Origin of the sequence: Streptosporangium sp. H16 (assembly GCF_051918855.1) — a bacterium.
Taxonomy (GTDB): Bacteria; Actinomycetota; Actinomycetes; order Streptosporangiales; family Streptosporangiaceae; genus Streptosporangium.
The window spans coordinates 1-111,006 of the sequence record NZ_JBPXMD010000010.1 but is presented as its reverse complement, the minus strand read 5'-3'; the positions used below and the strand labels follow the sequence as shown (position 1 = coordinate 111,006).

Here is a 111,006-nt window from a genome sequence, read left to right as displayed (position 1 = left end):
CGGCCGGGGAGTACTTCCTGGTCGCGCTCGGCGAGTCGCAGATTCACCTGACCGCGACCGGCCTGCTGCTGGTGCTCGTGGTCCTGTTCATGCCCGAGGGGATCATCCCGGCCGCCGCGAGGTTGCTGCGCCTGAGACGGCCCCCCGAGGCGTCGATCCGAGAGGAGACCGCCGCGCAGCGGGCGGAGATGCAGGAGGCGGCCCGATGAGCACGTCGCTGCGCACCGAGGGCCTGACCAAGGCGTTCGGCGGCGTGACAGCGGTGAACGGCGCGACGGTCGAGCTGGTGCACGGCAAGATCAACGGGTTGATCGGGCCGAACGGCTCCGGCAAGACGACCTTCTTCAACCTGGTCACCGGGATGATCCGGCCCGACTCCGGGCGGACCCTCTACGGGGACAGGGAGATCACCCGCTACTCGCCGCACCGCATCGCGCACGCAGGGCTGGGGCGCACCTTCCAGCTCTGCCGGGTCTTCCCCCGGATGACCGTGCTGGAGAACATGCTGGTGGCGGTGCGCCGCACCCGGCTGCGCGAACTGCTGGCCGGCAGCCACGACAGGGGGGAGGTCGAGCGGGCCCGCCACTGGCTGCGCAGGGTCGGCATCGACCACCTGGAGCACGCCGAGGCGCGCAACCTCTCCTACGGGCAGCAGAAGCTGCTGGAGCTCGCGGCCGTCTTCATGGGCGACCCCGAGCTGGTGCTGCTCGACGAGCCCGCCGGAGGGGTCAACCCGGCGCTGATCGAGCGGATCGTCACCCTCGTCCGCGAGCTCAACCAGGAGGGACGGACGTTCCTCGTCGTCGAGCACAACATGGACATGGTCATGGGGATGTGCGACCACGTGATCGTCTTCGACCGCGGTGCCCCCATCGCCGCGGGCCCGCCGGCGGTCGTGCAGAACGACCCCCGAGTGCTGGAGGCCTACCTCGGTGTCTGACGTGTCTGGCGTGTCTGAAATGCCCGCTCCGCGGGAGACCGTTCTCGAGCTGCGCGACGTCGAGGCCGGATACGGCAGGGCGGCGCTGGTGCTGCGCGGGCTCTCGGTCACGGTCCGCACGGGTGAGGTGGTCTGCCTGGTCGGGCCGAACGGCGCGGGCAAGTCGACGGTGCTCAAGGTGGCCAGCGGGCTGCTCGTCCCGCGCTCGGGCTCGGTGCTGCTCGGTGGCCGGGACGTCACCGGCGCCTCGCCGCAGGACCTCCTGGGCCAGGGGATGGCCCACGTGCTCCAGGGGCACAGCGTGTTCCGCGAGATGACGGTCGAGGAGAACGTGCGCCTGGGCGGCTACACCGTCCGGGACAAGGCCTGGATCAAACGGCGCGTCGAGGAGGTCAAGGAGATCTTCCCGGTGGTCGGCGAGCGCTGGACGAGCATCGCGGGCCTGCTCTCCGGCGGTCAGCAGAAGCAGGTGGAGTTCGCCCGCGCGCTCATGCTGGAGCCCAAGGTGATCCTGCTGGACGAGCCGTCGATGGGCCTGGACCCTAAGACGACCTCGACCGTCTTCGAGCAGATCGACCTGATGCGCCGGACCGGCGTCGCCGTCCTGCTGGTCGAGCAGAACGCCCGCCGCGCCCTGGAGATGGCCGACATCGGCTGCGTGCTGGACCTGGGCCGGGTGCACATCTCGGGACCTGCCGCGGAACTGGTCGAGGACCCCCGGCTGGGAGCCCTCTACCTCGGCGGCAGCGCCGCCAGGAAACCGGCCGGCCCGCCGGGAACTGCGGAGGGCGCGGCAGGGACGACGCCGCGGGGCACGCCCGGAACGCCGGAGGGCACGGCAGGGGAGACGCAGGTCAAGGCCGACACCACCCCGGCGTGACGTCGTCCTCCCCGCCTGCCGCGTCCTCCCCGGGACGGGCGGGCCGCCGCTGGACCGGGGCGGCCGGGGCGTGGCTCGGGCTGGGCGCCGCACCGGCGACCCTCACCATGGGGGCGGCGATGGCCGACCGCCACGGCGGGGCGGTGCCGATCGTCGCCGTCCTGCTCGGCGCCGCGCTCATGGCCGGGCTCCTGTACGGCCAGGGCATGCTGGGCCTGAGCTCGTCCCGCGCCGAGGGCGGCACGCTGACGGATGTCGCGCCCACCTACCTGTCCCCGGCCGCCCGCACCGCGGTGGGCGTCCTGCTCGCCCTGGCCATGATCGGCTGGAACGGCTTCAACGTGGGGCTGGGCGGCGCCTCGCTCGGCACCGTGACCTCCCTGCCGGGACCGGTGGGCGCGGTGCTGCTGGCCGCCGCCGTCCTGGCCGCCTCCCGCGCCTCCGGCCGGCTGGGCAACCGGATCGCGGTCGTCACCACGCTGGCGGCGCTCGCGCTGGTCGCCGTGTGCGTGACCAGGCTGAGCCCGCCCGTGCTGCCGGTCACCGCCGAGGTCCGCGGCATCCTGCCGGACGTGGCGGTCCTGGTCGGGTACGTCGCCGTCTTCGCGGTGCGGGCACCGGACTTCAGCCACGGCCTGGCCGGGCGGCGGGACCTGCTGGTGTGCGTGGCACTGCTGGTGGTCCCCGCGTCGCTGGCGACCCTGGCCGGCGCCGGGGTGTGGCTGCGCACCGGCTCGCCCGACGTGGTCGCGACGCTGGCGGGCACCGGTGACATCGCGGCGTTCGGCAACCTCTTCGTCGCCGCGGCGGTCTTCGCCCCCAGCCTGACCACCACCTACTCCGGCGCCCTGGCGATCAGGTCGGTCATGCCCGGCCTCTCCAGGGCCGCGGCCATGCTGGCGTCGCCGTCCCCGGCACGCTGCTGGCCGTCCTGCGGTTCGACCTCTATCTCCTGCCCTGGCTCTCGGCGCTGGCCGCGGCCCTGCCCCCGCTCGTCGTCCCGATGGCCGCCGAGGCCTGGCGCCGCCGCCGGGGCGGCACACCCCGCATGATCCCCATCTGGACGTGGGTCCCGGCCGGCGTCACGGCGACCGCCCTCGCCCTCCTCGGCGTCCCCGCCGCCCCCGTCGCCGGCCTCGCCCTGGCCCTCGTCGCCACCGCGCTCAACGCCTTCCGGCGCAGGCCCCCGGCGTTCTCCTGACGCGAGGAGCGTCCCGGGAGGTCACGCGTGGAGGCCGTGGAGGCTGTGGCCCTCCGGCAGGGTCAGTCCCAGCCGGATGTGGCTGTCGGCGGTCTCCACGATCGTCCCGGTGACGTCGCGGGGCTCCCAGCCCAGCACCGAACGGGCCTTGTCGTTGCTGATGACGGGGATCTGTCCCCCCAGGCCGGCGGCTTCTCGAAGGGACGGATCGGTCTTCGCGGCCTCGCGCACCTGCTCGATCGTCAGCTCGGCGGACGGCAGCAGGTCCGCGGCGGCGGGGAAGTGCTCACGCAGGATCCGGGCGATGTCGAAGAAGCTGATCGACGGCCCGCTGACCCCGATGAAGCGCTCGCCCGCCGCCTTCGGGTGCAGCATGGCCCGCAGATGCAGGTCCGCGACGTCACGCACGTCGACGACGCCGAAGTACATGATCGGCACCACGGGCATCTGCCCGGTCAGCATGGCCTTGACCAGGCCGGCCGACGCGGACGGACGGTCGCTCAGCACCGGGCCGAAGATGCCCGTGGGGTTGACGACCGCCAGCTCGATGCCGCCGTGGGTGCGGACGAAGTCCCAGGCCGCGCGCTCGGCGAGGACCTTCGACCGGTGGTAGGCGGGCAGGCCGTGAGTGTCCGGGTCGGTCCAGTCCTCCTCCGAGTAGTGGCCGCCGGGCTTCACCGTGTAACCGACCGCCGCGTAGGAGGAGGTCATCACCACGCGTGGCACGCCCGCGGCACGGGCGGCGGCGATGACCCGCAGCGCGCCGTCGCGCGCCGGGAGGATGAGTTCGGCCTCCGTCTCCGGAGGGGTGAACGGGAAGGGTGACGCCAGGTGCAGCACGTGGCCGACCCCGTCCACGGCGTCGGCCCAGCCCTTGTCGCCGGAGAGGTTCGCCACGGCGAACTCCAGGCGGCCGGCCGGATCGACCCCGGCCCGGCGGAGCTGGTCCAGCACCTCGGCCCGCTGTCCGGGCTCCCGGACCGTCACGCGGGTCCGGTATCCCTCGCGTAGCAGGCGGGCGACCGTGTGGCCGCCGACGTAGCCGGTGCCACCGGTGACCAGCACCGTCTCGTTCGCGGGGGTGGTGAGATCTTCTGCGCTCATCGTGATCGGTCCCTCAGTGGATGAATTCTGCCAGCACGCGCGTGATCTCGTTGATCGCGCGCTTCTCGGCGGCGGCGTCCCCGCGAGCGCGGGCGTCCCACATATCCGCTTTCTGTCGCAGATATGTCAGGCGCAGTCGCAGCTGCTCGATGTCGGCGGCCAGCTTCTCCGCCTGCGCGGCGAACAGGTCCCGCTGCTCGGCCGCCGCGGCGTTCCCCCGGGCGAGCAGGTCCAGGTAGCGGCGCATCCCGCTGACCGTCATCCCCGACGAACGCAGGCAGGACAGTGCCTCGACGCGGTCCGCGGTCGCCGCCTCGTACCGGCGATGACCGCTGGACTCGTCCCTGGCGACCGCTCCCAGCAGGCCGATCTTCTCGTAGTAGCGCAGCGTGGGCTCGCTGAAACCCGATCGTCGCGCCATCTCCTGGATGGTCAGACCCGCTGCTCGCTCTCCGGACGCCGTTGCCATGAAGGGAGCCTCCAACACTTGAAGCGCTTGAAGTCAAACCTCCCGTCGACGATATGACGCGGATCACTGTGATCATGAGGGGGCCGGGGTCCGGGGCGTCGGGCGCGTACGGCGGAGGCCGGTGGGGTCCGTGAGCCGCAGGGATCCCTCGGGGGCCGGTGAGCGGCTGTTTACGGAGGGTCGCCGGACCGTCACCATCCGGGATATGACACCGTGGATGTGTATCCCGTGAACCGCACGCGCCGCCTTCACCACAGGGGACGCCGGGGCGAAGAGGAGTGATCATGTCAAAGCCGCCGCTTCCCGAGGAAGCAGTCGCCATGCTGAGGAAGCCGAATCACGCCGTCATCACCACGCTTCGGCCCGATGGCCAGCCCGTGTCCACGGCCACCTGGTATCTCTGGGACGACGGCCGGATCCTGGTCAACATGGACGGGGGCCGCAAGCGGCTGGAGCACCTGCGCGAGGATCCCCGGGTCTCCCTCACCGTGCTCGACGAGAAGGACTGGTACACCCACGTCAGCATCGTCGGGCACATCGCCGAGCTGCGCGACGACGGGGATCTGACCGACATCGACCGGCTGGCCCGCCAGTATCTCGGGAAGGAGTATCCGGACCGGGAGCGCAGCCGGGTGAGTGCCTGGATCGAGATCGAGTGCTGGCACGGCTGGGGCGCGCACAAGGACAGCAACCAGCCCGGCTGACGTTCACGCCCGTCCGGGTGCCGGGCGGCTCGCCGGTCGAGACCGGATCTCGCCCGGCCTGATGGGCCGTCCCCGGACCGAACGCGGCCGGATGCCGAGGAGGCGGGCGGCGCCGGGGCGTCAGGTGACGTTCGTCGCGACATAGACGGTGTTGGCCGACTCGCCGCCCCGCAGCGGGTTGGGGAAGGTGACGACGTGCGCCCGCGAGGTCGTGAAGACCTCCGCGAGCACGGCGGCGAAGTCCGGGTCCGGCGGGTCGTCCGACCACAGGGCGAAGACGCCGCCCGGATGGAGGTGCTCGGCGAGCCGGTGCAGGCCCTCGGGGGTGTAGAGGGCGGCGTGGCTCGGGTGCAGCACGTGGCGCGGCGTGTGGTCGATGTCCACCAGGACGGCGTGGAAGCGCCGGTCCGGGGTCTCGGGGTCGAGGCCAGGACCGGCGGCGACCATCGCGAAGAAGTCGCCGTGGACCAGGCGGCAGCGGGGGTCCGACATCAGCCGGGCGCCGACCGGCAGCAGCTCCCGCTCGTGCCACTCGATCACCTCGCCGAGCGCGTCGATCACGACGAGCGAGCGCACGCGGGGGTCCTCGAGTACGGCCTGGGCGGTGTGTCCGAGCCCGAGCCCGCCCACGGCGACGTCGAGGTCCGTGCCCGGCAGCGCCGCCAGCCCGAGCCGGGCGAGCTCGATCTCGGCCACCGTGAACAGGCTCGACATGAGGAAGTCGTCGTCGAGTTTGATCTCGTAGACGTCGACGCCGAGCGAGGGCTCGCGCCGGCGCCGCAGGCTGATGGCGCCGATCGGCGTCGGACGCCAGTCGATCTCCTCGAAACGCGCGCTCATCGCAGCCGTCCGTCCATGGCGAAGGAGGCGGCCGGGCCGATGCCCGGGTCGGCCCCGGTGGTACCGGGCCTGAATCTATCCTGGCGGAGGCGCTCCGGTGGTCAGGTCAGGAGGGTGCGGACCTCGGCGAGCAGGTCGCACTGCTCGCGCCAGTCGCCTCCGGCGAACCCCAGGACCACGTGACGCGCCCCGGCCTCGCGGTAGGCGGCCAGCCGCTCGGCCGCCCGTGCGGGTTCCCCGGTGACGGGGAGTCTCGTCGCCTCCTCCAGCGGGATGCCGTACCCGGTGATGCCCGAGGCGATGGAGGCGCGGGTGGGCAGGCCGGGTGCCGAGCCGAGGACGCCGGTGGCACCGATGGCGACGACCGGCTCCGGACGTCCGCGGGCGGCGGCGAGTTCGGCCAGCACGGTCCTTCCCGAGGCCACCGCCGCCGGGGGGACCATCGAGGGGAACCAGCCGTCCCCGTGGCGTGCCGCCCGCCGCACGGCCACCGCCGACGCGTTGCCGACCCAGATCGGCGGGGGTGTCACGGCCGGTTCGAGCCGCACCTTCGCCTGCTCGTCCGCCAGCGTGACGGTCTCCCCGGCCAGCAGGCGCGGGAGCAGTTCCAGCGCGGTGTCGGTGCGCCTGCCGCGCTCGCCGTACGGCACCCCGGCCGCCGCCCACTGCCCGGCGCCGCCGCCGGACCCGACGCCCAGCACCAGCCGCCCGCCCGAGACGTGCTGGAGGCTCGCGATCTGCTTGGCCGACCACGCCAGGGGACGGATCGCCGGGATGAACACGCTCGCCCCGATCCGGATCCGCGTCGTCGCCTCCGCCGCGACGGCCAGTGCCACGGCGCAGTCCAGCGAGGCCGCCCCGGTGGCCAGGTGGTCGCCGTGCCAGACGCCGTCCAGCCCCGCCTCCTCCGCGTGCCGCGCGGCGGTGCCCAGGTCGAGCCGCTGTTCCCGCTGCACGGCGACGGAAGGCAGGATCACTCCGATCTCCATGGAGGCCATCCTTCAACCTCAAGCCTTCTCGAGGTCAATCCGCGGCGGGCGGCCGGGCGTGAGGGCGGGGGTGACGTCGCGGGGGGTTGCGGGGGAACGCCTCAGGCGGCGCTCCGCGGGAAGAGCTCGGCGGGGTCCAGGGCGGCCGCCGCCTTGACCTGCACGCTGACCGGGTCCGCGAGGATCTCCGCCGCTCCGGCCTCGATGCCGTCGAGCGCCTTCCGCGCGATCTCGGGGGCCGGGGTCTTCTGCACGGTCGGGTCCCGCAGGATGTCGGTGTCGGTGAAGCCCATGTGAAGGCTGGACAGCTCCACGCCCCGCGCGGGGAGCGTGTCGCGCAGGCCGTTGGTCGCCATCAGGAGCGCGGCCTTGGTCGACGCGTACGCGGTGTACGACCCGTAACCGGGTGCCACGAGGAGGCCCAGGGCCGAGTTGACGTTCTGGATGTGGCCGCCGCCGTTGCCGGCGATGACCGGGGCGAAGGCGCGCATGAGCCGCAGCGGGCCGAAGAAGTTCACCTCGAACTCGCGGCGGACGTCGTCGAGATCGTGGGTCAGGATGTCGTCGATGGCGAGGTCCACGCCCGCGTTGTTGATCAGGATGGTCACGTCGGAGGCCTGCTCGGCGGCCGCGGCGACCGCCTCGGGGTCGGTGACGTCCAGCTTCAGGGGCACGGCGTCCGGGGTGGAGACGGTCCTCGGGTCCCGGGCGGCGGCGTACACCTTGCGCGCGCCCCGCGCCAGAGCCTCCTCGACCAGGGCCCTGCCGATTCCGCGGTTGCCGCCGGTGACGAGCACGACGGCGTCTTGAATCTTCATGTGAGCCTCCAGGAGTCGGAAACCGATCGGTTTCCGCCATGGTAAACCGATCGGTTTCCGACGCCAAATCGGGAGGTACCCTTCAGGGGTGAGCACGATCCTGAAGGCCACCCCCCGCGAGCGGCTGCTGCGCGCCGCGGCGGACCTCTTCTACCGGGAGGGCATCACCGCGACCGGTGTCGAGCGGCTCTGCCGGGCCGCCGGGGTCTCGAAGCGGTCGATGTACCAGCTCTTCGAGACCAAGGACGAGCTGGTCGCGGAGAGCCTGGCGCTGCTCGGGGCGGACGTCCTCGCGGACTACCTTCCGGGTGAGGCGGCCGGGCTGACCCCGCGCGAGCGGATCGTGCACGTCTTCGAACGGCTGGAGGCGCTGGCCGGAGACCCGGCCTTCCGCGGCTGCCCGTTCGTCGGCACCGCCACCGAGCTCAAGGACCCGGCCCACCCGGCGGCCCTGGTGGCCCGCGCGCGCAAGCAGGAGCTGACCGACTTCTTCGCGCGGCAGGCCGCGCTCGGCGGTGCGGACGACCCGGAGACGCTGGCGGATCAGCTGACGATCGTGTTCGACGGGCTGGCCGCCCGCGCGGTGGTGCGGGGGAGCGGGGTCGGGGGGCTGGCCGTCACCACCGCGTCGGTGCTGCTGGACGCCGGCGGGCTGCGCGCCGGCTAGGTGTACTCGGTCGTGGCGTTGGCGACAGCCGGCTGATGGGTGGTGGGCCGCCCTCGACTCCGCAACTCTGAGGCCGCCGACCGGGGGACCTGGATCGTCGTGGCCCACACCCGGCTCCGCCTTGCACGCCCGCTCGTCCAAGACCTGCGGTACCCCTGGGAGAAGCCGACCCCGCCCGTTCTCAAAGGCCGCCGAATCGCCGAACAAAGCCCTGCCATCCCCGCATGTGATTGATGAAGCGTTCGCTCAGCCCGGCGGTGCGCAGGTACTGCGCCGTCACCGGAAGCTTCGGGCTTTCGTACAGAGGGTTTTCGTGTACTCGCCGGGGGAAGTCCCGCTGGAGAATGGCCGCCCGGCCGATCAGTACGAAGTCGCATCCCTCGTCCAGTAGTCGGCCGGCGCGCTGGGCGCTCGTGATCTTGCCCGCGGCTCCCACGCGTACGCCCTTGCGGGGGAGGTCTGTGAAGACGCTGAGCATGGTCTGCCCTTGAAACGCTCCTTCTCGAACGATCTGGGCAGAGTCCCACAGGGCCAGGTCGAGGTAGTCGATCAGTTCTCGATCGAGAATCTCGGCCGTGATGTCACGAAGTTCCTCCAGGCGTAGTCCGTAGCGTTCGACCGACAAGCGCCAGCCGATCTGGAACCGGGGGCCGCACGCTCGGCGGATTCCTTCGATCACCTCGATGGTGAGGCGAGCCCGGTTCTCCGTGCTGCCGCCGTACTTGTCTGTGCGGTCGTTCAGCAAGGGGGACATGAACTCCGACAGGATCCATCCGAAAGCGCCGTGGAGCGCGACGCCGTCGAACCCTGCCTGTTCTGCCCTCTTCGCGGCCGCGATGAAGCCGTCCCGGATTCGCTCCACCTGTTCCGTGGTCAGCGCTTTGACTCCCGGAACCGTGGCGCTGGAGGCAGGGGCTGGAACTCCCCCCAGTTCCGGTCGAGCGCGGTGGCCGGCGTGGTGCAACTGCACCGCGGACAGGCCGCCTCCCTCCCGAATCGCGGCTGCCATCTCGGTCAGGCCGGGCAGGTGTTCGTCGCTGTGAACACCCAGCTGCCGCTCGTACGCTATGCCGCCGGCCTCGACGGTGGCGGCGCCGGTTTGGATCAGGGCGTAACCGCCCCGCGCCACCTGCCTGATCCAATCCCGATCGAAATCGGACGCGGAGCCGTCATGCTCGCTTTGCTGATTGGTGAGCGGCGCCAGCATGAAACGATTCCTCATCGCAGGGCCATGCGAAAGAGTAAGCGGTTCGAACAAATCTGAGACGGACATGGGAGTCTCCGGGACCGGGTGGGTGGGGCGCCGTGTGATGACGGTTTGTTTCGCTGGTTCTGACCGACTTTCCGGCAGCGGGACCTACGGCGACATGGCGTGATCCGCTACGGAGATCGTGCGCACCGCTGTGGCGTCAGCCGGTTACGGGGCTGCGCCTGGGGAATGCGTGACCGCGCGCGAGGATGACGACGAGCACGATCGGTGCCAGGAGTACGACGGCCGCGATCATGAGAGATCCGGAGCCGAAACCGGCGAGGAGTACGCCGCCGACGAGCCCGCCGAGGCCGATGCCAAGATTCCAGGTGGTCACCATCGACGACTGTGCCGCGTCGGCGTGTTCACCTGCCGCTCGCATCAGTGCCGACTGAAGCAGGGTGGCCGCTCCGCCGAACGCGAGTCCCCAGGCCGCGACGGCGGCGTAGTCGGCCGCGGGGCTCGAGGCGAACGCGGCCAGTACCGCCGCGGCCGCGGCGAAGAGTGCGGTGCTGAGGACCACCAGGGTGCGGTGGTGGCGGTCGATGAGTACGCCGGTGAGCCAGATGCTGATGATCGAGGCGATGCCGAAGTCGAGGAGGATCCACTGGACCTGGTCCTCCAGCCCGACGTCGCCGAGGATCGGCGCGATGTAGGTGTAGAGGACGGTGTGCGCGAGCACGAAAGCGCCGGTGACCACGAGGACGGTGCGCAGGCCCCGCAGTCGCAGGATGCGACGGAAGGGGATCCTGTCCTCGACCTTCTGGCCGGGGAAGTTCGGCAGGGTCCGCACGGTCCAGATGATGAGCAGCCCGGTCAGGGCGGTGACGATGCCGAAGGTGAGCTGCCACCCGACGGCCTTGCCGAGGTACGCCCCGACGGGGACTCCGAGGGAGAGGGCCACGGGAGTGCCCGCCATGGCGAAAGCCATCGCCCGGCCCTTCAGCCTGGGGCCGACCAGACGTGCCGCGTAGCCACCGAGGAGGCTCCAGACGACGCCGGAGGAGGCGCCCGCGATGAACCGGGCTCCCATGGTCAGGGGGAAGCTGACGGAGACGGCGGTCACGAGGTTGGCTATCACGAAGCCCACGAGCGCGGCCAGGAACAGGTGGCGCCGTGGCCATGAGGCGGTGGCCAGCATGACGGGTATCGCCGTCAGGAGCGTGCCCGCCGCGTAGATGGTGACCGTCTGGCCGGCGACGGATTCCGAGACTCCGAGCGCGTGGCTCATCTGCGGCAGCACACCCGCCGGCAGCGCCTCGGTCTGGGTGGTGATCAGCCCGGCTGTGAAGAGGGCGATCAGGGGCGGGAGCGGCAGACGTTCCGCGGACGAGGTCCGTGCAACGTCCGTCTGGGTGGTGGTCACGACTGTTCCTTCACTGGTCAGAGCCTCGGAGAGAACTCCGGGTTCAGGTCGGGCCTCCGCGGTCGCGGCGACTCGACTAGGCTCCGACCTTGACATCAGTGAGAAGGCAAATTACGTCTCAGGAGATGTGGTGAGGATCAAGGAACTCTCCGAGCGGACCGGTGTTTCCGCTCGATTGCTGCGCTACTACGAGGAGCAGGGTCTCCTGAGTCCAGAGCGTGCGGAGAACGGTTACCGTGAGTACGACGAGTCCCACGAGGCGAGGGTCCGCCAGATTCGCAGCCTGCTGGATGCGGGCCTGACCACTGAGATCATCGGGACCGTGCTGCCCTGCCTGGCCGAGGCGGCGAACTCTCGGTATCCCGCCCCCGACTTCGTGAGCCGGGTCTGCCGGGAGCGCGAGCGCATGGCCGAGCGCCTGGCATGCCTGGCGAAGAACCTGAAGGCCATGGACGACTATCTGGACGCTCTCAACAAACGGTGACGCGCAGCCGCGTGGCGACGGCCGATGGCGAGCGCCTCGTAGGCGATGCGGGACGAGCGGGAGCCGGGGCGCCGTGTCCGACCGGTACAGGCGGCAGCGAACTCGTATCCGCGGGGCGAGCCGCGCCCGGGAGCCGGGCTCCCAAGGCGCTTCCGCGAGATCATCCACGCTATGGCCCTGCTCGACCGGCCGATCCGAACGCATCAACCCCTGGATCGGCAGGAGGACTGCGCCCATCGATCGCGACCGCAGCAGGGCGGCCATTCCTCCGAATGTGAGCCCCCGCGACCGCGGCGAAGCCGTCGCCGACGGTCCTCAATATTACCGAAAGTTCGGTAATATTGAGGGATGGCGCGTCTTCCCTCCATCGATCAGGCTCGGCTGCTCGACCTCCTCCTGCCCGTTTTCCGGGAGAAGGGCTTCGACGGGACCGTGATCGGCGACCTGTCGGCGGCCTCGGGCCTGCAGCGCGCGAGCCTCTACCACCGGTTCCCCGCCGGCAAGGAAGAGATCGCGGACGCGGTCCTCACCATGGTCGGCGAGCGCTTCCTGTGGATCCTCGAACCGATGCGAACGGACTCCGAGGTCGCGCGAGGGATCGCCGAGACCGCACGCCGCCTGAGTGACTTCTACGGGGCGGGGGCGCTGTCGTGCGTTCTCGACACGATGACGCTGGCGGGGACTCCGGCGAAGGTCCGCGATCACGCTCGCTCGCTCGCCGTGACGTGGATCGACGCGATGGCCGAGGCCGCGCAGCGCGCCGGACGGCAGCCCGAAGACGCCCGAAGCGCCTCGAACGACGCGTTCCTGCGGATCGAGGGAGCGCTGGTGCTGGCACGGGTGCTGGGCGAGACGCGTGCTTTCACCGAAACCGTGGCCCTCCTGCCGAGCCTGCTGATGCCCGCGCAGAGCTAGAGCCAGGGCTCGACCGGCTCCTCGGCTCGCCGACGGCCGGCGGGGCTCGCTCCGCTCCGTGGCGTGGTCGTGGTCCCACGGGGAACCGCCGCCTCGCGAAGGGCGCGCCATCGGCCCCGCGACGAGTCCCGTCCCACTTCGGCCGATCCGCCAGGTCGCCGCACCGCGGTCACCGACCTGTCGGTTTGTTGAGGAGTGCGCCGCCGATCTGGGGACCTCGGTGCCACGTCGGCGGATCCGGTCCGCCGGAGGGCTGTGGGCGAAGGGTGTGGCGCGCATCACTCTTCATAATTACCGAACGTACGGTAAATTGAAGTTGTTCGTCTCGCTCGACCTGGAGGAGGGTCTTTCGTGAGCGGCAAGACCGCAGTCGTGGTGCTGTCCGACCCCTCGACCGGCACCGACGAAGCGCTGGGCCAGGTGTTCGACGCCCTCGCGGCGGCGTGTGTCTGCTGAACCGGCGTGTGAACGAACTCCTCCGCCGGCCCGTTCACGGTCCCTGACCAAGGAGTCGCCGTCACCGGGTCGGCGACGAGCGCGGCGGGATACCGATGAATCCACACCGTTCCAGCAGTCATCGCATCGAAGACCAGCCGACCTAGGATCGTCGACATGATCATGAATTCAGCAAAGAAAGCTGATATCAACTTCTATTTCGACCCCATCTGCCCGTTCGCGTGGATGACGAGCAAGTGGATCCGGATCATTCAGGCGCAGCGCGACTACACCGTCGACTGGCGATTCATCTCACTGCGGCTCATCAACTCGCACATCGACTACGACACCCACTTCCCCGAGGAGTACCACGACCAGCACACCTCGGGCTTGCGACTGCTGCGGGTGGCTTCGGCTGCCAGGGAGAAGCATGGCCGCGAAGCGATCGGCCCGCTCTACGCGGCCTTCGGCGCGCGCATCATGGAGGCCGGACCCGACGAGGGCCGAGCCCCCGGCTGGCGAAGCACCCCCGGCCTCGTCGTCGGCGCCCTCGCCGAAGCCGGCCTGCCGGCCTCGCTCGTCGAGGCACTCGACGACACGACCCGCGACGTCGAGATCCAGGCCGAGTCCGACGAGGCGCTCTCGCTGACGGGCAGGGACGTCGGCACGCCGATCGTGCACTTCGAACCGCCCGAGGGCGTCGCCTTCTTCGGACCGGTGATCAGCCGGCTGCCCGACGACGAGCAGGCGGGGGTGCTGTGGGATCACGTCATCGGCCTTGCCCGGTTCCCGGGCTTCGCCGAACTCAAGCGCAGCCTGCGCGAGCGTCCGCAGCTACCGTCATTCGGCGTCACGGTACAGGAGACCGGTAGGACCGAGGACTGGCACGCAGGAAGCCGCAGGCTCAAGAAGTAGCTCAGCCGGAGTGCTCCTTCGCCGGCCGGTCTGATGCAGCCGGCCCCAGACCCTGTGGGGACCGGATGGCGAAGCCGCGATGCACGGTCGACTTCGATGCTCCGAAACACGGTGGCGATGCCCGCCACGCACAGCCGCTGAGCAGGACGTAGAGGATCGCGGCGATCACCACGGTGCCGGGCGGCGGTGAGGTCTCCTGCGAGGGCCTACGCACCGACCCGGTATCCGCGTTCGGCTGGGCGCGGCTCGTTCCGGTGTTCAGCCGCGGGCGGAGCGCCGGGGTTTGGGAGGAGCGCCGTCGGGGTCCAGCTCCTCGACGATCCGGCAGGCGCTGTGCACCGGGTCCAGGCTGTTGGCCCGGACGGCCAGCTTCCGCAGCAGTTCCCGGAACACCGAGCGGTCGGCCGGGTCCAGCGGTGCCAGCACGTGCTCCTCGGCGTGTTCCAGCCGGGACTGGGTGTCGGTCCAGGTCGCCCTGCCCTGCTCGGTGGCGACGACGCGCTTGTTGCGCCGGTCGGCGGGGTCGGGGCGGCGCTCGACCAGGCCGGCCTTCTCCAGGTCGTCGAGCAGGTAGGTCATCACCGTCTTGTCGACGCCGAGGCGCTGTGCCAGCGCGCCCTGGCCGCCCGGCAGCCCCTGGACCGCGGCGACGAGCACCTGGTAGCCGCGCGGGCCACCGGGGAGGTGGCTGACCAGCGCGTTCGCGGTCCTGACGTAGGAGCGGAAGACCACTCCGAGTGTCCAGCCCAGGTCGGTGTCCAGGGCATCCGGGGTCTCGGCGCCGGAACGTGGGGTGGCGGGCATGTCACGAGATTACCAGGATCAACGGTCAGTAAGACCTTCTGTTTGACAATTCATCTACTTTACATACGATCTGTCGTGCCGCACTATCGCGGTGCCACGCGTCCATGTGTCCGGGAATCCGGGCAAATGGGCAAATGGGCATCCGGGGGGACGCGTGCCGCGCAGCCGAGATGACGCACCGAGGAGAGACATGGCCGACTACGGGCACGAGCTGCTGTTCGGGACCTTCCTGACCCCGATGGCCGACCAGGCCGAGAGGGTCGTCGCGCTCGCCCGGCTCACCGACCAGGCCGGTCTGGACCTGGTGACCGTGCAGGATCATCCGTACCAGGCGCGGTTCCTGGACACGTGGACGCTGCTGTCGGTCATCGCGGCGAGCACCTCGACGGTGCGGGTGTCGCCGAACGTGGCGAACCTGCCCCTGCGCCCGCCCGCGGTGCTCGCCCGCAGCGTCGCGACCCTGGACATCCTCAGCGGAGGCCGCGTCGAGCTCGGGCTCGGAGCGGGCGGCTTCCGGGACGGCATCGCCGCCGTCGGCGGTCCCAAGCTGACCGCCGCCCAGGGAGTCGACGCGCTGGAGGAGGGCATCCAGGTCATCCGGGCCATCTGGGCGGAGGAGGGTGGAGCCGTACGGGTCGACGGACGTCACCACCGCGTCTGGGGAGCGCATCCCGGTCCGGCGCCCGCCCACGACGTCGGCATCTGGCTGGGGGCCTACAAGAAGCGCATGCTCGACATGACCGGCAGGCTCGCGGACGGCTGGCTGCCCACCCACGCCTACGCCGCCCTGGACGCCCTCCCGGCCATGAACGCGATCATCGATGAGGCCGCTCTCGGCGCGGGGCGCTCACCGGCCGACGTACGGCGCCTGTACAACATCGCCGGCACCTTCACCGGTTCCGGCCGGGACTTCCTCCAGGGGCCGGCGAGCGTCTGGGTCGAGCAGCTCGCCGAGCTCACCCTGGAGCAGGGGATGAGCGCCTACATCCTCGCGAGTGACGACCCCGACGACATCCGGCGCTTCGCCGCCGAGGTCGTCCCCGGCGTGCGCGAGCTCGTGGCCGCCGAGCGCGCCGCCTCGAGCGCGCCGGCCGCCGGGGACCGGTCCCGGCCGGCCGAGACGGGCACGCGGGCCGGTGACCGGAGCGCGTCACCGGCCACCACGTCGGCCACCTCGCCGGACACCGTCGCGCCCGACCGCACCGGAGGCGGGGTCCCCGCACTGGGGTTCATGCCGACCCCGGACGACGGCACCCGGCTCACCGACGTCCGGGTCTGGGACGAGTCCACCCGTCCCACCGGCCCGGCCCCCGACCCGGCCCGCACCTACACCGCCAGGGAGCAGGCGGCCGGACACCACCTCGTCGAGGTCCACGACCAGCTCCGCCAGGAGCTCGCCGAGGTCCGGCGGCTCGTCGAGGAGGTCACCGCCGGGGCGATGGATCCCGGCGTCGCGCGCTCGCACATCAACACGATGACGATGCGCCAGAACAACTGGACGGCCGGGGTGTACTGCGAGTCCTACTGCCGGATCGTCACGACCCACCACACCATCGAGGACCAGAGTCTCTTTCCCCACCTGCGCCGCGCGGACCCCAGGCTGGTGCCCGTCGTCGACCGTCTGGAGCAGGAGCACCACGCCATCCACGAGGTCCTCGAAGGCGTCGACCGGGCGCTGGTCGCCTTCGTCTCGGAACCCGACGGCCACAAGGTCCTGTGGGCCGCCCTGGACCTGCTGACCGACGCGCTCCTGTCGCACCTGTCCTACGAGGAGAGGGAGCTCGTCGAGCCGATCGCCCGGCTCGGCGCGCACTGAGGCGGCCGGTCGAGACGGCCGGTGCTGAGAGGTGTCCGGTCGAGGCGACCGGTCCAGGCGGCCGGCGTTCTCAGGACACCTCGGCGACCAGGCGCCTGCGGAAGACCCAGTACGACCAGGCCTGGTAGCCGAGCACGAACGGCAGCGCGATCAGGCCGATCCAGGTCAGCACCCCCAGCGTGTACGGGCCCGAGGCGGCCTCGGCGACGGTGAGGCCGGGGAACGGGGCGGGCCACAGGGCGCCGAACAGGGCGGCGCCGCCCAGCGCGATGGACGAGGCCGTGGCGGCGAACGCCCAGCCGTCCCGGCCGCGCCAGGTCAGCGCGACCCCGGCGGCCAGGGCCGCCATCGAGGCGAGCGCGCCCGCCCACAGCCACGGGCTGGTCGGCGCCGCCGACCAGGCGCCGACCGCCGTACCCGCGACGGGGATGTGCGACAGGGCCGCCACCGCGGCGGGCAGCGCCACCGCGGAGGCGAGCATCGCGGCGCGCCGGGCGCGGGAGCGCACCGGCCCGGTGGTCTTGAGCGCGACGAACACCGCCCCGTGCAGCACGCACACCGAGAGCGAGAACAGCCCGCCGACCAGGGCGGCCGTCGCGCTGCCCCGCAGCAGGTCGGCGAAGACGGCGCCCCACAGGAACGCGGGCAGGGCGCTGCCGACCAGCACGCCCAGGTCGCACCAGGCGCGGTCGGCGGCGTGCCGGACCTTGCCGCGCCACTCCAGGCCGACGCCGCGCACGATCAGCCCGACGAGGACCAGCACGATCGGCAGGTAGAACTCGCTGAGCACCCCGGCGTACCAGGCGGGGAAGGCGGCGAACATGGCGCCGACCGCGGTGATCAGCCAGACCTCGTTGCCGTCCCAGACCGGGCCGATCGTGCCCAGGACCTGCTTGCGTTCGGCCTCGTTCCTGGCCAGCGCCGGTGCCAGCATGCCCACGCCGAAGTCGAAGCCCTCCAGCACGAAGTAGCCGGTCCACAGGAACGCGATGACCGCGAACCAGAAGGTGGTGAGTTCCATCGTCGTCGCCTTCAGTACATGAGGGTCGGCTGGAGCCGGGCGTCCGCGCTCTCGTCGTCGTCGCGGGAGGGCGGCGTACGGGGAGCGGCGGGGGCGGCGGGCTCGGGGCCCGTCTTGACGTGGCGCGTGAGCAGTATCGCCTCGGCCAGCGCGAGCGCGCCGTACAGCACCGTGAAGACCGCCAGCGAGACGGCCACCTCGGCCAGGCTGACGCCCGGCGAGACGCTCGCGGCCGTGAGCAGCTCGCCCTGGACTGTCCACGGCTGGCGGCCGATCTCGCTGAGCAGCCAGCCGGAGATCATCGCGATCGTCGGCAGCGGCAGCGCGAGCAGGCAGATCCGGGCGAACCAGGCGGGGATCTCACGCGGGGTACGGGCGGCCACGGGGGTGCCGCGGCGCCTGCGGCGGGTCAGCCAGAGGCCGAGCACCGACAGGCCCACCGTGGACAGACCGAAGACGATCATCACGCGGAAGGACCAGAAGACCACCGGGAGGTTGGGCCGGTAGTCGCCGGGGCCGAACTGCTCCTCGTACCGCGCCTGCACGTCCTCGACGCCCTGGACCACCGCGTTCGGGTCGTCGGTGGCCAGGAAGCTGAGCAGCATGGGCACCTCCAGCCCGGGGACGGGGGAGAACGGCGCGCCGGCGGTGTCGTGCCGGAGTCCCTCGGCCGAGGCGAGCTTCATGGGCTGCTGCTCGTACAGCAGCTTGGCCGACATGTCGCCGCTGCCCGCGACCAGGGCCCCGGCGATCGCCGTCATCACCAGCGCGGCCCGCATCGGGGTCCGCCAGATGCTCACGCCTCTGCTCACACCTCGCGGCGCCGGTGCGGTCCCGCCGGTGGCCGCGGCCGCGGCCGTGGCGGTGGTGGCCGTGGCGGCGGCGGAGGCGGCGTGGCGCTCGCGCAGGAGGTGGTAGCCGCAGACCGCCAGCACGAAGCCGCCCGCCACGACGAAGGCTCCCGCGATCACGTGGGGCACCTGGGCGAGCGCGGTGGAGTTGGTGAGCACCGCCCACAGGTCCGTCATCCTGGCCTTGCCGTCGACCACCTCGTACCCGACCGGGTGCTTCATCCAGGCGTTGGCGGCGAGGATGAAGTACGCCGACAGGTTGGACCCGATGACCGCGGCCCAGATGGTGGCCAGGTGGACGCGCCTGGGAAGCCTGTCCCAGCCGAAGATCCACAGGCCGATGAAGGTCGACTCCAGGAAGAAGGCGAGCAGGGCCTCCAGTGCCAGCGGGGCGCCGAAGACGTCGCCCACGAAGATCGAGTACTCGCTCCAGTTCATGCCGAACTGGAACTCCTGCACGATGCCGGTCACCACGCCCATCGCGAAGTTGATCAGGAAGAGTTTCCCGAAGAACTTCGTGAGCCGCAGGTAGTGCTCCTTTCCCGTGCGGTACCACGCGGTCTGCAGCCCGGCCACGAAGACGCCGAGCCCGATCGTCAGGGGTACGAACAGGAAGTGGTACACGGTGGTCACCCCGAACTGCCACCGGGCCAGGTCTAGCGCTTCCATCGTTCCCTTTTGTTCCCTTCGCGGGCCTGGAGCTCTACAGCTTGTAGTTCTACTTCTAGTAGTACTACGGCTTGTAGAGCTATGGATGGGAGAGGCGCCGCGAGCTACTGCGATCTTTGTCACATGGTCCGCCGGGAGACCGCACTTCTCCGTTGGACCGAGATCGTCTCCGTCGGCTCGCGACGCCGGCTCTCCCGTGCGCCACCGGGGACCCCTCCCCGGATGTCCCCGCCCGAAGGGACGTCCGTCCCGTCGCGCCGGGCGATCCCCGTGCCGCCATCCCCCGGGGCGTGACTCCATGGTGGGCCGGGCGCCCCCTGCGAGGCGTCCGCCTCCGGAGTGATTTCCCGGTACGCCGGGCGGCGGACCCGCCACCCCCCCGATGACCGGGTTGTTCTCCACGCGACCGGGTCAAGCCACTGCAAACGGCTCGCAAGCACTCCGTAAGGAGCGGTACGGGGACCTGCAAGCCCCTCCCCATACAAAGGAGTCACTCCAGGGGGAAATCGGCAAAGGCCGGTTCGGGGAGGTAAAGGAGAAATCATGATCAAGCGACTTGCCACCGGCCTGCTGGCCACGGCCGCCCTCGGCGCGATCGCGCTCGCCGCGCCCGCCACCGCGTACGCCGCGACCACGGCGGCCCCGGCGGCGGCGACCACCGCCGCGACCGGCTCGTCCGGCTACGACTACAGCGAGAACTGGGGCCACTACTTCTCGTCCAACCACCGGGCCAAGAGCCGCGGCTGGATCGGCGTCGAGTGGGACCACCACCAGAAGTGGAACCGGGTCGACGTCAGGGGCAAGCTGTACGACCTCGACCACCGCACGTACAAGCAGGGCGGCAAGTGCGCCTACGTGAAGTTCGCGGTCCACCACTTCGGCGACGGCGGCAACAAGTGGTACGACGGCAAGTCCTACAAGTACTGCAACGCCGGGGGTGCCAAGCACTTCGCCTTCAGCAAGCACAAGGTCGACAGCGTCCGCGTCAAGGTCTGCCAGATCGGCCTGCACAGCTCTTACCCCACCCGGTGCGGCGACTGGGAGTACCTCTACACCGCCGAGAGTGAGTGATCACATATATCCCCGGACGGCCCGTCCCCGCACAGGGGGCGGGCCGTCCGGCTGTCCGGCCGGGGACTCCCGTACCGGGGTGAGTCGCCGTCCGGCCGGTGACTTCAGCACAGGGGCGGACCGCCGTCCGGCCGCAGGACTCCCGCCCGTCGTGGCCGCGTCAGCGGGCCGCCGCCTTCAGGTACGCGTCGAGGTTGCCGATCTCGAAACCCCGGCGCTTGATCTTCGCGACGAGGATCCTGAAGTCGCGGGCGAGGTTCGGGCGGAAGTGCAGCAGCAGGATGTCGCCGGGGCGGAGCTTCTTGTCGGGCACCTGGTAGGCGATCTTCCCGCCCGGCTGCACGGTCGCGGTCCAGAGCAGGAGCGCGTCGATGCCGCAGGCCTTGGCGGCCCTGCGGGTCAGGGTGTTGTGGTTGCCGAACGGCGGGCGGAACAGCGTGGGCGCGGTGCCGGTGTGCCTGCGGATCAGCTTGGAGATGCCGCAGATCTCGGTTTTCTGCCCCTCGTAGCCGAGCGCCGGGAGGTTCGGGTGGGTCAGCGTGTGGTTCTCGATCGTCGCCCCCGCGTCGCGCAGGTCGCGCACGTACTCCCACTTGCCCGCGCCCAGGAACCTGCCGCCCTGGGCGGTCGGATCGGCCGCGCCCCTGGCCTCCACGGCGTCGCGGGTGACGAAGGCCGCCACCGGGATCCGCTGGTCGCGGACCTGTGCCACGAAGCCGGGATCCTGCTCCCAGCCGTCGTCGATGGTGAGGAAGACGACCTTCCGCCTGGTGGGAATGGAGCTGATCACCGGAGGCAGGCCGTCGCCGGGGCGGGGGAACCGGCCCACCTCACCCGGCCTGGGCGTCACCCCGGGAGGCCCGGCCGGTCTCGCCGCCCGGTCGCCCGCGCCGGAGGGGGCCTTCGACGCGTGGGAGGCGCCCGGACCGGGGGTGGCGCCGGTCCCGCCCCTCCCGCCGTCGGGGCTCGTGGCGCACCCGGCGCTCACCGCCAGAGCCGTCGCCGCCGCCGTTCTGATCGTCCAGTATGTCCCCGATGCCATGGGCGACCATCCTGCCAGCAGCCGGGAGTCCGACATAGCGGTCCTGAAAGGAGTGGCTCCTGCGGCTATCGCGTGATCATCCCGGAATCATGGCATCTGCCAGGGTAGGGCCAGCACTACTACAAGCTGGGGTGTGAGCGGGGGTTTGGGATTACGGCAGGCACGGAATCCTGGGATGGTCGTCCTGCTTGGTCGACGTCGATCTGTGACGCCACCGGCTGGCGTGATCATGTCGAGTGATCCGGCCCATCTGAGGAGAACCGTGACCGACTCAACCGCGATCGATGACGCGGATCCTCCCGTCGTCCCCGAGAACGCCGTCCCCGGAGAAGGAGAGCGGGGCAGCGATTTCGCGCGCCTGTCGCGCCGGATCGCCCAGGCGGGACTGCTCGACCGGCGCCCCGGTTACTACGCCGCGCGGCTCGGCCTGGTCGCGGCGGCCCTCGTCGGCGGCTGGGCCGCCTTCTTCGCCCTCGGTGACTCGTGGTACCAGCTGCTGGTGGCGGTCTTCCTCGCGCTGGTGTTCGCCCAGATCGGGCTGGTCGCCCACGACCTGGCCCATCGCCAGGTCTTCCGCTCCCGCCGCTCCAGCGAGATCGCCGGGCTGGTGGCCGGAAACCTCGCCATCGGCATGAGTTACGGCTGGTGGATGGACAAGCACACCCGCCATCACGCCAACCCCAACCACGAGGACCACGACCCCGACGTCAACCCCGACTTCCTGCTCTGGTCGCGTGAGCAGGCCGCCGCGAGCAAGGGGCTGCCCAGGTTCGTGGGCCGCTGGCAGGCGTTCCTGTTCTTCCCGCTGCTCACCTTCGAGGGGTTCAACCTCCACGTGTCCAGCGTCCGGGCGTTGACGCGCCCGACGATGAAGCACCGGGCCGTGGAGGCGTCGCTGCTCGTCGTGCACGCCGTCCTGTACCTGGGCGCGCTGTTCGCGGTGCTGTCACCCGTCAAGGCCGTGGTCTTCCTCCTCGTGCACCAGGCGATCTTCGGCGTCTACCTGGGCTGCACCTTCGCCCCCAACCACAAGGGCATGCCGATGCTCAGGGGCGAGGACAAGCTCGACTTCCTCCGGCGCCAGGTGCTGACCTCGCGTAACGTGCGCGGCAGCGTGGTCCTGGACGTCGTGCTCGGCGGGCTCAACTACCAGATCGAGCACCACCTCTTCCCGAGCATGCCGATGCCCAACCTGCGCCGCGCCCAGCCGATCGTCCGGGCGTACTGCGAGGAGCTGGGGGTCGACTACCTGGAGTCCGGGATCGTCAGCTCGTACGCGCAGGCGTTGCGTCACCTGCACGACGTGGGCGTGCCCCTGCGATCCGGGAGCCCCGTGCCCGGCTGACCCGTGGTGTCCCGCCTGCGCCGCGCCGGGCCGGCGCCCGCGTTCCCGCGGGCGCCGGAGTCCGCTTCGGGGCACCGGGACGGCGCTGAAACAGCACTGAGGCAGCACTGACAAGGGTGGGTCCCGTCGGCGGGCAGATGTTGCTGTTATCCGCCCGCCCAGCGATTGCCTAGGGTGCTTGGTGTGAAGCTCGCAGGCAGTGCCGTGCTCGGCATCGACAGAGATCGTGTGTGGTCAGCGCTCCAGAACCCGGCCGTGCTCGTACGCACGATCCCCGGCTGCGAGCGCCTGGAGGAGACGGGGCCGGACACCTACCGGATGACCGTCACCGCGGGGGTGGCCTCGATCAAGGGCGTCTACCAGGGCGAGGTCGCCCTGTCGGAGCCCGAGGCGCCGGAACGGTTCGTGCTCAGGGCCCGGGGCCAGGGTGCCCCCGGCACCGTGGACGCCACCGTGGAGATCCGCCTCAGCGAGGTCGAGGGCGGCACCCGGGTCGACTACGACGCCGAGGCCGTGATCGGCGGCATGATCGGCGGGGTCGGTCAGCGCATGCTGGGCTCCGTCGCGAGGAAGACCGCGGGGGAGTTCTTCTCCGCGGTGGAGAGCCACCTCGTCTCGGTGGAGAGCCACCTCGTCTCTGGGGAGATTCCCGCCGCTCCCGTTCCCGCTCTCGGTTCCGTTTCCGGCGTGCTCACCGGGATCGCGCCGGGCGTCGATCCGTCACCCGCCGTGCCCGCCGAGGTCGCCGCGCCGGGATCGCCGGTCGCGGCCGGCCGGTCCGGACCCGCGCACGTTTTCGAACGCCCGGCCAGGCAGCCCAGGCCCGGGGTCCCCGCCTGGTCGCTTCTCGCGGCGTTCGGGATGGGCGCGGGCGTCGCGCTCGGCAGCGCGGTGATCGGCTGGCTGCTCGGCCGTACCGGCGGGAGGCGGTGACGACGCTCCCCGGCGGAAATCGGCGGGAAGGAGCGACCGTGTCCGCCGGTTCGAGGAGCTGATCACGCCTCGGTGAAGAACCGGCGGTGTTCGGGTCAAGCGGCCCGCGCGCTTGACCGGTGAAACGTGTACCTCCCGGCATTTTGGGATACGTCGACCACGACGGGTGCCCGGGGGGACATGGAGCCGCTGCTGATCCTGCACGCCGTGGCGGCGGTACTCGCCCCGGCACTGGTGCGCCGCTTCGGCCGGGACGCGTTCTTCCCGCTCGCCGTACCGCCCGCCTGCGGGTTCGCCTACACGGTCCGGATCGCCCTGACCGGCGTCCCGGTCGAGTCGCACCATGACTGGGCACCCGTCCTCGGCCTGGGACTGTCCTTCCGCGCCGACGCGCCGGCCGTGCTGATGATGGCGCTGGTCACCGGCGTGGGCGCGCTGGTCGTGCTGTACTGCTCGCGCTACTTCGCCGCCACCGCCGAGGGGCTCGGCCGGTTCGCCGGGGCGCTCGTGGCCTTCGCCGGGGCGATGCTCGGCCTGGTGGTCGCCGACGACCTCCTGCTGCTGTACGTGTTCTGGGAGCTGACCACCGTCTTCTCCTACCTGCTGATCGGCCACGACCCCGCGAGCAGGGCCGGCCGCAGGGCCGCGATGCAGGCGCTGACCGTCACCGCGTTCGGCGGGCTGGCGATGCTGGGCGGCATGGTCGTGCTCGGCGAGGCCGCGGGGACGTACCGCATCTCGCGGATCGTCGCGGACCCGCCGTCCGGCGGCCCGGTCCCGGTGGCGGTGGCGGTGGTGCTGATCCTGATCGGCGCGCTGTCGAAGTCGGCGATCTTCCCGTTCAGCATGTGGCTGCCGGCCGCGATGGCCGCGCCGACGCCGGTCTCTGCCTACCTGCACGCCGCGGCGATGGTGAAGGCGGGGGTCTACCTGATCGCCCGCCTGGGCCCGGCCTTCGGGGACCTCGCCGGGTGGCGCTGGACGGCCGTGCCCCTGGGCCTGCTCACCATGCTGCTCGGCGCCTGGCGGGCCCTGCGCGAGTACGACCTCAAGAAGCTGCTCGCCTACGGCACGGTGAGCCAGCTGGGATTTCTGACCGTGCTGTTCGGCGCGGCCACCCGCGACACCGCGATCGCCGGGGCCGGGATGCTGCTCGCGCACGCGCTGTTCAAGGCGTCCCTTTTCCTGGTCGTCGGTGTCGTCGACCGCTCGACGGGAACCCGTGACCTGCGCGAGCTGAGCGGCCTGCGGCGCTCGGCGCCGTGGCTGTTCGCGACCGCCGCCGGGGCCGCCGCCTCGATGGCGGGCATCCCGCCGCTCCTGGGGTTCGTCGGCAAGGAGGCCGCCTTCGAGTCGCTGCTGACCGGGCGGCCCGCCGACACGGCGGTCCTCGCGGGAGTCGTCCTCGGCTCCGCGCTCACCGCCGCCTACAGCGCGCGTTTCCTGTGGGGTGCCTTCGGCGACAAGCCCGGCGGGGAACCGGTGCCGGTGCGCCCTACCGGCGCCGCGACGTTCCTGCCGCCCGCGCTGCTGTCGGTGCTCGGGCTCGCCGCCGCTCCGCTCGCCGGGCGGTACGGAGCGGCGATGGAGGGCTACACCGGCACCTTTCCCGGTCCCGGCCACGGCACCCACCTCGCGCTGTGGAGCGGCGCCCCGGTACCGCTGCTGCTGTCGGCCGCCGCGCTGGCGGGGGGAGCGCTCCTCTTCCGGATCAGGGAACCGCTGGCCCGGGCGGGGACGGCACTGCACATGGTCGACTCCGGCCGGGTCTACTGGGCGCTGGTCCGCGGGCTGGGCCGCTTCTCCCTGCAGCTGACCGGTTTCGTCCAGCGCGGTTCGCTGCCCGACTACCTCATGATCGCGTTCGTGTCCCTGGCGGGGATCGCGGCCTTCTCGCTGCTGTACGGGCCCTCGCCCGACCTGCATCCGGACGTGGTGCTCTGGGAACGCGTCGAGCAGCCCCTCATCGGCGTGCTCCTCATGGTCACGGCCGCCGTCGCGCTCAGGGTGCGCTCGCACATCGTGCTGGTGCTGCTGGCGGGCCTGACCGGGTACGGCACGGCGCTGCTGTTCCTCGTCCACGGCTCGCCCGACCTGGCCCTGACCCAGTTTCTCGTCGAGACGCTGAGCCTGGTCGTGTTCGTGCTGGTGCTCCGCAGGCTTCCCCTCGGTCCCCGGGAGGACCGGCCCCGGGTGCCGTTCGCCGCGCGGCTCACCCTCGGCGTCGTGAGCGGCGCGGTGGCGGCCGGGGCGGGGATGCTCGCGATGAACGCGCGGCAGGCGACGCCGGTCGGCACGCTGATGGTCCCGGCCGCGAGGGAGACCGGGGCCGCCAACCTCGTCAGCGCGATCCTGGTCGACATCAGGGCCTGGGACACCATGGGGGAGACCTCCGTGCTCGTCGTCCTCACCCTCGGCATGACCGGCCTGGTCTTCCTGCGCAGCCGGTCGTACGCGCTGCGGGTCCCGCAGGGCAGGACCGGCGACGACTCCGGGACGTACTGGCTGGCGGCCACCCTGCCTCCCGGGCAGCGGGCGGTCATCTTCGAGCTCGTGGCCAGGCTGACCTTCCACACGGTGATGGTGGTCTCGGTCTTCCTGCTGTTCACCGGGCACGGCGCGGTGGGCGGCGGGTTCGCCGGGGGCATGGTGGCCGGGCTCGCGCTGGTCGTGCGCTATCTCGCCGGAGGCCGGTACGAGCTGGCCGCCGCCGCGCCGGTCACCGCCGGGGTGCTGATCGGCCTGGGGCTCCTGCTGTGCACGGTCACCGCGTTCTGGGGGATGCTGGCCGGCGCGGGGCCGCTGGACATGCTCCCCGCCGACCTGCGCGTCCCGCTCGTCGGCGACCTTCACCTGTCGACCGTGCTGCTGTTCGACGCCGGGGTCTACATCACGGTGATCGGCATGGTGCAGGACGTCCTGCGCAGCCTGGGCGCCGAGCTGGACCGGCGGATCGACGAGGGGGAGGATCGGTGACCGCCCCGCTGCTGCCCCTCCTGGTGGCCGGCACGCTCGTGGCCACCGGGGTCACGCTGCTGCTGGAGAGGAGCCTGGTCCGGCTGCTGGCCGGTGTCATCCTGCTCGGCAACGGGGTGAACCTGCTGATCCTCACCGCGAGCGGGCCGCCGGGAAGGCCGCCGCTCCTGGGCACGGCCGCCCCGGAGCGAATGGCCGACCCGCTGCCGCAGGCCATGGTGCTCACCGCCATCGTCATCACGCTGGGCGTCACCGCCTTCCTGCTCGCCATGGTCCACCGGTCCTGGCAGCTCACCGGTGCCGACGAGGTGCAGGACGACACCGAGGACCGCCGGGTGCGGCTGCGGGCCAGGCGCGGCGAGCTCGGCCAGGAGGTGCTCTACCGCAGGGAGGCGTACCGGCGGCTGGTCAGGGAGCAGCGCGCCGAGCTCGCCCGCCTGCAGGAGGCCCGCCACGAGCGGGAGCGCAGGGAGGCCGCCGAACTGGAGCAGCGGATCCTCGACGTCAACGTCGACCTGGGCCGCTGGCTGCAGGAGCACAAGGACGAGGGACTGTCCGCCGAACGGCTCGCCGAGCGGTTCGCCGAGGCGCGGCGCGCGGAGGACCTCTCCAAGGAGGAGCGGCAGGAACGCGTCCGGGAGATACGCGCCGAGTTCGCCCGCAGGGAGCGGGAGCAGATCGCGCGGGAGCGGCAGATCCGCAGGCGGCTCCACGCCCGCCGGCGCGACGCCCTCCGGCAGATGCGCGCCGCGATCCGCGCCGACCGGGCGCGGCAGGCCAGGGCACAGGACGACACCGACCTGGAGGGGGAGGACTGATGCGGGATCGCGTCCCGCGCGGTGCGGGAGGGAAGTCCGTGACGGACGGGAGGCGGGGGTGCCGGTGGAGGCGCTGATCCCGGTGCCCGTGGTGCTGCCGCTGCTGGCCGCCGGGCTCAAGCTGGCCATCGGCCGGAAGCTGGTACGGCTCCAGGCGCTCATCAGCGTGGGCACCCTCGCGGTGGTACTGCTCGTGTCGCTGCTCCTGCTGCCGGCCGCCGACCGGGAGGGGCCGCTGGTGGCCCATGCCGGAGGCTGGGGCGCGCCGATCGGCATCGCGCTCGTCGCCGACAGGCTCTCCACGCTGATGCTGGCGGTCTCCTCCGCGGTGACGCTCTGCGTGATGGTCTACTCGCTGGCCCAGTCCCGCGCCGACCAGGAGCACAGGGCCCCGCTGTCGATCTTCCATCCGGCATATCTGATCATGGTCGCCGGGGTGTCGGACGCCTTCCTCTCGGGTGACCTGTTCAACCTCTTCGTCGGGTTCGAGATGCTGCTCGGCGGCTCGTACGTGCTGCTGACCTTCGGCGGGACCGAGGCCCGCATCCGGGCGGGCGCCACCTACACGGTGATAGGGATCACGTCGTCGCTGCTGTTCCTCGTCGCGATCGCGGTCGCGTACGCCGCGACCGGAACCGTGTCGATGGCGCAGCTGGCCGAGCGGTTCTCGGTGCTGCCCCAGCACATCAGGCTGCTGGTCGAGCTGACGCTCCTGCTGGTCTTCGTGGTCAAGGCCGCCATCTTCCCGATGTCGGCGTGGCTGCCCGACTCGTACCCGACCGCGCCCGCCCCCGCGACGGCGCTCTTCGCGGGGCTGCTCACCAAGGTCGGCATCTACTCGATCATCCGGCTGGAGGCGCTGCTGTTCCCCGGCGGGCCGGTGGGCGGCGTGCTGATGTGGGCGGCGCTTCTGACCATGCTGGTCGGGGTGTTCGGGGCGGTGGCGCAGACCGACATCAAGCGCATGCTCTCCTTCACCCTGGTCAGCCACATCGGCTACATGGTGTTCGGGGTCGCGCTGTTCACCGTCGGCGGCATGGCGGGCGCCATCTTCTACGTCGCCCACCACATCACCGTGCAGACGAGCCTGTTCCTGGTGACCGGCCTGATCGAGCGCCGTACCGGCACCACCTCCCTGAACCGGCTCGGCGGCCTGGCGGGGGCGGCCCCCGCGATCGCGGTGCTCTTCTTCGTGCCCGCGATGAACCTGGCGGGGATACCGCCGATGTCCGGCTTCCTGGGCAAGCTCGGGTTGATCCAGGCGGGGGTCGCGGACGGCCGTCCGATGGCCCTGGCCCTGGTCGCGGGAGGGCTGCTGACCAGCCTGCTCACCCTGTACGCGATGGCCACGGCCTGGAACAGGGCCTTCTGGGGGGCGCCGGCCTCGCCGGCCCCGGAAACGACCGCGAAGGGGGGAGCCGTGCGGGAGAGCGGGGAGGGCGAGCCCGGCGCGGCCGGCATGGAAGGCGCAGGAGAGGCGGGAAGCCGGGGGAGCGGGGCGGAGAGCACCGAGGGGATCACCGGTGAGGCCGTTGTCACCGCCGTCACCATGCCGGCGCCGATGCTCGCCGCCACGGCGGCGCTGGTGGTGCTGGCCCTGTCGTACACCGTGCTGGCCGGGCCGCTGTCCGCCCTGGCCGAGCGGGCCGCGGGCGAGCTGCTGGCCCGCGAGCCGTACGTCTCCGCGGTGCTCGGCGGTGAGCGGTGAGGGGGCCGGGCCCGATGATCCCGGTGCCCCGGGTGCTGGGCAGGTCCGTACCGCTGCCGCTGGTGGCCTGGCTCACCGCGGTCTGGCTGTTGCTCTGGGGAGACCTCAGCGTGGGCAACGTGCTCGGCGGCCTGCTGGCCGGGCTGATCGTCGTGTGGCTGCTGCCGCTGCCGGTCCAGGATTCCGGGATCCGGCTCCACCCCGTCGGGATCCTCCTGTTCGTCGTCCGCTTCGCGGGGGACCTGGTGGCCTCCAGCCTCCGGGTCGCCTTCTGGGCGCTGCGCCCGGGAGCGCCGCCCCCGGTCCAGATCGTCGAGGTCTGGCTGCGCTCCTCGTCGGAGACGGTGGCCGTGCTGATGACGGTGGCGTTGTCGGCGCTGCCGGGCAGCCTGGTGCTGGAGGCGAACGTCCGGCGGAGGCTGCTGGTGCTCCACGTGCTCGGCATCCCGGGTGACGCGCAGACCGTCGCCCGGGTCACCCGCGAGGAGGTGACGCGGCTGGAGAGCCGCGTCGTGGCCGCCTTCGGCACCCGCGCCGACCGGGAGGAGCTGCGATGACGGTGACCCGCGACGGGGCCACGATGACCGGGGCGTGTGAGGGGGAGCCGCGATGACGGTGACCTGTGAGGGGGCCACGATGACGGGGGCGTGTGAGGGGGAGCCGCGATGACGGTGACATATCTGACCGTTCTGGTGCTGCTCGCCGCCGCCGCGGTGATGACGCTCTACCGCCTGGTTCGCGGCCCCACGATGCTGGACCGGGCCATCGCGCTGGACGTGCTCACCGCCGTCGTCATGTGCGCGATCGGCGCGGAGGCGGCGATGTACCGGGAGTACTCGGCGCTGCCCGTGCTGCTGGTGCTGTCCCTGCTGGGGTTCGTCGGCTCGGTCTCGCTGGCGAGGTTCTTCGCGGGACGTGCCCGGTGACCGTGCTGGACGTGGCCGCCAGCGCGTGCCTGCTGCTGGGGGCGGGCCTGGCGTTCGCGGCCGGGGTGGGGATGGTCCGGTTTCCCGGCACGCTGTCTCGCATGCACGCGGCGACCAAACCCCAGGTGCTCGGCCTCCACCTCGTCCTGCTCGCCATGTGGCTGCGCCACCCCCGCTGGGCGATCGCCGGCACGCTGCTGCTGACCGCCGTCCACCAGGTGGTGACGGTGGCGGTGGCCGCCTACATGGTGGGAAGGGCGGCGCATCTCGCCGAGTCGCCACGGGACGACGGCACGGCCGTACCGCCCGGTGACGCTCGCGCCTAAGGATCTCCCGGCGTACCGTGTCGGTATGCGTGATGCACGTGCGGAGGACGCGAGGACCGAGGCCAGACGACTGATCCGTGATCTGCTGGGCGAGGAACGGCCGGACGCGGCCCTGCTGCTGAGCGAGGCGAAGGCGGCGCTGGGCGCCGACCGCGTCGCGCGTTCCGTCGAGCTCGCACGCGGCGCCCCCCTCACCCGCAGATCCACCGAACTCGCCGCGCTGGCCGGTCTGCTGGTCGGCACCCGCGAACTCGGGAAGGAGTGGTGGCGGCAGGAGCGCGGTGGCAAGCTGCCCGCGCCCGACGAGGTGCTCCAGACCTCCACGGCGATCGAGCCGTGGACCGATCTGACCGTCCTGGAGATGCTCGCCGCCTGGATCGCCGACGACGCGGCCGACGAGACCTGGGGTCGTCCGGCCGCGGTCACCGACCTCAACTCCTGGCAGGCCGAGGACCGGGTCGAGCTGCCCAAGGACGCGCATCCCGGCCAGCGGGTCGTGGTCTCCTTCGACGCGGGCGGACGTCTCGACGCAGTGGTCCTGCGCCGCTCCGACGACGAGCTGGGCTCCAACCTCGACTTCGACTCCCTCCGCTACTCCCGTCCCGCCGAGGCCCAGTGGAGCTGGGGCGTCGCCGCCGGGCTCGGCCCCCACCGGCTGGACGAGCACCCCGATCCGTACGAGCAACCGGTCGACGCCAAGGCCGCCGCGACCCTGCACGCCTGGGCGTTGCGCCACGGTGCCTCCACCGAGCAGGCCGGTGAGGTGTGGCGCGCCAAGGGCGACGTCGTCGCCTCCATCGAACGGATCGACTGGATGTGGCGCAGCGGCGAGTGGTTCGCCTGGTGGCGCGGGGTGTCCGCCCTGGTCGACGGCGAGCCCGAGCAGCTGGCCGCCCGCCTCGAGGAGATCGCCTCCGTTCCCTAGGCGCCCCCCCATGAGCACGGGGCGTGAGCGCGCCCCGTGAGCGTAGGCCGTTGGCAAGAACCGGGAGGGCGGGCTGTTGGCAAGAACCGGGAGGGCGGGCGTCAGCCGAAGGTGCGCGGTGTCAGATAGTCCGGGATCACGACCTTTGTCCCAGGGCTGACCTCGCGCACCGCCGCGACGAACCCGGCGAGGTTCTTCCTCGACTTCTCGTCGGCCTGCGGCGGGTTCCGCAGTGCCACCTCGAAGTTGTCCCAGTGCACCGGGACGACCACGCGGGGCATGTCCAGGGCCCGCAGCAGGCGCGGCACGTAGTCGTACGTGGACGACGAGGAGGTGGTGGGGATCATCGCGACGTCCGGGGCGAGACCGGTGAGGTTGCGCTCGACGAAGTCACTGCCGCCCATGAAGAAGACCGACGGGCCGCCCTTGATCTTCACCTGGAACGCCAGGGTGTCGCCCTCGGGCAGCTCGGAGATGTTCTCCGGCTTACGCTCCGGCCGGTCCAGGCGGACCCCGGGGAAGACCATGGAGTAGTCGGCGTTGCGGCTGTGCAGCGACGCCACCACCTCCACGACGTAGTCGCCGAAGTCCAGGACCTCCCCGCCCTTCACCGGGCTGAGCAGGTTGCTCTTCACGTCGAACGCCAGCGCCAGGTTGCACGCGGTGGCGGTGCCGACCACCCGTGCCCCGGTCGACGTCGCGATGTGCGGGACGTCGTTGAAGTGGTCCCAGTGCGCGTGCGTCACCAGCACCACCTTCGGCGTGCCCGCGTGCTTGGCGACCGCCTCGGCGTCGACCTCGAGCCGCGTGGTGGGCTTGAACGCGCCCGCCGCCAGGCCGGTGTCGAACCGCGTCACGTACGGGTCGACGAGGAACGTCGACGACCCCACGTCCACGCGCCAGCCCGACGTACCGAGCCAGCGGAACGTCGCGGCGGTCTTCTTCCCGCCTGGACGCGCCGCCGCGGCCCTGGTGGGGGACGGGGACAGGAGGTCTCCGGCCGCCGGTGCCAGCGCGGCCCCCGCCAGCGCCGCCCCCGCCGTCGCGGTGCGCAGGAAACCTCTTCGATCGAATCGGGACATGTCTCTCCTCGGTGCGGATGAACGCACGGTCGTCACCGGTCATCCGGGTGACGACCGCCGGCCGCGTGCGGCCCGCTGAGGACCCAACCATCACGGCGCCGTCCACGTCCAAGATCCTCGACCGTCGTCTCCGATAGGCGAACGCGTATCAGAGCAGCTGGGGCGGGGACTCTGGCGGCGTGCGAGAAGGCGGAACCCGCCCGGCGAGTGGGAGAGATCACCCGGCCCGCAGCGCGTCGACGGCGGTCCGCGCGGCCTGGCCGATCGCCAGGTCGACGTCGATGCGCCGGGTGGGCAGCTGTCCGGTCCGGGTGAACACCGCCACCGCGTAGCTCTCGCCGGAGGGATACTCGACGACCCCGGCCTCCATGTGCAGGCCGGGCAGCGTCCCCGTCTTGGCGGCCACCCGCGTCCCCGGGGGGAAGCCCGAGGCGATCCGCGTCCAGAAGACCTGCCGTGTCATGTAGTCGCGGACGGCCGCGCACGCCTCCGGCGGCCCGGCCTCGTCCCGCCAGATCAGCCCGAGCAGCCGGGTCATGTCGCGCGCCGTGCTGGAGGTCGTGTGATCGGGATCGAGGACCCGCAGTGCCCGTACCCGCTCGGGGGGCAGCGTCGGGAAGATCCGCGCGAACTCGGCGTCGTCCCGCGCCCCCACGTCCGCGAGCATCGACTCCAGCAGCTGCCTGGGCCCGCCGATCACGCGCGTGCGCGCCAGCCCCAGCTCCGCCGCCAGCATCCGCACGGTGTCCAGGCCGATCCTCCGCATCAGCAGGTCGGCGGCGGTGTTGTCGCTGACCTGCATGGCGAAGTGGGCGAGATCGCGCAGCGACATCTCCACGTCGTCCGCGCATCCGGCGGTCCCCCATCCGCCGAGCCTGTCCTCCGCCGTCACGAGAACGCGCTCGGCCGGGTCGAGCTGGCCGGCCGCCGCCTGGCGGGCGAACTCCAGGACCAGGAGCACCTTGAAGATCGAGGCGATCACGACCTGTTCGTCGGCGCGCACGGCGATCTCGCGGCCCCCGGTGACGTCCAGCGCGTGCAGGTGCCCCTCCACCCCGGCGGTCGCGAAGATTCCCGCTATCCGTTCCTCTGCCGACATGCCCGCAACGCTATCCAGCCCCGCAGGGTCGTGACGCGCCGCCGGGTCGCGGCGTGCCACCGGATCATGCCGTGCCACCGGATCGCCTCGGGTCTGTGACGTGCCGCGGGTCCGCGGACGATCGCCTATCGTGACGCCGTGGACCTTTCCCGGCATCTACGACATTTCATCGTCGTCGCCGAAGAACTGCACTTCGGCCGCGCCGCGGAGGTGCTGGGCATCGCGCAGCCGCCGCTCAGCCAGTCGATCCAGAGGCTGGAGCGCGAACTCGGTGCCGAGCTGTTCGACCGCTCGCGCCGGCAGATCGAGCTCACGATGGCGGGCCGGCTGCTCGTCGAGGAGGCCAGGCGGTTCCTGGCCGGTGAGGAGCGCCTGCGGGCGATGATGCGCCAGGCCGGCGACGGCGAGCTGGGAACCCTCCGGATCGGGGTACCCCCGGAGATCCCGGCCGTGACGCTGCACGCCCTGCTGCGGCACGTCGCCGAGGAGACTCCGGGGCTACGGTTGGAGCTCCACGAGCTCACCATTCCGGAACAGCTGCGCCGTCTGACCTCCGCCCAGCTCGACGCGGGCCTCGTACACCACCCCGTCGACGTTCCCGGCCTGCGGTCCGGGCCCGTCGTGGAGATCCCGCTGGGCGTGGTGCTGCCCCGCACGTCCCCCCTGGTGCTGGCCCGGCCGCGGGCGCGGCCGGGGTCACGGCCGTGGGAGATCGCGCTGGCCGACCTCGCCGGGCACGACCTCGTCGTCTTTCCGCGCGAGACCTCTCCCGCGTGGTACGACCGCATGCTCGATGTCTGTCGCGCGGGGGGTTTCTCGCCCGTACGCCTTCAGCACGCCCGCAACCCGGAGTTCCTGCTGGGGCTCGTGCTGGCGGGGCACGGGGTGGCGTTCGAGCAGGAGGCGATGGCCCGCAGGGAGCCTCGGCTGGCCTGGCGCCCCCTGGCCGGTGCCCCTCTGCTGAGGGGGATCTGTGTCGCCTGGCCGGAGCGGTCGGCCCACCCCGCGGCCGCCAGGTTCGCCGCCCTGGCGGCCGGGATCCTCGCCCAGGACGTCACCGCGGGGACACCGCAGGCGGCACCCGGGACGTCCCCGCCGTCCGCCGCCCGTCCCTGGTCCGTCGTCTACGCCCCGTAGCGCCCCCGCCTCTCGTCCACACCCGGGGTGCCCAGGTCCGTCGTCCGCGCCCTGTGATCCCCGCCGCCGGTCGCGTTCGGCCTTTCCCTAGACCGCCCGCGGGGGACCTGGAACGGTGACCTCGTCGATCTCGGCCAGTCCGGCGGCGAGGAGCGCCGCCGCGAGGCCGCTGTCGTAGCGGGCGATACCGGCGATCTTCGAGTCCCGTACGGTGAACAGGGTCGCCACGGTCGTCGCGTCGCCGAGAGCCCCGGTGCCGGGGTCGTGCCAGCGGGCCGTCTGCTCGGCCACCAGGTGGGGGAGCCGGACGAAGAGGCGCCGCGAGGTGAGCCGGATACCCGAGTCCGCGACCCACCCGCGCAGGACGTCCACCCCGTGAGCGGTGCCGCGCGGTCCGGTGATCGCGACATCCTCGGCGGCCATCCCCGCCGCCTCGGCCACGGCCCGCCGGTTGACCGCCTCCTCGAATCGCGTGACCAGGGAGATCGCTTCTTTCACTCGTTCGGGATCGGCGGCGTTGCCATCAAGTGCGTGCATTTTGCACACATTACATGTGTGATTTGCACACATCAAGGGCGAGTGCGATGCTGCGCCCATGCGCACCACCGGTGACCAGGCGAACGACCCGGAGTCCGGTCCCAAGGCCGATCCCGGGTCCGGCTCCGTGGTCGACCCCGCGATGCCTCTCGCGCCCGGTGCGTCCTCTGACTCGGCGGCGGCCCCCGCCCTTTCCGGAAGTCGCCTCCCCGCCGCCGGACAGGCGGGGCCCGCGCTGTTCGCGCTGGTCCGTTACTGGTCGCGGCGCTGGCCCCAGCGGATCGCCGGTGACGACGCCGAGGGCGGGCACGTCTCGCGGGTCGTGGTCGTCGACATCATCGGCGCAAGGGGCGGAGGTGACGAGAGCGGCGGCGTCGCAGGGGCCGGGGTGGCCGGTGTGACGGGCGGTGGCGATGGGCGTACCGGCGTGCGGGCCGTCGCCGACGCCCTCGGGGTGGACCGCTCCGTGGCCAGCCGCATGGTCGCCGACGCGGTCGCCGCGGGGCTGGTACGGCGCGGCACGATGGAGCGCGACGCCCGCCACGCCGACCTGGAACTGACCGCGTCCGGCCGTGAACTCCTCGCAGCCGCCCGCCGCTGGCAGAACGACACGTTCGACGCCTTCACCGCGCACTGGCCCGCCGAGGACCGCGAGACCTTCGCCTCGCTCCTCGTCCGGTTCGCCGCCGACGCCACCGCGCCACGCCGGGAGTGATCCGGACTCCCGGGAGCCTCCCCGTCATCGCCCGCTTTGCCTGATGCGGCAAGAATCCATACCGCAAAAAATGCTCTACCAGGACAAGACCCTGGCTCTATCGACGCTCAACACATGCGGGTGTAAACACAGATGAAACCACATATAAGTGGCTATAAATCAACACCGCGTTCGCTCGGGGGAGCCTGGTAGAAGATCCCGCGTCACGTACAGGTCATCGAACGGGTGGACGTGGTCGCCGACGACGGATTTCCGGCCATCGCCGAAGCCGTTCGCCACCGGTCGCGCTGGGACATACGCGGGCGCGCGTGAAGGGCCGTCGCCGGCAGCGGAAGCGAGTCGAATCCATCGCGTTCGGCAAGGGAAACCGATCCCGTCGCCGACGGGCCGGAGACGAGCCGGTGAGGACGATCGCCCGCTCGGGGTTCCGCGAGGTTCCCCTCCGCAGCCAATCAAGATCGGAGTAGGACCGTGTGTCAGCACCTGCCCGCCTGTCCGTCCGCGGACGCCCTCGATCATGAGGCGGCTCGTCTCGTGGTCTCTCACCCTGAGCAGGGATGGGGGCTGCTCTGCAACGGTGTGGTGGTCTTCGAGGACACCGGGGAAATCCTGCCGGACGGGCGTGTCGTTCCCGCCCATCGCGCTCCCTGCGGGAGGGCGGCATGAGACCGTCCGCCGCCCTCGCCCTCGCCCTTTGCGCGGTCGCCGTTCCGTTCCCGCGCCCCTCTGCCAGAAGGGCGTCCTGGCCACTCCCGCCCATCCCGGCCTCGGTGCCCAGAGCCCGGCGGCTGATCTACGGGCAGATGACCGGGTGGGGGATCGGCGAGCAGGGCGAGATCGCCCTGCTGCTCGTCAGCGAGCTCGTCACCAACGCGTTGCGCCACGCGTGGGGACCGATCCGGCTCGCCGTCTCCTACCAGGAGGGAATGCTACGTTGCGAGGTGGACGACGCCAATCCCGCCCTTCCCTACGTGCGCGACGCCCACGGGGACGACGAGGGAGGGCGCGGATTGTATCTGCTCGATCTGCTCTCCGACCGGTGGGGCAGCGAACGCACGTCCCTGGGGAAGGTCAGCTGGTTCGAGCTGTCCGTCCACCCGCATCTCAACGGCACCGCGGCCTGAGAAGGTCGAAGGGAACCTCCCCGAGACCCGGCTCGCCGACCACGACAGGAAAGCCTCTCCTCACCGAGGGCAGAGAGGATACGGGGGACGTAGACGACATGGACCGATCGCGCCGCCCGGACGGCGGCACACCACAGGAACCGGCACGTCAGGCCCGTACGCGCATCAGAAAGGAGTCCCGGGCGATGCGCCAGACACGAATCCGCAAGCGCTCACGACGTCGCGACCGGGACGTACTGGATCTGCGGAGCCCGTCGGGAAGGCCGCTGCCGTACTGACCCCGGACGCCGGGCGTGAGCATCCCGCCCGGCGGCGAGCGCGGTCCCCGCGGCCCTTGACGTTCCCGTCCGTTCCCGTCGTCAGTGCCGTTAGGTGCCGTTAGGTGCCGGTCGGCGCCGGTCAGGTGTCTCTCGCCGGGGTGTCACGGGTCCGTGTCCGTCCCGCGTCCACGGACGGCGGGCCGGCCCGTGGAATCAGCGGATCCCGGTGCCGGTTGCAGCGTGGTGTGAAGGTTGAAATCTACTCAGACGTCGTCTGCCCATGGTGCTACATCGGCCACACCCGCTTCGCCCGTGCCGTGGAGCGCTACCGGGCCAAGGGCGGTGAGGTGGAGGTCGAGTTCAGGCCGTTCCAGCTCGCGCCGGACGCGAAGTCCAACGGTGAGCCCACGCTCACGTGGGCCGCGGCGAGGTTCGGCGGGGCCGAGCAGGCCGCGCGGATGTTCGGCAGGGTCACCGAAGTCGCCGCCGAGGACGGGCTGGTGCTGGACTTCGATCACTCGATCCAGGCCAACACCTTCGACGCGCACCGTCTCATCCGGCTCGCCGCAGAGCAGGGCAGGGGTGAGGAGGCGCTCCAGGCTCTCTTCCGCGCCCACTTCACCGACGGCCTGGACGTCGGCTCCCGCGAGGTCCTCGCCGGACTGGCCCGCGAGCTCGGCGTACAGGCCGACCTGGACGGGGAGGACGGCGCGGCGGCGGTGAAGGAGGAGCTGGCCCAGGCCCGCGCCATCGGTGTCAGCTCGGTGCCGCTGTTCCTCTTCGAGGGCCAGTTCGCCGTCTCCGGCGCCCAGCCCGAGGACACCCTGCTCGCCGCCCTCGAAGAGGTCGCCGAGCGCACCGGCCGGTCGCCGGCCGCCAGGGCCGTCAAGGCCGCCACGAACGGCGGCGACGCCTGTGACGACGAGGGCCACTGCGCCGTCTGACACCGCCGGGCGGGGTGTCCCCCCGCCCGGCGCGGGGCTCAGCCGGTCAGGCCGAGCTCTCCGGAGCGGTAGTGGCGGCGGCAGAGCACCTGGTAGCGGATCGGGTCGGCGCCCGTGTCGCCGATGACGACCTGCTCGCCGGTACGGACCATCCTGCCGCCGACCACCCGGGCGTTCAGGCGCCCGGGGCGCCCGCACCAGCACAGGACCTCGACCTGCAGGCGGCTGATCTCGTCGGCCAGCTCGAACAGCCGCTGGGTGGCGGGGAACATCTGCGAGCGGAAGTCCGAGGCCAGGCCGAAGGCGTAGACGTCGATGCCGTAGCCGTCGGTGAGGTCGGCGAGCTGCTCGATCTGGGCGACCGTGTAGAAGCACGCCTCGTCGCAGATGACGTAGTCGATGGGCTCGTGCGCGCGGACCAGGGCCACCAGGTCGAGGTCGTCGACGACCTCGACGGCCTCACTGCCCAGGCCGATCCGGCTGGTGACCTGCGGGGTGCCCGAGCGGTCGTGCTTGGTGAGCACCAGGCCACGCCTGCCCTGGCGGCCGTGGTTGTAGTTCATCTGCAGGGCCAGCGTGGACTTGCCGCAGTCCATCGGGCCGAAGTAGAAGCGCAGCACTCCGTCCCTGGAACCGGCGGGAACGGCGGAGAGGGCAGACAATTCGGTCACGGGGGGCCAGCCTAGTACTCCGGCCGTATTCCGCGATCTCCACCCCTGGCGATCGGTTCGTCGCCCTCACCTGCCGTCGGGGCGTACGGGATCGGCTCAGAGCTCGCCGCTCTCGATCGCCGCTTTGAGACCCGCCTGCGTCGCCTGGTGGGAGGAGACGCCGTTCGTCACGGTGAAGTCGATGAGCAGGATGCTCGCCTCGAAGGTGAGATGCTCGGTGACGCGCGTCCGCCCGTCGCCCAGGTCCTTGAAGACGATCTTCTGGTGCGTGACGACGTTCGGCAGCGTCCAGGTGTCGGTCTCGTAGTAGAGCTCGTCGCGGTGGATGCGCTGCTGCGCGTGCGTGTTGGAGGTGACGGGCAGCCCGGCGACCGGGATGTCCTCCACGGCCGTGAAGTTGACGTAGCGCGTTCCGGCGTCGGTCCAGTCCGCGTGGGTGACGACCCGCTTCAGGAACGAGTGCATGCCGAGGTGGTTGTTGATGTTCGAGTAGGCGTCGAACACGTGCTGCACCGGCGCGTCGATCTCAATGGAGATGTCGCGCTTGGCCTGGCTCCGTCCCGTTATCGGGAGGGGGGCGGTCAGGCACTCGTAGAACCGGTAGGTGTCCCACGCGATCTGCCACCGGGCGGCGAGCACGGGGTCGGTGTCGGCCCGGGCGGGGGTCGAGAACACGCTGAGAAGGAGGACGACGGCGGACAGCGGGGCCACGAGGAGCCGCAGGAGCTTCGTCACAGATACCTCTGAAAACCGGATGGGAGTGGTGAATGTCTTCTATCTCATCCGAGTCCTCTTTTACCGTGCCGAGCACGGATCGTGATCTTCATGTTTCGTGGACGGCCCGCCCTTGGGCACCCGTCTGAAAGATAACGATCTACAACTGGTAGTGAACTGTGAGGTATATGAGGGCGTTTGGGTGGAAGATGCGCTGGTAGAAGGGGGTGGTCCCCCATCGCCAAGTTCGGGCGTGGCCTGACTTGGCTTGACGGTGAAAACCGTGGGAGATTCCTTTTGGTCTATCGAAAAGTGGGAGAATCTGTGACGACCACCAACAACTCCGCTCCACCTCTCGGCAAGACCCCCGCCGTCGTGACCCCCGGTCCCTCCGGCGCGGAGACCACGGAGATGCCCGCGGCGCTCGCGGCGATGATGACCGAGGACGAGGCCGTCGCCGCCCGAGCCGAGGCGGCTCGCTGGCGGTACGGGTTCTACGTCGTCGTCATGGGACTCGTGGTCATCCTGATCGGCTTCGTGGTGATCGCGCTGCGCGAGGGTGACACGGCCGCGCCGTTCGCCGGGCTCGTCGGGGTCTCGGGCGCGATCATCGGCGCCTACTTCGGCGTGCAGGTCGGCCAGTCCGGCAAGGACCGGGTCGAGGCCGAACTGCGCCGTACGAACGAGATGGCCATCCGCCTCGCCGCCAAGATCCACGCGCACGACGCCGACGCGGTGATCAACACCACCATGGGTCCCCGCCGCCGCTAGGGACCACTCCCGCCGCCTCCCGGTCCGTGACCGGGGCGGCGGGACCGTCTCCGGCGAGGTCGTTCGAGGTCGTTTCCCGCCAACACTGCCCAAGGACCGGGCACAGCTTCGGCAGGGTCCGCCGATTTGCGGACTCGCCGGGACTGGGTAGACACGGGGGCATGCGCAGCGTCCGTATCGGGGTCGACACCGGAGGCACGTTCACCGACGTGGTCGCGGTGGACGAGCAGACCGGTGAGATCACCACGACCAAGACTCCCTCCACCCCCGCCAACCCGGCCGACGGGTTCATGGAGGGGGTACGGAAAGTCCTGCGGAAGGCGGCCGGTGCGGAGGACTCGGGCGACGCGGGCGACGTGGGCATGGAGGCGGTGTCGGCGGTCGTGCACGGCACCACGGTCGCCACGAACCAGCTCCTCGAAGACCGCATCGCCGACCTGGGCTTCGTCACCACCGAGGGCTTCGAGTTCATCCTGGAGATAGCCCGCCAGAGCGTGCCGGACGGCTACGGCAACTCCTACTTCTGGGTGAAGCCGCCCCGCATCGTCCCGGTGCACCGGGTCAGGACCGTCGGCGGGCGCCTGGACCACACCGGTGCCGAGGTGCGGCCGTTCGACGAGGAGCAGGCCGTCGCGGCGGCCCGCTGGTTCCGCGACCGCGGCGTCACCGCGATCGGCGTGTGCTTCCTGCACTCGTACGCCAACCCCGCCCACGAGTTGCGCATGCGGGAGGTCCTCGAACGGGAGCACCCGGACGCCGTCGTCTCGATCTCGTGCGACGTGCTGCGCGAGTACCGCGAGTACGAGCGGTCGGTCACCACCCTGGTCGACGCCGCCGTCAAACCGACCATGCGCCGCTACATCGCCAATCTGGCCGAACGCCTGGAGGAGGCGAGCCGCGCACGGGGCGCGGGCGGCCGGGCGTACGCGGAGGACGCGGAGGACGCGGGGGATTCCGGGGACTCGGGCCACCGGACGTACCGGAAGGGTGTCGTGGGCGCGGCGGCGGTGGCGTCGTCCGCGGCGGGGATCGCGCGTGCGGGGAGTGCCGGGAGGGGGAGCGGCATGCCGTTCTCCGTGATGAAGAGCAACGGCGGCGTGCTGTCCGCGGCCGAGGTCGTACACCAGCCGATCACCACCGTGCTCTCGGGACCGGCCGCGGGCGCGCTCGGCGCCGCGCTGATCGCCGCCACCGCCGGGCACCCCTCGGTGATCACCCTGGACGGCGGCGGCACCTCGACCGACGTCGCGGTGGTCGTCGACGGGGAGCCGTCCCTGACCACCGAGGGCAGCATCGGCCGTTACCCCTGCAAGATCCCGATGATCGACATCGTGACCGTCGGCGCGGGCGGCGGCTCCGTCGCGTGGATCTCCCCCGAGGGCACGCCGAAGGTCGGGCCCAGATCGGCCGGGGCCGACCCCGGCCCCCTCTGCTACGGCCGGGGCGGTACCGAGGTCACCGTCACCGACGCGCACGTCTTTCTCGGCCGGGTCCCCCCGCACCTGCTCGGCGGGGAGATCCCGCTCGACGCCGACGCCGCCCGCGAGGGGATCGAGGCGCTCGCGGGCAAGATCGGGCTGTCCCCGGAACGGACCGCGGCGGGCATCCTGGAGATCAGCGCGTTCAACCAGTCGAACGCCATCCGCCAGATCACCGTCAAACGCGGCCTGGACGTGCGCGACTTCCCCATGGTCGCCTTCGGCGGCTCGGGCCCGCTGCTGGTCTGCGGCCTGATCGACATCCTCGGCCTGCCGTCGGTGATCGTCCCGCCCGACCCGGGCAACGTCTCGGCCTTCGGGCTGCTCACCGTGGACGTCAAGAACGACTACGTGCGCACCTTCGTCACCCGCGACCTCTCCCTGGAGACCGCCGGGGAGGTCTTCGGCGACCTGGAGGGGCAGGCCGCCGCGGCCCTGGACCGCGAGGGCTTCGCCGCCGGCGCGCACGTCTACGCGCGCAGCGCCGACCTGCGCTACTACGGCCAGGCCTACGAGGTCAGGGTGCCCGCGCCGTCCGGCCCGCTGGACGAGGACTGGCGGGCCGAGGTGCTGGACCGCTTCCACACCGAGCACCGCAAGCTCTACGGGTACGGATACCGCGACGACCCCCGGCACGGCGTCGAGTGGGTCAACCTCCGTGTCTCCGGCATCGGCCCGATCACCCGGCCCGTCATCGGGCACAGGCCGCACGGCGACCCGCGGCCCGAGCCGGTCGCCTTCCGCGAGGTCTTCTACGACGAGTGGGGCGCCACCCCCATCCACCGCCGTTCCGACCTGACCGCCGGAGCGCGGGTCACCGGCCCGGCGGTCATCGAGGAGTACGGCTCCACGCTGCCGCTCCATCCCGGCTTCACCGCGACCATGGACGAGTTCGGAAACCTGGAGGTACGCCATGGGGCGGACGACAACGGCTGAATCGACGAGCGCGGCCGACCCGGTGCTGGTGGAGATCGTCGAGGGGACGCTCGCGTCGGTGGAGATGGAGGTCGAGACGGCCATCGCCCGTACCGCACGCTCACCCATGATCCGCGACGCGCACGACTTCCGCGCCGGCATCCACGACGTACGGCTGCGCAAGCTGACCGGCAGGTCCTACTCGGCGCTGGTCCAGCCGATCGTCAGGGACTTCCCGATCGGCGAGATGAGGCCCGGCGACGTGTTCTTCCACAACGACGTCTACCTGTCCGAGGGCGGCATCGGGCACCTGCCCGACCTGTGCGTGACGGTCCCGGTCTTCCACGACGGGCAGGTCGTCGCCTTCGTGCAGGCGTTCGGCCACCACGACGACATCGGCGGGGCCGTACCGGGCTCCATGCCGAGCAACGCGCGCAGCGTGTTCGAGGAGGGGCTGATGGTCCCGCCGATCAAGCTGTGGGACGAGGGCGTGCCCAACCGGGCGGCACTCACGATCATGACGCGCAACTCCCGGATGCCCGACTCCCTCGCCGGAGACCTGGACGCCGAGTGCTCGGCCTGCCTGATGGGCGCCCGGCGGCTGGGAGAGCTGTTCGACCGGTACGGGCGCGAGGCGGTCGAGGCGTGCTTCGACGCGATCATCTCCAACACCACAGAGACGTTCCGCAGGGAACTGCTGGCCAAGATCCCCGAGGGCACGCACGTGTGGGAGGACTACGCCGAGCACGACGGCGTCGACGAGCCCCGCCTGCACACGCAGCGGATGACCCTCACCGTCGACCACTCCGCCGAGGTGCCGCTCGTCATCGACTTCACCGGCACCTCCCCGCAGGCCAAGGGCCCGATCAACCACGCGGGCGACTACGCCGACGGGGTGTTCCTGAAGAAGTGGCTGGCGCCGATCCTGCGCAACCTGGCCGACACCCCCGAGCGGATGGCCGAACTCGACGTCAACGAGGGGGTCGTCCCCCTCATCGAGATGCGGTTCCCCGAGAAGGGCACCCTGCTCACCCCGATCTTCCCCGCCCCCACCAACGCCCGCACGTTCGTGATCCTGCGCCTGCTGGGCGTGCTGGCCGGGGTGCTGGCCAAGGCGACCGGCGGCCGGATGCCCGCCGACCAGGAGACCATCCGCTACACCGGCGTCTACGGCGACGGCGCCGACGGCACTCCGTACCTGATGAGGGAGGTCCTCGGCGGCGGCTCCGGCGGCCGGTGGTACGCCGACGGCGAGGACACCATCCACGTGGTGCCCGACTCGCGCAACATCCCGGTCGAGTTCGCCGAGTCCCGCTGGCCGTTCCGGGTCGAGCGGCTCGGCCTGGCCCGCGACTCCGGCGGTCCCGGCCTCTACCGGGGCGGCCTCGGCTACGACAAGCACCTGCGGATGCTCCGCGACGCCTCGTTCATGTCCATCGCTGACCGCTCGATCCTGTCGTGCTGGGGCGTGAACGGCGGCCGCGCCGGACGGCCCTTCGTCGTGGAGATCGAGGGCAGGGAGATGGAGGGCCTGGTGGACGACTCGCCGGTCCGGGCCGGTGAGATCATCCGGGTGCGCACCACGGGCGGGGGCGGCTGGGGCTCCCCGCTGGACCGCGACCCCGCCCTGGTGGCCGCCGACGTCCGCGACGGCAAGGTCTCCGCCGAGGGCGCCCGCGACGACTACGGCGTTGTCCTGTACGGCGACCCCGACGACCTCCGGGTGGACGCCGAGGCCACCGCGACCCGTCGCGCCGGGCTCCGCGCCCTCCTCCCGGGCGATCCGGCCGACCGGCCCTTCTTCGACCGGGGTCCGGGCTTCCCCACCCTGTCGGGCGGCCTGCCGTACGCGGAGGTGGACCTCATCTGACGCTCGCGGGGCGCTCGTGAAGCGCTCGCGGGGCGCTCGTGAGGCAGCTCACCTCCGGTGGCGGAGGGTGCGGGTGACGGTGAGCCCGCCGAGGGCGAGGACGCCGGCCAGCAGGATGCCGGTCTCGGTCCAGCAGACCGCAGGTCACCAGGATCTGCGCGCGATGCTGTCGCCAGGCCAGCCAGAACAAGGAGGAATCCCTTCAGGTGGTACGCCCGGTTCACCCGGGTGGTCCCGCACGAGGGACCGCGCGAACCCGCCGGTCTCGTGCCGGTTCCGTACGGCCGAGGCGGGGGGGATCAGCGGGTGGAGGTCAGGGTGGGGCGGGGGAGGGCCGCGAGGTCCGGGCGCTTGGCCAGTGCGACGGTGAGCGCCACCTGCGTGCGCTGCCCGCCCGGCGCCCGTCGCGCACCCAGCGCACCAGGTCCGCGCGCAACCGCGCGCGGTCGCCCATGGAGGTCTGACCCAGCGACCGCTCCACGAACGTGCCCTGCCCCGGCCGCCCGCTGACCAGGCCCTCACGCTCCAGCTCGCGGTACGCCTTCAGCACCGTGTTCGGATTGATCGCCAGCTGGGCCACGACCTCCCCGGCCGTCGGCAGCCGGTCACCCGGCCGCAGCACGCCGAGCCGCAGCGCGTGCCGTACCTGGTGCACCAGCTGGAGGTACATCGCCACCCCGGAACCCCGGTCGAGGCGGAATTCGATCAACGTCTCCACCCTTTCACCAATTAAGTAGTGGAAGGGTGGAGCTCGAGCCGGGGAATGTCGAGCTCCGCATCAGGACGGCCCGGCCGCGCGTGGGCCGCCTCCCGGGTCCGTGGCGTCTCCCGGGTCCGCGGCGCCTTTCGGGTCCATGGCGCTTTTCGGGTCCGTGGTGAAGACGCGGTCGAGGTGGTAGTCGATGACGCGCCGGACCTCGGCCATCGTGCGCCGGCCGTGCAGGACGTCCATGCCCAGCCCGGTGACCCCGGCCACCAGGAGGTCGGCCTCGTGGTGCGGGTCGAGCCCCGGCGCGGCCGTCCCGTCGCGCCGCGCCTGCCCGATGACACCGGCGACCAGTTGCTCGAGGGGCTGGGCGTCGTGCAGGAAGGCCGAGGCCAGCGCGGGATCGGTGAGGCTGCGGGCGTAGTAGGCGGCGAGCACCCGGAGGGCAGCTCGGCGCTGGTCGTCCAGCGGCAGGAACTCGCCCAGGATCGCCCGCAGCAGGGCACGGGGGTCGGAGGGGTCGACCGAGGCCATCCGTGCCCGGGCGTGCCGCTCGTTGTCCTCGTTCAGCAGCCGGAGCGCGGAGACGAGGAGCCGGTGCTTGCTGTCGAAGTGGTACTGGACCACCCGCAGCGACACCCCGGCCTCGGCGGCGACCTCCCGCATGCTCGCCGCGTCCAGCCCGCGCTCTGCGGCGACGCGCCAGAGCGCCTCGCTGATCTCCCGGCGCCTGGACGACCGCGTGCCCGGCGCGGGAGCCGGGGGCGCGACGGGCGGGTTCTTCCTCCGCCGGTACGCCTTGGCCTGGCAGCCGCGCGAGCAGTACGCCGGAGGCCGCCCTCGCGTCACCGTCGGCAGCGGGGTGCGGCAGACCTGGCAGGCCGCCCTGTTTTCATCACGCACCCTCAAAGCATATTCCCAATAATCTGTGATGTAAGTCGTGGATTATCCAGATCAGAAGCCTTTTAATTCATGATCGTTTGATACGTTTGTATCGTTCTTGGGTCACACATGAGGAGGTTCGCGATGAACGAGGCCTGGTACCGGCTGGGAATGCTCTTGGTGCTCGCCGCGGGTGTCTGGGAGGGGCCGATAGCGATCATCTTCCGGGCGTTCACCGACAAGGCCCCCAACGCCCTGACCGCGGCCAACTACCTGCCCGCCCCTTGGTGCCACCTCGCGGCGGCGGGCGCGACGGTCGCAGCCCTGGCCGTGGTCGCGGTTCTGGACGCCGCGCACAAGCGGGTCCTGGCTCGCGAGGAGCGGCCGGGCGGCAGGTGATCGTCACCGGTTCCGTGTTCCGGCCGGGCGGACTCGTGTGTTGGTCCGGACAGGTGCTAGCCTGAACGTAGTTGCGGTTGTGGTACCCATGAAACTTTGTGTGCACCTGACGGATAACCCTTCAGGTGCATTTTGTTTTCCCGGTCATCTCCGGATGGGCTCATCGCGGCGACGCGAGATTCACGCGGTGTGGATCTCGGCTCTGCCCCCTATCGAAGGAGAATGATCATGGCGACTGGCACCGTTAAGTGGTTCAACGCGGAAAAGGGCTTCGGCTTCATCGAGCAGGACGGCGGCGGCGCCGACGTCTTCGCCCACTACTCCAACATCGCCGCCCAGGGCTACCGTGAGCTGCAGGAGGGCCAGAAGGTCTCCTTCGACGTCACGCAGGGCCAGAAGGGCCCGCAGGCGGAGAACATCGTTCCCGCCTAGTAGCACAGGCACATCACGGGCCGGGGCCCGCACCTTTCTCAAGGTGCGGGCCCCGGCTCGTGTCGTATCCCCGTCCGTACGCCGGGATCCACGGGGTGCCGGGGACGGGAACCCCGCCGGAACGCCCCATCGAGACCACCGGGCAGAGGTGATATCCGGTCCCGGCGATCACGATTTACCCGTATCCGATGACCGGCGGCCAGACAGACGCGACGATTGCGGCGTGAGGCCACGCACGCCGCCATGGCGGCTGATAGTCGCCGCGTTCGCGATCGCGGCGCTGGCGACCCTGGTCGCCCTGGTCGTCCGGGCTCTCGACTTCGACGCCAAGGTCAACATCGCCGAGGTGGCGGCGGTGCTCCTGCCCGCGGCAGTGACGGTCGCGGGGGTGTTGGCGTGGTACCGGGGTCATGCGGCCCGGGCCGCGGCGCTCAGGGCCCCGCCGGGCGAGGACATGCTGGCCGAGGCCAGGGACGTGCTGGCCCACCTCGTACGGCGGCAGTGGCGCGAGGAGTCACGGCTGCGATCTCTGGACGACCCCGTACCGATCCCGGTCGCCTGGCAGCTCAGCGTCAACGCGGCCCTGATGAGCGCGCCGCGCCTGATCAGCCAGGGTGAGCCGGGCTTCGCCGTGAACAGCGCCGACATCGTCGGCCTGGCCGAGAAGTTCCGCGCGCTGTCCCGGCGTCGGCTGGTCATCACGGGCGGGAGGGGCATGGGCAAGACCACGCTGGCGGTGCAGCTGCTGCTGCGCCTGGTCGCCACCCGCGCGGCCGACCAGTCGGCCGCTGGTGACGGGGAGATCGTGCCGGTCCCCGTGCTGTTCCCGATCAGCGGCTGGGACGTCCGCGCCCACCCGCGCCTGCACGACTGGCTCAAGGTTCGCCTGGCCCAGGACTATCCCGCGCTCGCCTCTCCCGCGCTGGGACCGGACGTCGCCGCCGCGCTGGCCGAGCGCGGCCACATCCTCCCCGTGCTGGACGGGCTGGACGAGCTTCCCGAACAGGCCCGTGCCGAGGTCATCGAGGCGCTGAACGCGTCACTGGCCACCGGCGACCAGCTCGTTCTCACCAGCCGTACCGCCGAGTTCGCCGCCGCCGTCGGTCGCGCCGGCCGGGTGATCACCGGCGCCGCCGTCATCACTCCCAGGCTTCTCAGCCCCGCGACCGCTGTCGACTACCTGAGAGCCTGCCTGCCGGCCGATCCGCCGGAATCATGGCGGGAAGTCCTGGCCGCGCTCGCTGCCCGGACCACCCCCGGCCTGACCGAGCTCGCCTCCACCCCGCTCGGCCTGTGGCTGATCCGCGCCGTCTACATCGCGCCCGGCGCCGACCCCACGCCCCTGACCGGAGCATTGGGCGGCGACGCCTCCGCGCTGCGCTCTTCCATGCTGGACCAGCTCATCCCGGCGCTCATCAAGGCCCGCCCGCCCAGCGACGACCCCGCCGACCACTTCCGGCCCCGCACCCGGCTCGACGCCCTCGCCACCCGCCGGTACCTGGCCTACCTGGCGTTCCACTTCCAGCCCACCACCCGTGACATCGCCTGGTGGCGCATCGCCGGCACCGCCTCCCACGGCTTCCGGCTGGGTGTGCGGCTCGCGTTCGGGCTGCTGGCCGGCCTCGTGCCGGGGATCGTGATCGGGCTCATGAGCGAGGGCTTCGCGAACGTATGGGTGGTCGGGTCGGCGAGCACGGTCGCGGTCGGGCTCGGGGTGGGGTTCGCGGCGCGCTCCTGGTTCGACGAGCCACCCGGCTACGCCGAGCTCCGCCTGCGAGGGAGGACCCTCCTTCTGCTCCGCTCGCTGGGCAGGCATCTCGCACGCTGGCTGGGTGCGGTGCTGGCATTCGCGCTGGGGGCGACGATCGCCGCCGAGATCGTGGCCGCGGTCTTCGAGGTCGAGGCGGGCTTCGAGGTCGGGGCCTCGCTCGCCTTCTCGTTCGGGCCCCTGCTGGCGTTCGGCGGCGGGCTCGCGGTGGGGCTGGTGAGGTGGGCGGAGCAACCCACCCTCACGCTGGTCAGGACGCCGGTCTCCAGCTGGCGCGCCGACAGGGCCCTGACCCTGCTTCGGGTGGCCGCGGGGGCGGTGTTCGGCTCGGCGGCGACGTACCTGGGCGGGATCGCGCTCTTCGGCGTCGAGAACGACGGTCTCCTTGACCTCCTCGCCGGGCTCGCGGCGGCCGTGATCGTCGGCTTGGTGTTCGGGCTGGTGGCCGGGCCGATCGTCGGGAGGCATCACGCGTGGCTGGTCTGCGTCCTGTCGGTGACCGGGCTGGCCGCGGCGGGACGGCTGCCCTGGGGGATCATGCGCTTCCTCGACGACTGCCACCGGCTGACGCTGCTGCGCGCCGCCGGGCCCGTCTACCAGTTCCGCCACGCCGAGCTGCACGACCATCTGGCCGCCGTCCACACGCGGACGAGAACGAGCCGCGCGCCGGACGAGGCGGCCCCGGGAGGCTGATCGCGAGGCCGGGATCGCCCGGCTCATGTCTCGTAGGCGAGCGCTTTTTGCAGATGGAAGTCCGCGATGTCAAGCATCCACTCCCGGTCGGGGAAGTCGCCCTCGGCGATGCGAAGCGGGCCGCCGACCAGGTCCAGGTGCATGACGTACTGGTAGTACGTGACCCGTCGCGGGTCGAGGTCCGGGTTGCGGAGCGCCTCGTAGTGCGGGCCGAAGCGCATCCGCATCCAGCAGTGCTCCACTTCGATGTCGGCGTACATCAGGCCTTTGATGTCGATGATGACGGGCTCCCCGTCCGGCCCGACGAGCGTGTGCTCCGCGCAGCGCTCGCCGTGGACCACGCCGAGCTCCGCGCGCGGTTCGAGTGCGGTCTGCAGGGTGCCGAGCTTCTCCCGCAGCATCGCCTCGCCCTCGGCCGCGCGGGCGTCGCGGGACACGGCGGTGGCGAGGTTCACCAGCGCGCGCTCCAGGAAGGGACACCAGCAAGAAGGACATTCGTGCCTCGTGCCGGGAGTCGATGGGGACGCGTCCTCGCGGGCACGGCGTCCCGGCCTTCGTGCGGACGGCCGGTCGCGTCTTACCCGCCGCAGATGGAGTAGCGCCTGCTGCTGCGGTAGTCGTGGATCAGCCAGCCCTTCTCGGTCTTGCTCAGGGTCAGGGTTCCCAGCCTGTTGGGGGTCTCCGACGGCTTCTCGCCCTCGGGGAGGGGCCATCCCTTGCCGCAGTATCCACTGACCTCCGCCTGGGTGCCTTCCGTCTTGAGGCCGGAGGGAACCATCTTCCGATAGGCGTCCGCGTCGGTGATCTTGCCGTGGAACAGGTTGACGGCCTGTTCGCAGGTGCTCATCTCGTTCTCGCGCGCGAACAACTCCTACGCGGCCGGCGACATCAGAGCGCAGGCGTCCTCGCCCTTGTCGTCGGCGATGAACGCGGTGAGTCTCGTCAACGTCTCCTGCGGCGTGTCCGCCCCTTCGGGCTCACCGCTGCCACAGCTTGCGACGGCCAGGGAGGACAGTAGAAGGACGAGCGGCAGGCGGTACGGACGCATGTTCTCCCCATCGAATGGCCAAGTAGTGCAGTCGCCGCCGACCTTATCTATTTTTATAGGGATTTATCTGTCTTTTTACTGGCATCTATAAATATGGGAAAGTCTTATTGATGTAGATAAGCAGGTCTTTAGTGGCGAAAGTTACATCAATGACACTTCGTCCGTATCAGGTTTCGCGCGAGCCGATCAGGGGCTGTGGCCGAGCCGGGCCGACGTCCGTGGTCGGCCGCGATCAGGGGGCACAGGTCAGGTGCTTGACCGCCGAGGACGAGCGGCTCACCCAGGCGCGGCATGGAAGGGCTCTCGGATCTCCGGCCTACTGGTCCGCGGTGGTCGGTCCGCCTGGTCCGCCGGAGTGTCCGATGTCGCGCCTGGGTGAGCCGGTACGTGGGTGACCCCAGGTCTTCCCGGCCGAGGCCATGAGGGAGATCGTGACGAACACGTCTCATGATCTCGCCCCCTCCCGTCCCGCTCGGTGACGGTATGGGAGATCATGGGTGTGCCCCCGTCCGGATGTCGTGCCAAGTGGTCTCATGGCAAACGGGCCGGGAACGGGGAGCCCTTGCCGGCCGGGCCGGCCGCCACGCACCGGAGGTTGATCTTGCAGGGAGCACTCGGCGACATCGTCGTCCTCGATCTCTCTCGCGCGCTCGCGGGCCCGCACGCCGCGCAGATGCTCGGTGACCTGGGCGCCCGGGTGATCAAGGTGGAGCATCCCGCGGGAGGTGACGAATCGCGGGGCTGGGGCCCGCCGTTCGTCGGTCCTGACCAGGACATCTCCACCTATTTCCTGGCGGCCAATCGCAACAAACAGTCGATCGCCGTCGACCTCAAGTCCGCCGAGGGCAGATCGCTCGTCGAGCGCCTGGTGCGGCAGAGCGACGTGCTGGTGGAGAACTTCCGCACCGGCGTCATGGACCGGCTGGGCTTCTCCGTCGAACGGCTGCACGAGCTCAACCCCCGCCTGGTCATCCTGTCGATCACCGGTTTCGGCCATGACGGCCCGGAGGGCGGCAGGCCCGGTTACGACCAGATCGCGCAGGGCGAGGCGGGGCTGATGAGCCTGACCGGCCCGTCGCCCGAGGAGCCGTACCGGGTGGGCGCCTCGGTCGCGGACCTGCTCGGCGGTATCCACGGCGCGTACGGGGTGGTCGCCGCGCTCTACGAGCGGGAGCGGACCGGGCGGGGCAAGGTGGTGCGGACCTCGTTGCTGGCCGCGGTGACCGGGGTGCACTCCTACCACGGGACGGCCTGGACGGTCGGCGGCCAGGTGCCCCGGGCGGGCGGTAACCACCACGCCTCCATCGCCCCGTACGGCGCCTTCCGCTGCGCCGACGGCATGATCCAGATCGCGGTGGCGAACGACACGCAGTGGCACAAGGTCGCTGCCCTGCTCGGGTTGGACGTCGAACCATATGTCGCCAAATACGCGTCCAACCGGGAAAGATTTACGCATCGGGATGAGCTGATCTCCGACATGGAGCGGGCGCTCACCAAGCACGACCGGGCCCACTGGCTGGCCGCGCTCGGCGAGGCCGGGGTGCCCGCCGGGGCCGTCAGGTCCCTCGACGAGGTCTACGCCTGGGACCAGACCCGTTCCCAGGGCCTGGTCGTCGAGGTGGACCATCCCGTGCTCGGCACCATCGAGCTGCCCGGACCGCCGCTCCGCTTCGACGGCGACCCTCCCCTGCGCCACGCCGCCCCGCCCGCTCTCGGCGAGCACGACGACGAGGTCCTCGCCTGGCTGGAGGCGCGCGAGCGATGACAGGCACACCCCCCGTCCACACCCGGACGCCGTCCCGCGGAGCGCGGGTATGACCCCGGCACGGCCCGGCGCGCGCACGCTGATCGACACCTTCCTCGACCCGGGTACGTGGCGGTCGTGGGACGAGCCGCCCGCCGACCCCGCCGCGCCCGGCTCGGGGTACGCCGAGGAGCTGGCCGCGGTCCGGGTCAAGACGGGATACGACGAGTCGGTGATCACCGGGGAGGGCCTGCTGGACGGGCGCCGGGTGGCGATCGTCGTGTGCGAGTTCTCCTTCCTGGCCGGTTCGATCGGGGTGGCCGCCGCCGAGCGGCTCACCGCCGCGGTCGAGCGGGCCACCGCCGAGGGGCTCCCGCTGCTGGCCGCCCCCGCCTCGGGCGGAACCCGGATGCAGGAGGGCGCGGTGGCCTTCGTTCAGATGGTGAAGATCACCGCCGCGGTGGCCGCGCACCGCGCCGCCGGGCTGCCGTACGTCGTCTACCTGCGCCATCCCACCACCGGAGGCGTCTTCGCCTCCTGGGGGTCGCTCGGGCACGTCACCGCCGCCGAGCCGGGCGCGCTGATCGGGTTCCTGGGACCGAGGGTGTTCGAGTCGCTGCACGGCTACCCGTTCCCCGAGGGCGTCCAGGTCTCCGAGAACCTCTTCGCCCACGGCCTGGTCGACGCGGTCGTGTCGGCGGAGGACGCCCGCCGGGTCGCGATACGGGCGCTCGCCGTGCTGTGCGCCCCCCGCCGGGACCTGGATCCGGGGCCCGAGCCGGACGAGCGGGTCCCGACGGTCCAGGCGTGGGACGCGATCAGCCGCTCCCGCCGCGACGACCGTCCCGGGGTGCGGGCGCTGCTCAAGCTCGGCGCCTCCGACGTCACCCCGCTCAACGGCACCGGCGTGGGCGAGAACGACCCCGGGCTGATCCTCGCCCTGGCCAGGTTCGGCGAGGCTCCCGCGATCGTGCTCGGCCAGGACCGGCGGCACCAGCGGATCGACGCCCCGCTCGGCCCGGCCGGGCTCAGGGTCGCCAGGCGGGGCATGCGCCTCGCCTCCGAGTTGGGGCTGCCGCTGGTCACCGTGATCGACACCGCCGGGGCCGCGCTGTCCAAGGCGGCCGAGGAGGGCGGCCTGGCGGCGGAGATCGCCCGTTCGGTGGCCGATCTGGTGATGCTCGACGCCCCGACGGTGTGCCTGCTGCTGGGGGAGGGGGCGGGCGGTGCCGCGCTCGCGCTGCTCCCCGCCGACCGGGTGCTGTGCGCCCAGCACGGCTGGCTGTCGCCGCTGTCTCCCGAGGGGGCCTCGGCACTGCTGTACCGGAGCGTCGACTTCGCCCCGGAGATCGCCGCGGCGCAGGGGGTGAGGTCCACCGACCTGCGCAGGGACGGCCTCGTCGACCGGATCATCCCGGAGTTCCCCGACGCCGCCTACGAGCCGGAGGCGTTCTGCGTCCGGGTCGCGCGCACCCTGGAACACGAGATCGCGGGACTGCTGGGCCAGGCCCCCGCCGACCGCCTCGCCGCCAGGCTGGCCCGTTACCGGCGGCTCGGCGTGAGCTGAGAATCCCCGGCCCGGGGGACGGCGGCATCACCCGTACGGATGCCGGACGCCCCCGGGGCCCGGAGGTGGCCGTCGGCGGTTGACCTCAACTCTGGTTGAGGTCTCATCCTGATGACCATGACCGATCCGACCACGCCCGCGAAGCCGATCACGCCGACCACGCCGACCGCGCCGGTTACGGCCGGGCGGCGGGAGTGGGCGGGCCTCGCCGTGCTGGCGCTGCCCGCCCTCCTCGCCTCCCTCGAACTGACCGTCACCAACCTCGCGTTACCCGCCATCGGCAGGGATCTGGCGGCGAGCGGCACCCAGTCGCTGTGGATCGTGGACGTCTACGCCTTCCTGCTGGCCGGGTCGCTCATCACCATGGGCGCGCTGGGCGACCGGATCGGCCGCCGCCGGTTGCTGCTGATCGGGGCGGTGGCGTACGGCCTGGCCTCGGTCCTGGCCGCCTACGCGCCCGACGCCGGGAGCCTGATCGTCGCCCGGGGGCTGATGGGTGTCGCCGGATCGACGCTGATGCCCTCCACACTCTCCCTGGCCACGTCCATGTTCTCCGATCCGCGGCAGCGGGCGACGGCCATCGGGATCATCGTCGCCAGCGTCTCGGGAGGCACCGCGATCGGCCCGCTGGTGGGGGGGTGGTTGCTGGAACGCTTCTGGTGGGGGTCGGCGTTCCTGCTGGCCGTACCCTTCATGGCGGTGCTGCTGGTCGCGGGCCCGCTCCTGCTGCCGGAGCGCAGGGACGCCGCCGCGGGGCGGCTGGACGTCGCCGGCGCGCTGCTGTCACTGGGCGCGGTGCTGCCGCTGGTCTACGGGCTCAAGCGGATCGCGGCCGACGGCCCGGAGGTGACGTCCGCGGTCGCGGTCGTGACCGGGCTCGCGCTGGCGGCGGTGTTCGTCCGCAGGCAGCGCACGCTGGCCGATCCCCTCGTCGATCTGCGGCTGTTCGCCGGACGGACGTTCAGCGCCGCGGCCGCCACGCTGGCGCTCGGCATCTTCGTGCTGTGGGGTTCCAACTACGCCGTCGCGCAGTACCTGCAGCTGGTGCACGGCCTGTCGCCCCTGGAGGCGGGCCTGTGGACGGCGCCCTCGGCGGCGGGGGTCATCGCCGGCTCCCTCCTGGCCCCCCGGATCGCGCGGAGGATCCCGCCTTCCATCGTGATCGCCACGGGCCTGGCCGTGTCCGCGGCCGGCTATCTCGTGCTCACCCGGACGCAGGGGACGGGCGGGCTCGCCGTCCTCGTGTCCGGTGCCGTCGTCGTCTCCGCGGGGCTGGGGCCGATGATGGCGCTCGCCACCGACCTGGTCGTCGGCTCCGCGCCGCCTCGCCGGGCCGGTGCCGCGGCGGCGATCGCCTCGGTGGCGCCCCAGTTCGGCGGCGCGCTCGGCATCGCGGTCCTCGGCAGCGTCATCACCGCGGTCTACCGGAGCCGGATCTCACCGGCGGAGGTTCCCGAGGCCGCCCGCGACAACCTCAACGCCGCGGTGGCGGTCGCGGGGAGCCTTCCCGGACGGCTCGCGTCCGGACTCCTCGACACGGCGCGCACCGCGTTCGTCCAGGGCTTCCACCTGACCGCTGCGATCAGCGCCGTCCTGATGGCGGGCGTCGCCCTGCTGGTGGTGATCCTGCTCCGCGAGGACGCCGGGCGATGAGACGCTCCCGGCCGATCGACGGGCCGACCGGCAGACCGACGGCCGACCGGCGGTCGGGCCCGGCTCGCGGCTCCCGGCCGGCCGGTGAGCCCGCCCCGCGGGTGCGCCGGGAGCGTTACGGCTCGGCGCCCTCCGGGGCGAGCGGGACGGGCAGGCGCTCGATCCTGATGGAGAAGACCTCGTCGCGGGGGACGACGACCTCGTACGCCCCGTGGTCGACCATCCAGTAGCCCAGTGCCTCGGCCTTCATCCCGCTGTGCCCGGTGTAGGCGATGTGCAGGCTCTCCTCGCCGTTCTCCTCGGAGACGTCGAGGACCAGGCACGGCTCCCCGCCGAACGCGCCGACCGTGCGGACCAGCACCAGCCAGTCGAGGTCCTCGCGGGCGACGACCAGCCGCCAGTAGCCGGAGGCCGCCTCGAAGCCCTTCTGCGCCTCCTCGTTGAACAGCACCACCTCGGCGCTGCCGGGCCCGAGGGCCGCGGCGTACGTACGGCCCAGGTAGCGGGCGGCGAACCCCGAGGCCACCGGCTCGATCTCGGCGCTCATGAGGCGGGCCGCCAGCTCAGGCCGTCGTAGAGGCCGAAGAGGCGCTCCTCGCCGGGGACCACGTGGATGATCTCGGCCCCCGCGGGGATCGGCATGGGCGTGGTGTGGAACTGCGGCACGACGTGCTCCCGCGAGGTGGTGAAGCCGTTTCCGGTGAAGGGCGGTGAATCGTTCCAGTCACCGCCCATGTGCGGGCCGTACGGCACGACGTAGGCGTCCATGTCGCGGGCGAACCAGCGCATCAGATAGATCTCCGGGACCGTCGCGGTCAGCTCCGAGCCCTCGAACCCCAGGTCGAGGCCGGCGAAGAGCTGCGCGGGGGTGGTCAGCTGCGCGCAGTCCTGAACCCGGTAGACGTACCCGGAGATCACGGTGCGTCTGCCGGCCAGATAGGGCACGAGCAGCCGAGGCGGTATGACCTTCTGCATCTGCGTTCTACGCCCAGGTGGCTCACTCACGGTCGGCATTTTACGATCTGCCGACCTGGAGCCGCCGGTGTTCCAGGCACGGCAGGGCATTCCGGGTGGCAATCGTGATCTGCGCGTCGATTTCGCACGTCTGTACGGCGGCTGTGGGTCCCATATCGGTGCGTACCACTCCCATCGGATCGACCAGCATGCTCCGCCCGATCCCGAAGCCGTCGCGGGCCTCCGGGTTCGGCGCCTGGCCCACGGCCGCGACCCAGGTGGTGTTCTCGATCGCGCGGGCCCTGACGAGGGTGGTCCAGTGTTCTTCCTTCATCGGCCCCGAACCCCATGCGGCGATCACCGCGAACATCTCGGCCCCCAGGTCGACCAGGGCCCGGGTGAGCTCGGGGAAGCGGATGTCATAGCAGGTGACCAGGCCCACCCGGATCCCGGCCAGCTCCACCACGACCGGCGTGTCGCCCGGCGCGACCAGCTCGGACTCGCGGGCGCCGAAGGAGTCGAACAGGTGGATCTTCCGGTAGGCCGCCTCGATCGAGCCCGAGGGGCCGATGGCGACCGCGGTGTTGTGGACCCGGCCCTCGCCGGGTTCGAACACCCCCGCGATCACCGACAGGCGGTGCTCCCGCGCCGCCTCGGCCAGTCCGGTCACGAACGGCCCGTCCAGCGGCTGGGCGAGGTCGGTGACGCGTTTGCCGTACCGGGTGAGGGCGGCCTCCGGGAGGATCGCCAGCCCGGCGCCGCCCGCCGCGGCCTCGGCGAGGGCGTCGCGGGCACGGCTGAGGTTGGCGGCGGGGTCTTCGGCCACCGGGATCTGGCAGAGGGCGATGCGCGTCACGGATGTGACCCTATCCGTCTGTTCGGCACTCGTTCCAACCACGTGAGGCTCCGCCACGCCCATTCCAGCGGCCCGTACCTGAACCTGGCCAGCCACGCGCGGCTGAACAGCACCTGAAGCGCCAGGACGGCGACGGAGAGCGCCACGCCGGCGAGCCGGGTCGTGTCCGCGACGAGCAGGGGTACGAAGACCAGGATGATCGGGGTGCTCACCAGATAGTTCGTCAGCGCCATCCGGCCGAGCGGGGCCAGCACCGCCAGCAGCGGGTCGCGCAGCCGGGTCCGCAGCAGGAGCAGCATCCCGGTGCCGTAGGCCGTGGCGACGGCGAGCCCGGCGGCCGGGTGGACGTACGCGCGGAAGAGGAGGGGGTCCTTGGCGATGCGCACCCAGAGCCAGGTGAGCGTCACGCCCAGCACCGCGCTCGCCACGAACGCCGGCGGCAGCAGCCACCCGGGCGGCGGGCGCTCCATCAGGACCATGCCCAGCAGGAACAGGCCGGGAACGAGGATGATCCCGCCGCCCTGGTACACCGCCCACGCGGTGAGGGCGACGCCCAGCACCGCCACCGCGGGCCGGGGGAGGAACGAGGCGGGCAGCAGGACCAGCGCCCCGAAGATCGCGTAGGGAAGGAGCACCTCGCCCGAGTTGAAGATCTGGTGGACCGCGCCGAGGGCGGCGAGCACCGCCAGCCTGCGCAGCAGCACGGCCCAGGGGTGTTCGGTCCGGTCGGCCGCCGACCTCAGGAAGAGGACGAAGCTCAGCCCGAACAGGAACGAGAAGATCGGGTAGAACCTGCTCTGCAGCAGGTTGTCGATCGCCCAGTCGACCGCGTTGCGATCGGACTCGCCCAGGTGGTCACGCGTGTGCTGCCAGGTGTTGACCACCATGATCCCGCACACCGCGAAGCCGCGGAGCGCGTCGAGCGCGTGGAGCCGGGCCGCTCCGGTCGGTTGCGCCGCTCCGGCCGGTCCGGCCGGTGAGGCTGCTCCGGCCGGATCGATCGGATCGGTCGGCTGGGTCGGTCGGGTCACAGCAAATAGACGTACCATCCCATAATCACCTACGCATAGACGACCCACCCGGTTGCCGGCGCCCGGACCGGATCGCGCGGCCGGTCCGACGGCGCGGCCGGCCATCGCGAGAGAAATTCGTTCCGGGGGCGCGGGCACGGCGCTCGGCGGTGACCGGCTCTCACGCCGGCGGGCCGGTGAGCGCCTCCAGCCTTTCCGTGATCCGGGCGACCACCATCCGCTGCGCGGGGTTCAGGGCGTCGCGCAGGTACTGCTCGAAGAGGCCGTACAGCTTCCCGTCGATGAGGTCGATGCCCCCGTCCCACCCGGTGAACTCGGCGAGGATCGTCCCCAACCGGTCGGTGAAGTCCTCGACGAGGCGGTCGGCGACCGCCGGATCCGCGTCCGCGTCCAGTCGCTCGAAGCGCCGGGCGTGACCCGCGTGTCCCCAGAGCGGCGTAGAGGCCGCCGCCCACGAGGGTTCCAGCGGCGATCGCAGTGAGCACGAAACCGAGTGTCTCCGGGCGGCCGATCAGCGTGAAGTGCGCGGGCAGGACGATTCCCCGCAGGGAGACGATCACGGTGATCAGCACCAGGTTGAGCATCGTGACCGCGAGCAGGAACCGGTCGCGCCGGAACAGCACCCGCCAGCCCTCCTTCAACAGCCCCCACCCCGAAGCGGGCGGAGACACGGGGGTGGCCCCGGCGGGGATCACGCCGACGTTCCTCGGGATCAGGAGCGTGAGCATCGCCGCTGCGGACGAGGTGCCGGCCGTGATCCACAGCACCATGGACCCGTCGAACAGGGCCAGCAGACTCCCGGCCGCGGCCGGCCCGATCACCATGATCAATGCGCCGAGGCCCTCCCTGATGCCCATGAGCCGGTGCGCGGGGATGCCGCCGTTCCGCACGATCGCGGGCAGGAGCGCCTCGCGGGCCGTCATCCCCGGCACGTCACCGACCACGCCGACGATGCCGAAGAGGATGAGCCACCCCAGGTTCAATCCGGTCACGAGGTCGACGACGGGCAGGGCGGCCAGCGACGTGGCGGAGACCAGATCGGTGATCACCGACGACGTGCGCCTGTTGATCCGGTCGATCACGACGCCCATGACCAGACCCGAGACGAAGGCCGGCACCGCGGTGGCGGCGGAGAGGACTCCCGCGGAGAGGACGCTTCCCGTCGTCTGCAAAACGATCAGGGGAAGAGCCACCGCGGTAATCGAGTTTCCCAGCAACGACAGGGCGTACGAGGCCAGGTAGATCAGGGGAACGGGCTTCATGCCCCCAGTGGAAACCATGACCTTACGTCGGGGGCAAGTGCCGGAGCCGGGGCGGGTTCGAGCGACCGGGGCCGTCGATGAGCTGCGCCGCGCGGGCCGTGCCGGTGACGCGGGGCCCGGATCGGGTTACCGGCGAGCGGTGCGTCCCGTCATCGCCGTCGCGCCGGCCGGGCCCGCGAAGGCGGGGGCGGGCGCCGGAGCGCCACCGGCCGTGGAGTGCGGGGGGAGGGTCAGCCGCCGGCCAGCGCTTTTCTCAGCTTGGGGGCGAGGCCGGCCGTGAACGTCCTCGCGTCCTCGCAGCCCTTCCGCCCGAGCGACCAGCAGCCGAGCAGCTCGTGGACCTCCGTGCGGAAGACCCGGCTGAACTGACTGTAGTACGGGGAGGGGGGCCGCGCCCTGGCCTGCGTCAGCGCGCGCAGCAGCGTGTCGGGCCGCACGCCCTCGGACTCGGGCTCGGCGGCGGGGGAGGGGGTGGAGCCGGGCCAGGCGGCGGGTTCGGTGGCGGGTTCGGGCGGAGTCGCCGCGGGCGACGAGCCGCCGCAGCCGCTCTCCGGCTGCGCGTAGAGCGCGGAGACCCTGGCCGGGGCGAACCCGCCGCAGTGGTAGAGCAGCCTGGCCGCCTCCCCGCCGGTCAGCGCCGCCACCAGTTGCTGCGCGGCGTCGCGCCGGACGGTGTGCCTGGAGACGGCGAGGTACTGGCCGCCGAGGACTCCCTGCCAGGGCAGCGGCGCCGCGCGGAAGGCGACCCCTCCCGACTTCGACTCCCCGGAGAGCACCTCGTGGGCGTAGGGCCAGTGCCGCAGGAACAGCGCGTGCCTCTTGCGGAAGGCGGTCAGCGACTCCGTCTCCGTGCTGCCGAGGGTCTCCCCGGAGATCACGCCGGCCCGCACCGTCTCGATGAGCCGCCCGACGGCCTCCACGCCCTCCTTCTGGGCGATCACCACGCGGCCGTTCGCGTCGACCACGTCCCCGCCGTTGGCCCAGATCGCCTCCAGGGCGTTGACCGTGAGCCCCTCGTAGGAGGCGAACTGCCCGGTGAGTCCGAGGACGGTGGAGCCGGGACCGGCGCGGCGCGCCTTCGCGAGGCCGGTCATGTCCCGCCAGTCCTCCGGCTCCCGCAGGTCGCCGAGGTGGTAGAGGAGCCCCACGTCGGTGTTGAACGGCACCGCGTACTGGACGCCGTCCCAGGCGCCCGCGGACCAGATCTGGGAGAGGAAGTCGTTGGTCCCGCCGTGCTCGGAGGTGTCGATCGGGCGCAGATAGCCCCCCTCGGCGAACTCGGGGATCCACTGGATATCGAGGTTGTACACGTCGTAGTGCCCGGCCTTCGACTGGGCGGCCGAGATCATCGCGCTGCGCTGCTCGTCCGCGACCGAGGAGATCGCCACGAAGCACGCCCGGGGCCTGCCGCCGACGCCGTTCCACACGGCCTGCAGCGCCCGCTCACGGGCCCCTCCCGAGACGTCGGCGCCGCTGGCGATGCGCAGGACGCAGTCGTCCCTGGGCGGGCCGGGAGGCGGGGTGGGCGCGGCACTCGCCCCCAGGGAGGGCAGAAGGACGAGCAGCAGGAGGAGAAGGATCACCCCGTGGCCGACCGGCTCCGCCCCGGAGGGCGTGCCCCGCCCGCCCGTCCCCCCTGAGGCGGACGTCGTGGACGGCGAGGGGCGGCTCATCGGATACCTCCAGTGTGGAGACCTCGGGCCTCGGCCCTGGGGAGGACGTCAATCGGTGACCGTCCGGAGTTCGGTGAACGCGTCGTCCAGCTTCTGGTCGGGGTCGGTGCTCGCGTCGTAGCAGGACATCAGGCCCTCGTCCCTGAGCTTCGGCAGCGGGGGCTTGGCGCAGCCGTGCAGGTCGAAGGAGAGCATCAGCAGGCGGACATCGTCGTGTTCCCTGAGGTCCCCGCCGGTCAGCCCGTGGGGGCTCCCTCCGTCGGTGAGGACGAGCACGGCCTTCCGCTCCCCGGGGTCACCGATCCTCGCCATCTGGCCGAGCGCGTTCCTGATGATGGGGCGCATCGGGGGATCGCGGTGCGAGCTGTCCCGGTAGGCCTTCTGGACGGCGGTGAGCCTGCCGGCGAGAGCCCTTCCCCCGTCGGCGACGGGCGCGAGGGGGACACCGCGGCCGTCGTCGTCAGGGAAGAACGTCATGATTCCCGTGGTCAGCTCACCGCGCCTGGACGTGACGGCGAGCTGGGCCACCTGGATCGCCGCCTCCAGCCGTGACCTGCCGTCGTTCACCCTGTTGCCCGCCATCGATCCGGAGACGTCGACCACGACGAGCACGTGGTCGGCGAGCGGGGTCGCCAGCTTGTACAGCAGCTTGGAGATGTCCGGCTTCCAGTTCGCCGCCACCGGCGCGCCCGGCCTCAGCCAGGGCGCCTTCGCCGGCAGCCTCCCGACGTTCAGACGGCCCTCGGCGTCACGGAATCCGTAGCGGGGGAGGGCCTCCCGCAGGAAGTCGCAGAACTCCCTGACCGTCCGCTCGACGGCGGGGGGCCGCCTCAGGTCCGGCCACCGCTTGGAGACGCAGGCGTACCGCATGGCGTGGCCGCCCCTCGGGTAGACGGCGGTCAGCCGCGGCGGCCTCTCCCCGGCGCTCTCCGGCGCGGAGGCGGCACCCGGCGAGCCCGCACCGGGGACGGCGCAGCCGCCCGACGCGGGGAGCGCGGGGTCGGCGCCCGACAGGGAGACGTTGAGCTCGTGGAACTGCTGTTCGGTCAGGACCATCGCGGACGTGTCGAGGGAACCCGCGTACCGGCACATCACGTCGCGGACGTCGTCGCCCGGCCGTACCTTCGTGGACAGCCCCTCCGCGCGGCCGGGGGCGGCGGCCGTGGCCATCAGGCCGACGTTGGAGGCCAGCGGGTGGGTGCGCACGACCTGCCGGGCGCCCGGCCTGCTTCGCAGCAGGTCGGCCCACTCGCGGTCTCCCGGTTTCCTGTTGGCCTCGGTGAGCTCCTCGGCGAGCTCCTCCGGCGCGGCGATGACCAGGGGCGAGGTCGCGACGACCGTCCGGGCGCCGAACGCCGGCATGCCGTCCGCGTTCCTGTCCAGGTAGTCGATCTCCTGCGGGGAGTCGGCGATCCACCCGTCGGGCCGGGCGCCCGGGGGCCGCAGGGCCGTCCGCTCCGCCGTCCGCCCGGTCGCCGGCTGGACGGGGAACGTCCAGTCGCCCAGCCGGTCCCGCACCTCGTCGGCGCGCAGCCCGCTGACGTTGATGTTCATCTGGCGGCAGCCCCACCAGTCGGCCTTTCCCGCCATGAACTCCCCGGCCGCCCGCTGGATGGCCGGGGAGGTCTCGGCGGACGCCAGGAGCGTGACCTCGTCGGGGATCTGGCAGGTGACCCACGGCTCGTCCTTGGGAACGACGGCCAGGGTGACGACGACGGTGACCAGGACGCCGGCGGAGAGCAGCCACCAGGCGTCCTGGCGCACCCACTGGGAGAACGTCCCGAGAAGGCCGTACAGCCGTTCCGGAATCGCGCGGCGCAGCCAGGCGGTGCTCTTCAGCAGGTGGCCGGGGAAAATGGTCAGTGCCGTCAGCGCGAGAATCCCGCAGACCAGGAGCACTTTCGAGACCGTGGAAATGGAGAGGGCGAGAAGCACCAGCAGTGTCTGGACGAGGGCGTTGGAGAAACCGGTCACCATCTGCCACGCGCGTTCCGTCGAGCCGGGGGTGTCCGTCGAAGGCGAGGTCTCCGCGGTCTTCTCGCTGTTCACCATCTGTCAGTCGTCTCCGCCGGTGGTTTCCCGAGACTTCGCGTTCACCCTACGTCGGGCCATCACCACCGAGAGAGGGTTTCGGTGATCCACGGAACGGGGATTCGCCGAACGAATGCCGTCCCGGCATTTCTCCGATGGCGCGGCGGCGCGAGCGGTGATCGGACGGCTTGTCACCGGGAGCCGCCGGTCGGGGCGGGACTACGCTGGAGCGCGTGAGCGATCCTCTGGTGGCGCGGATGCGCGAGTTCGGCACGACCATCTTCGCCGAGATGTCGGCACTGGCCCTGCGGACCGGCTCGATCAACCTCGGGCAGGGCTTCCCCGACACCGACGGGCCCGCCGCGATGCTGGAGCGCGCGGTGTCGGCGATCCGCGAGGGCGCCAACCAGTACCCGCCGGGGCCGGGGGTGCCCGAGCTGCGCCGGGCCGTCTCCGAGCACCGCAAGGACCACTACGGGCTCGACTACGACCCCGACGGCGAGATTCTCGTCACCGTCGGCGCGACCGAGGCCATCGCCGCGACGATCCTCGCGCTGTGCGAGCCGGGCGACGAGGTGATCGTCTTCGAGCCGTACTACGACTCCTACGCCGCCGCCGTCGCCCTCGCCGGGGCCGTGCTCCGCCCGGTCACCCTGCGCCCGGTCGGGGGCCGCTTCACCTTCGACCCCGCCGAGTTGCGCGCCGCCGCCGGGCCGCGTACCCGGGCCGTCCTGGTCAACTCCCCGCACAATCCCACCGGTACGGTCTTCACCCGCGCCGAGCTGGACGAGATCGCCCGCCTGTGCCTGGAGCGCGACCTGGTGGCCGTCACCGACGAGGTCTACGAACACCTCACCTTCGACGGCGTCGAGCACGTGCCGGTGGCCACCCTGCCGGACATGCGCGAGCGCACCGTGATGATCTCCTCCGCGGGCAAGACCTTCTCGGTCACCGGCTGGAAGACGGGCTGGATCTGCGCGCCGCCCGAGCTCGTCAGGGCCGCGCAGACCGTCAAGCAGTTCCTCACCTTCACCGCCGCCGCGCCCTGGCAGCTCGCCGTCGCCCACGGCCTGCGCCACGAGCTCGACTGGGTCTCCTCCCTGCGGGCGGCCCTGGAGGCCAAGCGCGACCGCCTGACGGCGGGGTTGTCCGCGGCGGGCTTCGAGGTCTACCGCCCCGCGGGCACCTACTTCGTGCAGACCGACATCCGGCCCCTGGGCTTCACCGACGGCCTCGCGCTGACCCGCGAGCTGCCGTCCCTGGCGGGCGTGGTCGCCATCCCGACCCAGGTCTTCTACGCCCGCCCCGAGCGCGGCAGGCACTTCGTCCGCTTCGCCTTCTGCAAGCGGGACGAGGTCATCGACGAGGCCGTGAGCCGCCTGGCCGGTCTCGGCGCGGCGGCGGGGGCGGTTCGACCCGGCGGGGGGTGATCGGGCATCCTGGGGATGACGCGACTGGCGGCTAGGGGATGGCATCAACCATCGGGGAGCTCGTCGTGGGAGTCGACCGCCTGGGCGCCCACGCCGAGAGGACGCGCATGTCCCAGTTCACAGCGAACGGCCCGGAGTCCGAGAGCGCGCCGTCCGCCCGGCTTCTCCCGGGCGGCCCGGTGGCCGAGAGGATCCTCGCCGACGTGGCCGCGCGGGTGGCCGCCCTGACCCGCGCGGGTGTCACCCCGAGCCTGGCGACGGTCCTGGTCGGTGACGACGACGCCAGTGCCGGATACATCCGCATCAAGCAGCGGCAGGCCGCCGAGCTCGGCTTCGCCTCGCCGCACGAGCACCTGCCCGCGAGTGCCACCCAGGCGGACCTGCACGCGGTCATCACCGCCTTCAACGACGACCCGGCGGTGCACGGGCTGCTCGTGCAGCACCCCGTCCCCAAGCACCTCGACTACGACCGGGCCCTGCAGGTCATGGATCCGGACAAGGACGTCGACGGCATGCACCCGCTCAACATCGGGCGGCTGGCGCTGGAGCTTCCCGGCCCGCTGCCGTGCACGCCCGCCGGGATCGAGGCGCTGCTCGCGTTCTACGACATCCCGGTGGCGGGCCGGGAGGTGGTCATCCTCGGCCGCGGGGCCACCCTCGGCCGTCCCCTGTCGATCCTCCTCGCGCAGAAGCGCCCGACGGCGAACGCCGCGGTCACCGTCGTCCACACCGGGGTGGGCGACTGGCCCCGCTACACGCGGCGCGCCGACGTCCTGGTCGCCGCCGCGGGGGTGCCGGGGATCGTCCAGCCCGAGCACGTCAAGCCCGGCGCCGTCGTCATCGGGGGCGGGGTGCGCTACGAGGGCAGGCGCCTGCTGCCCGACGTCGACGAGTCCTGCGCCCGGGTGGCCGGGGCCATCACCCCCAGGGTCGGCGGGGTCGGGCCCACCACGGTCGCGATGCTGTTCCGCAACGCGATCACGGCGGCCGAGCGCGCCACGGGATCCCTCGCGGGGGAGGGGCCCAGGTAGCCCGCCCGGAGGACGCCCGCGCCCCGCGAAACGCCGGTCGCCGTGTCGCCGACCCGGAATCGATCTCTCTGCGTGTACCTTCTGCTGCGGAGAGTGATGGCCGGGCGTGCTCGCGGGAGCGGTACGCGCGGTGCGGAGTGGATCGGGCTGGGCGGTTTCCTCCCGGTGGCGTGCGCCGCTCTCCACACTGCCGTGATTCGCAGGAAGGAGAGCATCGACGATGCGACGGAGATTCAGGGTGCTGGCGTCGGCGGCGGCGGTCGCGCTCGGTTGCGCGGGGTTCGTCCCCGGTGCGGCGACCGCCTCGGGTTCGGAGTCCGCGGCCTGGGGTCCCATTCGCAGCCACCAGAACTGGCGCTGTCTGGACGCCGACCTCGGCACCATCGGCCCGAACGGGACGAAGGTGCAACTGTGGGGCTGCAACGGCTGGGACAACCAGTCGTGGAGCTACGACGTGTCCAGTCACACGATCCACAGCAAGGAGAACGGCCGCTGTCTGGACGCCGATCTCGGCACCATCAACGCGAACGGGACCAAGGTGCAGCTCTGGGACTGCAACGGCTGGGCCAACCAGAAATGGATCTACGACGCGACGAGTCGCACGATCTACAGCATGTACAACGGGCGCTGCCTGGACGCGGACCTGGGGACCATCAACGCGAACGGGACCAAAGTGCAGCTGTGGAACTGCAACGGCTGGGCCAACCAGAAGTGGACGCTCTGACGGCCGCCGCCCGCGGGTGGCGGTACGGGCCGCATCCGCTGTTTCCTCGCGCCGGGGCCTGACCCCCGGGCGGGGAAGGGGGGCGATCCTCGCGGCGCCGCCGGGAGGATCGCCCCCGTCCAGGGGCGGGCGGCTCGGGTGAGGCGGGCGTGAGAGGGCCCGGGGCCGGCCGGAGAGCGGGCCGGTCCCGGGCGGCGCGGGGGTGTGTCACCGCCTTCCGGCGACGGTCGGCGGGGAGGCCGGATCGGTCGTGGCGGTCGGCGGGGAGGTCGGGCCGGTCGTGGCGACCGGCGGGGTGAGCGGGCCGGCCGGGTCGGCAGGCGGGACGGTCGGACCGGCGGTAACCGCCGGGGTGGCCACCGGGGTGGGGGTCCGCGCCGAGCGCAGGGGGATCTCCTTGAGCATCAGGGCGGCCACCGCGGACAGGAGGGCGATCGGGACGCCGACCACGAAGACCGCGCTCATCGCCCGGGTGAAGGCCTCCAGGATGATCTCCAGGATCGGCGCGGGAAGATTGTGGATGGCCTCGGGGGAGCCGAGGCTGGGGACCGCGCCGCCGCTCAGCGGCAGGTGTGCCGCCTTCGCCAGGGAGATCAGTTCCGCGGTGAGCCGGTTGGACAGGATCGCGCCGAAGGCCGCGACGCCCACCGCGCCGCCGAGGGAGCGGAAGAACGACACCCCGGAGGTCGCCGAGGCGAGGTTCGCGCGGGTCACCGCGTTCTGGGCGGCCAGGATCAGGATCTGCATGGAGGCGCCGAGCCCGATGCCGAGCACCGCGTTGTCGAGGCCGACGATCACCAGCGAGCTGTCGACGTGCAGGCGGGAGAGCAGGAACAGGCCGACCGCGACCAGCAGCATGCCCACGACGGGGAAGATCTTCCACCGGCCCGTCCGGCTGACGAACCGGCCGGTCAGGATCGAGGAGGTGAGCAGGCCGAGCACCAGGGGCAGGGTCATCAGGCCCGAACCGGTGGGGCTCATGCCCTTGACGATCTGCAGATACTGCGGCAGGAACATCAGCGCGCCGAACATCGCCGCGCCGACCAGCAGGGAGGCGACGGACGTGAGCACGAAGGTGCGGTTGCGGAACAGGTGCGGGGGCAGGATCGGGTCGGCGGCCCCGCGCTCGGCGACGACGGTGAGACCGAACAGCGCCAGGCTGAGCGCGCCCAGGCCGTAGGTCCACGCGGAGTTCCACTCGAACTCCTTGCCCCCCAGGGAGAGCAGCAGCATCAGCGCGGTGGTGCCGCCGGTGATGAAGGTCGCCCCCCACCAGTCGACCTTCGTGTCGCGGCGGACGAGCGGCAGCTTCAGCACCTTCTGGATGACGAAGAACGCGACCACGGCCAGAGGCACGCAGAACCAGAAGGTCCAGCGCCAGGACATGTTGTCCACGATGAACCCGCCGAGCAGCGGGCCGGCCACCGTCGAGACGCCGAAGACCGCGCCGATGTAACCGGAGTAGCGTCCTCGCTCGCGGGGCTCGACCACGTCGCCGAGGATGATCTGCGGCAGCGCGGCGAGGCCGCCGGCGCCGATGCCCTGCGCCGCCCTGGCCGCGATGAGCTGGCCCATGTCCTGGGAGAACCCGGCGGCGATGGAGGACAGCACGAAGACGACCAGCGCGACCTGGAACATGAGCTTGCGGCCGTAGAGGTCGGAGAGCTTGCCCCAGATCGGGGTGGAGGCGGTCATGGTCAGCAGGGTCGCGCTGGCCACCCAGGCGAGCTGCTCCTGACCGCCGAGCGTGCCGACGATGGTCGGCAGCGCGGTCCCCACCACGGACGTCGAGATCATCGACGTCAGCATGGCGAGCATCAGTCCGGCCAGGATCTCCAGCACCTGTCTGTGGGTGAAACCCGGTGCGGCCTCGGCCTGGATCCGTTGTTCGGTCGGCATGAACCTTCCCCCAATGCATGTACAGTACACATGAAGTTAGTAGACGCTTGTTTACTCGTCAAATCTGGAAGGATCCCGTAGGTGGATGAGACACGGCAGCGCGACAGGGAGGGCACCAGGCGGCGCATCCTCGACGCCGCCCGCCGGCTGTTCGCCGACCTCGGGTACGACCAGGTGACGATGCGGGCGATCGCCGCGGAGGCGGACGCCAACATCGCGCTGATCAACCGCTACTTCGGCAGCAAGCGGGAGCTGTTCGCCGAGGTGCTCGCGATGCAGGGGCGCTTCCCCGGCGTCCTGGAGGGGCCCGAGGAGGAGTTGCCCCGCCGCCTGGCCGAGTACGTCGCCGACCGGCTCCGCTCCGACCAGGGGAGCGTGGTGCTCGCCGCGCTCATCCGGTCGTCCAGCTCCCCGGAGATCCACGAGATCATCCGCGACCGGGTCAGCTCGGCGATCCTGGAACCCCTGTCGGCGCGGCTCTCCGGTCCCGACGCGGCCTTCCGTGCGACGATCGCCACCGCGCTCGTCACCGGCACCGGCACGATGCGCCAGCTCTACGGTCCCGACGCCGCCGCGGTCCCCGACCACGAGGCCGTGGTCGCCCGCCTCACCGCCGTCTTCGAGGCCTGTCTCGGGATATGAGGCGCAGGGCCCGTCCCGGCGCCATCCGCGATCATCCGGTCGCCCGCGGCATGCGACCATGGTGGATCCCGGGCCCGTCGCGGAGATCGCGGCGCCTTCCAGAGAGGACACGCGGTGAGCGGGAACGTCGAATGAGCTGGTTGCGCTGCGCCTTCCCCCGTCCGGGGGCGACCACGAGGCTGTTCTGCTTCACGCACGCGGGAGGGTCGGCCACCGCCTACCGCGCGTGGTCCGAGCTGCTGCCCGCGTCTGTCGAGCTGCACGCGACGCAGCTGCCCGGCAGGGCCGACCGGTTCGACGAGCCACTGCCGGACGACATGGACACGCTGGCCGACGAGATCACCGGGTCGATGCTGCCGCTGCTGGACAGGCGTTTCGCGCTGTTCGGGCACAGCATGGGGGCGACGCTCGCCTACGAGGTCACGCGTCGCCTCGAAACCAGGGGAATCACCCCGGCACGGCTGTTCGTGTCCGGCGCGAGAGCGCCGCACGATCCCCGCGACAGGCCTCCGGTCTCGGAGTACGACGACGACCGCTTCGTGGCCGAGCTGACGAAGCTCGGCGGCACCGAGGTGGAGATCCTGTCCCACCGGGCGATGCGCGAGATCGTCCTGCCCTACGTCCGCGCGGACTTCCGGCTGGTCGAGGCCTACCGCCACCGTCCCGGACCTCCGCTGCACACCCCGATCTCCGCCTTCGTCAGCGACGCCGACCCGGTGGTCACCCCCGTCCAGGCCAAGTCGTGGGAGGCCCGTACGAGCTCCGACTTCTCCCTGACGGTCTTCCCCGGCGACCACTTCTACCTGCAGCCGCAGCGTGCGCCGGTGGTCGAGAGGATGACCAGGACGCTCCTGGGGTGAGCGGGCGTCCCGCGACGGGGGCAGGGAAACGTCCTGATACGGGCTCCGGATGGTAGGAGCCGTACCGGCTCCGGGTCATGCCCGCCGCCGCGAGGCCCCGGAAACCATCCGGTTGGCTGGTTGTGCCGAAGGAAGGGTGCCCCTTGGGCAATGAGTGCCCATGAGGTGGGGCGGGGAGGCCGTTAGCGTCGGCCAGGTGGGTGAACGAGTACTGATCGCGCTCGGCGGCAACGCGATGACCGGGCCCGACGGCGGCGCCTCGCCGGGCGACCAGCACCGCGCGGTCGAGCAGGCCGTGCGCCACGTCGTCGCGCTCATCGAGGACGGCCACCAGGTGACCCTCACCCACGGCAACGGCCCCCAGGTCGGCAACCTGATCCTGAAGAACCAGCTCGCCGCCCACGTCGTGCCCCCGGTGCCGCTCGACTGGTGCGGGGCGCAGACGCAGGCCACCATCGGCACCCTCATCCTCAACGCGCTCGACGGCCGCGCCGCGGTCGTGGTCACCCGTACGCTCGTCGACCCCGCCGACCCGGCCTTTCGGGACCCCGTGAAGCCGATCGGCCGCTACTTCAGCGAGGCGGAGGCGCGCCGCTTCGAGGACCTCGGCCAGACCTGGCGCCGGTTCGAGCGCGGCTGGCGCCGCGTGGTGGCCTCCCCCGAGCCGCTGGAGATCCTCGACGCGCCCGCGGTGGCCGCGCTGGTGGCCGCGGGATTCACCGTCGTGGCCGCGGGCGGCGGCGGCGTGCCCGTGACCCGCGACGACGAGGGGCGGCTGGCCGGGGTCGAGGCCGTGATCGACAAGGACCTGGCCGCCGCCGTGCTCGCCCGGGCCGTGCGGGCCACGGTCCTGGTCATCGCGACCGACGTGCCCCGGGCCGTCGTCGGGTTCGGCACGCCCCGGGCCCGGCCCCTGGGCCACGTCACCGCGGCCGAGCTGCGCGTACTGCACTCCGCAGGGCACTTCGCCGGGGGCAGCATGGGCCCGAAGGTCGAGGCCGCGCTGCGCTTCGTCGAGCAGGGCGGCGACCGGTCGGTGATCACCTCCCTCGAGGACATGGGAGCGGCGCTCACCGGGGAGACCGGCACCGTGGTGCGAAAGTGAACATGACGCGATCGAAAGGTGGCAGGGATGCCCGAACCCATTGAAGTGCGCAAGGTCCCCATCGAGAGCGTGACCGACGCCTCCGGGCTCGCCCGGCTCATCGACGACGGGGTGATCGAGGCGCACCGGGTGCTCGCGGTGATCGGCAAGACCGAGGGCAACGGCGGCGTGAACGACTACACCCGCATCCTGGCCGACACGGCCTTCCGCGGGGTGCTCGCGGCCAAGGGGCACCCGTCCCCCGAGAGCGTGCCGCTGGTGTGGTCGGGCGGGACCGACGGCGTGCTCAGCCCGCACGCCACGATCTTCGCCACCACCGCGAACGCCGAGCCGAACGACGAGCCGAGGGTCAGCGTCGGCATCGCGATGAGCGACGTGATCCTGCCCGAGGACATCGGCCGCCCCGCGATGGTGGAGAAGGTCGCCGCCGGGGTCCGCGAGGCCATGAAGCTCGCCGGGATCGACGACCCCGCCGACGTCCACTACGTCCAGACCAAGACCCCGCTGCTCACGCTGTCCACGATCAACGACGCCAAGTCGCGCGGCAAGGACGTGGTGATCGAGGACACCGGCCCGTCGATGGACATCTCCAACTCCACCACCGCGCTCGGCATCGCCGTCGCCCTCGGCGAGATCGAGATGCCCGCCGCCGACCGGATCCACCGCGACCTGTCGCTCTACTCCTCCGTCGCGTCGTGCTCCTCGGGCGTCGAGCTGGACCGGGCCCAGATCGTGGTCGTCGGCAACGTACGGGGAATCGGCGGCCGGTACCGGATCGGCCACTCGGTGATGAAGGACGCGCTGGACGCCGACGGCATCTGGGAGGCCATCCGCTCCAGCGGCATCGAGCTGCCCGAGCGCCCCCACCCGTCCGACCTGGGCGACCGGCTCGTCAACGTCTTCATGAAGTGCGAGGCCGACCCGTCGGGCAGCGTGCGGGGCCGCCGCAACATCATGCTCGACGACTCCGACGTGCACTGGCACCGCCAGATCAAGGCCACCGTGGGCGGCGTCGCGGCCAGCGTCACCGGAGACCCGGCCGTGTTCGTCTCGGTCGCGGCGGTCCACCAGGGACCGAGCGGCGGGGGGCCGGTGGCCGCCATCGCCGACCTCGGCTGACGGGCGGCCCGCGCCCCTGACGGACCGGCACGCTCTTCGGCCCGTGCCGCACCCCGGCACGGGCCGGGCGCGTGCGGGCGGGGCGTTCGTCCTCCCGTCCCGGCCGCGGGTAGGCTCCCGGTTCGTGCCGAGCATTCCGCAGCCCCTGGTCCCCGGCGACGACGGCGCCGCCGACGCCGCCGTGACATCCGCGCTCGCGGCCTTCGCCGCGGGAAAGGCGCAGGCCGGCGAGGTCGTCGCCGCGCTGAGCGGGGCCCGGCTGCTCGTGCCGGTGGTCGCCCTGCTGAAGGAGTCGGAGATCGGCGAGCACGGGCTGCGGCAGGAGAAGGAGAGCGAGATGGCTCTCCCCAAGCTCGTCGGCGCGGACGGCCGCGAGGCGGTGCTCGCCTTCACCGGGATGGAGCCGCTGCGGCGCTGGCGCCCCGACGCCAGGCCCATCCAGGCCACGATCCTCCAGGTCTGCCAGGCGGCGGTGCACGAGGGTGCCGCGGCCGTGGTGATGGACGTCGCGGGCCCGGTGTCCTTCGTGATCGAGGGCGGTCTCCTGCGGGCGCTCGCCGCGGTCGAGTCGGGCACCCTCGACCAGCTGGGGACCGAGGCTCCCGACGTCACCGTGGCGCGGATCGAAGAGATCGACGAGCCTCCCAGGCGTCGGCGGTTCGGTTGGCCGCCGCGTGGACGAGGTTGACCGTCAGGATCGCCGGGGCGATCACGGCGACGAACCCGCCGAAGTCGCGCTCGAAGACCAGGGCGAGGATCACCGCCGTCACCCCGTTCTGCTGGGCCAGCCCCAGGTGCACCCGGTCGATCATCGGCAGGCCGTGGGTGAGCACCAGCGCGGCGACCATCTGGGCGGCGTACGCGGCCAGCCCGAGCAGCACGCCCATGCCCATGTTCGTCCCGCCGACGAGCAGCAGGCCCATCAGGAACGCCGACAGCGCGAACGCCACGCTCACCGCCCGGCCCAGCCAGCGCGCGTCGGGCAGGCGCAGGTAGAGCCCGGCGGTCGCTATGCCGAGCATGAGGGAGGTCCACGCGGCCGACACGACCGCCCCGGCCGCCGTCACGTACGTCAGCATCGGCGGGGCGTTCCTGACCAGCCGCCACAGCAGGTAGACCGCGCCCGCGAACAGCACGTTCAGCCCCAGGTCGGCGAAGTACGAGGCCGACAGCCCGCCGCCCCCCGAGCCGCTCACCAGCGCCGCCGCGTAGACGGCCAGGATGATCGTCACCGGGTCGTCGAAGGAGGACCACGCGCCGAGGATCGTCTTCGCCTGGTTCGACAGCCGGTCGTCCCGCATCACCCCGGCGACCGACAGCGGGTCGATCTGGGCGACCACCACCGCCATGATCAGCGCCCGGGGGTCGCCGGAGACGAGGTAGACGACCCCGGCGATGAACGCCGCCTTCAGCAGCACCCCGACGGTGACCGCGAGCACGATCAGCCGGGAGTGCTCCCTGGCCTCGGTGCGGTCGATCCCGTGCGTGCTGCCGTACAGGCCGATCGCGAGCAGTAGGCTGCTGATCAGCACGTACGCGCCCGAGTGTTCCAGATTGCGCAGGCCGCCCAGGTCGGCGGCGAGCCAGCCGAGGCCGACGACGACGATCAAGAGCCCGATTCGGGCCACCGCTCACTCCTTGGGATGGATCGCAGGTGCCCCTGGGGCTTCGGGACGCGTTCTCGCTGGTTGATCGGGGGCAGGGTGAAGTGTCCGCGGATGGTGTCCACGAGCCTGGCCATCTTGTCGTCGGCGACCTCGACCTTGCGCTGGTCCAGGGTCACCCCGATCAGATAGCGGGTCTCGTCGATCCAGTAGAAGAACATGGCCCCGCGCTCCACGTCGAGGACCGTGCGGATGAGGACGCCCCCCTCCAGCCTGCGCAGCTGCCGGTTGAGCCGCTGGGTGAGCCAGTTGAGCTGGTTGCCCGCCCTGAGATAGATCTTCCTGCGTTCCTCCTGGTCGGTCTCGTGGAAGAAGTGGGCCAGGTCGCCGTCCTCCAGCACGTCGGTGTAGAAGCAGCACCTCTGGTCGCCGAAGTAGGCCACGAAGTGCAGGTCGTCCTGGTCGACCATGGCCACGCAGCTGGCCAGCGCCTTCTCCGCCGAGGGGCCGATGTCCGGCATGGTGCGGATCAGGATCTCCGACTCGCCGATCACCCTGCGCTTGGTGGCGGTGGGCAGCGGGCCCATCCCGGCCTCCAGGTAGGGCAGGTAGAGGCCCCGGCGGTACTGGACGAGCAGGTAGACGCCGGTGGCGACGGCGAACGCGCTCACCCCCGCGGTGACCAGCCCGTGCAGCTCGCCGGGCACCCCGCCCCGCCAGAGCACCGGGCCGAACGCCGCCACGAACCCCAGCACCGCCTCTCCTGCCGCGGTGGCCGTCAGCGCGACCACCAGCAGCACCGGCAGCCGCGCCCTGATCCGGCCGAGCACGGTGGCGATGAGGGCGAGCGTCACGATCACCGCGATCACGGTGACCGCGCGGGCCACGTCGTACTCCTCGCCCTCGATGTACCACGCGAGGAGTTCGAGCAGCACCGGCAGGAGGACGAGTGACGCGATGACCGCGGGAATCTTGCTGAAGCGATCCGTGTCCACGCGGTCCGGCCCTCCGGGGGTAGGAATGCCTTAAGCCTCCGTGATCATCGCGGTCCCCGTCAATGACCTCCGAGGTCACTTCGGCGCCTGGGCCCAAGTGGCCGGATCCCCGGCGCGGGAGGGAATCGCGGATTATGGTCGGCTCCATGAGCCCCCCGGTGACCCTTCTGGTCCTCCCCGCGCTGGCGGCCCTGGCGGGGCTGGCGATCGGGTCCGGGACGCGGCGCGTGGTGGCCCGCCACTCGGCGGCCGAGAGAGCCGAGGGGGCTGCGGAGAGGGCCGAGAGGGCCGAGGTGGCCGAGGGGGGACGGCACGGCCCCTGGCCCGCGGCCGGGGCGGTGGAGGGGGTCACCGCGGCGGTGCTGGCCGCCCTCGCGCTGCGGGCGCTGTGGCCGGACGCGGCGGCGGGAGCGCCGGGGGCGGGGGGCACGCCGGTCGGCAGGGCGGGGGAGCTGCTCGCCTTCGGCTGGCTGGCGGTGGTCGCCGTCGCCCTGTCCTTCGTCGACGCCGCCGTCCACCGGCTGCCCGACCGGCTCACCCTCGCCGCCTACCTGGGGACCGCCGCCCCGCTGGCCGTGACGGCCCTCGCCGACGGCCGCCTCGGGGACCTGCTCGGCGCCGGGCTGGGCGGTCTCGCCCTGGCGGGCTTCTACCTGGTGCTGTTCCTGGTCAACCCGGCGGGGATGGGGCTGGGCGACGTCAAGTTCGCGGCGAGCCTGGGCACCGCCCTCGGCTGGCTGGGCTGGGACACCCTGGTCGCCGGGGCCTTCCTCGGGCTCCTGGCCGGCGGGCTCTACGGGGCCGTCCTGATGGCCGCGCGCCGCGCCGGCCGCAAGAGCGAGATCCCCTTCGGCCCCTTCATGGCCGTCGGCGCCCTCGCCGCCGTCCTCACCGCCCTGTGACCGGACCGCCCCCCGGACCGCCCCGGACCGCCCGCCCCGGTTCCGGCCTCCGGTGTGACGATCACCGGCGGATGTCTCAACCGGTGAACGGAGGCCATTCCAGTGGGCGACACGTGGAAGACTTGTCACCATGTTGCGCTGGTTGACCGCCGGAGAGTCCCACGGCCCCGAGCTCGTCGCGATCCTGGAAGGCCTGCCCGCCGGGGTGGAGGTGACCACGGCACAGCTGGACGAGGCGCTGCGCCGTCGCCGCCTCGGCTACGGCCGCGGCGCGCGGATGAAGTTCGAGCAGGACGTCGTGACCATCGCGGGCGGGGTCCGCCACGGCCGGACGCTCGGCAGCCCCGTGGCCATCCGGGTGGGCAACACCGAGTGGCCCAAGTGGGAGACGGTCATGGCCGCCGACCCCGTCGACCCGGCCGTGCTGGAGGGCCAGGCGCGCAACGCGCCGCGCTCCCGCCCCCGTCCCGGCCACGCCGACCTCGCCGGGATGCAGAAGTACGGCTTCGACGACGCCCGCCCGGTGCTCGACCGAGCCAGCGCCCGCGAGACCGCCGCCCGCGTCGCGCTCGGCCAGGTGGCGCGGAGCTTCCTCAAGCAGGCCCTCGGCGTCGACATCGTCAGCCACGTCGTCTCGATCGGCGGAGCGGCCGGCACCCGGGGCGTCGTCCCCGGCCCCGGCGACCTGGAGGCGGTCGACGCCGACCCGGTGCGCTGCGCCGACCCCGAAGGCAGCGCGGCCATGGTCGCCGAGATCGACAAGGCGCACAAGGACGGCGACACCCTGGGCGGCGTCGTCGAGGTGATCGCCTACGGCCTGCCGCCGGGCCTGGGCAGCTACACCCACTGGGACCGCCGCCTCGACGCCCGCCTCGCGGCCGGCCTGATGGGCATCCAGGCGATCAAGGGCGTCGGCGTCGGCGACGGGTTCGAGACGGCCCGCCGCCCCGGTTCCCTCGCCCACGACGAGATCGAGAACACCGCCGACGGCGTACGCCGGATGACCAACCGGGCCGGCGGCGTCGAGGGTGGCATGACCAACGGCGAGCCGCTGCGCGTCAGCGCGGCGATGAAGCCGATCTCCACCGTCCCCAGGGCGCTGGCCACCGTCGACGTGCTGACCGGCGAGGCCGCCAAGGCCCACCACGAGCGCTCCGACGTGTGCGCGGTCCCGGCGGCCGCGATCGTCGCCGAGGCGATGGTCGCGCTGATCCTGGCCGACGCGGCGATCGAGAAGTTCGGCGGCGACTCCGTCGAGGAGGTCGCCCGCAACCTGTCCGGCTACCTCTCCTCGTTGGTGATCAAGTGAGCGGGCGTCCGGGCGAGGGCGTTCCCGGTGCCCCGGTGAGCGGGCCGGCGTCGAAGGAGAGCGGATGAGTCCCCGAGCAGTGCTGATCGGTCCTCCGGGATCGGGCAAGTCGACCGTCGGGAAGCTCCTGGCCGAGCGGCTCGGGGTCGCCTTCCGCGACACCGACGCCGACGTGGAGCGCACGGCGGGCAAGCCGGTGAGCGACGTCTTCATCGAGGACGGCGAGGAGCGCTTCCGCGAGCTGGAGGCCGACGCCGTACGGCTGGCGCTGGCCGAGCACGACGGCGTGCTCTCCCTGGGCGGCGGCGCGATCCTCGCCGAGGCCACCCGCGAGCTGCTGGCCGGGCAGCCGGTGGTCTACCTGGAGGTCGGCCTCTCCAACGCCGTCCAGCGGGTGGGCCTGGCCTCGGCGCGGCCGCTGCTCGTGCTGAACCCGCGCAGCCAGCTGAAGAAGCTGATGGACGCCCGGCGGCCCCTCTACGAGGGGCTGGCCACGATCGTCGTGGCGACCGACGAGCGCGAGCCCGGCCAGCTCGTCGACGAGATCGTGGAGGGCCTGAAGCCGTGACGATCTCCAGGATCGAGGTCCCCGGCGAGAGCCCGTACGACGTGGTGGTCGGCACCGGGGTGCTCGGCGAGCTGCCCGGCCTGCTCGGCGCGGGGGTGAGCACCGTCGCGGTGGTCCACCCGGAGAGCCTGCCGGAGATCGCCCGCCCGGTCTGCGGCGCCATCGAGGCGGCCGGGTACGAGGTCGTCGCGCTGCCGGTGCCCGACGCCGAGCGCGCCAAGACGGTCGAGGTGGCCGCGGGGCTGTGGTCCGCCTTCGGCCGCGCGGGCGTCACCCGCTCCGACGCCGTGGTCGGCGTCGGCGGGGGAGCCACCACCGACCTGGCGGGGTTCGCCGCCGCCACCTGGCTGCGCGGCGTCAAGGTCGTGCAGGTGCCGACCACCCTGCTCGGCATGGTCGACGCGGCGGTGGGCGGCAAGACCGGCATCAACACCCCCGAGGGCAAGAACCTGGTCGGGTCCTTCCACCCGCCCGCCGGGGTGCTGTGCGACCTGGCGACGCTGGTCTCGGTGCCCCGCGACGACTACGTGGGCGGCCTCGCGGAGATCGTCAAGGGCGGTTTCATCGCCGACCCGCGGATCCTCGCACTCATCGAGGACGACCCGGAGGGCGCCAGGCTCCCCGAGGGGCGGCACACCCGGGAGCTGATCGAGCGGAAGATCCAGATCAAGGCCGACGTCGTCGGAGCCGACCTGCGCGAGGGCGGCCTGCGGGAGATCCTCAACTACGGCCACACGCTGGCGCACGCCATCGAGCGCGTCGAAGGATACCGGATGCGCCACGGCGAGGCCGTCGCGATCGGCATGGTCTACGCCGCCGAGCTGTCCCGCCTGGACGGCAGGATCGGCGCCGGCCTCGTGGAGCGGACCAGGTCCATCCTGACCTCGGTCGGGCTGCCCACCGCCTACCGCCGCGAGGCCTGGCCGGAACTGCGCGACCACATGCGTCTCGACAAGAAGAGCCGCGGTGCCAAGCTGCGCTTCGTCCTCCTGGACGACCTGGCGAAGGTGTCCCCGCTGGTCGACCCGCCGGAGGAGCTCCTCGAGGCCGCCTACCGCGAGGTCGCCCGGTGAGTCTCGCGTCCCCGGGCCCGTACGCCTCCGGGAGGGCGGGCGTGCCCGGTGGCCCGGCTCCGGAGCCCACGCGAGGCACGGCGAAACGGTGCCGGGTGGCGCGCCGGGTGAGTGACGTCGGCCGCGCGGCAGGTGCGCGGCCATCAAGGAGCGGTGAGTGACCCGATGAGACCCGTCTACGTGCTCAACGGCCCCAACCTGGGGCGGCTCGGCACCCGCGAGCCGGATGTCTACGGCGCGGAGACCTTCGCGGACCTGGCCGCGCTCTGCCGGGACACCGGCAGGGAGCTCGGACTGTCGGTCGACGTCCGGCAGACCGACGACGAGGCCGAGATGCTGGGCTGGCTGCACGAGGCGGCCGACGGCCGGATCCCCGTGGTGCTGAACCCGGCGGCGTTCACCCACTACTCCTACGCGCTGCGCGACGCCATCGCCCAGCGCACCGCGCCCCTGGTCGAGGTGCACATCAGCAACCCGGCCGCCCGCGAGGAGTTCCGGCACAACTCGGTGGTCGCCGCCGTGGCGACCGGCACCATCGCGGGCTTCGGCCTGAGGTCGTACGTGCTGGCCCTGCACGCCATCGCCGAGGCCACCTCCTGAGCCCACGCCCCCGAGACGCCCAGGGACCCGCGCCGGGCCACGGACCCGGTTCGTACGAGCCCCGCGCGGGGCACCTCGGTGCGGCGTCCCGCGCGCGGCCACCGGCCGTCGGCCTCAGGAGTCGCTGAGGCGCTTGAGGGCGCTGCGGACCTTCGCCGGGTCGTAGGTGGGCCAGAAGGGCGGCAGGGAGTCGCGCAGGAACCCGGCGTAGCGGGCCGTCGCCAGCCGGGGGTCGAGCACCGCGACCACACCCTTGTCGTGCTGGCTGCGCAGCAGGCGGCCCGCGCCCTGGGCGAGGAGCAGCGCGGCGTGGGTGGCGGCGACCGACATGAACCCGTTGCCGCCCTTGGCGGCGACGTGGCGCTGGCGGGCGGAGCTGAGCGGGTCGTCCGGGCGGGGGAAGGGGATACGGTCGATGATGACCAGGCGCAGCGAGGGGCCGGGGACGTCGACGCCCTGCCAGAGCGACAGCGTGCCGAACAGGCAGGTCGGCTCGTCCTCGGCGAACTGCTTGACCAGCAGCATCGTGGAGTCGTCACCCTGGCAGAGCAGCGGCACGCTCAGCCGGTCGCGCAACGCCTCGGTGGCCGCCTTGGCGGCGCGCATCGAGGAGAACAGGCCGAGGGTGCGGCCCCCCGCGGCCTCGATCAGCTCGGTGATCTCCTCGAGGTAGGCCTCGGGCAGGCCGTCGCGGCCCGGCTGGGGCAGGTGCTTGGCGACGTAGAGGATGCCGCTGCGCGGATGGTCGAAGGGGGAACCGACGTCGATGCCGGCCCACCCGGCCCTGCCTTTACCGCCCTTGCCGCCCTTGCCGCCCTTCTCCTCTTTTCCTTCCGCCCCGTCTACCGGGGGTTCCGCGGCGCCCTTGCCGCCGCCCAGGCCCCACTGGCGGGCCAGGCCGTCGAAGGCGCCGCCCAGGGCGAGCGTGGCCGAGGTCAGGATGACCGTGCGGTCGCCGAAGAGCTTGTCGCGGAGCATGCCCGCCACCGTCAGCGGCGCCACCCGCAGCAGGGGCGGGCGCCGGTCGGTGCCCGCCTCCAGCCAGACCACCTCGGCGCGGTCGACCTCCTCGGCGTGGCCGAAGGCGTCGAGCATGCGCTGCGCGGTGTCGTGGACCTCGTCCAGCGAGGTGAAGGCCGCCCTGCGCAGCCCCGCGCCCTCCGGGTCGTCCTTGTCGCCGTTGCGCGGGCCGAGGGCCGTTATGCACGCCCACGCCGCGTCGCGGACCAGGGCGAGCGTCATCCCCAGCACCTGGGGAAGCTCGTCGAGGCGCCCGGCGGGAGCGGCGGCCAGCAGGGCCTTGAGGTCCTCGCCGCTCTCCATGAGCCGGTCGGCGAGGTGCTGCTCGATGAGCTTGCCGACCCGCCGCGCGGCCACGGTGACCATCGTCTCCGACAGCTCGCCGCTGACCACGGAGGTGACGCGGTCGACCAGCTCGTGGGCCTCGTCGACCACGACGACCTCGTGCTCGGGCAGGAGCGGGAAGTCCTCCATCGCGTCGATCGCGAGCAGCGCGTGGTTGGTCACGACCACGTCGGACTCGCCGGCGCGGGCGCGGGCCAGCTCGGCGAAGCACTCGGTGCCGCTCGGGCAGCGGGTGGCCCCCAGGCACTCCCTGGCGCTGACCGAGAACTGCCGCCAGGCCTGCTCGTTGACGCCGGGGACGAGCTCGTCGCGGTCGCCGGTCTCGGTCTCGTTCGCCCACTCCTGGATGCGCTGGACCATCCGGCCCGTCGCGTTGACCTCCCGGGGGTCGAAGAGCTGGTCCTGCTCCTCGTCGGGCCACCCCGCGCTCGCCTTGTAGCGGCACAGGTAGTTGCGGCGGCCCTTGAGGATCGCGAACGCCGGCTCGTGCGGCAGCTGCGGGGCGAGCGCCTTGGCGAGGCGCGGCAGGTCGCGGTCGACGAGCTGGCGCTGGAGGGCGATGGTGGCGGTGGAGACGACCACGGCGCCCTTGGAGGTCATCGCGTGCCTGATCGAGGGGATCAGGTAGGCGAGCGACTTACCGGTGCCCGTGCCCGCCTGCACGGCCAGGTGGTCGCCCGACTCGATCGCGTGCTGCACCGCCCTCACCATGGTGATCTGGCCGGGGCGCTCGACCCCGCCCACCGCCTCGACGGCGGTGCTCAGCAAATCCTCAACCGGGGGAATATCCACCTTTGAGGAGACGTCTTCGGATGGGGCGATGGAGTCGGTCGGCACGACAGCCAACCGTACCCGTTCGGCCCGACAGTCGCGGCTGCTCCGGCGAGTCGCGGCGTGGACGCATACCCGTATTCCGGAACCCGGGGTTCACCTCACATGGCAAACTGGCGGGATCACCCGGCTCATCAATCCTCGTAAGGTCAAGGGAAGGTCTACCGTTCTGGTGCCGCTGGGGCGGAAGATAGGGATGCAAAGACCGGTTCGGTAGGGTTTCCCGAGGTCGAGTGGACGAATAAAGGCTGGTTAAAGCACTATGTCCTCCATGTCGGAAGTTGTCCCGTTGCCGTCGTTCGGCGAGGTGTTCTTTGACGAGCGTGGCCAGGAGCGGGTGCTCCGGGTCACCTGGCACGAAGGCACGCTGGTGCTGAGCCTGTGGCGCGGCGAGATGTGCACCGCGAGTTTCCGCATGCCCATGAGCGACGTGGGGCGCCTGGTCGACACCCTCGACGAGGGCTTCGTCGAGGCCGGTGGGCAGTACCCCGACGAGGTGGGCGAGCCCGTGCACGCCGAGCAGCCCCCGCAGGACGAGCCGCAGGTCTACGGCGAGTATCCCGGCACCGGCCAGTACGCCCGGCCCCGGCCCGAGGACTACGCCCAGCCGCAGCAGTATCCCGACCCGGCGGGCCACCTCCCCCCGGTCCCCTCGCCGCTGGACGAACCCCGCCAGGTCGCCGCCCTCGGCCCGAACGACGTGCTCGTCGCGCGGGGCGTGGTGCCGCCGCCCCTGGAGCGGCCCGACCGGCCCCAGGACCGGATGCCCCCCGGGTACGGCTCCTCCGACGCCGTGCCGCGCGAGAACATGATCGTGAACGACTCCCTGCCCTACGGGCAGCCGCAGCCCGTCGAGCCGCTCGGCGCGGGCCCCGTCCCTGGCGTCCCCGGCGTCCCCGGTGAGCCCGCCTACCAGCTGTCCGGCGACCGCTACCCGCCCGCGCAGCCCCCGTACGGCGCCCAGCAGCCGGACCCGTACGCCGCGCCCGCCCAGCAGCCCGACCCCTACGCCGCCCCGCCCGCCCAGCAGCGGCCCGACCCCTACGCCGGGCCCGCCGACCGGTTCGGCGCCCAGCAGCCTGACCCGTACGGCGTGCCACCCCAGCCCCGGCCCGTCGACCCGTTCGCGCCCCCGGAGGGTCGGCAGAAGCCGGCCGCCCCGTTCACGCCGCGCCCCGACCAGTTCTTCGGCCAGTTCGCCGACTCCGCCCAGCGGCCGGAGCCCGACCCCTACGGGCAGGGCCAGCAGAACTCGACCGACCCCTTCGGGTTCGCCGCCCAGCAGCAGGCCGCCTACGGGAACGCGCAGGCCGACCAGTACGGCGGCGGCTACCCGCCCCCCTCGCAGCCCGATCCGTACGCGTTCGGCGCCCAGCAGCCCCACCAGTCCCACCAGGCCGGTCACCCGGCCGACCTGCGCGACCTGTACGGCTCGCCGCCCGCCTACCCGCAGCAGGACGTCGACCCGTCCGACCCGCTGGGCCTGCTCGGCCAGGCAGCGCCCGCGGCGCCCGACCAGAGGCTGCCCCGCCCCTACGTCCAGGAACCGCCGCACTCCACCGGCGAGAGGCTCCGTCCCGAGCAGCGCTACGACGAGCAGCGCTACGACGACCGCCGCCGCGACGAGCGCCATTACGACGACGGGCGCCAGTACGAGGGCGGGCGCCGCGAGGGCCGTCGCCGCGACGACCGGGACGAGCACCGCGACTGGTGATCTCCCTCCGGGACCCGGCGCCGCCGCGCCCAGGTCGCGAGCTCGCCGCCGGAGGAGATACCGTGTGGCGTCCGCCGGATCCGTGGTCCGGCGCCGTGTGGCGGTTTCGGCCGCCCCGGGCGGTTCGCGAGGCGCGCCGGGACGCATAGGCTGATTGATCCCTATCGGGCGGGGTGGCGTGGACGAGTCGACGGTGCTGCAGATGCTGGCCGTGTCGGTCGTCGCGATCGCGGTGGCCGCGGTGGCCAGGCGCAAAGGATGGCCGGCGCCGCTGTTGCTGGTGCTCGCCGGGGTGGTGCTGTCGCCGTTCGTCCCCACCTACGAGCTCGACCCCCAGCTGGTCCTGCTGGTCTTCCTGCCCCCGCTGCTCTACTCGGCGGCGATCGACAGCTCCTACCTGAGGCTCAACGACTTCCGCAGGCCGGTCGCGCTGCTCTCGGTCGGCCTGGTGCTGTTCACCACGCTGGTCATCGGGTGGATCACCCACCTGCTCCTGCCCCAGCTGCCGCTCGCCGCCGCGTTCGCGCTGGGCGCGATCGTGGCCCCGCCCGACGCGGTCGCCGCCGTCGCCGTGGCCCGCAGGCTCGGGCTGCCCCGCAAGGTGGTCACCATCCTGGTGGGGGAGAGCCTGTTCAACGACGCCACCGCGCTCACCGCCTACCGGGTGGCCATCGCCGCCGCCGTCGGGCAGGGCATCACCTGGCAGCACGCCGCCCTCGACTTCGCCCGCTCCGCGGCGGGCGGCGTGGTGATGGGCCTGGCGCTCGCCTGGGTGCTGGCCTGGGTGCTGGTCCGGCTGCGCGACGCGCTCGTCGAGAACACCGTCATGCTGCTCATCCCCTTCGCCGTCTACCTGGCGGCCGAGAGCGTGCACGTCTCCGGCGTGATCGTCGTGGTGATCGTCGGCCTCTACATCGGCCACCGCATGCCCAGGGCGGGCTTCGGCACCCGGCTGCTGTCCGACGCGGTCTGGAAGGTCCTCGACTTCTTCCTGGAGACGATCGTCTTCGCGCTGATCGGCCTGCAGATGTGGCCGATCATGAGGGGGCTGGAGTGGGGCGACGGGTGGAAGCTCGCCGGGATGGCGCTCACCGTCTTCGCCGCCGCGGTGGTCGCCAGGGTGGTCTGGGTCGTCCCCAGCATCTACCTGCCCCGGATGCTGTCGAAGAAGATCCGCAGGACCGAGACCCACGTGCCGACCTGGCAGAACGTGACCATCGTGAGCTGGGCGGGCATGCGCGGCGTGGTCTCCCTGGCCGCGGCCTTCGCCATCCCGGAGAACTTCCCCGGCCGTGACCTGCTCCTCTTCCTCACCTTCTCGGTGGTGATCGGCACCCTCCTCGTCCAGGGCCTGACGTTCCCGGCGCTGATCCGCAGGCTGAAGGTCTCCAACGAGCAGGAGACCTACACCGACAACCTGGCGGAGGCGGCCGCGCAGCAGGCGGCCGCCACTGCCGCGCTGGCCCGGCTGGACGAGCTGGTGGCGGAAGGTGTCGACGAGCTCCACCGGGAGGTCGTCGACCAGCTCAGGTCCCGCGCCGAGCGCCGTACCCTCACCGCCTGGGAGCGCCTGGGCGGCGGCACGGGGCCGGAGGGGGAGGAGACGCCGAGCAGCGTCTACCGGCGGCTTCGCCGGGAGATGCTGACGGCCGAGCGCGACGTGTTCGTCCGCCTCCGCGACGAGCGGCGCATCGACGACGAGGTGCTCCGCCGGGTCCTCCACGAGATCGACTTCGAAGAGGCCACCCTGGAGCGGGGCTAGCCGATGACGTTGTCCACGTAGCACCAGCGCCAGTCCTCGCCCGGTTCGAAGGAGGCGACGACCGGGTGGCCGTCCTGCGCGAAGTGGGCGGTGGCGTGCTTGTTGGGCGACGAGTCGCAGCAGCCGATGTGCCCGCAGGCCAGGCACCTGCGCAGGTGGACCCAGCGGCCGCCCGTCGCCAGGCACTCCTCGCACCCCTGCGGAGTCCGCGCGGGCGTGTCCTGGGCCTCCACGATGTGCTCACAGGTTGTCATGGTCTCCCCCTCATGTGACTACAGATGATCGTACGACCATCGCGGCGTCCCGAATCCGCCACCTCCCGCGTTCCGGCTTCGCGATCTTCCCGCGTCCCGGTTCCGCCGTCTCCCCGGCGTTCCGGCCCGCCGGCGGATCGGCGGGTAACGAGCCGGTACGGCGGCGCCTGCCGTGGCGGCCCGTTGGGTAGGGTCTGGGCATGCGACCCCTTCCGCGACGAATTCCCGTCCTCGCCGCCTCTGCGCTGGCCGCCGCCCTCATCACCACCGGCTGCTCCGAGCTCCAGGGGGTGAGCGAGGGCATCGACAAGGCGCAGCAGTGCGTGCAGGCCGCGGGCATCGTCACCGAGACCGCCGCCAAGGTCTCCGGGTTGCTCGACGACCCCGCCGCCATGGAGCAGGCGCTGAACGAGGGCGGCGCCAAGCTGGGCGACCTGGCCGACAAGGCGGCCAACACCTCGCTGAAGGAGGCCGCCGAGGGCGTCTCAGGCACCCTGGAGGGCTTCAACGTCACCGACGCCAACAGCGCCGTCGACGCCGCCCAGAAGGTGGCCACCGACTCGGTGCAGTGGGTCCAGCAGCTGACCAACGCCTGCGGGTAGTCTCCGCCGCCCCGGTGCGGCACAGCTCATCCCGCCGGGGGTGAGGGCGCCGCCCGGCGGGGCCGGCCGGAGGTGCCCGCGGGCACCTCCGGAAATCCCGGGTTCTCTAGGGGAAATGTGGTTGAAATACCGTCATTCCTATGAAGCCCCAGGACAGTTCATGAACTCTCCGGACCATGAGCCGGATCCCCGGTTCACCCTTGCCAACGAACGCACGTACCTGACCTGGTTGAGCACGTCGCTCGCGCTGAGCGCGGGCGGCGTGGCCATGGCCGCCGTCTCCGCCGACGTCTTCGTCCCGTGGATGCGCACCGTGCTCGCGGTGGTCCTGGTGTCGCTGTCCGCACTGGCGGCCGCGATGGCCTACCCCCGCTGGCGCCGCGTCCAGCAGGCCCTGCGCAGCTCCGCCCCGCTCCCGCCCCCCGCCCTCGCACCCCTGTTCGGGTATGGCGTGGCGGCGGTCGCCGTGCTCGCCCTGATCCTCATCCTGCTGTCCCGGTGAGCCCCCGGTGAACAGGCCGTGGGACGCGGGTCTGCAGAACGAGCGGACCCGCCTCGCCTGGGTCCGCACCACCGCCCTGCTGGCCGTCACCAGCCTGGCCGGCGCGGGGGTCGCCCTGCGGGCCGGCACGCCCGCGGTGGCCGTCGTCCCCTTCGTCCCGGCCCTGTTCTGCGCCGTCCTGCTGCTGACCCACACGGGCATCCGCTACCGGCGCGGCCAGGAGGCCCTGCACGGGAGCCGTCCCCTCGACAACCGGGCCGACGCCCTCATCGCCTGGCTCGGTACCCTCGCCGCCGTGGCCGGAGCCTTCGCCTTCGTACTGGGAAGGTTCGGAAGGTAAAAAAATGCGGCAAGATATCGCAGCATGTCACGCTTCGATGATCTGCCCGGCTACGCGGCGTCGATCGCTTCGCTGATCGACGCGGTCAATCTCGGCGTTCACATCGCGAGCAGGCCCCTCAGCCGGGAGCTCACCGAGCGGTCCGGCCTCCAGACGGACCTGCTGGTCGATCTCCGATTCGTGCTCCCCGCCAGGCCGCTCACCGCCGAGGGGCTGGCCGCCCTCTACCGCTACAACCCCGTCGACCGGCCGGAGATCGACGTACAGATCGCCCAGGGCACCCTCGTGGACGACGGCGGCGCGCTGCGCGCCACCACGGCCGCGCTCTCCTTCATCGCCTCCCTGTACGAGGTGCACGCGGCGGTGACCGGCGAGCTGTGGGCCGCCCAGGCCGACCGGCTGCCCGAGCTGGCGGATCTCGCCGGCAGGCTCCTGGCGGCCGGTGCCGCCGGTGGCGGCGGCGCGGCCTTCGCCCAGGCCTCGCCGCCCCACGAGCCGGTGGGGACCCCGCCGGGCGTGCTGCTGTTCAACCGGCTGGCCGTGTTGCGCTACCACCGCGCCGACGCGCACGCCGGCGCCTGGATGCGGGAGGGCCTCACCGCGGCCCAGATCATCGCCCTGCCCCCGGGGCCCGCCCGCGACCGGATCGAGGCGGAGACGAACCGCCGCGCCGCGCGGCCGTACGAGAGCCTGACCACCCGTGACCGGCAGGCCCTCCTGCTGGGTCTGAGCGCCCTCGACCTGCCCTGAGGCCCCTCGGGCGCCGAGGAGCACTGTGGAGCCCGTGGGGCCTGTGGAGCCCGGTCCTCGGGACGGTCCGCCGGGGGCGCGGGCCCCGCCGGGGGGATCAGGGCATCAGGTCAGGATCGCGGCTCCTCGCCGAGGGAGACGGTCTCGGCGACCTCCGCGTGGCGCTCGGCCTCCTCGGCGGCGAACCGCTCGGCGTCGAGCCGCTCGGCGATGTCCTCGTCCTGCCGCATCAGCTTGTCCAGGCTCTGGCCTGCCATGTCCAGCACGCCCATGTCGGCGTAGGCCTGCTGCAGGCGGGGGCTCCACAGCCCGATGTCCTTGACGCAGGGGACGATGCGGCTGAAAAGCAGAGAGCGAAAAATCCTGAGATATTCGGACTTGTCGACGCACTCCATGGCCTCGTTGACCTCGGCCTTGGTCAGCCCCAGGTTCTCCCACGTCTCCCGGCCGCGCAGCCGGTCGCGCATCAGGTAGCAGCCCTCGATGACGAAGTCCTCGCGCTCGCGCAGCTCGGACTCGCCGAGCTGCGCGTAGTAGTCGCGCAGCGCCATCCGGCCGAAGGCGACGTGCCGGGCCTCGTCCTGCATCACGTAGGCGAGGATCTGCTTGGGCAGCGGCTTGGTGGTGATGTCGCGCATCACGCCGAAGGCGGCCAGGGCGAGGCCCTCGATGAGCACCTGCATGCCGAGATAGGGCATGTCCCAGCGGGAGTCGCTCAGGGTGTTGTCGAGCAGCGACTTCAGGTGCGGGTTGATGGGGTAGGCCAGGCCCACTTTCTCCTGGAGGAACCGCGCGTAGGTCTCGGCGTGCCGCGCCTCGTCCATGGTCTGGGTGGCGGCGTAGAACTTGGAGTCGAGGTCGGGGACGGACTCCACGATCCGCGCCGAGCAGATCATCGCGCCCTGCTCGCCGTGCAGGAACTGGGAGAACTGCCAGGAGGCGTTGTGCAGGCGCACCTCCTTGCGCTGCCTGTCGTCCATCCGCTCCCAGAGCGGGGTGCCGAAGATCGCGATGGTCTCGTCGGGGACGCCGAGCACGTTGTACGGATCGACCTCCAGGTCCCAGTCGATGCGCTTGACCGAGTCCCACTGCTTGTCCTTGCCCTTCTGGTAGAGGGCGAGCATGCGGTCCCTGCCGTCGTCGTACTCCCAGGTGAAGCGGGCGGCCCCGGCCGCCTCGACGTCCCAGGTGGAGAGCTCGGCGGGAATGGTGTAGAGATCGTGTGTCGACATGCGGCCTCCAGAGACGTACACCGTACGTATCCATCGAGGTTGTCACGTACGCTGTACGTACGTCAATGGAACCGATGAGGGGACGACGGCCATATGCCTGTCCAGCCACTGTCCCGGCCGCGCATCGTCGCCTCGGCCATCGCGCTGATCGAGCGGGAGGGCGCCGACGCGGTGTCGATGCGCGCGATCGCCGCCGATCTGGGCGTGGGTGTGATGTCCCTCTACAACCACGTGCCGAACAAGGAGGCGCTGCTGGACGCGGTGGCCGAGACCGTCCTGTCGCAGATCGAGTTCACCGACGACCCGGACGCCGAGTGGACCGACCGGGTGCGCATGCAGGCGCTCGCCTTCCGGCAGATCGCGAGCCACTACCCGCGCTGCACGATGGTGGTGGTCAGCCGCCAGCTCCGCTCCACCGCCGGGCTGCTCCCCGTGGAGCGGGCGCTGGACACGCTGCGCCAGGCGGGGTTCGGCGGTGACGAGGCGGTGCGCGCCCTGCGCGTGTTCATCGCCTACATCGTGGGCTCGCTGCTGCGGGAGGTCGGGGTGACCCCGACGTTCGCCCCGGTGCACCGCTCGGACGTCAGGGTCGACGAGGTCGATCCCGTGCTGTTCCCCCAGGTCGGCGAGCTGGCTCCGATACTCAACGAGTGCGACCACGAGGCCGAGTTCGCCTTCGGGCTGGAGATGCTCATCCAGGCGATGGCGGTGCGCCTCAACCGCTGACGGCCGCCGGCGCGGCCGGGCGGCCCGGAGGGTGACGCCCGGGGCCGCAGGGCCCCGGGCGTCAGGAGAGTGTTCCCTTCCCCTGGACACTCTCCGTGCGGGTCAGTACCAGTTGCTCGACCGGAAGTGACCCCACGCGCCGCACGGTGACCCGTAGCGGCTCTTGATGTATCTCAGACCCCAGTGGATCTGCGTGCTCGGGTTGTATCGCCAGTCCCTGCCGCTGCCGCCCATCTTCGAGCCGGGCAGCGCCTGCGGGATGCCGTACGCACCCGACGAACGGTTGTACGCGCGGTGGTTCCAGTTGCTCTCCCTGGTCCAGAGACTGTCCAGGCAGCGGAACTGGCGGTGCGGCCACGCTCGGCGGGACACGAGACGATAGGCGATCGTCTTGTTCCTGCCCTTGGCGGTCCTCGCGACCGCTTTCACCCTTGGCTTCACCTGGGTGGCCCAGGTGAGGCGGTACACCGTCCTCGCCGTCCCTTTCCTGGACGTCTCGGAGGTGCTGTCAGCCTGCCCCGTCGTCGGTGGACCGACCATCGCCGAGGCGGTGAGCACGGTCATGACGGTGTTGCGCAGAACGCGGTAGCTGTTCACGTGGATCCTTGTCCTCGGGCCGCGTGCGGAAGGCGCGGGAGGGCACGTGGTGCCCTCCGGCGTCCGACGATCCGGCGTCCGTGGCTCGGACGGGGAACGTCCGCGCGGTCTCTCCGGCCTGTTTCCGGCATGAGACGCCGCGGCGATCTCTCTAGGCCGCTTTCTATTACGCGAGAGCGCGCCGAGCGGCGGATGGGACACGCGAAGGAAAGGTGTTTGCCCGATCTTCGGGATTTACGGGTGATTCGGAGAAGGGGCGGTTACGACCGGCGAATCACCCATGCTGGGAGACGGTGTGAAAATCACCCTGCCATGGGGTTTCAATTCACCGTTCCCTGATCAGTACCAGCCCCGCGTCGTGAAGTGCGCCCACGCCCGGCACGGCGAGCCGTAGCGCTGCTTGATGTAGCCGAGCCCCCACCTGATCTGCGTCCTGGGGTTGGTGCGCCAGTCGCGTCCGGCGCTGGCCATCTTGCCGCCGGGCAGCGCCTGCGGGATGCCGTACGCGCCCGACGAGCGGTTGTAGGCGCGGTGGTTCCAGTTGCTCTCTCTGGTCCAGAGCCTGCTGAGGCAGGCGAACTGGCTGCTGTTCCAGCCGTGCGCGGACACCATGGGCCTGGCGACGGCCTGGTTGCCCGGTCTTGCCGAGGACGCCTGGGCGACCGTGGTGGTGCCGAGGGCGAGCACCGAGGTGATCACCAGCACACCGGTACGGCGGAGCGTCGACATGGGACTCCCTGTGCTTCGGGGACGGGGGACGGCCGACACGATGCCCGGCCATCCGGCGGCGGGCCAGTCGACAGCGCCTGTCAGGGGTCCTGTCAAAGATCGGTAAGAGGATGATCAGAGCCTTGGTGAGGCGGGCGTCGTCTCACCTGTGGTGTCGGTCACATTTCACTTGGTGGACGTCATAACTCTCAAATGTGACAGGGGGATTAGGGTGCCGATCATGGGAATCCGTGATATTGCCATTCACACTCTTTCCGGCGCGCCCACCACCCTGGCCGAGCTGGCCGGGGACCGGGCCGTCCTCGTCGTGAACGTCGCCTCCAGATGCGGCCTCACCCCCCAGTACGCGGGCCTCGTCGACCTCCAGCGGACCTACGGCGAACGGGGCTTCACCGTCGTCGGCGTGCCGTGCAACCAGTTCTACGGTCAGGAGCCGGGCACCGCCGAGGAGATCCGGGAGTTCTGCTCCACCACCTACGGCGTCGACTTCCCGCTGCTGGCCAAGACCGAGGTCAACGGCGACGACAGGCATCCCCTCTACGAGGCGCTGACCAGTGCCCCCGACGCCAACGGCGAGGCCGGTGACGTCAAGTGGAACTTCGAGAAGTTCCTCGTCGCGCGGGACGGGGAGGTGCTGGCCAGGTTCCGGCCGACCGTCCAGCCCGACGACCCCGCCCTCATCGCGGCGATCGAGAAGTCCCTTTAGGCGCGCAGCTGCCCCTGACGATCAGTTCCGTGGGCAGTAGCACGCCTCGCGGCCTCCTGGCGCCGCCGCGCAGCACCAGCTCGGCGGCGCGGTAGCCGATGTCCCTGGCCGGCTGGGCGATCACCGTCAGCGGCGGTGAGCACAGCTCGGCCCAGGGCACGTCGTCGAACATGATCAGGGACAGGTCCCTGGGAATGCGCAGGTCCAGCTCCCGCGCCGCCAGCACGGCCGCCTCGCCCAGCAGGTTGCCCCCGGCCAGCACGGCGGTCAGGTCCGGCCGGTGCTGGAAGAGCCCGGCGGCGGCGGCGTACGCGGAGTCGCGGCTGCCCCGGGCGACGACGATCAGCTCCTCGTCGACGAGGGGCCCCAGCGCCTGCCTGAAGACCGACAGGCGCTGCTCCTGCCCCGGGCCGCCCAGATAGGCGACGCGCCGGTGTCCCAGCCCCGTGAGGTAGTCGACCGCGGTCCTGACCCCCGCGCGGTCGTCGGCCACCACCGCGGGGATGTCGTCGCGCCCGGCGGCGAGCCGGTGCGCGAACACCGTGATCACCCCGGCCCGCAGGGTCGGCGCCCAGCTGTCGCCGTCGCCCGAGGGGACCGCGATCACCCGGTCCACGCCCTGCTCCAGCAGCGTGCCGATCAGCTCGGCCTCGGACTCGGGATCGTCGCCGGTCGCGCCCACGATCACCGGCTCGCCCGCCGAGCGCGCGCAGGCCAGCACACCGTCGGCCACCCGGCCGTAGAAGGTGTCGGTGATGTCGGGCAGCAGCAGCCCGATCCCGCCCGAGCGCCGCTGGCGCAGGTTGCGCCCGAGCGCGCTGGGCCGGTAGTCGAGCTGGGCGGCGACGGTCAGCACCCGCTCCCTGGTCTCCGGGCTGGCCGATCCGCCCGACAGAACCCGGGACACCGTGGCGACCCCCACCCCGGCCGCCCCGGCGACGTCCTTGATCGTCGTACGACGCATGTTCATGGAAACGATTCCATCATGATTTCCAGGTTCGATCCAGTGCGAAGCGGCAACAGCGGTCCTGCTGACAGGCCAGAACCGGGCAGACTCTTGACATGGATGTCCGTTTCCGATGAGATGCATGAAAACGTATCCAATATCGGGTGAACGCGGGGTTGGCCCGAGGCGACAAGGACTTCCATGGCATCCATTGTTCTCAGCAAAGTCGACAAGATCTACGCGGGCGGCGTCAAAGCCGTGAACGGCCTCGACCTTGAGATCAAGGACGGGGAGTTCATGGTGCTGGTCGGGCCGTCCGGATGTGGCAAGTCCACCGCCCTGCGCATGATCGCCGGGCTTGAGGACATCAGCGGCGGCGAGATCTCCATCGGCGACCGGGTGGTCAACCACCTGCCTCCGAAGGACCGCGACATCGCCATGGTCTTCCAGAACTACGCGCTCTACCCGCACATGACCGTCGAGGAGAACCTCGCCTTCGGTCTGAAGCTCCGCAAGATGCCCAAGGCGGAGATCGCCAAGCGCGTCGGCGAGGCCGCCAAGATGCTCGGCCTGGACCAGTACCTCAAGCGCAAGCCCGCCGCCCTCTCCGGTGGCCAGCGCCAGCGTGTCGCCATGGGCCGCGCGATCGTGCGCGAGCCGCAGGCCTTCCTCATGGACGAGCCGCTGTCCAACCTGGACGCCAAGCTCCGCGTCTCCATGCGGGCCTCCCTCAACACCCTGCACGAGCGCCTGGGCGTGACGACCGTCTACGTCACCCACGACCAGGTCGAGGCCATGACCCTCGGCGACCGTGTCTGCGTGCTGCGCGACGGCCTGCTCCAGCAGGTCGACACCCCGCAGAACCTCTTCGACAAGCCGGTCAACCTGTTCGTCGCGGGCTTCATGGGCTCCCCGTCGATGAACTTCGTCAACGCCGAGCTGGTGCGCGGTGACGGCGGCGCCGCCGTCGCCTTCGCGGGCTTCAAGCTGCCGGTGCCGGCCGAGACCCTCGCCGAGAAGCGCGGCCTCGACCAGTACTTCGGCAAGAAGATCATCCTGGGCATCCGCCCCTCCGACTTCGACGACTCGATCGCCGCCAACGGCTCCTCCTCCGGCTGGGTCCGCCTGCCGGTCCGCGCCGAGGTCACCGAGGAGCTGGGCTCGGAGATCAACGTGCTGTTCCTGATCGACGCCCCGCCGGTCCAGCACCAGGACACCGTGGCCGCCGCCGCCGACGACGGCGAGGAGGACGCGACGCTGCCGCTGGTGGGTGACAAGTCGCTGTGGACCGCCCGGGTCAACTCCCGCAGCCACGTCCGTCCCGGCCAGAACATCGAGCTGATCGTCGACACCCACAACCTGCACTTCTTCGACCCGGTCTCGGGCCTGGCGATCGGTCACGAGGCCAACGCCCGCGTCTGATCCACCGCGCGGGCCGCGAGACGCGTCCCGACCACCACCGCAGGCCGGAAGGGCCCGCGCCACGACCCCCTCCCGTGGCGCGGGCCCTTTTCGTCTTCTTCGTCTTCGCCGGCGGCCTCCCTCAGCGGCGGGCGAGGCGGCGCGAGAAGCGGCCGATCGGGCCGAGGGGGAGCAGCCTGCCGACCCTGACGATCACCTTGTAGCGCAGGTCGGGAATGCTCACCCGCACGCCCCGGGCCAGATCGCGCATCGCCTCGCGGACGACGTTGTCCGCCGACAGCCAGAAGAACTCGGGGATGCCCGACTTGTCCATCGAGGCGCGCTCGTGGAACTCGGTGTGCACGAACCCCGGGCACAGGGCCATGACCCGCACGCGGCTGTCGGCCATCTCGACGGCCGTGGACTCGCTGAAGCTGACCACCCACGCCTTGGACGCGCTGTAGGAGCCCCGGGGGAAGAACGCCGCCACCGACGCGACATTGATCACCGCGCCCCGGTCGCGGGCCCTCATCCCCGGCAGCGCGGCCAGCGTCAGCCGCAGCACCGCCTCGCAGTGCAGCTTGAGCATCCGCAGCTCCTCCTCCGCGGGCACGTCGAGGAAGTGACCCCGGTGGCCGAAGCCCGCGTTGTTCACCAGCAGGTCGACTCCCTCCCCGAGCCGCCGCTCCACCGCCTCCAGGCCCTCGTCGGTCACCAGGTCGGCGACGAGCACCTCGCTGCTCACCCCGTATCGCAGGCGCAGTTCCTCGGAGACGGAGACGAGGCGCTTCTCGTCGCGGGCGACCAGGACGAGGGAGAATCCGTCGGCGGCCAGGCGGCGGGCGAAGGCGGCACCGATGCCGGCCGTCGCCCCCGTGATCAGTGCGGTTGGCATGCCAGCAGTCTAGGGAGGGGGCGGCCGGGGGAGTTCCAGGGGTTGCGCCACGGATCTCAGCCTTTTGTCGTACCGGTGTGTCAGCATGCCCCCATGGCGACATCGAAACAGCCGGTGACGGTTCCGACCGACGTCAGCGTCGACGGTTTTCTGGCCGCGGTCTCCGACGAACGCCGGCGAGCCGACGCGGAGCGCCTCCGCGCGATCCTGCGCGAGGTGACCGGTGAGCCCGCGGTGATGTGGGGCCCGAGCATCGTCGGCTTCGGCAGCTATCGCTACACCTACGAGAGCGGACGCACGGGCGACTGGCCTCTGGTGGGCTTCTCGCCGCGAAAGCAGCATCTCGTCGTCTACCTGGTGGGTGGGTTCGAGGAACGATACGCGTCGGTGCTCACCCGGCTGGGTCCCCACAAAGCCGGAAAGGGCTGCCTCTACCTGAAACGGCTCGACGACGTCGACGAGGTCGCGCTGCGCGAGCTCGTCGACCGTACGGCTCGGGTGCACAGGGGCGTCGGCCGGGCCGGCTGAACGCCGTCGACCCTCGGAGACACACCGAGAATCGGCGAACGGAGAATGGACGTACGCGGCCTGGGGAGGGCAGGGACGTGCGGGAGTCGCCCGGCGCGGCCGGAACCTTCGCGGCGCCCGGCGCGTACAAGTGATCGCCTGAGCAGGTGACGAACACAGGAGGCTGAGAACCGTGCCGATCTCCCGCCGGACAGGATGCCGGACAGGATGGGGCCTGGCCCTGCTGAGCGCGGCGCTGGTCGCCTGCTCCTCCACCGGGGCCACCGAGACCATCGGGTCCGCCGACTCCGGATCCGCCCCTCCCGCCGCCTCGCCCGCTGTCACGGCCTCGCCGGGGGAGTCCGGTGGGGAGAGGGGTACGGAGGCCGCCCCGAAGGTCCGCTTCGCCGAGTTCGCCCGGCTCGACATGCCGGTGGCGATGGCCCTGCGCAAGGACGACCCGACACTCTACATCGCCGAGCAGACGGGACGGCTGCGCGCGGTGAAGGACGGGAAGGTCGCCGAGGCGCCCGTCGTCGACCTCTCCGGGGAGATCAGCACCGGCAACGAGCAGGGACTGCTCGGGGTGGCCTTCCACTCGGAAGGGAACTTCCTCTACCTGAACTGGACCGACCGCGAAGGACACACCCACCTCACCGAATGGGCCTTCTCCGGAGGCAAGGCGACCGGCCGCAGGGACGTGCTGACCCAGCGGCAGCCGTACGCCAACCACAACGGCGGGCAGCTCGCCTTCGGGCCCGACGGGCACCTCTACATCGCCCTCGGCGACGGCGGCAGCGGGGGAGACCCGCAGGGCAACGGCCAGAACCTGGACACCTGGCTCGGCAAGATCCTCAGGATCGACCCGCGCGGCACCCCGTACGAGGTCCCCCGCGACAACCCGTTCGTCGGCAGGCAGGGCGCCAGGCCGGAGATCTGGTCGTACGGCCTGCGCAACCCCTGGCGGTTCACCTTCGACGCGAGGACCGGCGACATGTGGATCGGCGACGTCGGCCAGAACGCCTGGGAGGAGGTCGATTTCGAGCCGAAGGGCGAGGGTGGCCGCAACTACGGCTGGAACCTGAAGGAGGGCACCCACCCCTTCGAGGGCGGCGGCGACGGTGACGGCGGCGACGGCGGCGACACGGTGGATCCCGTCATCGAGTACCCGCTGGGCGAGGGCGGCAACTGCTCGGTCATCGCCGGATACGTCTACCGGGGCAAGAAGATCCCCGGCCTGGAGGGGCGGTTCGTCTACGGCGACTTCTGCGCGGGCTGGGTCAAGGCCGCGCCCCCCGGCGGGAAGGGGCGGGGCGACGACCTCGGCACGGTGGAACAGCTGTCGTCCTTCGGCCAGGACCACGACGGCGAACTGTACGCGCTCAGCCTGTCGGGACCCGTCTACCGGGTCGAGGCCGCGCCGTGACTCCTTTCCTCCACGTTGGCGCGGCCGGGCGAGTCCCAATATCTGGAGAATGGTTGACGATCGTTCGGTAAGGGGGGGAACAGTCTGCGGGTTATCGCGGGGCGGGCGAATATAACAGGCTCTGGGGACATGTCGCTTCTGCTTCAGCGTCTTGTTCTGTGGCCTGAACCATCGCTATGGGAGCCCTAAATGGCTAGAAAATACATGATGTGTTTCCTGCTCGCGGTAATGACCGGGGGCGGCCTGATAATCGGTCCCGCAGGGGCGGCGACCGCGGAGAGCGGGCTTTTGCCGCTTGAGACCCTCGAGGGCGCGCCCTACCCGCCGTACATCATTCTCCTCACCGCGGCGGAGGACATCGCCGACGAGGCCGACGCGATCGGCAGGCGGGCGGACGACCTCGCCGCGCAGGCGGCGGATGTCGCCGAGTCCTGCGCGGAGGCTCGGGGGGAGACCTGCATTGAGATCAACAACAGGAACGACAACCGCAACCAGCTGAGGAACACCGACAGGGACAGGATAGGCGGGGTCATCGTCCAGCCCACCTCCACCGCTCTGCGGGTCAACCCGGCCGCCGCGAGGCTTGCCCTCGGTGCCTCGGCGGGGGGAGCCGTCTCCGGGAGCACCGGCACGGCCGGACCCATCACCGCCGAGGCCAGGCGCATCGTCGCCGAGGCCAGGCGCATCGGCCCGGAGGCCGGGCGCATCGCCGGTGAGGCGGAGGGCATCGTCGGCCTCGCCGCGGGAGTCAATCCCAAGGCCGAGCAGGTGGCCTCCGGAGCCGTGGGGAGGGCGGAGGCCGCGAAGAAGAAGGCCTCCGACGCGAGGAGGATCGCCCTCCAGGTCGCCCGGACGCCCCTCGGGGAGAATGCCCGGACGCCCCGCGGGGAGAATGTCGTCGAGGACGACGACTGCAGGGGCGATGACTGCGGGAACGAGTCCGTCGGCGACGACTGCGGTGACGGGGGACGTTCGTGCGAGGCCGGCGGGGAGAGTCTTCCGTTCACTGGAGTGCCCGCGACGGCGTCCGCCGGGCTGGGAGCCGGCCTGCTGGTCGCGGGAGCCGGTGTGCTGTGGCTCGTGCGGCGCCGCCGATCCACCGGTGCGAAGTAGGCGATGGGGAGGGAGAGCCCGCCGTGACGTCGGGCCGTCCCTTCCACCGGTGCGAAACGGGCCGTCCGGATGGAGGGCCCGCCGGATCGTCCTGTGGGCCTCGGCCGCCCTGGTGATCGCCGGAGTCTGGGAGGCTCACCTGGGCCTGCGGGTGCGTGACCATCTGGTGGCGGCCGGAGGCGCGCTGACGCGGCTGGGCTCGCTGGTGAGCGCGGGTGCCCCCGCCCAGGTGGCGGGGGCGCTCGCGGACGCCCGGTCGCACGCGGTCGAGGCGCGGCGGCTCACCGGGGGCTCAGGCTGGTGGTTGATCTCCCACCTCCCGTTCGCGGGAGACGCCGCGACGACCGTGCGCGGCCTCGCCTGGGCCGCCGACGAGCTGACCGGTGTGCTCACCGACGTGCAGGGGGCGGCCGCGCCGTTCATGACGGCCGCCGCCCCCTCCCGAGGCACCGTGCGGGGGCGACTGGCCGCCCTTGACGCGGCGGCACCGGTCCTGGCGAGCGCGGTCACCCGCCTCGCGCGGGCGGACTCACTTCTGCGTGCCACCCCGGCCGACAGCGGGCTGGACACGCTCGACGAGGCGAGGGACACCGCGCTGGGCGAGATGACCCGGCTGCGCGACCTGCTGCGCACCGCCGCCGACGCCGCCGCGCTCCTGCCCCCGATGTTCGGCGGCGACGGTCCCCGCCGCTACTTCCTGGCCTTCCAGAACAACGCCGAGGCGAGGGGCACCGGGGGCCTCGTGGGCGCCTTCGGCATCCTGAAGGCCGGCCGGGGCCGAATCTCCGTCGAGCGGCTGTCCGCCGACACCGGTCTGTTCACGAGCCCCGTCCCCGTCGCCGACCACGGCCGGGACTTCCTCAGGCGCTACGGGCCGGCGGCGACCAGAATGCTGTCCGTCTCCAACCTCTCCCCGCACTTTCCGTACGCCGCCGCCACCTGGACCCGGTTGTGGGAGAGGCGGACCGGCACGCGGCTCGACGGCGCCGTGGCCACCGACCCCGCCGGGCTGGCCCACCTGTTGCGGCTGATCGGCCCGGTCACCCTTTCCGGCGGGGAGAAGGTGACCTCAGCGAACATCGTCGATCTCACCGAGCGGGCGGCCTACGCCCGTTACCACGATCCGGTGGCGCGCAAGCGGTTCCTCATCGAGGTCGCCGGCGCCGTCGGGGAGGCGCTGCCCGAGTCCCTCGCCGACCCCGCCGGGCTGCTGCCCGTACTGGGCCGCATGGTCGGCGAGCGGCGGATCCAGGTCTGGAGCCGTCACGAGGCCGAGCAGCGGCTCCTGGCCCGCGCCCCGATCGGCGGCGTGCTGCCCTCGCGGCCGGGACCGTTCGCGGGGCTGGTGGTCAACAACTCGGCCGGAGGCAAGCTCGACTACTACCTGGAGCGTTCCCTGGCCTACGAGCTGGGCGCCTGCCGGGACGGCCTGCGTCCCTCGACCGTGCGGATCCGGCTCGTCAACGACGTCCCGGCGGAGGTCCTGCCCTCCTACGTCACCGGCCGGCTCGACCTCCCCCGGCGGTGGCACGCTCCCGGGTCCAACCTGCTGTGGGTGTCGCTGTACGGCGGGCTCGGCGGGCGGATGACCGCGGCCAGGCTGGACGGGGAGCGGGCGGCCGTCGTCAGGGGGACGGAGCGCTCCCACCCCGTCTACTCGGTCATGCTGGAACTCGCTCCCGGGCAGTCGAGGTCCCTGGAGTTCGACTTCGTCGAGCCCGCCTCGGACGCGGCCCCGCTGGTCCCCGTGCAGCCGCTCGTCCGGCCCCAGCGGACCCACGTCACCGAGGACCCGCGCGGTTGCGGCCCCTGACGGGAACAGGCGTCTTCCGCCGCACGCCCTGTCGCGTGCGCCTGCATGAAAAGGGCAAAGAGCGGTGTGCCGCGGGCGACGGCGTACAGGAGCCGATCTACCCTCTCGGAATGAGAGCCTCACCGGAGAACACCGGGATCACGCGGAACCCCACGACCCGGGGAGACTCCGGTGTCACCGGGAACGGGAAGGCCGAGATCGTCCCGGCCGGGCACGAGTACTGCGGCCCGCGCTGCTGGAGGGACGTGTGGAAGGCGCCGGCGCCCCCGGAGGGCGTTCGCTTCCGCATCCTGTTCGTCTGTACGGGCAACATCTGCCGCTCCCCGCTCGCCGAGCGGCTGACCCGCTCGGCGCTCGGGCCGTGCCCGGCGGTCCAGGTGATCAGCGCGGGCACACACGCCCAGCCCGGATTGGAGATGACCGGGCACGCCCGGCGGACGCTGGTCCGGCTCGGCGGGGACCCCGAGGGCTTCGGCTCCCGGCTCCTCGTCCCCGAGCTGGTGGCCGACGCGGATCTGATACTCACGGCCACCCGCCGGCATCGGGCGGAATCGGTGGCACTGCATCTCGCGGCGGCCGCCCGGGCCTTCACCATCGCCGAGTTCGGTACGCTGGCGCGGGCCGTGCCGCCCGGGAGAATCACCCGGCATCGCGATCCCGCGCATCGGGCCCGCGCCCTGGTCGACGAGGCGCGGGCGCTGCGCGGGCTGGTGCGGGTGGACGAGCTCGACATCGCCGACCCCTACCAGGGTTCCCGGCTGGCCCACCGGGCGGCCGGGCGGAGCATCGCCAGAGCGCTCGCCGTCCCGCTCGGGTTGCTCACACACTCACAGGATGCTTGACCTCGGGCTTGGACTCCTTGGCGTCGTAGCCGTAGCCGTAGCCGTACCCGAAGTACGTGTTGTCCTTGAGCGGGAAGAAGTTCAGGACGGTCCCCACCACGCGGGCGTTGACCGACGCCAGCAGCTCCGTGGCGCGCGTCATGTGCTCCCGCCGGGTCTTGCCGTGACGGGTGACGAGGAGAACGCCGTCGCAGAGCGCGCCGAGCGTCGCTGCGTCGGTCACCGGCAGCAGCGGCGGCGCGTCGATGATCACCATGTCGTACGTCTCGGCCAGCTGGGCCAGCACCTCGCGCATCCCGCCGGAGCCGAGCAGCTCGCTCGGGTTCGGCGGGATCTGCCCGCTCGGCAGGACCGACATGCCCGGCTCGCCCCAGACCTGGATGACCTCCTTCAGCTGGGCCCTGCCGATCAGCACGTCCGTCAGGCCCGTCGTCCCCTCGATGCCGAGGTAGTTGGGGATGGTCGGGCGGCGCAGGTCGCCGTCCACCAGGACGACCCGCCATCCGGCCTGGGCCAGGGTTATCGCCAGGTTGGCCGAGACCGAGGACTTCCCCTCGCTCGGCAGGCAGCTGGTGACCACGAGCGACTTCGGCTGCCGGTCGACGCCGATGAACTGCAGGTTGGTGCGGAGCGTGCGGAACGCCTCGGACCTGGACGACCGGCCCTGGTTGCGCACGATCAGCGGATGGCGCCGCGCGTCCCTCTCGTAGCCGATGATGCCCAGGGTCGAGCTGCCCGACGCCTGCTGCAGTGCCTCCGTCGACTTGACGGTGGTGTCCAGGCGGTCGCGGACGACGATGACGGCCATGGCCAGGACCAGGGCGATCAACAGGGCCATCACCAGGTTGACCACCGGCCTGGGACTGACCGGTGCCTCGGGCGTCTCCGCCCGGTCCACCAGCGTGACCTTCACGACGGGTCGGCTGGAGGGGGTGGGCCGCTCGATCTGGTCGATGAGCTCGGCGAAGCGCTCGCCCAGGGCGTTGGCCAGGCCGGCGGCCCGGGAGGGGTCGGGATCGCCGACCGTGGCGCGCAGCAGCACGGTGCCGGGGACGGCCTCCGCGGTGATGTTCGCCTGCACGCGCTCCACGTCGTCCTCCCCGGTGATCTGGGCGACCACCCGACGGCTGGAGAGAAGGGTCGCGTACGAGTGCACCCGCTGCGCCGACAGCATCCCCGCCTGGTAGGCGGTGGACAGGCTTCCCTCCCTGTCGTGGCCCGAGACCAGCATGGAGATCGTCGCGACGTACTTCGGCGGCGTGCCGGCTGTGACGGCGGCCGACGCGCCCACCGCCAGGACCAGCGCCAGCAGGATGAGTGGCCAGTTCCTGCGCGCGAGCCGCGTGTAGTAGAGGAGTTCCATGTCAGTGCCGCCTTTCGCGGATCTTCGGGAGGGGTTCGGGGGAGGGGGCCGGTGCGCGCCCGCTCACGCCTCGCAGCAGGCAGACGAGGGCGACGGCGATCACGCAGGCCGCGGCCGTCGCGGCGAGCGGGGAGACCCGGCCCAGGGCCATCGCCAGGCAGAGGGCGCCGGAGATCGCCGCGATCGCGCCGAGCGCCGCCGCGACCGCGCGGGTTCCCAGGCCGGTCCGGCGCAGCCGGTGGGACAGGTGGTCGGTGCCGCCCTGCAACGGTGAGCGGCCCGCCAGCATGCGGGAGACGAAGACCACGCAGGTGTCGAGGGTCGCCAGGAAGGTCGGCAGGAACAATCCGGCGACCGCCGCGTCCGGAGGGCGTCCGACGGAGAGGACGGCCGCCGAGCAGGCCAGTGTGAATCCGATGAACAGCGACCCCGAGTCGCCCATGAACACCCTCGCGGGTGCCCAGTTGTACGGCAGGAAACCCAGGCACGCGCAGGTGAGCGCGCACAGGAGCAGCGCGAGCGCGAGGTGGCCCTGCGCCAGGGCGGTGGCCGCCAGGAGGGCCGCGGTGACGGCGGTGACGGTTCCCAGCGTGCCGTCCATGTTGTCCAGCAGGTTGAAGGAGTTCGTCATCACGACGATCCACGCCACCGTGAGGACGCCGTCCAGCCACGTCCCGGTCACGGTCGCCTGGACGCCGGAGAGCACCACCCCGATCGCCACCGCGGTCTCCACGGCCAGCCTGGTGACCGCGGGCAGCGGGGCGATGTCGTCGATCAGCCCGAGGACGGACACCGCGACCGCGGCGAGGATGATCGCGGTGATCTGCAGGTCGGCGAGGCCGAGGGCGATCAGGGAGGGCACGACGGTGCCCGTCACGATCGCGATGCCGCCGATGTACGGGGTCGGGCGGGCGTGCACCTTGTGCCCGCCGGGGGTGTCGGTGAGGTTCCAGCGGATCGCCAGACGCCTCAGCGGTACGACGGTCGTGGCGCTGAGCGCGCAGGCCGCTCCCGAGACGAGGGCGACGGTCCCGCTCACGGGATGGACGCCGCCGGCTCCCCGGAGGCCTCCCTGATGATCTCGGTGAGGATCTCGTCGAGGCTCCGCCGCGGGACCCAGCCGGTGAGCGCGCTGAGCTTCGCGGTGTCGGGAACCCTGCGGGTCATGTCCTCGAACCCCTGCTCGTAGGCCTCGGAGTAGGGGATGAGGTCGATCCCGGAGGTGGATCCGGTGAACTCGACGATGAGCTTCGCCAGCTCCATGATGCTCACCTCGTCGCCGGAACCGATGTTGAAGGTCTCACCGACAGCCGCGTCCTCGTCGAGCAGCCTGAGCAGCGCGTCGACGACGTCCGCGACGTGCGCGAAGCAGCGGGTCTGGGTCCCGTCGCCGAACACGGTCAGCGGGACGGCCGAGAGCGCCTGCCGGACGAGGCTCGGGATGACCATGCCGTAGCTCGGGCTCTGCCGCGGGCCCACCGTGTTGAACAGCCGGACGATGATCGTCGGCAGGCCGCGCTCCTTGTGGTAGGCGTTGGCGAGGATCTCGTCGACGGCCTTCGCGGTGCTGTAGGCCCAGCGGACCACGGCGGGGCTGCCGAGGATGCGGTCGGCGTCCTCGCGCAGCGCGCCCGAGGAGTTCTTGCCGTAGATCTCGCTCGTGCTCGTGATCAGGATCTTCTTCCGGTACCGGTGTGCGGCCTCGATGACGATCTCCGAACCCCGGATGTTGGTCGTCAGGGACCGCAGTGGCTGCTCGACGATCAGCTTGACGCCGACCGCGGCCGCCAGGTGGACGACGACGTCGCACCGGTGGACCAGCTCGTCGACCATGAGCTCGTCCAGGACAGAACCGTGCACGAAGCGCAGGTTCGGGTGCGGCCTGAGGTTCTCCAGCCGTCCCGTCGAGAGGTTGTCCAGGACGACGACCGAGTCGTCGCGGGCGAGCAGGGCGTCGGTCAGGTGCGAGCCGATGAATCCGCTGCCGCCCGTTATCAGATATTTGGTAGGTGGTGTCTTGCTCACGGGCTTCTCCTCATCATGTGCTTGGAGAGATCTCTGTCGTCGGCGGGAGACGGCCGCTCACGCCTGCACGCCGGCCACCTCGACGTTCGCGGCCCGCGTCCTCTCGAACCAGGCCACCGTCGTGCGGAGCCCGTCCTCCAGGGAGACGGGGCGCGCCCCGGGGAACAGCTCGCGCAGCAGGCGTGCGGAGGCCTGTGACTCCCGGACGTCGCCCCTGCGCGGCGGCAGGGAGACCGGCTCCACCACCCGGCCGAGGATCTCGGAGATGATCTCGATCAGGTGCCGCAGGGAGACACGGGTGCCGAAGGCCAGGTTCACCGGCTTCATGCTCGTCACCCGGCGGGCGGCCGCGTCGGCGAGGATCCCGGTCACCGACTCCACGTAGGTGAAGTCCCGCGACTGGCCGCCGTCACCGTGCAGCGGAACCGGCTCGCCCCGCAGCGCCGCGGAGACGAACGCCGGGATCACCGCCGCGTACGCGTGCCCGGCGCTCTGCAGCGGGCCGTAGACGTTGAAGAAGCGGAACGGCAGGACCGGCAGGCCGTAGCTGTGCGCGTAGGCCAGCGCGTAGGCCTCCGCGGCGAGCTTGCCGGCCCCGTACGGGCTGAGCGGCCTGGTGGGCAGGTCCTCGTGCTTGCGGGGTTCGGGACGGTCGCCGTAGACCGAGGAGGAGGAGGAGAGGATCACGTGCGGCCTGCTCGCGCGGCACGCCTCCAGCACGTACAGGGTGCCGGTCGCGTTGACGGCGTGCGAGGCGAGCGGGTCGGCCAGCGACCGGGGCACCGACGGCCTGGCGGCGAGGTGGATCACGTGCGTGGCGCCGGCCACCAGGTCCGTCAGCAGGTCCCGGTCCAGGATGCTGCCGATCACGACGTCGGCCTCGACGCCGTCGAGGTTGGCGAGATCCCCGCTGCTCAGGTCGTCCAGCACCGTGATGTTCCCGACGTCGGACCTGGCCGCCAGCGTCCGGCAGGTATGCGCGCCGATGAATCCGGCGCCGCCCGTCACCAGCACTCTCATCGTGTGTTCTCTTCCGCCACGAGCAGTCGGCCGGCCTTCCCGCACAGCGACCGGTAGAGGTGCTCGGTGTCGGAGACGAGGCGCTCCAGGCCGAACGCATACTTTGTCCAGTCGCGGGCCGCCTCGCCCATCTGGCGGGCCAGATCCGGATCGCAGAGCAGGCGGACGGTGTGCGCCGCCAGTTCGGCCGGGTCGGTCGAGGCCAGCAGACCGGTGTGCCCGTCCCTGACGACCTCGGCGACGCTTCCCACCCGGGTGGAGACGGCCGGCGTGCCCGCCATGCCCGCCTCGATGAGGGTGAGCGGGGTTCCCTCGTTGTCGGAGGTCAGCACGACCACGTCGGCGGCGGCGTAGACGGCCTCCACGTCCTTCCTCCAGCCGAGCAGGTGGAAGGAGTCGCGGACGGGCTCGACGTCCCGCGTGACCTGCCGCTCCAGGTCGCCGCCCCCGCATATGACGAAGCGGCAGCCGGGGATCTGCCTGGACACGGTGTCGGCCACGGCGAGGAACCGGTCGGGCCTCTTCACCTGGGTGAGGCGGCCCACGTACGCCACGACGGGGGCGTCAGGCGGTAGCCCCAGCGCGGCGCGTGCCGTCCTGCGGTCGGGGACCGGTCCCAGCCGGACACCGGGAGGGATCACCACATACTGGGAGGGGCGCCCGATCCCGGCCTGGAGCAGATCATCCCTGACCTGGGAACCCACGGTCACCAGCCGGTCCGACACGGACGCCAGGAGCCGTTCCGACCGCACGTAGAGCTCGCGCCTGACCGGGGAGAAGTAGCCGTGCAGGAGGTGCCCGTGGAAGACGTGCACCCGCGCCGAGCCGACGCCGGCCAGGCGGGCGGCCACCCGGCCCAGGGCGCCCGCCTTGGCCGTGCGGGTGTGGACGATGTGCGGGCGGAACGCCCGCATGGCGCTGATCAGCCAGAAGAGCGCGCGGTAGTCGTCTCCGGGCCTGACCGACCGGCCGAGGCCGGGGACCCGTTGGACCCGTGTCTCCGTGTCGTGCAGCCGGAGGTGGTCGCACTCGTCGTGGTCGACGTAGCCGGTGTAAAGGCGGTGGTCGAATTCCTTCGTGTCCAACCCTTCCGACAACCCCGACACCTGTGTGGCGGGGCCGCCGACGTTCATTCGGGCGATGATCTCCATTACACGAATCCGGCCGTCCGGCTTCATACGGGCTCCTCGGTGACAGGCCTGGCTCACGTCGGAGAAACTAGTTCGCTCTTTGAGCTGTTCGCCGACACCATCACGGTGACGGCGCGAGGTTTTTCCTATTCCCTACCTAGGCATGATCTAGCTGGGTCGCCCCAAGTGTTCGCAGTCCGCCCTATGATCCCCATTGGGGTCGGCGACTTCGCGAGTGGTCATGATGGAAATAAGGCGAATTGGCCTTGTTTCCAGGTATTCCGCATATCCGCGTTTCGCTTCTGGAAGATCATGCGTGGTCCGGGCAACCGAGGTCGGTGATGCGCCGCAACGACGCGATCCAAAAACCCGTGCCGAGCGCGGCGACGGCCAGCGTTCCCCACGCGAAACAGAGCGACGCCTGGAACGGGCCCGAGGTGGTCCAGCTGGCGGCGAGGAGCATGCCCAGGAGCATGGCTCCCTCCGCCGAGAGGTACGCGAGCCGCCAGCCCGGTTTGCCGAGGGCGAGGGGAAGCACGTTGGACCAGCACACGGATCCCTTCACGCACGCGCCGCCCAGGAGCACCACGGCGACCACGCCGATGTGGGCGTACTGGGATCCATAGGCCATGCCGATGACGGTGTCGGTCGTCGGGAGCGCGATGGTGAGGGTCGCCGCTCCGGCCACGGTGAGCAGCAGGACCGTGCGCACGATGTCCCGCCTGATGGGAGCCGTCCCCGCCCCCGCCGTGGTGGCCTGGATGATCCGCGGGTAGAGCATCGCGGCCACGGGAACGGCCAGGTTGGCGTAGAAGCGGCCGGGAGCTGATGCGATCTTGAGGATGGTCACGAGGGTCGGACCGCCCAGCAGGCCCGCGAGGGTGAGGATGCCCGAGTCGGAGATCCCGGCCACGCTGGTTCCCATGGACGTCTTCACGGTAAAGGCGATCATGCCTGAGGGCATCCGGACCCGCGCGACGGCCGGCCCCAGCTCGGCGAGGAGCCCTCGGGTCGCCAGCAGGTAGAACACCACCGCCATCACCAGCGCACCCGCGGCCTGGCCCGCCAGGTAGAGGAGGGGCCCTCCCAGGAACAACCCGCCGAGGGACAGCCCGAACGACAGGAGCGCACACCGCATCCTGAGCACGCCCAGAGCGCGAAGCCGGTCTGTCAGCGCGAAGGCCGCGCCCGCCGTGCCGTACGACGCCATGGCCCCACGTGTGACGATCGCGAGAGCGAGCATGAACGCGAACTCGTCCGGCAGGGAGCCCAGCAGGCGCGCGGTCAGCACCGCCACGAGGCCGACACAGGCCGCGGCCACGCCGATCGCCACGTCCCAGCGGATCAGGCGCATGAACAGCGAGGAGCCCCGCCCGCTTCGCTGCTGTTCGATGGGAACGAATCGCTGGGCGGCGTTCTCCAGGCAGGGATCGCACAAAAGGAACCAGACGGTCGCGACGGACTGGGCGAAGATGACCTGACCGGATGTCTCGGTTCCCGTCAGTCGTACCAGGGCGATCAGGCTGAGAGTGGGAAGAACCGCCTCGCCCAGGCCGGCGGCGGTCAGCGAGGTGAAGGTCCGCAGATGGCGCCCGCCAGGCGGTCGCATCCGGTGGACGGCACGTCCGAGAGTGTTGACCATGTCCTACGAGCAGACCTCGTCGTACAGCCTGTCGAACCAGGCGGCCGCCCGGCTGATGTCCACGAGCTCCGCGCTTTCCCGCGCTCCTTCGCGAAGGCGCGCGTGGATCTCCGGGCGCGTCGCCCGCAGGACGCCCTCGGCGAGGGCGGCGGGGTCCCCCGGCCTGACCAGGAGGCCGTTCCCGCGGTCCTCGATCAGATGGGGCACTCCACCCACGGCGGTGGACACGACAGGCACGCCCGCGGCGAGAGCCTCCATGACGACCACGGGCAGCCCTTCGTACGAGGAACTGAGCACGAGCAGGTCGGAGGAGGCGATGAGCCGGCCGGCGTCGGGCACGTGACCGAGCAGGCGCACGTTGCCCAGGCCGAGCTCCTCGACCCGGCGAGCCACCCGCGCGTGCAGGGGACCGGATCCGGCGAGCAGGAACACGAGACGGGGGTCTCGCTCCCCGACCATCGCCGCGGCTTCGACGAGTAGCTCGTGGTTCTTCTGCGCGTGGAAGTTGGCGACGTGCACGACCAGGAAGGCGTCCGGGGAAACGTTCCACTCTCGCCTCGTCTGTTCCGATCGAGCCGCCCAGCGGCGTTGTTCCGCGAGGTGGACGCCGTGCACGCGAACGGACAGGCCCCGCGAGCGCCTGCCGGTGCGAGCGCGGGCGACCTCCGGGGAGACGGCCACGGTCCGGGTGTCCAGCCATCCCGTCGCCCGGTCGAGCAACATCGTCGGCAGGCGGTAACGCACGTTGTGCACCGTCGAGACCAGGGCCGGGCGTGGACTCGAAAACTGGGACACGGGCCGCAGGAACGACGCCGGAAGGGGGGAGTGGATGTTGAGGACGTCGGGTTCCAGCCTCCGCACCACGCACGCGAGGCGGGCCAGGCGGAGCCAGCGCGGGCACGCGGTGAGGTCGACGACCCGGATGCCCGCCGATCGCAGCCGCCCGCTCAGCACGGGGGTGGAGGACCGCAGGCACACGACGGTGTAGCGCTTGCCCGTCGGGGGAGCGGAGAGCAGCCTCTCGACGAGCAGGACCTCCGCGCCGCCCACGTCCAGCGTCTTGATCACTTCACAGACGTGCAGGCTCCTCATGACGCGCTCGCCGGGGCGAGAGGAGGCCGGCCGGCGATGAGCGTCTCGTACCATTCCCCGATGCGGCCGCTGACCACCCGCCAATCGAGGTCCGACACGGCCCGCACACCGCGTTCGATCATCTGCAGGCACAGTGCCTCGTCGTCGAGGACCGATCGCAGGTGCGTCACCAGGTCATCCACGGATCCCGAGCGGAAGACGCGGTAGGCGGAGCTGTCCGCGACGGCCGTGCCGAGCGAGGCGTCGGACGAGACGATCACGGCGGTGCCCAGCGCGAGAGCCTCCAGGGGGGCGGTGGGAATGCCCTCTCCGACGGTGGGAAGCCGGTGGGAGGCGTGTACGACCACCTGGGCCCGGCTCACGAGCGAGTAGACGCCGTCGGCGGGGATGTGCCCGGCGAACTCGACTCCCGGGCCTGTTCGGGCGAGCCGCTCCAGCCGGGCGCGTTCGGGGCCGTCCCCCGCGATGACGAGACGCGCGTCGGGGCGGACGGCGCGCAGCCGGTGGAAGGCCTGGATGGTCAGCGCGTGGTTCTTCACCCCCACCAGCGAGCCCACGCTGACGATCAATCCTGGTTCGACCGGATGGTTCTCCCGGAACCGGGCGAGGTGGTCGAGGTTCAGGCCGCTGGGCACGATCCGCATCCGCCGGTCAGGGATGCCGGCCGCCAGCAGGTCCCCCTGCGGCCGGTCTCCGGACACGATGAACCCGTCGGCATGGCGGAAGGCCCACGGCATGATCCGCCGGTGACGTACGGTGAGGGCGCCGTGGACGTGGATCACCAGGGGAATCCCGAGCCGTCGTGCGGCGGAGCCGAGACCGAGCGCCTCGCGGTGGTCGCCGTGCGCGTGAACGATGTCGACCCGGCGTGCCCGGCGAAGTGCTCGCGCGCACTCCATGGCGAAGGCGATCACGTCCGACCTCCTGGAGACGGCGCGGCTGGCGCCGGTCCGTGCCAGGGGAAGCGCCTGCGCGCCGTGCGGGATGTCGCCGCGCCGGTGGGCGACGACCACCTCGTGTCCACGCAGCATCTGCTCGCGGGCGAGGAGTTCGATATAGCGCTCCTTCCCCCCCGGCATGGGCGGGAGCCGGTATCCGATATGGAGAATCCTCATGTCAATCCCCTGATGGGCCTGGTGTCTTCCCGGCTCGGCCGAGCCGGGCGGATGCGTCGTCGCCGGGCGTGCCGCCGGCGGGACTCGCCGGGATCCCGTGCTCCGGAATCCGGTAGACGGCGTAGTCGCCGGAACGGAAGCGGAGCTCGGCGAAGTCCCCGATGTCCCTGACGTCCCTGACGTCCCCGATGTCCCTGACGTCCCTGATTCTCGATGCCCGGCCCGTGCGGCGCTCGTCGGCGAGGAGCCAGCGCACCTGGTAGCGCTCGCGCAGGCGCTGGATCGCGGCCGCCGAGGGCGCCTGGAAGGCGGCGTCGTTCAGCCGGATCCGCTCGCCGTCCCAGAACGGCAGATGCTCCGGCAGGGACCCCGGACGCCAACGGCTCATGTTCGCGGAGGTGTAGGTCCATCCCTCGACCAGCACGCGCCGTTCGGACAGGGCCGCCACCCAGGACTGGCGGCTGTCGCACGGGTCCTCGTGGCCCCAGCGGCAGTGCACGTCCGTGGCGACCAGATCGCCCGGATCCGAGTGGGCGCGCAACCACCGGCCGGCCTCCAGGGCACCGCGGGGGATCGAGGCGGACGCCACCGGCCCGGCCACCGCACGAGAGCCCTTTCCGATGAAGCGGTCCATGGCCGAAAGGACACGCGCATGCCCATAGGCGGGCAGGCCGATGGCCGCGAACACGACCGTCATGAGGACCCATGCGCGAAGTCCTCCACACCTGACGACCAGCACGGCGGTCACCAGCACGGCGGCCACCGTCAGCACGATGTACGGCCGATAGAGGACGAGGTCCCCCTCGCCCGGACCGAGAGGGATCCTGACGCCGCAAAGGATGGGGATCGCATAGGCGGCGACCGTCCCGGCGCCGGCCGCGTACACGATCGTCCTGAGCGGCACCCGTGCCTGCCGCACGAGGACAAGGATCCCGTAGACCGCGACGATCACCAGGTAGGGATAGGCCCCCCAGAGGAAGAAGAGCTGGCTCCGGCCGGGGTGCCCGAACAGGAGCGCCGCGCCCGCACCCGCCGCGCCCGCGCCGAGCAGGAGGACCACCGCCGGTCGCAGGAGCAGTCGCGGCCTGCACAGCAGCCCGAGGATCCCGCACCATGCGACGACCCAGCACAGCAGGTAGACCGACGCGACGCCCACCACCGAGACCGCCGGAGGTTCCACCTGGCCGCCCAGACCGGTCATCTCGCCCCACGCGGCTCGCGCGAAAGAGAGAGGTTCGACGATCAGCCCTTGCCGGACGCGGCCGAACAGCGCGAACTGCGCGAAGAGGGAGCACGTCGCCGTCATCCCGAGCGCGGCGAGCGCGGCCCGGGGTGCCCGGCGCCGCCTGATCACCTCGACCGTGACCACCGCCAGCAGGCCCGCCACGAGCAGAGGCAGGTAGACGGCCTTGGCTCCCATGACCGCCACGATGAACACGCCGAGCAGGAGCCATCTGCCGACGTCACGTCTCCGCCGTTCGA

The 111,006-nt window shown here is 71.6% G+C and carries 109 protein-coding genes, 1 pseudogene and 1 riboswitch (1 of these 111 only partly in view); of the genes and pseudogenes, 62 read left to right on the top strand and 48 right to left on the bottom strand.

The window, feature by feature from the left end; all coding sequences use genetic code 11:
* The 5 genes in view from ACTOQ2_RS18725 to ACTOQ2_RS18705 are tightly spaced (at most 19 nt apart) and all read left to right on the top strand, a layout consistent with a single transcriptional unit that may run on beyond the window.
* Positions 1-209, top strand: the final stretch of a protein-coding gene (locus ACTOQ2_RS18725; RefSeq protein WP_440100874.1) for a branched-chain amino acid ABC transporter permease. 835 nt of this gene lie to the left of the window's left edge; only the last 209 of its 1,044 coding nucleotides appear in the window; the start codon falls outside the window, past its left edge; the stop codon is at positions 207-209.
* The gene (locus tag ACTOQ2_RS18720) at positions 206-940 is read left to right on the top strand and encodes an ABC transporter ATP-binding protein (RefSeq protein ID WP_435289197.1); all 735 of its coding nucleotides are present in this window, start codon (positions 206-208) and stop codon (positions 938-940) included. Before ACTOQ2_RS18725 ends, ACTOQ2_RS18720 begins: the two co-directional genes overlap by 4 nt.
* Before the next feature lie 19 nt (positions 941-959).
* Positions 960-1,820, top strand: a complete 861-nt coding sequence (locus tag ACTOQ2_RS18715; RefSeq protein WP_440101110.1) for an ABC transporter ATP-binding protein — start codon at positions 960-962, stop codon at positions 1,818-1,820.
* Positions 1,817-2,872: a hypothetical protein gene (locus tag ACTOQ2_RS18710; protein WP_440100872.1), complete on the top strand. Its 1,056-nt coding sequence runs from the start codon at positions 1,817-1,819 to the stop codon at positions 2,870-2,872. The genes ACTOQ2_RS18715 and ACTOQ2_RS18710 overlap by 4 nt, the downstream gene beginning before the upstream one ends.
* On the top strand, positions 2,869-3,021 hold the full coding sequence (locus tag ACTOQ2_RS18705; RefSeq protein ID WP_440100870.1) for a hypothetical protein: 153 nt from the start codon (positions 2,869-2,871) through the stop codon (positions 3,019-3,021). Before ACTOQ2_RS18710 ends, ACTOQ2_RS18705 begins: the two co-directional genes overlap by 4 nt.
* A 21-nt stretch (positions 3,022-3,042) precedes the next feature.
* Here ACTOQ2_RS18705 and ACTOQ2_RS18700 read toward each other — a convergent pair whose 3' ends face one another.
* Together ACTOQ2_RS18700 and ACTOQ2_RS18695 are read right to left on the bottom strand one after the other, a co-directional pair.
* Entirely contained in the window at positions 3,043-4,125 is a 1,083-nt protein-coding gene (locus ACTOQ2_RS18700; RefSeq protein WP_440100868.1) for an SDR family oxidoreductase, read from the bottom strand.
* 13 nt (positions 4,126-4,138) lie between these two features.
* Complete coding sequence (locus tag ACTOQ2_RS18695) at positions 4,139-4,546, bottom strand: MerR family transcriptional regulator (RefSeq protein WP_440100866.1); 408 nt, start codon at positions 4,544-4,546, stop codon at positions 4,139-4,141.
* A 332-nt stretch (positions 4,547-4,878) separates the two neighbouring features.
* Between ACTOQ2_RS18695 and ACTOQ2_RS18690 the strand changes: the two genes are divergently transcribed.
* Positions 4,879-5,298: a PPOX class F420-dependent oxidoreductase gene (locus tag ACTOQ2_RS18690; protein WP_440100864.1), complete on the top strand. Its 420-nt coding sequence runs from the start codon at positions 4,879-4,881 to the stop codon at positions 5,296-5,298.
* A 120-nt stretch (positions 5,299-5,418) separates the two neighbouring features.
* On the opposite strand, the gene ACTOQ2_RS18685 is transcribed toward ACTOQ2_RS18690, so the two are convergent.
* The 3 genes from ACTOQ2_RS18685 to ACTOQ2_RS18675 all read right to left on the bottom strand — a co-directional run bounded on the left by ACTOQ2_RS18685 (position 5,419) and on the right by ACTOQ2_RS18675 (position 7,945).
* Positions 5,419-6,138, bottom strand: a complete 720-nt coding sequence (locus ACTOQ2_RS18685; RefSeq protein ID WP_440100862.1) for a spermidine synthase — start codon at positions 6,136-6,138, stop codon at positions 5,419-5,421.
* A gap of 101 nt (positions 6,139-6,239) precedes the next feature.
* Positions 6,240-7,127, bottom strand: coding sequence for an LLM class flavin-dependent oxidoreductase (locus ACTOQ2_RS18680; RefSeq protein WP_440100860.1), 888 nt, complete (start codon positions 7,125-7,127; stop codon positions 6,240-6,242).
* Between the two features lie 101 nt (positions 7,128-7,228).
* The gene (locus ACTOQ2_RS18675) at positions 7,229-7,945 is read right to left on the bottom strand and encodes an SDR family oxidoreductase (protein WP_440100858.1); all 717 of its coding nucleotides are present in this window, start codon (positions 7,943-7,945) and stop codon (positions 7,229-7,231) included.
* Positions 7,946-8,033: 88 nt separating this feature from the next.
* Between ACTOQ2_RS18675 and ACTOQ2_RS18670 the strand changes: the two genes are divergently transcribed.
* Positions 8,034-8,612, top strand: a complete 579-nt coding sequence (locus tag ACTOQ2_RS18670; protein ID WP_440100856.1) for a TetR/AcrR family transcriptional regulator — start codon at positions 8,034-8,036, stop codon at positions 8,610-8,612.
* Between the two features lie 181 nt (positions 8,613-8,793).
* Here ACTOQ2_RS18670 and ACTOQ2_RS18665 read toward each other — a convergent pair whose 3' ends face one another.
* Positions 8,794-9,885, bottom strand: coding sequence for an NADH:flavin oxidoreductase (locus tag ACTOQ2_RS18665; protein WP_440100855.1), 1,092 nt, complete (start codon positions 9,883-9,885; stop codon positions 8,794-8,796).
* A gap of 136 nt (positions 9,886-10,021) precedes the next feature.
* The gene (locus tag ACTOQ2_RS18660) at positions 10,022-11,227 is read right to left on the bottom strand and encodes an MFS transporter (RefSeq protein WP_362680950.1); all 1,206 of its coding nucleotides are present in this window, start codon (positions 11,225-11,227) and stop codon (positions 10,022-10,024) included.
* A 130-nt stretch (positions 11,228-11,357) separates the two neighbouring features.
* Between ACTOQ2_RS18660 and ACTOQ2_RS18655 the strand changes: the two genes are divergently transcribed.
* From ACTOQ2_RS18655 to ACTOQ2_RS18645, 3 genes are all read left to right on the top strand, one after another.
* The gene (locus tag ACTOQ2_RS18655) at positions 11,358-11,711 is read left to right on the top strand and encodes a MerR family transcriptional regulator (protein ID WP_362680948.1); all 354 of its coding nucleotides are present in this window, start codon (positions 11,358-11,360) and stop codon (positions 11,709-11,711) included.
* Between the two features lie 348 nt (positions 11,712-12,059).
* Positions 12,060-12,626 (top strand): TetR/AcrR family transcriptional regulator, encoded by a 567-nt coding sequence (locus tag ACTOQ2_RS18650; protein WP_440064173.1) that lies wholly within the window; start codon positions 12,060-12,062, stop codon positions 12,624-12,626.
* 618 nt (positions 12,627-13,244) lie between these two features.
* The gene (locus ACTOQ2_RS18645; RefSeq protein WP_362680942.1) at positions 13,245-13,976 is read left to right on the top strand and encodes a mycothiol-dependent nitroreductase Rv2466c family protein; all 732 of its coding nucleotides are present in this window, start codon (positions 13,245-13,247) and stop codon (positions 13,974-13,976) included.
* 258 nt (positions 13,977-14,234) lie between these two features.
* On the opposite strand, the gene ACTOQ2_RS18640 is transcribed toward ACTOQ2_RS18645, so the two are convergent.
* A complete protein-coding gene (locus ACTOQ2_RS18640) occupies positions 14,235-14,780 on the bottom strand; it encodes a MarR family winged helix-turn-helix transcriptional regulator (protein WP_440100852.1) in 546 nt (181 codons plus the stop codon).
* Between the two features lie 190 nt (positions 14,781-14,970).
* Between ACTOQ2_RS18640 and ACTOQ2_RS18635 the strand changes: the two genes are divergently transcribed.
* Positions 14,971-16,596: an LLM class flavin-dependent oxidoreductase gene (locus ACTOQ2_RS18635; protein ID WP_440100850.1), complete on the top strand. Its 1,626-nt coding sequence runs from the start codon at positions 14,971-14,973 to the stop codon at positions 16,594-16,596.
* 70 nt (positions 16,597-16,666) lie between these two features.
* On the opposite strand, the gene cydB is transcribed toward ACTOQ2_RS18635, so the two are convergent.
* Both cydB and ACTOQ2_RS18625 read right to left on the bottom strand, forming a co-directional pair.
* Positions 16,667-17,617: a cytochrome d ubiquinol oxidase subunit II gene (gene cydB / locus ACTOQ2_RS18630; protein ID WP_440100849.1), complete on the bottom strand. Its 951-nt coding sequence runs from the start codon at positions 17,615-17,617 to the stop codon at positions 16,667-16,669.
* Between the two features lie 11 nt (positions 17,618-17,628).
* Positions 17,629-19,137 carry a cytochrome ubiquinol oxidase subunit I gene (locus ACTOQ2_RS18625; RefSeq protein WP_440100847.1) on the bottom strand — a complete coding sequence of 503 codons (1,509 nt, stop codon included), beginning with the start codon at positions 19,135-19,137 and terminating at the stop codon, positions 17,629-17,631.
* A gap of 543 nt (positions 19,138-19,680) precedes the next feature.
* Here ACTOQ2_RS18625 and ACTOQ2_RS18620 point away from each other — a divergent pair.
* A complete protein-coding gene (locus ACTOQ2_RS18620) occupies positions 19,681-20,208 on the top strand; it encodes a hypothetical protein (protein ID WP_440100845.1) in 528 nt (175 codons plus the stop codon).
* Between the two features lie 160 nt (positions 20,209-20,368).
* On the opposite strand, the gene ACTOQ2_RS18615 is transcribed toward ACTOQ2_RS18620, so the two are convergent.
* Complete coding sequence (locus ACTOQ2_RS18615) at positions 20,369-21,250, bottom strand: polysaccharide deacetylase family protein (protein ID WP_440064166.1); 882 nt, start codon at positions 21,248-21,250, stop codon at positions 20,369-20,371.
* Positions 21,251-21,512: 262 nt separating this feature from the next.
* On the opposite strand from ACTOQ2_RS18615, the gene ACTOQ2_RS18610 reads away from it, so the two are divergent.
* The 9 genes from ACTOQ2_RS18610 (at position 21,513) to ACTOQ2_RS18570 (ending at position 31,207) form a co-directional block, all read left to right on the top strand.
* Positions 21,513-22,595 carry a fatty acid desaturase family protein gene (locus ACTOQ2_RS18610; protein WP_440100843.1) on the top strand — a complete coding sequence of 361 codons (1,083 nt, stop codon included), beginning with the start codon at positions 21,513-21,515 and terminating at the stop codon, positions 22,593-22,595.
* 183 nt (positions 22,596-22,778) lie between these two features.
* Positions 22,779-23,528, top strand: coding sequence for an SRPBCC domain-containing protein (locus ACTOQ2_RS18605; RefSeq protein ID WP_440100841.1), 750 nt, complete (start codon positions 22,779-22,781; stop codon positions 23,526-23,528).
* A 180-nt stretch (positions 23,529-23,708) separates the two neighbouring features.
* A complete protein-coding gene (locus ACTOQ2_RS18600) occupies positions 23,709-26,504 on the top strand; it encodes a Na+/H+ antiporter subunit A (RefSeq protein ID WP_440100838.1) in 2,796 nt (931 codons plus the stop codon).
* Positions 26,501-27,322, top strand: a complete 822-nt coding sequence (locus tag ACTOQ2_RS18595; protein ID WP_440100836.1) for a Na(+)/H(+) antiporter subunit C — start codon at positions 26,501-26,503, stop codon at positions 27,320-27,322. Before ACTOQ2_RS18600 ends, ACTOQ2_RS18595 begins: the two co-directional genes overlap by 4 nt.
* Positions 27,323-27,386: 64 nt before the next feature.
* On the top strand, positions 27,387-29,030 hold the full coding sequence (locus ACTOQ2_RS18590) for a Na+/H+ antiporter subunit D (RefSeq protein ID WP_440101108.1): 1,644 nt from the start codon (positions 27,387-27,389) through the stop codon (positions 29,028-29,030).
* A gap of 14 nt (positions 29,031-29,044) precedes the next feature.
* Positions 29,045-29,587 carry a Na+/H+ antiporter subunit E gene (locus tag ACTOQ2_RS18585; protein ID WP_440064159.1) on the top strand — a complete coding sequence of 181 codons (543 nt, stop codon included), beginning with the start codon at positions 29,045-29,047 and terminating at the stop codon, positions 29,585-29,587.
* 108 nt (positions 29,588-29,695) lie between these two features.
* Positions 29,696-29,956 carry a monovalent cation/H+ antiporter complex subunit F gene (locus ACTOQ2_RS18580; RefSeq protein ID WP_440100834.1) on the top strand — a complete coding sequence of 87 codons (261 nt, stop codon included), beginning with the start codon at positions 29,696-29,698 and terminating at the stop codon, positions 29,954-29,956.
* Complete coding sequence (mnhG, locus tag ACTOQ2_RS18575) at positions 29,953-30,282, top strand: monovalent cation/H(+) antiporter subunit G (RefSeq protein ID WP_440100831.1); 330 nt, start codon at positions 29,953-29,955, stop codon at positions 30,280-30,282. The genes ACTOQ2_RS18580 and mnhG overlap by 4 nt, the downstream gene beginning before the upstream one ends.
* 25 nt (positions 30,283-30,307) lie before the next feature.
* Positions 30,308-31,207 carry a hypothetical protein gene (locus ACTOQ2_RS18570; protein WP_440100829.1) on the top strand — a complete coding sequence of 300 codons (900 nt, stop codon included), beginning with the start codon at positions 30,308-30,310 and terminating at the stop codon, positions 31,205-31,207.
* Between the two features lie 101 nt (positions 31,208-31,308).
* On the opposite strand, the gene ACTOQ2_RS18565 is transcribed toward ACTOQ2_RS18570, so the two are convergent.
* Together ACTOQ2_RS18565 and ACTOQ2_RS18560 are read right to left on the bottom strand one after the other, a co-directional pair.
* Complete coding sequence (locus tag ACTOQ2_RS18565; RefSeq protein WP_440100827.1) at positions 31,309-32,289, bottom strand: MBL fold metallo-hydrolase; 981 nt, start codon at positions 32,287-32,289, stop codon at positions 31,309-31,311.
* A 217-nt stretch (positions 32,290-32,506) separates the two neighbouring features.
* Complete coding sequence (locus tag ACTOQ2_RS18560) at positions 32,507-33,388, bottom strand: serine hydrolase (RefSeq protein WP_440100825.1); 882 nt, start codon at positions 33,386-33,388, stop codon at positions 32,507-32,509.
* A 138-nt stretch (positions 33,389-33,526) separates the two neighbouring features.
* Between ACTOQ2_RS18560 and ACTOQ2_RS18555 the strand changes: the two genes are divergently transcribed.
* The gene (locus ACTOQ2_RS18555; RefSeq protein ID WP_440100823.1) at positions 33,527-34,525 is read left to right on the top strand and encodes a LysR family transcriptional regulator; all 999 of its coding nucleotides are present in this window, start codon (positions 33,527-33,529) and stop codon (positions 34,523-34,525) included.
* Positions 34,526-34,612: 87 nt separating this feature from the next.
* Here the strand turns inward: ACTOQ2_RS18555 and ACTOQ2_RS18550 are convergent, their stop codons facing one another.
* Positions 34,613-35,062: a nuclear transport factor 2 family protein gene (locus tag ACTOQ2_RS18550; protein WP_440100822.1), complete on the bottom strand. Its 450-nt coding sequence runs from the start codon at positions 35,060-35,062 to the stop codon at positions 34,613-34,615.
* 58 nt (positions 35,063-35,120) lie between these two features.
* Here ACTOQ2_RS18550 and ACTOQ2_RS18545 point away from each other — a divergent pair, with 58 nt between their 5' ends.
* From ACTOQ2_RS18545 to ACTOQ2_RS18530, 4 genes are all read left to right on the top strand, one after another.
* Positions 35,121-35,777: a MarR family winged helix-turn-helix transcriptional regulator gene (locus ACTOQ2_RS18545; protein ID WP_440100820.1), complete on the top strand. Its 657-nt coding sequence runs from the start codon at positions 35,121-35,123 to the stop codon at positions 35,775-35,777.
* A gap of 471 nt (positions 35,778-36,248) precedes the next feature.
* Positions 36,249-36,443: a DUF5999 family protein gene (locus ACTOQ2_RS18540; RefSeq protein ID WP_440064149.1), complete on the top strand. Its 195-nt coding sequence runs from the start codon at positions 36,249-36,251 to the stop codon at positions 36,441-36,443.
* Positions 36,440-36,901 (top strand): ATP-binding protein, encoded by a 462-nt coding sequence (locus ACTOQ2_RS18535; RefSeq protein WP_440100819.1) that lies wholly within the window; start codon positions 36,440-36,442, stop codon positions 36,899-36,901. The genes ACTOQ2_RS18540 and ACTOQ2_RS18535 overlap by 4 nt, the downstream gene beginning before the upstream one ends.
* A gap of 505 nt (positions 36,902-37,406) precedes the next feature.
* Complete coding sequence (locus tag ACTOQ2_RS18530) at positions 37,407-38,105, top strand: DsbA family oxidoreductase (protein WP_440100818.1); 699 nt, start codon at positions 37,407-37,409, stop codon at positions 38,103-38,105.
* Between the two features lie 38 nt (positions 38,106-38,143).
* Here the strand turns inward: ACTOQ2_RS18530 and ACTOQ2_RS18525 are convergent, their stop codons facing one another.
* Positions 38,144-38,776: a thymidine kinase gene (locus tag ACTOQ2_RS18525; protein ID WP_440100816.1), complete on the bottom strand. Its 633-nt coding sequence runs from the start codon at positions 38,774-38,776 to the stop codon at positions 38,144-38,146.
* Between the two features lie 96 nt (positions 38,777-38,872).
* The gene (locus ACTOQ2_RS18520; RefSeq protein ID WP_440100814.1) at positions 38,873-39,511 is read right to left on the bottom strand and encodes a hypothetical protein; all 639 of its coding nucleotides are present in this window, start codon (positions 39,509-39,511) and stop codon (positions 38,873-38,875) included.
* Positions 39,512-39,814: 303 nt separating this feature from the next.
* Here ACTOQ2_RS18520 and ACTOQ2_RS18515 point away from each other — a divergent pair, with 303 nt between their 5' ends.
* From ACTOQ2_RS18515 to ACTOQ2_RS18505, 3 genes are all read left to right on the top strand, one after another.
* Positions 39,815-40,261 (top strand): hypothetical protein, encoded by a 447-nt coding sequence (locus tag ACTOQ2_RS18515; protein ID WP_440100812.1) that lies wholly within the window; start codon positions 39,815-39,817, stop codon positions 40,259-40,261.
* A 161-nt stretch (positions 40,262-40,422) separates the two neighbouring features.
* The gene (locus tag ACTOQ2_RS18510) at positions 40,423-42,675 is read left to right on the top strand and encodes a hydantoinase/oxoprolinase family protein (protein WP_440100810.1); all 2,253 of its coding nucleotides are present in this window, start codon (positions 40,423-40,425) and stop codon (positions 42,673-42,675) included.
* Complete coding sequence (locus ACTOQ2_RS18505) at positions 42,653-44,524, top strand: hydantoinase B/oxoprolinase family protein (protein ID WP_440100808.1); 1,872 nt, start codon at positions 42,653-42,655, stop codon at positions 44,522-44,524. The genes ACTOQ2_RS18510 and ACTOQ2_RS18505 overlap by 23 nt, the downstream gene beginning before the upstream one ends.
* A 313-nt stretch (positions 44,525-44,837) precedes the next feature.
* On the opposite strand, the gene ACTOQ2_RS18500 is transcribed toward ACTOQ2_RS18505, so the two are convergent.
* Both ACTOQ2_RS18500 and ACTOQ2_RS18495 read right to left on the bottom strand, forming a co-directional pair.
* A complete protein-coding gene (locus ACTOQ2_RS18500) occupies positions 44,838-45,242 on the bottom strand; it encodes a GntR family transcriptional regulator (protein ID WP_440100806.1) in 405 nt (134 codons plus the stop codon).
* 60 nt (positions 45,243-45,302) lie between these two features.
* Positions 45,303-46,133, bottom strand: coding sequence for a TetR/AcrR family transcriptional regulator (locus ACTOQ2_RS18495; RefSeq protein WP_440100804.1), 831 nt, complete (start codon positions 46,131-46,133; stop codon positions 45,303-45,305).
* A gap of 123 nt (positions 46,134-46,256) precedes the next feature.
* On the opposite strand from ACTOQ2_RS18495, the gene ACTOQ2_RS18490 reads away from it, so the two are divergent.
* From ACTOQ2_RS18490 to ACTOQ2_RS18480, 3 genes are all read left to right on the top strand, one after another.
* Positions 46,257-46,511, top strand: coding sequence for a hypothetical protein (locus tag ACTOQ2_RS18490; RefSeq protein ID WP_440100802.1), 255 nt, complete (start codon positions 46,257-46,259; stop codon positions 46,509-46,511).
* 228 nt (positions 46,512-46,739) lie between these two features.
* A complete protein-coding gene (locus ACTOQ2_RS18485; protein ID WP_049562746.1) occupies positions 46,740-46,943 on the top strand; it encodes a cold-shock protein in 204 nt (67 codons plus the stop codon).
* Positions 46,944-47,166: 223 nt separating this feature from the next.
* Positions 47,167-49,404, top strand: coding sequence for an NACHT domain-containing protein (locus ACTOQ2_RS18480; protein WP_440100800.1), 2,238 nt, complete (start codon positions 47,167-47,169; stop codon positions 49,402-49,404).
* Between the two features lie 23 nt (positions 49,405-49,427).
* On the opposite strand, the gene ACTOQ2_RS18475 is transcribed toward ACTOQ2_RS18480, so the two are convergent.
* The 3 genes from ACTOQ2_RS18475 to ACTOQ2_RS18465 all read right to left on the bottom strand — a co-directional run bounded on the left by ACTOQ2_RS18475 (position 49,428) and on the right by ACTOQ2_RS18465 (position 50,452).
* The gene (locus ACTOQ2_RS18475; RefSeq protein ID WP_440100799.1) at positions 49,428-49,859 is read right to left on the bottom strand and encodes a hypothetical protein; all 432 of its coding nucleotides are present in this window, start codon (positions 49,857-49,859) and stop codon (positions 49,428-49,430) included.
* Positions 49,860-49,981: 122 nt separating this feature from the next.
* Positions 49,982-50,251 (bottom strand): hypothetical protein, encoded by a 270-nt coding sequence (locus ACTOQ2_RS18470; protein ID WP_440100797.1) that lies wholly within the window; start codon positions 50,249-50,251, stop codon positions 49,982-49,984.
* Between the two features lie 24 nt (positions 50,252-50,275).
* Positions 50,276-50,452, bottom strand: coding sequence for a hypothetical protein (locus ACTOQ2_RS18465; RefSeq protein WP_440100796.1), 177 nt, complete (start codon positions 50,450-50,452; stop codon positions 50,276-50,278).
* A gap of 601 nt (positions 50,453-51,053) precedes the next feature.
* Here ACTOQ2_RS18465 and ACTOQ2_RS18460 point away from each other — a divergent pair.
* The 3 genes from ACTOQ2_RS18460 (at position 51,054) to ACTOQ2_RS18450 (ending at position 55,416) form a co-directional block, all read left to right on the top strand.
* Positions 51,054-52,217 carry a CaiB/BaiF CoA transferase family protein gene (locus tag ACTOQ2_RS18460; protein ID WP_440100794.1) on the top strand — a complete coding sequence of 388 codons (1,164 nt, stop codon included), beginning with the start codon at positions 51,054-51,056 and terminating at the stop codon, positions 52,215-52,217.
* Positions 52,218-52,266: 49 nt separating this feature from the next.
* Positions 52,267-53,763: a carboxyl transferase domain-containing protein gene (locus tag ACTOQ2_RS18455; RefSeq protein WP_440100792.1), complete on the top strand. Its 1,497-nt coding sequence runs from the start codon at positions 52,267-52,269 to the stop codon at positions 53,761-53,763.
* A 117-nt stretch (positions 53,764-53,880) separates the two neighbouring features.
* Positions 53,881-55,416: an MFS transporter gene (locus ACTOQ2_RS18450; protein ID WP_440100791.1), complete on the top strand. Its 1,536-nt coding sequence runs from the start codon at positions 53,881-53,883 to the stop codon at positions 55,414-55,416.
* A 115-nt stretch (positions 55,417-55,531) separates the two neighbouring features.
* On the opposite strand, the gene ACTOQ2_RS18445 is transcribed toward ACTOQ2_RS18450, so the two are convergent.
* From ACTOQ2_RS18445 to ACTOQ2_RS18410, 8 genes and pseudogenes are all read right to left on the bottom strand, one after another.
* Positions 55,532-55,963, bottom strand: a complete 432-nt coding sequence (locus ACTOQ2_RS18445; protein WP_440100790.1) for a hypothetical protein — start codon at positions 55,961-55,963, stop codon at positions 55,532-55,534.
* Entirely contained in the window at positions 55,960-56,421 is a 462-nt protein-coding gene (locus ACTOQ2_RS18440) for a hypothetical protein (RefSeq protein ID WP_440100788.1), read from the bottom strand. The genes ACTOQ2_RS18445 and ACTOQ2_RS18440 overlap by 4 nt, the downstream gene beginning before the upstream one ends.
* A gap of 10 nt (positions 56,422-56,431) precedes the next feature.
* Positions 56,432-57,226: a carbon-nitrogen hydrolase family protein gene (locus ACTOQ2_RS18435; RefSeq protein ID WP_440100786.1), complete on the bottom strand. Its 795-nt coding sequence runs from the start codon at positions 57,224-57,226 to the stop codon at positions 56,432-56,434.
* Positions 57,223-58,257, bottom strand: coding sequence for a DUF418 domain-containing protein (locus ACTOQ2_RS18430; RefSeq protein ID WP_440100784.1), 1,035 nt, complete (start codon positions 58,255-58,257; stop codon positions 57,223-57,225). Before ACTOQ2_RS18430 ends, ACTOQ2_RS18435 begins: the two co-directional genes overlap by 4 nt.
* Positions 58,258-58,417: 160 nt before the next feature.
* Positions 58,418-58,591: a hypothetical protein gene (locus ACTOQ2_RS18425; protein WP_440101121.1), complete on the bottom strand. Its 174-nt coding sequence runs from the start codon at positions 58,589-58,591 to the stop codon at positions 58,418-58,420.
* A gap of 130 nt (positions 58,592-58,721) precedes the next feature.
* Positions 58,722-59,519 (bottom strand): annotated as a pseudogene (locus ACTOQ2_RS18420) (MFS transporter); the annotation flags it as partial.
* 230 nt (positions 59,520-59,749) lie between these two features.
* Positions 59,750-61,192 (bottom strand): extracellular solute-binding protein, encoded by a 1,443-nt coding sequence (locus tag ACTOQ2_RS18415; protein WP_440100782.1) that lies wholly within the window; start codon positions 61,190-61,192, stop codon positions 59,750-59,752.
* A 48-nt stretch (positions 61,193-61,240) separates the two neighbouring features.
* Entirely contained in the window at positions 61,241-63,244 is a 2,004-nt protein-coding gene (locus ACTOQ2_RS18410; protein ID WP_440100780.1) for a substrate-binding domain-containing protein, read from the bottom strand.
* A gap of 212 nt (positions 63,245-63,456) precedes the next feature.
* Here ACTOQ2_RS18410 and ACTOQ2_RS18405 point away from each other — a divergent pair, with 212 nt between their 5' ends.
* From ACTOQ2_RS18405 to ACTOQ2_RS18395, 3 genes are all read left to right on the top strand, one after another.
* A complete protein-coding gene (locus ACTOQ2_RS18405; protein WP_440064117.1) occupies positions 63,457-64,653 on the top strand; it encodes a pyridoxal phosphate-dependent aminotransferase in 1,197 nt (398 codons plus the stop codon).
* Positions 64,654-64,663: 10 nt separating this feature from the next.
* Positions 64,664-64,746, top strand: a riboswitch (ZMP/ZTP riboswitch).
* Between the two features lie 14 nt (positions 64,747-64,760).
* Positions 64,761-65,684, top strand: coding sequence for a bifunctional 5,10-methylenetetrahydrofolate dehydrogenase/5,10-methenyltetrahydrofolate cyclohydrolase (locus ACTOQ2_RS18400; protein WP_440101107.1), 924 nt, complete (start codon positions 64,761-64,763; stop codon positions 65,682-65,684).
* A gap of 220 nt (positions 65,685-65,904) precedes the next feature.
* A complete protein-coding gene (locus ACTOQ2_RS18395) occupies positions 65,905-66,408 on the top strand; it encodes an RICIN domain-containing protein (protein ID WP_344749122.1) in 504 nt (167 codons plus the stop codon).
* Positions 66,409-66,615: 207 nt separating this feature from the next.
* Here ACTOQ2_RS18395 and ACTOQ2_RS18390 read toward each other — a convergent pair whose 3' ends face one another.
* Entirely contained in the window at positions 66,616-68,307 is a 1,692-nt protein-coding gene (locus ACTOQ2_RS18390; RefSeq protein WP_440100778.1) for an MFS transporter, read from the bottom strand.
* 81 nt (positions 68,308-68,388) lie between these two features.
* Here ACTOQ2_RS18390 and ACTOQ2_RS18385 point away from each other — a divergent pair, with 81 nt between their 5' ends.
* The 5 genes from ACTOQ2_RS18385 to ACTOQ2_RS18365 all read left to right on the top strand — a co-directional run bounded on the left by ACTOQ2_RS18385 (position 68,389) and on the right by ACTOQ2_RS18365 (position 72,721).
* Positions 68,389-68,949, top strand: a complete 561-nt coding sequence (locus tag ACTOQ2_RS18385) for a TetR/AcrR family transcriptional regulator (RefSeq protein WP_440100776.1) — start codon at positions 68,389-68,391, stop codon at positions 68,947-68,949.
* A gap of 131 nt (positions 68,950-69,080) precedes the next feature.
* A complete protein-coding gene (locus ACTOQ2_RS18380; protein ID WP_440100775.1) occupies positions 69,081-69,809 on the top strand; it encodes a thioesterase II family protein in 729 nt (242 codons plus the stop codon).
* Between the two features lie 196 nt (positions 69,810-70,005).
* Complete coding sequence (locus tag ACTOQ2_RS18375; protein WP_440100773.1) at positions 70,006-70,914, top strand: carbamate kinase; 909 nt, start codon at positions 70,006-70,008, stop codon at positions 70,912-70,914.
* Positions 70,915-70,941: 27 nt separating this feature from the next.
* On the top strand, positions 70,942-72,033 hold the full coding sequence (locus tag ACTOQ2_RS18370) for a ring-opening amidohydrolase (RefSeq protein ID WP_440100771.1): 1,092 nt from the start codon (positions 70,942-70,944) through the stop codon (positions 72,031-72,033).
* Between the two features lie 124 nt (positions 72,034-72,157).
* Positions 72,158-72,721 (top strand): SseB family protein, encoded by a 564-nt coding sequence (locus ACTOQ2_RS18365; RefSeq protein WP_440100770.1) that lies wholly within the window; start codon positions 72,158-72,160, stop codon positions 72,719-72,721.
* Here the strand turns inward: ACTOQ2_RS18365 and ACTOQ2_RS18360 are convergent.
* Together ACTOQ2_RS18360 and ACTOQ2_RS18355 are read right to left on the bottom strand one after the other, a co-directional pair.
* Positions 72,642-73,661, bottom strand: a complete 1,020-nt coding sequence (locus ACTOQ2_RS18360) for a hypothetical protein (RefSeq protein ID WP_440100768.1) — start codon at positions 73,659-73,661, stop codon at positions 72,642-72,644. The two genes, ACTOQ2_RS18365 and ACTOQ2_RS18360, sit on opposite strands and share 80 nt — an antisense overlap.
* Positions 73,640-74,632 carry a hypothetical protein gene (locus tag ACTOQ2_RS18355; protein WP_440100766.1) on the bottom strand — a complete coding sequence of 331 codons (993 nt, stop codon included), beginning with the start codon at positions 74,630-74,632 and terminating at the stop codon, positions 73,640-73,642. Before ACTOQ2_RS18355 ends, ACTOQ2_RS18360 begins: the two co-directional genes overlap by 22 nt.
* Before the next feature lie 146 nt (positions 74,633-74,778).
* Between ACTOQ2_RS18355 and ACTOQ2_RS18350 the strand changes: the two genes are divergently transcribed.
* The 5 genes from ACTOQ2_RS18350 to aroQ all read left to right on the top strand — a co-directional run bounded on the left by ACTOQ2_RS18350 (position 74,779) and on the right by aroQ (position 79,084).
* Positions 74,779-75,534, top strand: a complete 756-nt coding sequence (locus ACTOQ2_RS18350; protein WP_440100764.1) for a prepilin peptidase — start codon at positions 74,779-74,781, stop codon at positions 75,532-75,534.
* Between the two features lie 130 nt (positions 75,535-75,664).
* Entirely contained in the window at positions 75,665-76,843 is a 1,179-nt protein-coding gene (gene aroC / locus ACTOQ2_RS18345) for a chorismate synthase (RefSeq protein WP_440064106.1), read from the top strand.
* 64 nt (positions 76,844-76,907) lie between these two features.
* Complete coding sequence (locus ACTOQ2_RS18340) at positions 76,908-77,411, top strand: shikimate kinase (protein ID WP_440064105.1); 504 nt, start codon at positions 76,908-76,910, stop codon at positions 77,409-77,411.
* On the top strand, positions 77,408-78,484 hold the full coding sequence (aroB, locus tag ACTOQ2_RS18335) for a 3-dehydroquinate synthase (protein WP_440100762.1): 1,077 nt from the start codon (positions 77,408-77,410) through the stop codon (positions 78,482-78,484). The genes ACTOQ2_RS18340 and aroB overlap by 4 nt, the downstream gene beginning before the upstream one ends.
* A 165-nt stretch (positions 78,485-78,649) precedes the next feature.
* Complete coding sequence (gene aroQ, locus ACTOQ2_RS18330) at positions 78,650-79,084, top strand: type II 3-dehydroquinate dehydratase (RefSeq protein ID WP_440101105.1); 435 nt, start codon at positions 78,650-78,652, stop codon at positions 79,082-79,084.
* Between the two features lie 114 nt (positions 79,085-79,198).
* Here aroQ and ACTOQ2_RS18325 read toward each other — a convergent pair whose 3' ends face one another.
* Entirely contained in the window at positions 79,199-81,286 is a 2,088-nt protein-coding gene (locus ACTOQ2_RS18325) for an ATP-dependent DNA helicase (RefSeq protein ID WP_440100760.1), read from the bottom strand.
* 265 nt (positions 81,287-81,551) lie between these two features.
* Between ACTOQ2_RS18325 and ACTOQ2_RS18320 the strand changes: the two genes are divergently transcribed.
* Both ACTOQ2_RS18320 and ACTOQ2_RS18315 read left to right on the top strand, forming a co-directional pair.
* Complete coding sequence (locus ACTOQ2_RS18320; protein WP_440100757.1) at positions 81,552-82,994, top strand: hypothetical protein; 1,443 nt, start codon at positions 81,552-81,554, stop codon at positions 82,992-82,994.
* A gap of 178 nt (positions 82,995-83,172) precedes the next feature.
* Positions 83,173-84,756 (top strand): Na+/H+ antiporter, encoded by a 1,584-nt coding sequence (locus ACTOQ2_RS18315; RefSeq protein WP_440100755.1) that lies wholly within the window; start codon positions 83,173-83,175, stop codon positions 84,754-84,756.
* On the opposite strand, the gene ACTOQ2_RS18310 is transcribed toward ACTOQ2_RS18315, so the two are convergent.
* On the bottom strand, positions 84,753-85,010 hold the full coding sequence (locus tag ACTOQ2_RS18310) for a ubiquitin carboxyl-terminal hydrolase 14 (protein ID WP_440100754.1): 258 nt from the start codon (positions 85,008-85,010) through the stop codon (positions 84,753-84,755). The genes ACTOQ2_RS18315 and ACTOQ2_RS18310 overlap by 4 nt on opposite strands.
* A 200-nt stretch (positions 85,011-85,210) precedes the next feature.
* Here ACTOQ2_RS18310 and ACTOQ2_RS18305 point away from each other — a divergent pair, with 200 nt between their 5' ends.
* From ACTOQ2_RS18305 to ACTOQ2_RS18290, 4 genes are all read left to right on the top strand, one after another.
* Positions 85,211-85,612, top strand: a complete 402-nt coding sequence (locus ACTOQ2_RS18305) for a hypothetical protein (RefSeq protein ID WP_440100752.1) — start codon at positions 85,211-85,213, stop codon at positions 85,610-85,612.
* Between the two features lie 160 nt (positions 85,613-85,772).
* Complete coding sequence (locus ACTOQ2_RS18300; protein WP_440100750.1) at positions 85,773-86,114, top strand: YidH family protein; 342 nt, start codon at positions 85,773-85,775, stop codon at positions 86,112-86,114.
* 7 nt (positions 86,115-86,121) lie between these two features.
* Positions 86,122-86,454, top strand: coding sequence for a DUF202 domain-containing protein (locus ACTOQ2_RS18295; RefSeq protein WP_440064093.1), 333 nt, complete (start codon positions 86,122-86,124; stop codon positions 86,452-86,454).
* Between the two features lie 24 nt (positions 86,455-86,478).
* Positions 86,479-87,204, top strand: coding sequence for a hypothetical protein (locus tag ACTOQ2_RS18290; RefSeq protein WP_440100748.1), 726 nt, complete (start codon positions 86,479-86,481; stop codon positions 87,202-87,204).
* A 110-nt stretch (positions 87,205-87,314) separates the two neighbouring features.
* On the opposite strand, the gene ACTOQ2_RS18285 is transcribed toward ACTOQ2_RS18290, so the two are convergent.
* Positions 87,315-88,436 (bottom strand): ferritin-like domain-containing protein, encoded by a 1,122-nt coding sequence (locus ACTOQ2_RS18285; protein ID WP_440064089.1) that lies wholly within the window; start codon positions 88,434-88,436, stop codon positions 87,315-87,317.
* A gap of 93 nt (positions 88,437-88,529) precedes the next feature.
* Between ACTOQ2_RS18285 and ACTOQ2_RS18280 the strand changes: the two genes are divergently transcribed.
* Positions 88,530-89,162: a TetR/AcrR family transcriptional regulator C-terminal domain-containing protein gene (locus ACTOQ2_RS18280; RefSeq protein ID WP_440100746.1), complete on the top strand. Its 633-nt coding sequence runs from the start codon at positions 88,530-88,532 to the stop codon at positions 89,160-89,162.
* A gap of 102 nt (positions 89,163-89,264) precedes the next feature.
* Here the strand turns inward: ACTOQ2_RS18280 and ACTOQ2_RS18275 are convergent, their stop codons facing one another.
* Both ACTOQ2_RS18275 and ACTOQ2_RS18270 read right to left on the bottom strand, forming a co-directional pair.
* On the bottom strand, positions 89,265-89,759 hold the full coding sequence (locus tag ACTOQ2_RS18275; RefSeq protein ID WP_440100744.1) for a transglycosylase SLT domain-containing protein: 495 nt from the start codon (positions 89,757-89,759) through the stop codon (positions 89,265-89,267).
* Between the two features lie 339 nt (positions 89,760-90,098).
* The gene (locus ACTOQ2_RS18270; protein WP_440100742.1) at positions 90,099-90,488 is read right to left on the bottom strand and encodes a transglycosylase SLT domain-containing protein; all 390 of its coding nucleotides are present in this window, start codon (positions 90,486-90,488) and stop codon (positions 90,099-90,101) included.
* 220 nt (positions 90,489-90,708) lie between these two features.
* Here ACTOQ2_RS18270 and ACTOQ2_RS18265 point away from each other — a divergent pair, with 220 nt between their 5' ends.
* Positions 90,709-91,194, top strand: coding sequence for a glutathione peroxidase (locus ACTOQ2_RS18265; protein ID WP_440100740.1), 486 nt, complete (start codon positions 90,709-90,711; stop codon positions 91,192-91,194).
* On the opposite strand, the gene ACTOQ2_RS18260 is transcribed toward ACTOQ2_RS18265, so the two are convergent.
* Positions 91,166-92,164, bottom strand: coding sequence for a LacI family DNA-binding transcriptional regulator (locus tag ACTOQ2_RS18260; RefSeq protein WP_440100738.1), 999 nt, complete (start codon positions 92,162-92,164; stop codon positions 91,166-91,168). The two genes, ACTOQ2_RS18265 and ACTOQ2_RS18260, sit on opposite strands and share 29 nt — an antisense overlap.
* 177 nt (positions 92,165-92,341) lie before the next feature.
* Between ACTOQ2_RS18260 and ACTOQ2_RS18255 the strand changes: the two genes are divergently transcribed.
* Positions 92,342-93,562 carry an ABC transporter ATP-binding protein gene (locus ACTOQ2_RS18255; protein ID WP_362680724.1) on the top strand — a complete coding sequence of 407 codons (1,221 nt, stop codon included), beginning with the start codon at positions 92,342-92,344 and terminating at the stop codon, positions 93,560-93,562.
* Between the two features lie 121 nt (positions 93,563-93,683).
* Here the strand turns inward: ACTOQ2_RS18255 and ACTOQ2_RS18250 are convergent, their stop codons facing one another.
* Positions 93,684-94,436 (bottom strand): SDR family NAD(P)-dependent oxidoreductase, encoded by a 753-nt coding sequence (locus ACTOQ2_RS18250; RefSeq protein ID WP_440064080.1) that lies wholly within the window; start codon positions 94,434-94,436, stop codon positions 93,684-93,686.
* Positions 94,437-94,529: 93 nt separating this feature from the next.
* Between ACTOQ2_RS18250 and ACTOQ2_RS18245 the strand changes: the two genes are divergently transcribed.
* The 5 genes from ACTOQ2_RS18245 to ACTOQ2_RS18225 all read left to right on the top strand — a co-directional run bounded on the left by ACTOQ2_RS18245 (position 94,530) and on the right by ACTOQ2_RS18225 (position 100,137).
* Entirely contained in the window at positions 94,530-94,964 is a 435-nt protein-coding gene (locus ACTOQ2_RS18245) for a DUF1801 domain-containing protein (RefSeq protein WP_440100736.1), read from the top strand.
* 172 nt (positions 94,965-95,136) lie between these two features.
* On the top strand, positions 95,137-96,369 hold the full coding sequence (locus ACTOQ2_RS18240) for a PQQ-dependent sugar dehydrogenase (RefSeq protein ID WP_440100734.1): 1,233 nt from the start codon (positions 95,137-95,139) through the stop codon (positions 96,367-96,369).
* A 189-nt stretch (positions 96,370-96,558) separates the two neighbouring features.
* Positions 96,559-97,482 carry a hypothetical protein gene (locus ACTOQ2_RS18235; protein WP_440100732.1) on the top strand — a complete coding sequence of 308 codons (924 nt, stop codon included), beginning with the start codon at positions 96,559-96,561 and terminating at the stop codon, positions 97,480-97,482.
* Positions 97,483-97,531: 49 nt separating this feature from the next.
* Entirely contained in the window at positions 97,532-99,295 is a 1,764-nt protein-coding gene (locus ACTOQ2_RS18230; protein ID WP_440100730.1) for a DUF4012 domain-containing protein, read from the top strand.
* Between the two features lie 110 nt (positions 99,296-99,405).
* A complete protein-coding gene (locus tag ACTOQ2_RS18225; RefSeq protein WP_440100728.1) occupies positions 99,406-100,137 on the top strand; it encodes an arsenate reductase/protein-tyrosine-phosphatase family protein in 732 nt (243 codons plus the stop codon).
* On the opposite strand, the gene ACTOQ2_RS18220 is transcribed toward ACTOQ2_RS18225, so the two are convergent.
* From ACTOQ2_RS18220 to ACTOQ2_RS18180, 9 genes are all read right to left on the bottom strand, one after another.
* Entirely contained in the window at positions 100,115-101,500 is a 1,386-nt protein-coding gene (locus tag ACTOQ2_RS18220; protein ID WP_440100726.1) for a polysaccharide biosynthesis tyrosine autokinase, read from the bottom strand. The genes ACTOQ2_RS18225 and ACTOQ2_RS18220 overlap by 23 nt on opposite strands.
* Position 101,501: 1 nt before the next feature.
* Positions 101,502-102,539 carry an MraY family glycosyltransferase gene (locus ACTOQ2_RS18215; RefSeq protein ID WP_440100724.1) on the bottom strand — a complete coding sequence of 346 codons (1,038 nt, stop codon included), beginning with the start codon at positions 102,537-102,539 and terminating at the stop codon, positions 101,502-101,504.
* Positions 102,536-103,525 carry an NAD-dependent epimerase/dehydratase family protein gene (locus ACTOQ2_RS18210; RefSeq protein ID WP_440100722.1) on the bottom strand — a complete coding sequence of 330 codons (990 nt, stop codon included), beginning with the start codon at positions 103,523-103,525 and terminating at the stop codon, positions 102,536-102,538. The genes ACTOQ2_RS18215 and ACTOQ2_RS18210 overlap by 4 nt, the downstream gene beginning before the upstream one ends.
* A gap of 57 nt (positions 103,526-103,582) precedes the next feature.
* Positions 103,583-104,545, bottom strand: coding sequence for an NAD-dependent epimerase/dehydratase family protein (locus ACTOQ2_RS18205; RefSeq protein WP_440100720.1), 963 nt, complete (start codon positions 104,543-104,545; stop codon positions 103,583-103,585).
* Positions 104,542-105,678 (bottom strand): glycosyltransferase, encoded by a 1,137-nt coding sequence (locus ACTOQ2_RS18200; RefSeq protein WP_440100719.1) that lies wholly within the window; start codon positions 105,676-105,678, stop codon positions 104,542-104,544. The genes ACTOQ2_RS18205 and ACTOQ2_RS18200 overlap by 4 nt, the downstream gene beginning before the upstream one ends.
* Before the next feature lie 307 nt (positions 105,679-105,985).
* The gene (locus ACTOQ2_RS18195; RefSeq protein ID WP_440100717.1) at positions 105,986-107,317 is read right to left on the bottom strand and encodes a hypothetical protein; all 1,332 of its coding nucleotides are present in this window, start codon (positions 107,315-107,317) and stop codon (positions 105,986-105,988) included.
* 3 nt (positions 107,318-107,320) lie between these two features.
* Positions 107,321-108,409 (bottom strand): glycosyltransferase, encoded by a 1,089-nt coding sequence (locus ACTOQ2_RS18190; RefSeq protein ID WP_440100715.1) that lies wholly within the window; start codon positions 108,407-108,409, stop codon positions 107,321-107,323.
* Positions 108,406-109,524 carry a glycosyltransferase family 4 protein gene (locus tag ACTOQ2_RS18185; protein ID WP_440100713.1) on the bottom strand — a complete coding sequence of 373 codons (1,119 nt, stop codon included), beginning with the start codon at positions 109,522-109,524 and terminating at the stop codon, positions 108,406-108,408. Before ACTOQ2_RS18185 ends, ACTOQ2_RS18190 begins: the two co-directional genes overlap by 4 nt.
* Before the next feature lies 1 nt (position 109,525).
* The coding region (locus ACTOQ2_RS18180; RefSeq protein ID WP_440100712.1) for a hypothetical protein at positions 109,526-111,006 on the bottom strand (1,481 nt) is incomplete at its 5' end.

What these genes read in the sequence shown, in the direction of transcription:
- ACTOQ2_RS18650 (WP_440064173.1), top strand. Translation starts at nt 12,060, where the DNA reads ATGGCGCGTCTTCCCTCCATCGATCAGGCTCGGCTGCTCGACCTCCTC.
- ACTOQ2_RS18695 (WP_440100866.1), bottom strand. Translation starts at nt 4,546, where the DNA reads ATGGCGCGACGATCGGGTTTCAGCGAGCCCACGCTGCGCTACTACGAG.
- ACTOQ2_RS18400 (WP_440101107.1), top strand. Translation starts at nt 64,761, where the DNA reads ATGTCCCAGTTCACAGCGAACGGCCCGGAGTCCGAGAGCGCGCCGTCC.
- ACTOQ2_RS18600 (WP_440100838.1), top strand. Translation starts at nt 23,709, where the DNA reads ATGGAGCCGCTGCTGATCCTGCACGCCGTGGCGGCGGTACTCGCCCCG.
- ACTOQ2_RS18490 (WP_440100802.1), top strand. Translation starts at nt 46,257, where the DNA reads ATGAACGAGGCCTGGTACCGGCTGGGAATGCTCTTGGTGCTCGCCGCG.
- ACTOQ2_RS18485 (WP_049562746.1), top strand. Translation starts at nt 46,740, where the DNA reads ATGGCGACTGGCACCGTTAAGTGGTTCAACGCGGAAAAGGGCTTCGGC.
- ACTOQ2_RS18470 (WP_440100797.1), bottom strand. Translation starts at nt 50,251, where the DNA reads ATGAGCACCTGCGAACAGGCCGTCAACCTGTTCCACGGCAAGATCACC.
- ACTOQ2_RS18450 (WP_440100791.1), top strand. Translation starts at nt 53,881, where the DNA reads ATGACCGATCCGACCACGCCCGCGAAGCCGATCACGCCGACCACGCCG.
- cydB (WP_440100849.1), bottom strand. Translation starts at nt 17,617, where the DNA reads ATGGAACTCACCACCTTCTGGTTCGCGGTCATCGCGTTCCTGTGGACC.
- ACTOQ2_RS18465 (WP_440100796.1), bottom strand. Translation starts at nt 50,452, where the DNA reads ATGCGTCCGTACCGCCTGCCGCTCGTCCTTCTACTGTCCTCCCTGGCC.
- ACTOQ2_RS18680 (WP_440100860.1), bottom strand. Translation starts at nt 7,127, where the DNA reads ATGGAGATCGGAGTGATCCTGCCTTCCGTCGCCGTGCAGCGGGAACAG.
- ACTOQ2_RS18675 (WP_440100858.1), bottom strand. Translation starts at nt 7,945, where the DNA reads ATGAAGATTCAAGACGCCGTCGTGCTCGTCACCGGCGGCAACCGCGGA.
- ACTOQ2_RS18700 (WP_440100868.1), bottom strand. Translation starts at nt 4,125, where the DNA reads ATGAGCGCAGAAGATCTCACCACCCCCGCGAACGAGACGGTGCTGGTC.
- ACTOQ2_RS18640 (WP_440100852.1), bottom strand. Translation starts at nt 14,780, where the DNA reads ATGCCCGCCACCCCACGTTCCGGCGCCGAGACCCCGGATGCCCTGGAC.
- ACTOQ2_RS18245 (WP_440100736.1), top strand. Translation starts at nt 94,530, where the DNA reads ATGGCGACATCGAAACAGCCGGTGACGGTTCCGACCGACGTCAGCGTC.
- ACTOQ2_RS18265 (WP_440100740.1), top strand. Translation starts at nt 90,709, where the DNA reads ATGGGAATCCGTGATATTGCCATTCACACTCTTTCCGGCGCGCCCACC.
- ACTOQ2_RS18570 (WP_440100829.1), top strand. Translation starts at nt 30,308, where the DNA reads ATGCGTGATGCACGTGCGGAGGACGCGAGGACCGAGGCCAGACGACTG.
- ACTOQ2_RS18195 (WP_440100717.1), bottom strand. Translation starts at nt 107,317, where the DNA reads ATGGTCAACACTCTCGGACGTGCCGTCCACCGGATGCGACCGCCTGGC.
- ACTOQ2_RS18280 (WP_440100746.1), top strand. Translation starts at nt 88,530, where the DNA reads ATGCCTGTCCAGCCACTGTCCCGGCCGCGCATCGTCGCCTCGGCCATC.
- ACTOQ2_RS18260 (WP_440100738.1), bottom strand. Translation starts at nt 92,164, where the DNA reads ATGAACATGCGTCGTACGACGATCAAGGACGTCGCCGGGGCGGCCGGG.
- ACTOQ2_RS18445 (WP_440100790.1), bottom strand. Translation starts at nt 55,963, where the DNA reads ATGAGCGCCGAGATCGAGCCGGTGGCCTCGGGGTTCGCCGCCCGCTAC.
- ACTOQ2_RS18615 (WP_440064166.1), bottom strand. Translation starts at nt 21,250, where the DNA reads ATGGCATCGGGGACATACTGGACGATCAGAACGGCGGCGGCGACGGCT.
- ACTOQ2_RS18665 (WP_440100855.1), bottom strand. Translation starts at nt 9,885, where the DNA reads ATGTCCGTCTCAGATTTGTTCGAACCGCTTACTCTTTCGCATGGCCCT.
- ACTOQ2_RS18505 (WP_440100808.1), top strand. Translation starts at nt 42,653, where the DNA reads ATGGGGCGGACGACAACGGCTGAATCGACGAGCGCGGCCGACCCGGTG.
- ACTOQ2_RS18220 (WP_440100726.1), bottom strand. Translation starts at nt 101,500, where the DNA reads ATGGAACTCCTCTACTACACGCGGCTCGCGCGCAGGAACTGGCCACTC.
- ACTOQ2_RS18685 (WP_440100862.1), bottom strand. Translation starts at nt 6,138, where the DNA reads ATGAGCGCGCGTTTCGAGGAGATCGACTGGCGTCCGACGCCGATCGGC.
- aroC (WP_440064106.1), top strand. Translation starts at nt 75,665, where the DNA reads ATGTTGCGCTGGTTGACCGCCGGAGAGTCCCACGGCCCCGAGCTCGTC.
- ACTOQ2_RS18560 (WP_440100825.1), bottom strand. Translation starts at nt 33,388, where the DNA reads ATGTCGGCAGAGGAACGGATAGCGGGAATCTTCGCGACCGCCGGGGTG.
- ACTOQ2_RS18690 (WP_440100864.1), top strand. Translation starts at nt 4,879, where the DNA reads ATGTCAAAGCCGCCGCTTCCCGAGGAAGCAGTCGCCATGCTGAGGAAG.
- ACTOQ2_RS18370 (WP_440100771.1), top strand. Translation starts at nt 70,942, where the DNA reads ATGCCCGAACCCATTGAAGTGCGCAAGGTCCCCATCGAGAGCGTGACC.
- ACTOQ2_RS18320 (WP_440100757.1), top strand. Translation starts at nt 81,552, where the DNA reads ATGTCGGAAGTTGTCCCGTTGCCGTCGTTCGGCGAGGTGTTCTTTGAC.
- ACTOQ2_RS18455 (WP_440100792.1), top strand. Translation starts at nt 52,267, where the DNA reads ATGACCCCGGCACGGCCCGGCGCGCGCACGCTGATCGACACCTTCCTC.
- ACTOQ2_RS18380 (WP_440100775.1), top strand. Translation starts at nt 69,081, where the DNA reads ATGAGCTGGTTGCGCTGCGCCTTCCCCCGTCCGGGGGCGACCACGAGG.
- ACTOQ2_RS18620 (WP_440100845.1), top strand. Translation starts at nt 19,681, where the DNA reads ATGATCAAGCGACTTGCCACCGGCCTGCTGGCCACGGCCGCCCTCGGC.
- ACTOQ2_RS18270 (WP_440100742.1), bottom strand. Translation starts at nt 90,488, where the DNA reads ATGTCGACGCTCCGCCGTACCGGTGTGCTGGTGATCACCTCGGTGCTC.
- ACTOQ2_RS18185 (WP_440100713.1), bottom strand. Translation starts at nt 109,524, where the DNA reads ATGAGGATTCTCCATATCGGATACCGGCTCCCGCCCATGCCGGGGGGG.
- ACTOQ2_RS18350 (WP_440100764.1), top strand. Translation starts at nt 74,779, where the DNA reads ATGAGCCCCCCGGTGACCCTTCTGGTCCTCCCCGCGCTGGCGGCCCTG.
- ACTOQ2_RS18715 (WP_440101110.1), top strand. Translation starts at nt 960, where the DNA reads ATGCCCGCTCCGCGGGAGACCGTTCTCGAGCTGCGCGACGTCGAGGCC.
- ACTOQ2_RS18395 (WP_344749122.1), top strand. Translation starts at nt 65,905, where the DNA reads ATGCGACGGAGATTCAGGGTGCTGGCGTCGGCGGCGGCGGTCGCGCTC.
- ACTOQ2_RS18705 (WP_440100870.1), top strand. Translation starts at nt 2,869, where the DNA reads ATGATCCCCATCTGGACGTGGGTCCCGGCCGGCGTCACGGCGACCGCC.
- ACTOQ2_RS18580 (WP_440100834.1), top strand. Translation starts at nt 29,696, where the DNA reads ATGACGGTGACATATCTGACCGTTCTGGTGCTGCTCGCCGCCGCCGCG.
- ACTOQ2_RS18535 (WP_440100819.1), top strand. Translation starts at nt 36,440, where the DNA reads ATGAGACCGTCCGCCGCCCTCGCCCTCGCCCTTTGCGCGGTCGCCGTT.
- ACTOQ2_RS18415 (WP_440100782.1), bottom strand. Translation starts at nt 61,192, where the DNA reads ATGAGCCGCCCCTCGCCGTCCACGACGTCCGCCTCAGGGGGGACGGGC.
- aroQ (WP_440101105.1), top strand. Translation starts at nt 78,650, where the DNA reads ATGAGACCCGTCTACGTGCTCAACGGCCCCAACCTGGGGCGGCTCGGC.
- ACTOQ2_RS18585 (WP_440064159.1), top strand. Translation starts at nt 29,045, where the DNA reads ATGATCCCGGTGCCCCGGGTGCTGGGCAGGTCCGTACCGCTGCCGCTG.
- ACTOQ2_RS18200 (WP_440100719.1), bottom strand. Translation starts at nt 105,678, where the DNA reads ATGAACGTCGGCGGCCCCGCCACACAGGTGTCGGGGTTGTCGGAAGGG.
- ACTOQ2_RS18550 (WP_440100822.1), bottom strand. Translation starts at nt 35,062, where the DNA reads ATGCACGCACTTGATGGCAACGCCGCCGATCCCGAACGAGTGAAAGAA.
- ACTOQ2_RS18310 (WP_440100754.1), bottom strand. Translation starts at nt 85,010, where the DNA reads ATGACAACCTGTGAGCACATCGTGGAGGCCCAGGACACGCCCGCGCGG.
- ACTOQ2_RS18300 (WP_440100750.1), top strand. Translation starts at nt 85,773, where the DNA reads ATGAACTCTCCGGACCATGAGCCGGATCCCCGGTTCACCCTTGCCAAC.
- ACTOQ2_RS18250 (WP_440064080.1), bottom strand. Translation starts at nt 94,436, where the DNA reads ATGCCAACCGCACTGATCACGGGGGCGACGGCCGGCATCGGTGCCGCC.
- ACTOQ2_RS18565 (WP_440100827.1), bottom strand. Translation starts at nt 32,289, where the DNA reads ATGTCCCGATTCGATCGAAGAGGTTTCCTGCGCACCGCGACGGCGGGG.
- ACTOQ2_RS18225 (WP_440100728.1), top strand. Translation starts at nt 99,406, where the DNA reads ATGAGAGCCTCACCGGAGAACACCGGGATCACGCGGAACCCCACGACC.
- ACTOQ2_RS18410 (WP_440100780.1), bottom strand. Translation starts at nt 63,244, where the DNA reads ATGGTGAACAGCGAGAAGACCGCGGAGACCTCGCCTTCGACGGACACC.
- ACTOQ2_RS18390 (WP_440100778.1), bottom strand. Translation starts at nt 68,307, where the DNA reads ATGCCGACCGAACAACGGATCCAGGCCGAGGCCGCACCGGGTTTCACC.
- ACTOQ2_RS18285 (WP_440064089.1), bottom strand. Translation starts at nt 88,436, where the DNA reads ATGTCGACACACGATCTCTACACCATTCCCGCCGAGCTCTCCACCTGG.
- ACTOQ2_RS18255 (WP_362680724.1), top strand. Translation starts at nt 92,342, where the DNA reads ATGGCATCCATTGTTCTCAGCAAAGTCGACAAGATCTACGCGGGCGGC.
- ACTOQ2_RS18635 (WP_440100850.1), top strand. Translation starts at nt 14,971, where the DNA reads ATGGCCGACTACGGGCACGAGCTGCTGTTCGGGACCTTCCTGACCCCG.
- ACTOQ2_RS18190 (WP_440100715.1), bottom strand. Translation starts at nt 108,409, where the DNA reads ATGAGGAGCCTGCACGTCTGTGAAGTGATCAAGACGCTGGACGTGGGC.
- ACTOQ2_RS18205 (WP_440100720.1), bottom strand. Translation starts at nt 104,545, where the DNA reads ATGAGAGTGCTGGTGACGGGCGGCGCCGGATTCATCGGCGCGCATACC.
- ACTOQ2_RS18235 (WP_440100732.1), top strand. Translation starts at nt 96,559, where the DNA reads ATGGCTAGAAAATACATGATGTGTTTCCTGCTCGCGGTAATGACCGGG.
- ACTOQ2_RS18545 (WP_440100820.1), top strand. Translation starts at nt 35,121, where the DNA reads ATGCGCACCACCGGTGACCAGGCGAACGACCCGGAGTCCGGTCCCAAG.
- ACTOQ2_RS18290 (WP_440100748.1), top strand. Translation starts at nt 86,479, where the DNA reads ATGTCACGCTTCGATGATCTGCCCGGCTACGCGGCGTCGATCGCTTCG.
- ACTOQ2_RS18305 (WP_440100752.1), top strand. Translation starts at nt 85,211, where the DNA reads ATGCGACCCCTTCCGCGACGAATTCCCGTCCTCGCCGCCTCTGCGCTG.
- ACTOQ2_RS18625 (WP_440100847.1), bottom strand. Translation starts at nt 19,137, where the DNA reads ATGGAAGCGCTAGACCTGGCCCGGTGGCAGTTCGGGGTGACCACCGTG.
- ACTOQ2_RS18720 (WP_435289197.1), top strand. Translation starts at nt 206, where the DNA reads ATGAGCACGTCGCTGCGCACCGAGGGCCTGACCAAGGCGTTCGGCGGC.
- ACTOQ2_RS18645 (WP_362680942.1), top strand. Translation starts at nt 13,245, where the DNA reads ATGAATTCAGCAAAGAAAGCTGATATCAACTTCTATTTCGACCCCATC.
- ACTOQ2_RS18510 (WP_440100810.1), top strand. Translation starts at nt 40,423, where the DNA reads ATGCGCAGCGTCCGTATCGGGGTCGACACCGGAGGCACGTTCACCGAC.
- ACTOQ2_RS18340 (WP_440064105.1), top strand. Translation starts at nt 76,908, where the DNA reads ATGAGTCCCCGAGCAGTGCTGATCGGTCCTCCGGGATCGGGCAAGTCG.